Source organism: Pseudomonas sp. LSJ-87, assembly GCF_032971465.1.
GTDB classification, from domain to species: Bacteria; Pseudomonadota; Gammaproteobacteria; order Pseudomonadales; family Pseudomonadaceae; genus Aquipseudomonas; species Aquipseudomonas putida_Z.
Genome location: NZ_JAWJYQ010000031.1, coordinates 1 through 114,517 on the forward strand (window position 1 = coordinate 1; position 114,517 = coordinate 114,517).

Below are 114,517 nucleotides of genomic sequence, written 5' to 3' on the forward strand. Positions count from 1 at the left end.
CTCCTGAAGTCGCAATCGGCGGCGCCTGAACTACCGTGCGCTTAGAAGCAAAAGCAAAAGCAACGGCAATGCCGATTCCAATCAGCGGTCCTTGAACTGCGCCTCGCGCTTGGCAATGAACGCAGCCATTCCCTCTTTCTGGTCTTCGGTAGCAAACGCCGCATGGAACACCCGCCGCTCGAAGCGCACACCCTCGCTAAGGGTGACTTCGAACGCACGGTTGACGCTCTCCTTGACCATCATGCTCACCGGAATCGACTTGCTGGCAATGGTCGCGGCCACCTTCAGCGCCTCTTCCACCAGCTCCGCCTGCGGCACGATACGCGCCACCAGGCCAGCACGCTCAGCTTCCTCAGCCCCCATCAGGCGGCCGGTCAGGCACAGTTCCATGGCCTTGGCCTTGCCCACCGCACGGGTCAGACGCTGGGTGCCGCCCATGCCCGGCAGCACGCCAAGGTTGATTTCCGGCTGGCCGAACCTGGCATTGTCCGCCGCCAGGATGAAGTCACACATCATCGCCAGCTCGCAGCCGCCGCCCAGGGCAAAACCGGACACCGCGGCAATGATCGGCTTGCGCCGGTTGGCAATGCGGTCGGAATCGCTGAACAGGTCGTCAACGTAGATTTGCGGGTATTGCAGCTCGGCCATTTCCTTGATGTCGGCACCAGCGGCAAAGGCCTTGGCGGAACCGGTCAGCACCACGCAGCCGATGTTCGGATCGCGCTCGAGCTGGTCCAGGGCCTGGTTGATCTCGCCGACGATCTGCGCGTTCAGCGCGTTCAGCGCCTGCGGGCGGTTGAGGGTGATCAGGCCGACCTTGCCGTGGATGTCCAACAGGATGGTTTCGAATGCCATGCAGTCTGCTCCTTCAAAGATTGCGCGCAATGACCATGCGCTGAATGTCGCTGGTGCCTTCGTAGATCTGGCAAACCCGAACGTCGCGGTAGATCCGCTCCAGCGGGAAGTCACTCAGATAGCCATAACCGCCCAGGGTCTGCAAGGCATCCGAACAGACCTTTTCGGCCATTTCCGAGGCAAACAGCTTGGCCATCGACGCTTCCACCAGCGCCGGGCGCCCGGCATCGCGCAGCGCGGCGGCGTGCAGCACCATCTGCCGGGCCACGGCAATCTTGGTCGCCATGTCGGCCAGGCGGAAGGCCACCGCCTGGTGCTCGATCAGCGCCTTGCCGAAGCTCTGCCGCTCGTTGGCGTAGTCGCGCGCCACTTCGAACGCCGCGCGGGCCATGCCCACCGCCTGCGAGGCGATGCCGATGCGGCCGCCTTCGAGGTTGGCCAGGGCGATCTTGTAGCCCTCGCCTTCGGCGCCCAGGCGGTTGGCTACCGGCACACGCACATTATCGAAAACGATCTGGCAGGTATCGGAGGCGTGCTGGCCGAGCTTGTCCTCGACCCGCGCCACCTGGTAGCCCGGCGAATCGGTGGGCACGATGAAGGCACTGATGCCGCGCTTGCCGGCGTCCGGGTCGGTCACGGCGAACACTATCACCACCCCGGCGTTCTGCCCGGAGGTGATGAACTGCTTGCTGCCATTGAGCACGTAGTGGTCGCCGTCCAGACGTGCACGGGTCTTCAGGCTGCTGGCGTCGGAGCCGGCCTGCGGTTCGGTCAGGGCGAAGGCGCCGAGCATCGCACCGCTGGCCAACGGGGTGAGGAACTGCTCCTTCTGCTGCTCGCTGCCAAAACGCAGGATCGGCACACAGCCCACCGAGTTGTGCACGCTCATGATGGTCGAGCAGGCGCCGTCACCGGCGGCGATTTCCTCCAGTGCCATGGCATAGGCCACGTAGCCGGTGTCGCTGCCGCCCCACTGCTCCGGCACCAGCATGCCGAACAGGCCCAGCTCGGCCATCTCCTCGATGGCCTCCTTGGGGAAGCGGTGTTCCTTGTCCCATTGCTCGGCAAACGGCTTCAGGCGCTCCTGGGCAAAGGCGCGTACCGCGTCGGCGATCTGTTGTTGCTCATCAGTTACCAGCATGGTTCACCTCAGTACAGGCATTCGACAGCCATGGCCGTGGCTTCGCCACCGCCAATGCAGATGGCCGCCACGCCACGGCGCAGATTGTTCTGGCGCAGGGCCGACAGCAGGGTCACCAGGATGCGCGCGCCGGAAGCGCCGATCGGGTGGCCGAGGGCGCAGGCGCCGCCATGGATATTGACCTTGTCGTGCGGCAGGTCGAGGTGCTTCATGGCCGCCAGGGTGACCACGGCGAAAGCCTCGTTGATCTCGAACAGGTCGACCTCGGCCAGGTTCCAGCCGGTGCGTTTCATCAGTTTGTCGATGGCGCCGATCGGCGCGGTCGGGAACAGTGCCGGGGTGTCGGCAAAAGCGGCATGGCCGTGGATCACCGCCAGCGGCTTGAGGCCGCGCTTGTCGGCTTCGGAGCGGCGCATCAGCACCAGCGCCGCAGCGCCGTCGGAAATCGAGCTGGAGTTGGCGGCGGTCACCGTGCCGCCTTCGCGGAAGGCCGGCTTGAGCTGCGGGATCTTGTCCAGGCGCGCCTTGGGCGGTTGTTCGTCGTCCTTGATGACGCGCTTCTCCTTGCCCTCGGTGACCTCGACCGGCACGATCTCGGCAGCAAAGCGACCGCTCTTGATAGCGTCCTGGGCGCGGGTCAGCGAGGCGATGGCGAACTGGTCCTGGGCTTCGCGGCTGAAGGCATTGGCCTGGGCGCAGTCTTCGGCAAAGGTGCCCATCAGGCGGCCCTTGTCGTAGGCGTCTTCCAGGCCGTCCATGAACATGTGGTCGATGATCTTGCCGTGGCCCATGCGGTAGCCGCCACGGGCCTTGTCCAGCAGGTACGGTGCGTTGGTCATGCTTTCCATGCCACCGGCCACCACCACATCGGCGGTGCCGGCCAGCAGCAGGTCATGGGCCATGATCGCCGCCTGCATGCCCGAACCGCACATCTTGTTCAGGGTGGTGCAGGTGGTGTGCTTGTCCAGCCCGGCGCCCAGCGCGGCCTGGCGCGCCGGTGCCTGGCCCTGGCCTGCCGGCAGCACGCAGCCGAACAGCACCTGCTCGACACTGGCGGCATCGATGCCGGCGCGCTCGACGGCACCACGGATGGCGGCGCTGCCCAGCTGTGGCGCGGTCAGGCTCTTGAGGTCGCCCTGCAGGCCGCCCATGGGCGTGCGCACGGCGCTGACGATAACGATCGGGTCATTGGCGAGGGTCATGTTCGCTCTCCTTACTTGGCAGCCATGCGCAGTGCACCGTCGAGGCGGATCACCTCGCCGTTGAGCATGCTGTTCTCGATGATGTGGCGGGCCAGCGCGGCGTACTCCTGCGGGCGACCCAGGCGCGGTGGGAATGGCACGCCGGCGGCCAGCGAGGCGCGTACTTCCTCGGTCATGCCGGCCATCATCGGCGTTTCGAAGATGCCCGGGGCGATGGTCATCACACGGATGCCGAAGCGCGCCAGTTCGCGGGCAGTCGGCAGGGTCAGGCTGGCGATGGCGCCCTTGGAAGCTGCGTAGGCAGCCTGGCCGATCTGGCCGTCATAGGCGGCGATGGAGGCGGTGTTGATGATCACCCCGCGCTCACCCCCCTCATCGGCAGCCCCTTCGGCCATGGCCGCGGCGGCCAGGCGCAGCAGGTTGAAGCTGCCGATCAGGTTGACGTTGATGACCTTGGCAAAGCTGGCAAGGCCATGCGGGCCCTGCTTGCCCAGCACTTTCTCGGCACCGACGATGCCGGCGCAGTTGACCAGCCCGTGCAGGCTGCCAAAGGCGCTGACGGCCGCATCGACCGCCGCCTGGGCGGCCTGCTCGTCGCTGATGTCGGCCACCGCGAAACGGGCGTTTTCGCCCAGTTCGCGGGCCTTGGCTTCGACGGCCTGGGCATTGAGGTCGACCAGCATGACCTTGGCGCCGGCCTCGACCAGCATCTGCGCGGTGGCAGCACCCAGCCCGGAGGCGGCGCCGCTGACGATGAAGTGTTTGTTGGCTATTTGCATGATCGGTTTCCTTTCAGGCGCTGGCAGGGGTGGCCTGTTGCGCTTGTTGTTTGGCGACTTCCTGGTTGCGCAGGATGAAGCGTTGCAGCTTGCCGCTCGGGGTCTTGGGCAGCTCACTGACGAATTCGATTTCCCTTGGGTAGGCATGGGCGTACAGGCGCTGGCGCACGTGCTGGCGCAAAGCCTCTTCAAGCTCGGCGCTGCCCTGGTAACCGCTGGCCAATACCACGAAGGCCTTGATCAGCTCGGTGCGCTCCGGGTCCGGCTTGCCGATCACCGCCGCTTCGATCACCGCCTGGTGCTCGATCAGTGCGCTTTCCACATCGAACGGGCCAACCCGGTAGCCGGAGGTGGTGATCACATCGTCGCTGCGGCCGACGAAGCTGATGCTGCCATCCTGGTTCAGCTCGACGGTGTCACCGCTGAGGTAGTACTTGCCGACGAAGGCTTTGGTCGGCAGGCCGTGGTAGCCCGCGAACCAGCACAGCGGCGACTGCTCGCGGTCGACCGCGAGGATGCCCGGCTGGCCGGCGGGCAGTTCGTTGCCCTGCTCGTCCAGCACCACAATGCGGTGGCCGGGGATGGCAAAGCCGGCCGAGCCGAGGTGTACCGGGTGCTGCAGGCCATGGTGGTTGCACAGCACCATGCCCAGCTCGGTCTGCCCGTAGTGGTCGTGGATGGTCACGCCCAGTTCGTCGGCGAACCAGCGGATCACTTCCGGGTTGAGCGGTTCGCCGGCACTGCTGACCACCCGCAGGCGGCCCTTGATCGGTGCCGAGAAGTCATCCCCGGCGGCAATCAGCAGGCGGTACGCAGTGGGCGAGCCGGCCAGGTTGGTGATGCCCAGCTTGTCGATCACCCGCGCGCAGCTTTCAACACTGAACGGGCCATCGTAGAAGGTGGTGGCATGGCCCAGCGACAGCGGGCCGGTGACCGCGTAATACAGGCCATAGGCCCAGCCCGGGTCGGCCAGGTTCCAGAAGTTGTCATCGGGGCGCAGGTCGATGGCATCGCGCATGTAGCCCTGGAACGCGACGATGGCACGCAGCGGCACTTCCAGCGGTTTGGCCGGGCCGGTGGTGCCGGAGGTGAACATCAGCAGGAACGGGTCGTTGCCCGAGCGCATGACCGGCTCGCATTTGTCTGCGGCATTGTCCAGGCACTGCTGGAAGTCCAGTTCGCCACTGCGGGCATTGACGGTGATGATGGTCGGGCAGGCGTGCACATCGTCCAGCTTGGCGCGGTTGTGGCTGTCGGTGACGACCACGCGGGCGTGGGACTGCTCCAGGCGATGTTCGATGGCCTTGGGGCCGAACGCGGTGAACAGTGGCTGGTACACCGCGCCGAGACGCCAGGTGGCGAGGATGGTGACCAGCAGTTCGGGGGTGCGCGGCATCAGCCCGGCGACCCGATCACCCGCACCAACGCCTTGCGCTTGGAGCACATTGGCGAAACGGGCCGCCAGTGTTTGCAACTGATCGAAGCTCAACCGCTCGCTGTTGCCCTCGCGGTCTTCCCAAACCAGTGCGGTCTTGCCCTCACCGGCATGGCGGTCGCAACATTCGACACAGGCATTGAGGGCTTCGAGGTTGCCATGCAGCGCCGCCGCAGCGGCCTGGCCATGGTCGAACGCACGAGCGGCCTCGGTGTAATCGCGCATCGTCGGACTCCTGGTTTCTTGTTTTTGGAGTTGAACCATCGGTCCGACGATGTTCGCGCCGCGCTGGCGTCGCGGCAATGGCCTAAGTTGTCAAACTGGATGACCGGTTTGGCCGGTGGCCATCAGCCCGGTGCGCGTTCCAGGCTGATCACGTAGTGCTCGGTCAGTTGCAATTGCAACTCCAGCCGATCGGCCTGCAGCTGCGCATCCAGTGCCTGTGCCTGGTTCAGATACTGTGCTTCACCCAGTTCATCGCGCCTTACCGCCAGCGCCGCCCGCTGCTCCGCAGCGAGTTGCTCAAGGTCATTGAACGGCCGGGCGAAGCGCTGTTGCAAAAAACGCTGCCAGAATGCGCGCGTGCACAGGTTTGCGACTACATCAACGAGAACGTTCGCCCTTTCCACGGCCGCCTCTGCCGCCTGCAGCCGATGCTCGCTCAACCCTACAGCTGCCGCCCTGAGGCGCATTCTGGCGGGCTGGAACGGCAACCTGAGCCTGGTGCGCAAGCGTACCCTGTAGCGCATTGCCAACGTCGCCAGTACCGCGGGCTCGGCGAAGCCTTCGAGGTTTTGCCGCTCGGCCTCGACATACTCGTCAAGGCGGTCCAGACGGTGCAAGGCGCGCCCCAACGCCAGCAACTTCGGGCCTCGGGATTGCGCACCATCGCCTGCCGCGTCGCGCTCGGCATGCAGACGCAGCAGTCGGCTGAACAGTTCGATGGCACCGTTGTCATCCATTACCACATCGTCGGCCGCCAGTTGCACCTGCCGAGCGAATTCGGCGTCTGTCTCCATCATCGACAGGCACTGCCAGCCCATGCGCAACAGATAAGCCTTGGGCCAGCTGTAGTCCGCCAGGCCTTGCAGAAGCTCCAGCAGATCGAACAGGCGGGCATTTTCGTCTCGGGTGCTCAGCCGGTCCCAAAGCTCACCACGCCCGTGGCTGGCGGAGTCGGAACCGACCCACCAGGCTCGGCCGATCTCTTCCTCCGGGTCCTCCAGCAGCGGCTCCAAGGCATAGAGCTTGCCGTAATCGGCCATGCTCAGGCGGTTGCCATCGACCAGGATGCGCTGGCGAAACTCCAGCGGCATGGCCAGCACGCCGTCAGGCACACCCCGCAGGAAATTGTCTCGCAGGTCGGCTCGTTGCAGGAAGCCACACAGCTCGAGCCCTCTGGGCCACTCGCTGAGCCCGCAGCGGCGCAAGTTCAGCTCGATCAGATGAGGCAGGTGATGGAAGCGCATTTCGTACACCCCCAGCGGGCTGTTGTAGCTCAGGTCGAGGTGGCTGAGCAGCGGCAACCCGTTCAGTGCTTCGATGGCATGGGCATCCAGGCGAATGCGGTTATGCCCCAGGCGCAACCGGCGCAGGTTGGTCAGGTAGCCAAGCCCGCGCGGGCAGCGCAACAGCTGGTTGTGGCTCAGGTCCAGTTCCTGCAGGTAGGTGAATGCCCGCAGAAACTCCTCGTTCACCACCCCGATGTTCGTCTCGCTCAGTACCAGGGTGGTGACGTGATAGAAATCGATAGGCGCAGGCATGACCGGCAACGAATCGGTTGGCAGATCATTCAGCACCAGGCGCAGCCCCTGGCGCTTGCCGTCACTGTCGACCACCACATGGTCGCCAAGCGCCTGCCAGGCACGCAGCAATCGTTCGGCGAACAGCTGGCGTCGCGCCCGCAAAGTGTCACTCAGCGCAGCCGACACCCAACCATTGAGCGCGCGGTTCAACTGTTCATAATCGTCCTGCAGCGCCAGGAGCGCATCGGCGACCGGCACATTCTGCAGCAGCCAGCGGTCAACTTGCGTTTCCAGCGAATCGCCCAGCCCCGGGAAGAATCGCCTCAGGCCGGCCCGCAGTTGTTCCCTGGGTGTGGTGGGCAGTGCCGCGCGCCCGCTGAGCAGGTACCCGACGCGGCCATCGGCAAGGCGCTGCCCGGGATTGAACCAGCGCTCCGTCGGCGCCCAGCCCAGCATGCGGGCTATTTCCTCATGGGTACCCAGGTGCGCCATGAGCTTCTCGCGCAAGCCCTCGGCATTGGCGTTCTCGGCCAGGCCCAAACGGCCCAGCAGGTTGCGCGATTCGAGCGCGGCCAGCACGGCCTGGAAGATGCATGAGGAAGCAGGTGGCCGCATCGCGAGTTTTCGGCCCTGCCCGTCATACAGGGCAAAGACACCTTGCTCACGCACCAGCACCCGTTGCTCGGCCGCATCGCCAACCGAACCGATGCGTTTCAACGCCACGGCATCCGCAGCAGCATTGCTCAACGCCAGGCTGAACGCATCAATGGCCTCGACATTCAGCAATGCCAGCACCAGCATGCCCGTTTCGTCGCTATATGCGCTCGGCAGATAGAACCCTGCCAGCGCCCTGCTCACCTTCGCCTGCGAGCACAACGACCTGGCCTGGGTGGCCAGGCTTTGCGGCAACTTTCCACCACTGACGAACAGCTGACGAGCGTCGTGACTTGCTCCGTCGGCCAGATTGCGCGCATAGGGCTCAGGCAGCCCCAGCGCCATCAGCGGCTTGAGCAAAGGCTCCGCCGATTCGGGCAGGCGTGTCAGCTGTGCGAACAGCAGGTCGCTCGACCTTGGCCGGTCCGCAAGCACTGCGGTACGCCCTTTTACGCTGCCCGGTCGGACCTCGCACCAAGCCAGCAGCTGCAAGTCCTGATCGGAGACAGTGTCGCGTTCCAGGTTGCGGAAGAACGTGTCGATCCGGGCATCGGCATCGAATGCCTTGAGGGTTTCCCGCAAGGTGGCAGGCGTTCGCCGGTTTTCCACCAGCAGGCCGCGCAGTTCGTCCTCATCGATGCCGGCCATGCGCAAGATCCGCTGCGCCTGCTGGTTATCGAAAGGTTGATCGCGCGGCCAAAGTGTATCGAGCATTTTCGCAGGGTCGCGCCAACGCTGGGGCTCATCGTGCATCAGGCGCCAGCTGCGTTCGCCATTGTGCAGCACGACCGGGCCGTACGCCTCTTCGCGCCCGGGGTGGCGCAGACGCCAGGGGCCATCGGGGTCAGGCCGATGAACTTCGTAGAAGACCCCGTCAGCCTTCATCCAACGGCGCACGCCATCGGCATAGGCTCCGTCCGCACCCAAGGTGATCGTTTCAGGGGTCGAGGCAAAGGCTGCCAGATCTCGGGACCACAAACGCCCCGCCCCATTGGCGAGCCTTACCGGCTCCAGCGCCGCGACGAACGCGCTGCGCACGAAGGTGACGCCCGCCACCGTCGCGGCGGTGCCCGCCAGTATCTCGGCAACGCCCAGCATGTGCTCCAGCGCCTCGTGCTGATGGCCTCGCAACCAGTCCTGCGTGCCCTCGAAAACCTCCGAGAGGGTCTGGGCCACCAGTTGCCCGAGCAGCAAGCCGCCCACCACCGGAATGAACAGCCCAGCGAGGTTGAGCACATCGAGACCGGCGGCCTTCCACGCCTCATGCCGCTCACGCGATGCGGCTTCATCGGCATCGGCAGTTGCCACCAGCAACAGGCGGCCATCCTGCTTCACCCGGTTGGTCTGCTGTGCAGCCAGCGCCTGGAAAATGTCATGTTGCGGCACGCTGCCATCGAGCTCCAGGTCCGGCTTGTCATCCTTCAGGCGGGCCTGCAGCTTGTGCATGAACCCGGCACGCTGATCCAGGCCGATCAACTGGCTGAACGCCTGGCGATAGGGTTCATGGCGCAGCTCGGCCACCAGCGCGCTGTTGATCGAGGCGTGGCTGTCGAAGTGTCGCAACGCCTGTACCGGGTCGCTGGGCAGGTAGAGCACGCCGCCCTGCGTTTGCCCATGCCTGTCGCGAAGTTGAATCCACACACCATCTGCCACTGGGCAACCGAGGGCTTCGAGCAGGCCCGGGTGGCCCGTGAGGCTGGCGGATCGCCGATCCGCGGGTTCATCCACCAAGGCGTGCAATGCCTCCTTGACCGGCTCGGTAATCTCGCCTTTGAGCGCGGCAACCTGCACGGCCAGGCGCAGCCCGGAGCGCTTGTCTTCACAGAGGACGCGTTGTGCCGTGGCATCGAATGTGCGGTCCAGTTCCTGCTGGTACAGGCGCCCGGCATCGAGCTTGCGGCACGCCTCGACCAGTTCATCGGTGCCTCGCGAAAGTACCCGTTCCTGCCCCGGCGCGACCAACCCGGTTCCCAGGTAGAAATCGTTGCTGGCGGCAAAGTTGCGCATCAGGCGGAGCAAGCCGTTTTCACGCCGTTGCCCGTAGGTGGGAAATGGCGGCTCAGCGCCGGGCGTGGACGAGAAACGATGGGAAACCTCCAGCCACTCCAACTGCCAGAACGCTACGTCGCCCGGCAGCGGCTCGCGCAACAAACTGGCGAATTGCCGTTCGGCGAACTGCTGCGGCGACGGCAGCGCCAGGGTGATCCCGCGCAACCGGGCCTGGGTGGCATGATGGGCTTCCAGGCTTTCGCGCAAGGTGCGTATCTGGCTTTGCGTGGCCTGTTTGAGCCAGGCAGGCAACCGGTCACCGATGAAACCGTCGTGCAAGTGGCTGGAAGACGCAGAGGCGGGCTGTGGTGCGTGTGGTTCGCGGGTCATGGCAGGTCCCTGGATGGCTGTCGAAAGCCACGCATGGTGTGCAACCTGCCGGCGCTTGCGCAGAGGGAACCCCTGCGGTAGAAGCAGGGCGGCACACTGCGTGCCGCCCGTTAAGCGCCATCACTTTGCCTCTGGCACCATGAACGCTTCGTGCGTAAGGCGCTGGGCAAGGCTGGCCAGGGCCTGCTCGCGCTCATCGCGCAGGGCGTTGCTCAGGTTCCAGTACTCGTCACTGGTCAAGGTCTCCCTTTGCTCGTCCAGAGTTTCCAGCCGCAGGGAGAATTGCGTTTCAAGGGTTTCGAAGTCGTCCGCATGTTCTGCCCGCAGTACCGGCAACCAGAAATCACGCTCGCTGATGAACACGACCCGTTGCTCGCCCGCCTCCACCTCCAGCACTTCCTTGAAGGCCTCCTCCAGTTGCAGCGGCGACACATTGGCCAGCCTGCCAAACTGCATGTGGCGAGGTTGGCCCAACAGGTCCAGGCGCTGGGCCAAGCCGCTGAGGTAGGCAAGATTGACCTCCACCTCCTCTTCATCGTGGTTCCCCCGGCTCCAACGTCCATCCTGGTAGCGGGCGTCGATTTCGCGCCGGGCGATTTTCTCTACCCAGTGCACGCGAAACAGCCGCTTGGCCAACTGCAGGCGTGCCGCGCGGGTCGAAATCGGGTCGCCGCCGCGGGTGGCCTGCTCGACATGCATGCGCACCTCAAGGCGGCTGAACACGGTGGAAACGCTGTCCACACAGGTGGTGGGCTCCGCTGCCAGGTCAAACAGCGCCATGCGCGTGGCGGTATCGGCATGGGCGGCATCCAGCATTGCCCATACCCTGAACCCGAGTTCGGCCGGCGCCTTGCTGAATTCGGCCGTGGTCGTCAGTTGCCTGAGCAGCTCGAAGAAAGCCAGGCTGCCGGGCTCGGCATTCAGCGCATCCCATTTCCCTTGCTGCTCCTGCCGCGCCGCAGGGTCCAGTGTCTGCAGCCATTCTTCCCGGGCCGGGGCGTGTCGTTGCGGGCGGGGCGTGGCCAGCAGGCGTTCGGCGCCATGCAAGCGATCGAGATCCTGCACTGGCAGCGCATTGCCCTCCAGGTGCATGGCACGGCGCAACTGCAACGGGGCCTGAAACAAGGCTGCCGGCAACTCGGCTATCTGGTTGTTGCGAAGGTCGGCGAACACCAACAGGCCACACCACTCCAGGCCCCGGGGCAGCGCCGTCATCTGCACGCGGTTCAAGCGCAGGATCCGCAAGCTGGGCAGCCGCTCGAACTGTAGCCTGATGTCGCCGAGCGGGTTGTCACTCAGGTCCAGCGAACGCAAGAGCGCCAGGCCGGTCAGCACATTGGCCTGCGGCTCCGAGACACGAATACGGTTGCGCGGCATCAGCAACTGGCGCAAGGCGGTCAACCGCTCCAGCCCCGCAGGTAGCGCGCGCAGGGCATTGTCACTCATGTCCAGGCACAGCAGATCGGGGAAGCAGGCGAGGAACCCCGACGGGATGGCATCCAGACCGAGCGCCGACAGGGTCAATTCCGACACGTGCGAGAAGTCCGTCCCGACCGGCAACACGGGCAGGCTGCCCACCGGTACGGCGACGATGCTCAGGCTGAGCATTGCATCGTTGCCGATAGCCCCGGCGGCGCGGTCGCTGCGCATCTGCCAGGCACGCCGCAACGAATCTGCGACGCGTCGGCGTGCACGGCTGGCGCTGCCCGCTACCTCTTCAACCCAGGCCAGCAAGCTGTCATCCAGGCGGCGGTATTCCTGCTCGACGCGCAGCAGGTTCTCGAACAGGCCCCCGCGCATGTCCAACAGGCTCTGGACATAGCGATCGACGCCGATATCCCCGATACCGGGATACAACGCGCGCACCCGCTGCCGCACCACGCGCTCCGGCGAGCCGATGCACGACTGGCAGCCACCCAGTGGATAGCCCGCTCGGCCATCGGCCAAACGCTGCATGGGCGATGCCATGGGCCTTGCCTCCCGCCAGCCGAGCAGGCGCAGCAGGGCCTGCCGGTCACCCGGTAGCCAGGCCTGCATCTGCTCGCGGATTCTGGTCGGCGCATCGGCGCCATTCCACCCCTGTCGCACCCGGTATTCCACCGGCAGGCAAGCGGCCAGCACCTCGAACAGCCCCTCGGGGGCGGCGACCTCGCGCTCATCCGGCAAGCCTCTGTCGTTGTAGAGCTGGAAGCGCCCCTCCCGCCTGACCAGCACCACGGCCTGCTCAAGGTCGGTCTCGGCGAACAGCCGCTCCATCGCTGCCCCGGCATACGGGTCACGGCGCAACACCAGGTTGAACCCGGCTGCACTGGGGCCATGCCGACGCAGCAGGGCAAAGGCCAGCGCCACCACTTCCGGCCGGTAACTGCCTTGCAGGTACAACGCTTCGCGCATGCGGGTCAGGCGCGCCAGTTGCAGGGCCACCCGCGCCTGTTCAGCCAACGCCAGCGGCAGGCGGGACTCTGCCTGCATGCGCAAGCGCACAGCCTCGGTGGCCTGCTCGAGCACATCAAGGGCATAGGCCTCTGGCAGCGTCGGGAAGTCGCGCTGGATCAAGCCCAGCAACGGGTCGTCGGCCAGGTAAAGCCTGGAGAAATGCTCGAACATCGCCTCACGCAACTCGCTTGCCGCGTCACGGATCGACAGCACCTGTTCTTCGACGGTTTCACCCTGCAGTTGCAACCGTTCGATGCACCATTGCCACAGCTCGGTATCGGTACCGGTATCAGCCTCCCCCGCTTCCAGCCGGCTGAAAAAGGCCTGCGCGCGTGCGTCCACGGCAAAGCGCTGCAAGGTATCGCGCAGCTGCACCGGCAACCCGCGCCGTTCCACCAGCAGGCCACGCAGGTAGGCCTCGTCGACATCCGCGACCTTCAGCACCTGTTCCACCCGCACGGTGTCCATCGCGGTCGCCGCCGGCCAAAGCCGCGCGAGCAACAGTGCGGCGCCCTGCCATTCCAGTGGCCGCTCGTAAGCCAGCCGCCAGCCACGCGCAGAGCAACGTTCCAGCACCGGCCCGAACGCCGTGTCACCTTCGGCATGCAGCAAGCGCCAAGCGCCATTGGCGGTTTGCCTTACCCGATACAAGGCACCATTCGACCGCCACCAATGGCGCTCACCCTCGGCGAGCAAGCCGTTGTCGAGCTCCGTCAGCTGAACGGGTGGAGTAGTGTCCTGGTAAGGCGCCAGCTCATTGCGCCACAGCCGTTGCCGGCCATCTTCGGTGATGACCGGCTCCAGGGTTTCGACGAATGCGCTGCGGGCCAGGTGGGCACCGACAACCACCGCACCGGTGGTTGCCACGCTGAAGGCCACCTGAAGCATATGCGTCAAGGCCTCATGCTGATGGCCCAACTGCCAGTCACGCACGCCCTCGAAGGTCTCGATCAACAGTTGCCTGGCCAGGTCCGCCACCAGCAAAGCCCCGATGACCGGCACGAACAGGCCCGCCAGGTTGAGCAATACCAGGCCGGCGCCTTTGAGCTCGTCCAGGCGCTGCTCCGCAGCCGCGTCGTCGGCCTGGGCGGTGGGCACCGCAAGGAAACGTGCATCGGCCTTGATTCGCTGCATGTGCCAGGCGGCCATCGACGCAAAACCGTCCCCCGCTTCCAACACCCTGCGGGGTTCCAGGTCAGGTTGTGCATCCTGCAAGCGGGTGGCCAGGGCCTGCTCGCAAGTGGCGCGATCACCCAAGGCAATGCGCCGCATGAATGCCTGCCGATAGTCCTGGTTGCCCATCGCCGTGGCCAGGACGCGGTTCGCCTCATCCCAGTTGGTGAACGCGCGCAGGGGTTGCGCCTGATCGTCAGGGGTATACAGGATCACTCTTTTCAAGCGCCCAGGCACCCCGAAGGGAAACGTGGACTGGTGGCGGGGCTGCTCGATCAACTCAACGGCCAGCGCGCCATCCACCCGGCAGCCAAGGACCTGCAGTGCACCGATCTCCAGCTGCACCGGCCCCTTGATCACGGCGGGTTCAACCTTGCACGCGATACGCAGCACCAGCAGGTCTTCCGGATCCAGTTGCTGCTTGATGGCCGCGATCTCGACCGCCACGGCCAGTTCCAGGCGCCGGTCGGTGGTCAGGGCTTTTTCAAAGTCAGGGGTCAATACCTGCGCCAGGTGCCGCTGGTAGGCGCTGCCGACATCCACCTGGCGGCACAGGCTGACAATCCGGTCGATGTCTTCGCTCACCACCTGCTCGTCCTGATGGGCTCCCGGAAGGGTCAAGGCGGTGCCGAGGAAGAAGGACTCGTTGGCCTTGAAGTTCTGCAACAGCTTTTGCAAGGCCGGCATGCGCACGAAGTACGGTTGATAATCAGGGATCAAGCCGGTTCTCACATCCAGCCGTGCGCGTGTTTCGCGCCACACCAGTTTGTCCAGGTCGACCTGCAGCTTCAGCTGGCTGTCCTGGCGCAAGGCAGGCTCGAACAGTTGCTTGGCGAAACGGTCCAGAGGCTGCAGGCGGTCGGCGAACCCTGCCATCTTCCGCTGACTCGCCAGATAGGCGTTGAAACGCAATTGCAGCCTGGCAAGCTGCTTGGGCTTGGCCGCCTTCAGCCAGGCGGGCAAGCTTTGCGCGATAAAATCTTCGGCGGGGTGAAGCAACTTGGGGTGCAAGGCAGGTTGAGACATGGTCGATTTCCTGGTCAGTGATCGACTTGTCACGATGCTTGCCAGCGGCGCCAGCCGGCAGCGGGAAGGCGTGGTTCCCTAGCCGCCACTGCCGCGCTTGAGGATCAGCGCACGGTAATGCCCGGGGTTGCAGCCGAACCACTTGCGAAACGCCTTGTAGAACGAACTGCTGTCGGCAAAGCCCAGGCGCTCGGCGATTTCGCCCATGGCCGCGTCTTCCTGGCTCAGCCAGGCAATTGCAAGCTCACGACGCACGCTGTCCTTCAACCCTTGGTAGTTCTGCCCCTCTTCGGCCAGCCGCCGGCGCAGGGTAGAAGGCGACAGGCACAACTGGCGCGCCAGGCTGTCGCCATCGGGCCACTGCCCCGGGTCCAGGCGCAGCAGGTCGGTGCGAATGCGCCGCCCGAGGCTGGCCGGGTCACGGTACTTGACCAGGATGTTGCCCGGCGCCTCGGCCAGAAAGCGCTGCAGTTCTTCTTCGCTGCGCCGCAGCGGCAGCTCGAGGCATTCGGCAGCGATGATCATGCGCGTGCGCGGGCGCTCGAACTGCAGGTTTTCCGAAAACATCACCCGGTAGTCATCGCAGAATGGCGGTTCGGCACAGCGCAGATCGATGGCCAGGATCGGGATACGCCGCCCGGCCAGCCAGCAGGTCACACCGTGCACGATCATCCAGAAGGTGAAATAGGTGAAAGCGCGGCGCGGTGTGTCACGCGGTTCGTTGATGACGATTTCGGCCAGGCCTTGCTGGCGCACCAGGCTTGGCTGCAGGTCTTCAAGCATCAGTGACAGGAACGCCAGCGCGGTTTCCAGGCCGGCGCCCAGGGTTGGCTGGCCCATGCTGGCACGGCACATGAACGCCAGGCTGCCGCTGCGCAGACCGCGCGGGTCCATGGCGAAGAACTCATCGTTGCAGCGCCGCGCCAGCAGACGCCAGAGCCGGGCATAGGACTCGGCGCTGACTCGTGCCGCTGGCAGGTGCAGCTGTTCGACGGCGATACCCGCCCGGGCCAGCAAGCCGGTATCGGGCTCGCCGGCGGGGCAAGTCTGCAACAGCGCTTCGCGCACCAGCTGCATGGAAATGGTGTCTTTCTCGCTCATCGACGGTCCTGTCGGCTCAATGCCGGCCATCTTAGGCCGCCCCGTTGAAAACAGCCATCACAGCCCCGCCGCCAGGCCGAGGAACGCCTGGATCAGGCGCAGCTCACGGCGGCGCTCCAGGCAGCCGATCAGGTGCTGGTTGACCAGGCCGTCACCGGCCAGCGGGCGCGCCACTACCCGCGGGTCATTGGCGACTTCGGTGGACGACACCACGCCAATGCCCAGCTCCGAGGCCACCGCTTCGGTTACCGCCTCGCGACTATCCAGCTCCAGCAGCACCCGAGGTTGCACGGCGGCCTTGCTGCAGGCCTTGTCGAAGGTGCGCCGGGTGGTGGAGCTGGGTTCGCGCAACACCATGATCTGCTGATGCAGCTCAGCCAGCGGCAAATCACCTTCGCCGCTGGCCCAGGCATGCCCCGCCGGCAGCAAGGCGCACAACCGCGACTCGCACAGGTTCTGCAAATGCAGGCCTTTGCGCGGCTCGATCTCGGTCAGCACGGCCACGTCGGCATGTTCGCTGAGCAATGCCGCCAAGGTTTCCTGGGCATTGCCCAGGCGCAGGTTGACGGTAATGCCCGGGTAGCGCTCGCGCAGCAGCGCCAGCATCGGCATGACCCGGTGCGGGCCATCGGCCGCCACCTCCAAGCGCCCGGTCAGCAATTGCCGGTTGGCCTCGAGCATGGCCTGCGCCTCTTCGGCCAGGCCGAACATGGCGCGGGTGATGGCCGCCAGGCGGGTGCCCTCTTCGGTCAACTCCACCCGCCGCGCGGTACGCCGCAGCAAGGTGATCTGGTAGTGCTCCTCCAGCGCCTTCACGTGCCCGGTCACCGCCGGCTGGCTGATGAACAGGCGTGCGGCGGCACGGGTGAAGCTGCCCTCACGGGCGACGGCATCGAAGGCACGCAACTGGAACAGGTTCATATTTATCGGCCTGACTTATAGCTCGGATAACAACAAACAATTTGATTGATGACAGCGCCAATTGCAACCTAGGCCCCGTAGTTTCAGCCCACCGCTTGTGAGGAATAACGGAATGAGCAACGCCCCGATTCTGCTGACCCCCGGTCCCCTGACCACATCAATCCGCACCCGCCAAGCCATGCTGGTGGACTGGGGCTCCTGGGACCGCGACTTCAACCAACTGACTGCCAGTGTCTGCGAGCAACTGCTGGCCATCATCGACGGCAGCGCCAGCCACCACTGCGTGCCCCTGCAAGGCAGCGGCACCTTCGCCGTGGAAGCGGCCATCGGCACCCTGGTGCCGCGTGACGGCAAGGTCCTGGTGCTGATCAATGGCGCCTATGGCCAGCGCCTGGCGAAGATCTGCAAAGTGCTGGGCCGTGCCTACAGCACCTTCGAAACCGCCGAAGACCAGCCGACCACCGCCGCCGACGTCGACCGCCTGCTGGCCGCCGACCCGGCCATCACCCACGTCGCGCTGATCCACTGCGAAACCAGCACCGGCATCCTCAACCCGCTGCCCGAGATCGCCCAGGTGATCAAAGGCCACGGCAAGCGCCTGATCATCGACGCCATGAGCTCGTTCGGCGCACTGCCGATCGATGCCCGCGCCATCCCCTTCGAGGCGCTGATCGCCGCCTCCGGCAAATGCCTGGAAGGGGTACCTGGCATGGGCTTCGTGTTCGCCGAGAAAGCCGCCCTGGCCGCCGCCGAAGGCAACGCCCACTCGCTGGCCATGGACCTGCACGACCAGCACACCTACATGGCCAAGACCGGCCAGTGGCGCTTCACCCCGCCGACCCACGTGGTCGCTGCCCTGCACGAAGCGCTGCAGCAATACAACGAGGAAGGTGGCCTGCCAGCGCGCCACCAGCGCTACGCCGACAACTGCAAGACCTTGCTCGACGGCATGGCCGCCATCGGCCTGCGCAGCTTCCTGCCTGCCGAGATCCAGGCGCCGATCATCGTCACCTTCCACGCACCGAACGATCCCCGCTACCAGTTCAAGGACTTCTACGAGCGGGTCAAGGCCAAGGGCTTCATCCTCTACCCGGGCAAGCTGACCCAGGTGGAAACCTTCCGTGTCGGCTGCATCGGCGTGGTCGGAGCGGATGGCATGCAGGCCGCCGTGAATGCCGTGGCCGAGGTGCTGCGGGAAATGGAAGTGCTGGACATCTGACCCTTTGCCCACCCAATTTCAGGAACAAGCGCACATGAACTACAGCAACCCTACCCAGCTGCAAGCCGCCATCCTTGACTGGGCCGGCACCGTGGTCGACTTCGGTTCCTTCGCCCCGACCCAGATCTTTGTCGAAGCCTTTGCCGAATTCGATGTGCAGGTGTCCATCGAAGAAGCCCGCGGCCCGATGGGCATGGGCAAGTGGGACCACATCCGCACCCTGTGCGATGTGCCGGAAATTGCCGAGCGCTACCGCAAGGTGTTCGGCCGCACCCCGACCGACGATGATGTCACCGCCATCTACAACCGCTTCATGCCGCTGCAGATCGAGAAGATCGCCGTGCACTCGGCGCTGATCCCCGGCGCCCTGGACACCCTCACCGGGCTGCGCCAGGACGGCCTGAAGATCGGCTCTTGCTCGGGCTACCCGAAGGTGGTGATGGACAAGGTGGTGGAGCTGGCCGCGCAGAACGGCTACGTGGCCGACCATGTGGTGGCTACCGACGAAACCCCGAACGGCCGCCCATGGCCGGCCCAGGCCCTGGCCAACGTGATCGCGCTGGGTATCGACGATGTGGCGGCGTGCGTGAAGGTCGACGATACCGTGCCGGGCATTCTCGAAGGCCGCCGTGCCGGCATGTGGACCGTGGCCCTGGTGTGCTCGGGCAATGCCCTGGGGCTGACCTGGGAAGGCTACCGCGCGCTGAGCGCCGAGAAGCTGGAAAGCGAGCGCCAGCGCATCCACACCCTGTTCGCCGGCTCCCGCCCGCACTACCTGATCGACACCATCAACGAACTGCCAGAAGTGATCGCCGACATCAACCGGCGCCTGGCCAAGGGTGAGATGCCGCAGGCCTTCTGACCCGGCTAATGGGGCCGCGTTGCGGCCCTTTCGCGACACAAGGCCGCTCCCACAGGTACAGCGACAATCTTGAGAGCAACGCTGTACCTGTGGGAGCTGGCTTGCCGGCGATGGGCTGCAAAGCAGCCCCATCAAGGCCCGCCCCTACTCCGGCAACTGCACCCGGGGTTTGGTTGCCGCGAAGATCGCCCAACTCGACACGAACAGCGCCGCGATCAATGGCCCAATCACGAAGCCATTGAGCCCGAACACCGCCAGCCCGCCCAGCGTCGACACCAGAATCAGGTAGTCCGGCATGCGCGTGTCCTTGCCCACCAGGATCGGCCGCAACAAGTTGTCCACCAGGCCGATCACCAGCACGCCGAACGCGGTCAGGATCACCCCCGACAAAATCGCACCGGTCAGCAGGAAATACGCCGCCACCGGCGCCCACACGATCCCCGCCCCTACCGCCGGCAACAGCGACAGAAACGCCATCAGCACCGCCCACACCAGCGCACTCGGTATATCCAGCACCCAGAAAATGAAACCACCCAGCGCCCCCTGGGTAATGGCCACCAGCACGTTGCCTTTTACCGTCGCCCGCACCACACGGTTGAACTTCAGCTGCAAACGGCGTTTCTGGTGTTCGGGCAGCGGCACTGCCAGACGCACCTGGCGGGCGACCTCCGCGCCTTCGCGCAGGAAGAAGAACAACAGGTACATCATGATGCCGAAGCTGATCACGAACTCGAACGTGCCCTGCCCGAAGTTGAACGCCTGGCTGGCCAGCACCTGGCTGCCTTGGGTGGCCCATTTGGTGATCTTGTCGCGCAGCCCGTCGAGATTGCCCATGCCCATGCTGTCCAGGCCCTGCTGGGCAAACGCCGGAAGCATGTCCTTGCCGCGCTCGACATAACCGGCAATATCCAGCTCCCCGTGCTCGATGCGCTGGTACAGGGCGGCTCCCTCCTGCACCAGCAGCGCGCTGGTGATGATCACCGGCAGGATCGCCACCAGCAGGCACACCAGCAAGGTGGCCGCCGCAGCCAGGTTGCGCCTTCGGCCGAAACGCAGCAGCAGGTGGCGCTGCAGCGGGGCGAACAGGATGCCGAGTATCACCGCCCAGAAGATCGCACCGTAGTACGGCAGCAGGATCCAGATGAAGGCAATGGTCACCAGCGCCAGCAGTACTGCCAGGGCTTTGTTCTGCAGGGCGGTCTGGTTCATCGCGGGTCCTCGCATGGCTTATGCGTTATTAGTGCGCCGCACCTTGGCAAAAGTGCCGCCATTCCCTTGATGCAAATCAATACGGGCCGTATCTGCCAGCCCTAGCATCCGCGCCTTTTGCTCCGGTGCGCACATGACCCCTATCGCCAAGCCCGAACTGCTGGCCCCCGCCGGCACCCTCAAGACCATGCGCTACGCCTTCGCCTATGGCGCCGACGCGGTCTACGCCGGCCAGCCACGCTACAGCTTGCGGGTGCGCAACAACGAGTTCGACCATGCCAATCTGGCCCTCGGCATCCAGGAGGCGCATGCCTTGGGCAAACGCTTCTACGTGGTGGTCAACATTGCCCCGCACAATGCCAAGCTCAAGACCTTCCTCAAGGACCTGGCGCCGGTGATCGAGATGGCACCGGACGCGCTGATCATGTCCGACCCAGGCCTGATCATGCTGGTACGCCAGCACTTCCCGCAGATGCCGGTGCACCTGTCGGTGCAGGCCAACACGGTCAACTGGGCCAGCGTGCAGTTCTGGCAGCAACTGGGCCTGAGCCGGGTGATCCTGTCGCGCGAGCTGTCGCTCGAAGAGATCGAGGAAATCCGCCAGCAGGTGCCGGAAATGGAGCTGGAGGTGTTCGTCCACGGTGCCCTGTGCATGGCCTACTCCGGCCGTTGCCTGCTGTCGGGCTACCTCAACAAGCGCGATGCCAACCAGGGCAGCTGCACCAACGCTTGCCGCTGGAAGTACGACGCCACCCCGGCCACCGAAAACGCCACTGGCGACATCGTGCGCGAAGTGCAGCCGACGCTGGGCCTGGGTGCACCGACCGAGCAGGTATTCCTGCTGCAGGAAAGCAACCGCCCCGGCACCGAAATGCCGGCGTTCGAAGACGAGCACGGCACCTACATCATGAATGCCAAGGACCTGCGCGCCATCCAGCACGTCGGGCGCCTGGCCGCCATGGGCGTGCACTCGCTGAAGATCGAAGGCCGCACCAAGTCGCACTTCTACTGCGCCCGCGCCGTGCAGTCGTACCGCCAGGCGATCGACGACGCGGTGGCCGGGCGGCCATTCGACCGCTCCCTGATGGACAACCTCGAATCCCTGGCCCAGCGCGGTTACACCGAAGGATTCCTGCGCCGCCACGTGCACGACGAGTACCAGAACTACCAGCGCGGCAACTCGGTGTCCGAGCGCCAGCAGTTCGTTGGCGAGCTGACCGGGGTGCGCGTCGACGGCCTGGCCGAGGTCAAGGTGAAGAACCGCTTCGCCGTGGGCGACCATCTGGAACTGATGACTCCACGCGGCAACTACCACTTCGATCTCGAGCACATGAGCAATGGCCAGCAGCAACCGCTGCAGGTCGCCCCTGGCGATGGCCACACCATCTACCTTCCTGTTCCCGAGCAGGTGCCATTGGCATACGGCCTGCTGATGCGTGACCTGCCAGCTTGAGCGAGGTGGCTAGAGTTCAATCCTGGTAATGGCGCCAAGCCGCCGGTCGCCCAACTCCTTACGAATCTGCTGACGAAAAGCGGCGAAACGTTCCAGGTCAAAACGGTAAACAGTGCCGGTGTTCCATACGACGATGTCACGCTGGGCCTCGCTCCAGAATCCGAAGTCGCGTATTTCCACCGTGGCATTGAAGCGAAACGAATAGACCGCCAGATGGATCTGGCCCTCCTCGTCCTTCTGGCAGGGTGTTATCAGAAACGATGAGGCGACGTCGTTCTGCCAACCAGACTGCAGGAACTTGCTGGCGTGTGCACTGATGCGCAGTTCCTGCATGGATGCGCGCGCCAGTTGGGCCAACAGCGTTGGTGTGCTGCCTGTGCCGATGGGCTCGAGCCTGGTATCGAAATCGTCATGGTCCCTGATGACCTGGGGCGGCAACTCCAGGGCGGCCATCCTTACGCAGCCATGTTTCTCCAGGCGATTGCGGAAGCGGTCGAACCAGCTTTTCCATAGCTCGTCCCGGTCGAGGAAGCGGCTTGCGAACTCATCGGCATGGTCCAGCAACGTTTGCACGTCCTGGCGCTCCTCGTCGGACAGGTTTGGTCCGATGCCGATCAGATTGGTCTTGGAGTACAACAGGCAGTCCAGTGGTAGGGTCATGATCCAGCAGGCTCTCAGATAGGTGAGCCGCACGTTAGCCAGCGTAATGACAGGCCGGCATCCGGAACCACTACCTGGCAGGTAGACTGCTTGCCCAACAAGGCTGGTGAACGGCAACAGGCCGCGCTGCGCCTGAAGGCCGCTTACGCTATGCTGCTGGCCGACCGCTGGATATCGGACCGCCCCTGGGGCCGTAACGACACCGGGCGCGTGCAAGGCACAGGCCTGGTCGCCGGTATCCGCCCACGTTTTTGAAGGAGTGCTTCATGAAGCTGCGTAAACACCTGCTGCCCCTGGGCCTGCTGGCCATCACCGGCCTGGCCCAGGCTGCCGAGACCATCGACGTCTACCGCGACCCCAACTGTGGCTGCTGCAAGGCCTGGATCAGCCACCTGCGCGACAACGGCTTCACCGTCAACGACCATGTCGAGCCGAACATGAGCGAGGTGAAGCAACGCCTGGGCGTGGCGCCACGCCTGGCGTCGTGCCATACCGGGGTGATCGATGGCAAGTTCGTCGAAGGCCACGTACCGGCCGAGCAGGTTCGCCTGCTGGCCAAGCGCAACGACCTCAAGGGCCTGGCCGTGCCGGGCATGCCCATGGGCTCGCCCGGCATGGAAATGGGTGACCACAAGGATGCCTACCAGGTCATCGGCTTGACCCAGGACGGCAAGGACACTGTGGTCGCCAGCTACTGATGCTCAGCCTGTGGGCGCTGTTCCTCAGCGCCTTCGGCGCCGCTACCCTGCTACCGCTGCAATCGGAGGCCGTGCTGGTCGGCCTTTTGCTGCGCCAGCCCGAGGCCTGGGCCACCCTGTTGCTGGTGGCGACCCTGGGCAATGTGCTGGGCTCGGTGGTCAACTGGGTGCTGGGCCGGGCCATCGAGCACCTGCGTGACAAGCGCTGGTTCCCGTTCAGCCCTGCCCAGCTGGAACGCGCGCAACAGCGCTACCAGCGCTGGGGGCAATGGTCGCTGCTGCTCAGCTGGATGCCGGTGATCGGCGACCCGCTGACGCTGATCGCCGGCATCATGCGTGAGCCGTTCTGGCGCTTCCTGCTGCTGGTGACCCTGGCCAAGGCCGGCCGCTATGGGGTGCTGGCGATGATTACCCTGGGCTGGTTTCACGCCTGGTAACACCTTTCACGTCCCGCGTGGTCCACTGGCTGCTACAGTCGCCCCTTCCTACATGGCCCTACACGGAGTGCCCCCATGCTGCGCGCAACCGCCCTGGCTCTGGCCTGCCTCGCCGGCAGTTCGGCCATCGCCGCCGAATCGCCCACCTATGGCCCCCAGCTGGAGGGCTTCAGCTACCCGCATCCGCTCAAGCATTTCGACTTCAAGTCCCAGGGCCAGGCCCTGCAGATGGGCTACATGGACGTACCCGCCCAGGGCCAGGCCAACGGCCACAGCGTGGTGCTGATGCATGGCAAGAACTTCTGCGCCGCCACCTGGGAAACCACCATCGATGCCCTGAGCAAGGCTGGCTACCGAGTCATCGCCCCCGACCAGGTCGGCTTCTGCAGCTCCAGCAAGCCGGCGCACTACCAGTACAGCTTCCAGCAGCTGGCGAGCAACACCCATGCCCTGCTCGAACAGCTGGGGGTGAAGCAAAGCATCGTGCTCGGCCACTCCACCGGCGGCATGCTCGCCACCCGCTATGCGCTGATGTACCCGCAGCAGGTGGAGCGCCTGGCGATGGTCAACCCCATCGGGCTGGAAGACTGGAAAGCCCTGGGCGTGCCCTACCGCACGGTGGACCAGTGGTATGCGCGCGAGCTCAAGCTGGATGCCGAAGGCGTGCGCGAGTATGAGCGCAAGACCTACTACGCCGGGCGCTGGAAGCCGGAGTACGAGCGCTGGGTGCAGATGCTGGTGGGCCTGAACAAGGGGCCGGGGCATGAAGCGGTGGCGTGGAACTCGGCGCTGATCTACGACATGATCTTCACCCAGCCGGTGTACCACGAGTTCAAGGACCTGCAGATGCCCACCCTGCTGCTGATCGGTGACCAGGACACCACAGCCATCGGCAGTGATATCGCGCCGCCGGAGGTGAAAGCGAAGCTGGGCAAGTATGCAGTGCTGGGGCCGCAGGTGGCCAAGCTGATTCCCAAGGGTGAGCTGATTACCTTTGAAGGTATGGGGCATGCGCCGCAGATCGAGGAGCCGGTGCGGTTCAACCGTACGCTGGTGGAATGGTTAGGGCGCTAGATCTGATTTGGGGGCCGCTTTGCGGCCCATCGCCGGCAAGCCAGCTCCCACCTTGACCGCATCAACCTCAAGCTTTGTTCAGCGCCTGTGGAAGCTGCCCTGCTTCTGAACGTAGCGCGGTCGAGGTGGGAGCTGGCTTGCCGGCGATGGGCTGCAAAGCAGCCCCTTTGGCCCGTCACATCTTCCAGACCTGCTCCTCGGTCCAGCCCAGCTCGGCAAAGTCCGCTGCCCGCAACCCCGTCTCTTCCTCACAGAAAAACTCATCCAGCTGGGGCGGCCTCACTGCCGTGTCACTGAGCATCGCATGCACCTGCCCACGGTGATGCACCTGGTGCTCGAACAGGTGCGCCAGCAGCCGCAGCCGTTGCTCGCGCTGTACCCGCTCGGGGCGCACGATGCTCACATAGCGCCCCAGCTCACCATCGCGCAGGCCCCGGCAATAGGCGATCAGCCGGTGATCGGCCTGGGCCTGTTCGGCATGCAGGTCGGTGCAGGTGGCAAACGGCTGTTCGGGGTCGAAGAAGCGCTCGCCGTCAGCGTCGGGCTGCTCGCCACGCTGCTCGCACTCGAGCATGTGCAGGTAGAACCAGTCAACCGTCAGCAGGTGGTTGAGGGTGGCCTTGATCGACGGGAAAAAGCTGCAGCGCGGGGCGACGAATTCGTCCTGGGTCAGTTGCAGGCAGGCCTTGTACAGACGGTGGTTGGCCCAGCCATTGTTGTAGGCCTGGGTCAGCAGATGATGCGACAGCGGCTCCATGGTTCGGCTCCTTTTCAGGCGAAGCGTTGCAGTTGCATCTCCCGTAGCCGGCTCAGGGTCCGTTGGTACGGGAACGCCAGATACCCTTGAGTGTAGAGGGCATCCAGCGGCACCTGTGCCTCCAGGTACAACGCCACCCGGCGGTCGTAGCATTCGTCGACCAGGGCAATGAAGCGGCGCACTGCGTCGTCCTTGGGCGACAGCGCCGGCAGCTCGCGGTCACCCGCCACCACCCGCGCCGCAGCATCCTCGGTGCCCCGGGCAATGCGCCCGGCCCGCTGTTCACCCCCCAGCGCCGGAATGCCCGACACCAGGATGGCCGGGAACCGGTCGCACAGGGCCATGAACTCCATGGCCGCCAGCGGCTGTTCGCACAGGTCGGTGAAGCGGCACCAGATGGCCTGCGCACTGCGCCGCACCACCTGCACCTGCCGGGAGCCGATTGCCAAGGGCTGATCGTGGCCTGCGTCGCCGGGGCTGAGCTGGCGGAACACCTCGCCCAGCTGGCTGGCCTGCCCAGCTTGCGCCACCCAGTAACGCTGGCGCTCGGCGCCGGGGTGCAGGCGGTGGTCCTGCTCGCCAGCTACCGGCAGAACCTGCATGTGCCGCTGGATGGCGGCGATGGCCGGCAGGAAACGCTCGCGGTTGAAGCCGTCGCGGTACAGCTGCTCGGGCGGCTGGTTGGAGGTGGCGACGATCACAACGCCCTGGTCGAACAGTACCTGGAACAGGCGGCCGAGGATGATCGCGTCACCGATGTCGTTGACGAACAGCTCGTCGAAGCACAGCACGCGTATCTGCCCGGCCAGCTCCCCGGCCAGCGCCAGCAGCGGGTCAGCGGTGCCGTTGAGCTGGAACAGGCGCTGGTGGACCCAGGCCATGAAGTGGTGGAAGTGCTGGCGCCGGCTGGATACCCGCAGGCAGTGGTGGAACTGGTCCATCAGCCAGGTCTTGCCGCGGCCGACCGGGCCCCAGAGGTAGATACCCTGGGTGGGGCGGCCCTGTTCGACGGCCTGGAAACAGGCCTGCAAGGCCTCGACGGCGCGGGCCTGGGCGGGGTCGGCGACATAGCCCTGAGTGGTCAGGGCCTGCTGGTAGAGGGAATGGGGATCGATAGCCATGCGGCATTATCTGCACCGGCCTCATCGCCGGCAAGCCAGCTCCCACCTCGACCGCATTGGCCCCAAGCCATGCGCTATCCCTGTGGGAGCTGGCTTGCCGGCGATGAGGCCGGTGCAAGTGACTTTGGCTCAGCTGTCTCCCAATCCAACTTTCAGCAACGTGCCATCCACCGCGGCGCCTGCTTCGCGGCGGTTCGACGCCTCGACACGCCCGCTCCCACAGGGGCCGCGTACAACAGTGGTGATCAAGCGTCGCCCAGGCCTACCTTGAGCAACGCGCCGTCCTTGTCATCGGTCAGCACATACAGGTAGCCATCCGGCCCCACCCGCACATCGCGGATACGCGCCTTCAGCTCACCCAGCAAACGCTCTTCATGCACCACCTTGTCGCCATCCAGTTGCAGGCGGATCAGCTCCTGGGTAGCCAGCGCGCCAATGAACAGGTTGTGATCCCAGGCCTTGAACCTAGGGCTGTCGTAGAAGGCCATGCCGCTGATACCCGGCGACTTCTCCCATACATGGTGCGGGTCGACCATGCCCTGCACATGCTTGCCCTTGGCCTCAGGGATCGGCAGAAGCGAGTAGTTGATGCCGTGGGTCGCAATCGGCCAGCCATAGTTCTTGCCGGGCTCGGGAATGTTGATCTCGTCGCCGCCGCGCGGGCCGTGCTCGTGGGTCCACAGCTTGCCGGTCCACGGGTTGAGTGCGGCGCCTTGCTGGTTGCGGTGGCCGAACGACCAGATCTCCGGCCGCACGTTGTCCTTGCCGACGAAGGGGTTGTCCCTGGGTACTTCGCCGTCCGGCAAGATACGCACGATCTTGCCTTGCAGCTTGTCCAGGTCCTGGGCGGTCGGGCGCTGGTTGTTCTCGCCGAGGGCGATGAACAGGTAGCCGTCGCGGTCGAACACCAGGCGCGAACCGAAGTGGTTGCCCTCCGACAGCTTGGGCTGCTGGCGGAAGATGACGTTGAAGTTTTCCAGCCGGGCGCGGTCCTGGGACAACTGGCCACGGCCGACCGCCGTACCGGCCTTGCCGTCACTGCCTTCTTCGGCGTAGGACAGGTAGACGGTGCGGTCCTTGGCGAACTCCGGCGACAGCACCACATCCAGCAGGCCGCCCTGGCCCTCGGCCCAGACCTTGGGCACACCGCTGATCGGCGGGCCGACCTTGCCTTCGGCATTGACCACCCGCAAGTTGCCAGCGCGCTCGGTGACCAGCATGTCCTTGCCGCCCGGCAGGAACGCCAGGGCCCAAGGATTGCGCAGGCCGTCGGCCACTGTGCTGACGGTCAAGGTGCCTTCTTCACTGCGAAGCTGCTGTTCGGCCGCCGCCTGCGCCAGCAGGGGCAGAAGTGCGGCGGCGGTCAGGGTGACAAGCCAGGGTGCTCGAAGCATGCAGGATTCCTTTCGTAGGGCGCTCATGGCGCGCGCGGGTTGCCGCGGGGTGGTCGGGTGGGCTCCAGGTTCGGGGTTTGCTGCTGGCGGCGCAGGTTGTCGCCATTGCCGATACCGCGGTTGTCCAGGGTGGGCGTGCGCTGGTACGGGTCGGTGGATGGGCCGCGCACGGGAGGTGTGGCCGGCATGCTGCCCTGGCGGCTGTTGGGGTTGGCGCGCTGGATCGGGCTGTTGTAGGGGTTGTTGTTGCCGGCGGCGAGTTGCAAGGGCGGCTCGGGGGCCGCTTGCGCGGGCAGGCACAGCACCAGGCCGAGGGCCAGGATGGGCAATGTCGGGGTCATGCTTCACCTCCTGTACGAAAATGCCGCGCCTGGTGGGTTTGATAGCCTAAGGCGCGAAGGGTTCGCGGCAAAAGTGTGAATGCGGGTGGAGATGATTCCTGATGTTTCAGTATGGGCCCTGGGGGCTGCTACGCAGCCCTTTCGCGACACAAGGCCGCTCCCACAAAGACCCTACGGACGCCGAATTACTGGCCCTTGTCCACCTTGTGCCGCGCCGCATACAGGCACAGCATTTCCATCGCCAGGGTCGCCCCGGCCAGCGCGGTGATGTCGGCATGGTCATAGGCTGGCGCCACCTCCACCAGGTCCATGCCCACCAGGTTGATACCGCGCAGCCCGCCGATGATCTCCAGCGCCTGCACCGTGCTCAGCCCGCCGCACACCGGCGTGCCGGTACCGGGCGCATAGGCCGGGTCGAGGCAGTCGATATCGAAGGTCAGGTACACCGGCCGCTCGCCCACCCGCTGGCGAATCGCCGCGATCACCGCCTCGGTGCCCTCGCGGTGCACCTGGCGGGCGTCGAGGATGGCAAAGCCCTGGCTGTCATCATTGGTGGTGCGCAGGCCGATCTGCACCGAGCTGGCCGGGTCCACCAGGCCTTCGCGGGCAGCATGCCAGAACATGGTGCCGTGGTCGATGCGTTTGCCCTCCTCGTCCGGCCAGGTGTCGCTGTGCGCATCGAAGTGGATCAGCGCCAGCGGGCCATGGCGGCGGGCATGGGCCTTGAGCAGCGGGTAGCTGATGAAGTGGTCGCCACCCAGGGTGAGCATGGCGCAGCCTGCTTCCAGAATATGCGTGGCATGGGCCTCGATGCTGTCCGGTACCGACTGTGGGGTGCCGCTGTCGAAGGCGCAATCGCCATAGTCGATCACCGCCAGGTGGTCGAACGGGTCGAACGCCCACGGCCAGTGCCGGGCCCAGGCCTGCTGCACCGAAGCGGCGCGGATCGCCCGCGGGCCGAAGCGCGCACCGGGGCGGTTGCTGGTGGCAGTATCGAACGGCACACCACTGACCACCACATCGACACCACGCAGGTCGCGGCTGTAGCGGCGGCGAGAGAAACTGGTAATGCCGGCGTAGGTACTTTCCGCAGCGGTGCCATACAGGCTGTCGCGGGTCATGGCCTGGTCGTTGTTTGCGGCTTGCTCCACGGTCGGGCTCCTTTGTCGTTATTGGTTACTGGCGGCTGCGGAACGCGGTCCACAGGCGGTTGCGCTGGCGCAGGTCGGCCAGGGCCATGCTGCGGTCGGCATACAGGCGCTGGCGCACCGCGGCCGACGGGTAGATGTCCGGGTCGTTGCGCACCGCTTCGTCCACCAGCGGCGTGGCCGCCTGGTTGGCGTTGGCGAAGAACAGCGTGTTGGTCAGCGCGGCCACCGACTCGGGCTTTAGCATGAAGGCGATGAACGCCCGCGCGGCCTCGGGGTGCGGGGCGTCCTTGGGGATGACCAGGTTGTCCTGCCATACCAACGTGCCTTCGCGGGGGATGCGGTAGATCAGCTCGAACGGCTTGCCGGCGCGGCGCGCCTGGTCGGCGGCCATCGCCGCATCGCCGTTGTAGGTCAGCGCCAGGCACACGCTGCCATTGGCCAGGTCGCTGATCTGCCGGCCATTGGCGACGTAGCTGATCGACGGCTGCAGCTGGCTCAGCAGGCTCTGCGCGGCGGCCAGGTCGTCCTTGTCCTGGCTGTAAGGGTCCTTGCCCAGGTAGTTCAGGGCCACGCCGATCACCTCCTGGGGCGAGTCGGGCATGGCGATGCCGCAGTCCTTCAGCCGGCTGGCGTACTCGGGCTTGAACAGCAGGTCGAGGCTGTCCAGCGGCACATCCCCCAGGCGTTGGCGCACCGCTTCCACATTCACCCCCAGGCCCAGGGTGCCCCAGGTGTAGGGCACGGCATGGCGGTTGCCGGGGTCGGCCTCGGCGAGCTTGGCCAGCAGGTCCTTGTCGAGGTTGGCATAGCCAGGCATGGCCTGGGGGTCGAGCGGCTGCAGGGCGTTGGCCTTGAGCGCCCGGGCCAGCACGGCCGACGACGGCACCACCACGTCATAGCCGCTGCCACCGGTCAGCAGCTTGGTTTCCAGCACTTCGGTGGTGTCGAAGGTGTCGTAGCGCACCTTGTAGCCGGTTTCCTGCTCGAAGCGCTGGAGAGTTTGCGGGGCGACATAGTCGGCCCAGCTGTAGAGGTTGACGACCTTTTCTTCAGCCTGCAGCGGCAAGGCCAGGACCAGGGACAGCAGGCACAACGATCGACGCATGGCGGACACCTCGGCAAATGGGTGGATGCCGCGAGCATGCCAGCCGGGTTACATTGCAGGAATGGCAAGTTTGCAAAGCTGACATTCACCAGAGGCAATGTAATGCTCGGACAAGTGCACGACCCCGACCTGCACCTGCTGCGGCTGTTCGTCACTGTAGTCGAGGCCGGTGGCTTCAGCGCCGCGCAAGGCGTGCTGGGCCTGAGCCAGCCCACCATCAGCCAGCGCATGGCGCAGCTGGAAGCGCGGCTGGGCTACCGCCTGTGCAGCCGCGGCAAAGGTGGTTTTCACCTGACGGAAAAAGGCGCGTTGTTGCTGGACGCCGCCCGTGGGCTATTGCTGAACATCGAACAGTTTCGCCAGCAGGCCAATGGCGTTGCCGGGCGGCTGCTGGGGACCGTGCGCATAGGCATGGCGGAGAACCAGGACAGGGCGGTGAGCCTGAAGCTGGCGGCGGCCATTGCGGCGTTTCGCAGGCGCGAGGAAGCGGTGCAGCTGGAGCTGATCAGTGCGCCACCTGCAGAGCTGGAGCGCTTGTTGCTGGAGCAGCGGCTGGATTACGCCATCAGCTACTTTTCCGGCAACCAGGCAGCCTTCGATTACCAGCCGCTGTTCGAGGAGCGGCAACGGCTGTATTGCGGCAAGGGCCATGAGCTGTTCGGTGAGGCTGGCGTTGGGCGGGAGCGGTTGCTGGCGATGGACCAGGTGCGCCATCCGTACCGGTTTCTCAAGGGCGGCGAGCCGTTCCAGAGCGAGCGCAGCATGGCGGTGGCGGAGCAGATCGAGAGCGTGCTGACGTTCATGCTGTCGGGGCGGCATATTGGCTATCTGCCGTGCCATTGCGCGCAAGCTTGGGAGGCTGAGGGGCTGTTGTGGGCGCTGGACCCGGGGTTGGACTTTGTGGTGCCGTTTACCTTGGCCAGGCACCGGGCGCAGGCGGTTGGCGAGGCACAGCAGGCGTTTGCACAGGATTTGCTGGCGGCGTTTGCCTGACCCGGCCTCTTCGCGGGCTTGCCCGCTCCCACAGGGGCCTCACAATGCCTGCGGGCGGCGCCGTACCTGTGGGAGCGGGCACGCCCGCGAAGAGGCAAGTTCAGACAACATCAATCAGTAAGCCATGCTCCAGGTCAGGGTGTAGGTACGCCCGCGCCCTTGGTAGTCATACAGGTAAGCCGGCCCGTAGGTAGGCGAGTAGAACAGCGTCGCACGCTGCCCCCAGACCGTGCTGTACTGCTTGTCCAGCAGGTTCTGGATGCCGGCGCTGAAGGTGCCGAAGCCGGTGTCCTGGCTGCCCAGCAGGTCGAAGGTGGTATAGCCGTCGATCTCGTGGTCGGCATCGTCCTTCAGGCTGAAGGCATGGTTGGCCTGCAGCCGTGCACTGCGGCCATCGCCCTTCCAGCCGACGAACGCTGTAGCCTTGGACAACGAGGCATAGCGGGCATCACGCTTGATCCAGCCACCATCGACATCCTCCTCCTCGGAGCGGGTCAGGTGCAGGGTTCCACCGGCTTCCCAGCCGGTCTGGAAGTGCCGGGTCAGAGCGCCTTCGAAACCGAAGTCGCGGCTTTTCTGCTCTTCCACGTTGATGGTCAGCGTCTGCGAATCGACGTTGATGATCTTGTCCGACCAGATGTAATACAGCGCCGCCTGGGCATCCCAGTCCAGGTCGGCATAGCGCCAGCCCAGCTCCACCTGTCGGCTCTTGATGCCGGCCAGCGGGTTGTCGGCCACGCTCAGGCCGGGCTTGCCGTAGTACTTGGCCGGGTCGGGCAGGTCGAAGCCTTCGCCGTAGTTGGTCCATACCTGGTGGCCATTCTTGAAGTCGTAGATGGCACCGACGTTGAACAGGTTGACCTGGTAATCGTTGCTGCCGCCCGGCACACCCTTGAAGTCGCTGACGTCCACATCCATCTGCTGGCGCCGGGCGCCGCCGGACAGGGTCAGGTTATCGGTGGCATGCCAGTCCAGCTGGGCGTACACCGACACGCCATCGACCCGGTAGCTGGGGTAGCGTGCGGCCTTGCTTTCCTTTTCCAGCTCCAGGCCACCCGACTCAGACGACGTCTGGGCGTTGAAGGTGGTCTGTTCGGCATTGAAGCGCTCGCGATCCAGGTCGACGCCGTAGGTCAGCTTCAGCGCGTCCCACTGCTTGGCGAACAGGCCCTTGAGGCTGGTGACTTCGAAGTTCTGCTGCGAGGCGGCGAAGTACACCCCGCGCGAGCCGGTGGGTGTGGCGCGGTTGTAGTACGGGAACGGGTAGAAGTTGTCGTCTTCCTTGCGGTACGAGGCCTGCAGGTAGAAGTCCTGGCCCAGCACGTCGGTGTGGTGGTAGTTGGCGTTCAGCAGCAGGCGCCGGGTGCGCGGCTCCAGGTCCGACGAGTAGCCGCTGCGCAGCTCGGCGTTTTCAAGGTCGGATGGGGCGTTGTGGTTCAGGTTGGGGAAGTAGATGCCGGTGCTGCCGTGGTTGCCCGAGTCATAGTACTGGGCCAGCAGGTCGAGGCTCTGCTGGTCGTTCAGTTGCATCCCCAAGGTGCCGAGCACGTCGATGGTGCGGTTGTACTGCAGGTCGGTCTGGGTGTTGTCGATGAATATCTGGTCGCCGGCGCCATCGTAGAAGGCTTCGTTCTGCTCGCCGGAAACCCCCAGGCGGGCGTTGAACCGCTCGTTGCCACCACTGATCGACTGGGCGAAGCGGGTGGCCAGGTCGTCGCTGTTGTTGAAACCGCTGCTGGCTCCGAGCTGTGTCTCGAAGCGCGCCGGGCCGGGTTCGCCCTTCTTGGTCACGATGTTGATAATACCGCCGGTGGCGCCACCGCCGTAGATGGCACTGGCGCCAGACAGCACTTCGACGCGCTGGACGTTGAACGGCGAAATGCTGTCGAACTGGCGCGACAGGCCGCGCGAGCTGTTCTGGCTGACCCCGTCGATCATCACCAGCACATTGCGCCCGCGCATGTTCTGGCCGTAGTTGGTACGGCCTTCCGGCGCCAGGTCGAGGCCTGGCACCAGCTTGCCGATGGCTTCCTTCAGGCTGACGCCGCTGTCGATCTGCTCGCGCAGCTGCTGCTGGTCGACCACCCACACGGTGCCGGGGATTTCGCTGATCGCGGTGCTGGTGCGCGAGGCCACGCTGACCTCGATCGGCTTGAGATTGACCGCCTGCGGCGCAGCGTCGGCCTTGCGCAGGGTCACCGTGCGGGCATCGCTGAAGTGCCAGCTCATGCCGCTGCTGGCCAGCAACTGCTGCAGGGCCTGCTCGATGCTGTAGCTGCCCTGCAAGGCCGGGCTGGCCTGGCCGGCGACGTCGCCGGTGGTGTACAGCAGGTGCAGGCCGGCCTGGTCGGCGAAGGTGGTCAGGGCCTGGTCCAGCGGCTGGGCCGGCAGGTCGAGCTGGACCTGGCGGGCCTGGGTCTGGGCCTGTTCGGTGGCGGTCGAGGCAAATGCCTGCAGCGGGCCGACCAGCATGGCCAGGGCACTGCAGGACATCAGGGCATGGTGAAGCGGACCGCGGCGGCGGTGCAAGGGCTTGAGCATCAGAGGCACGAATGAGCTTCCTGACAAGTCGTAAATGAGAATTGGTTGCTGATCAGTCCCACTACGACGATCTGGCTTGCAGGAACTTGCAGTGCAAGATAAAAAATTTTTCCTGTGCCGGCCTCTTCGCGGCTAAAGCCGCTCCTACAGGGATCTCCACAGCCTTCCAGGCCTGTGCAGTACCTGTGGGAGCGGCTTCAGCCGCGAAGAGGCCGGCACAGGCGAATCAATGAACCACGGCCAACCACGGCAGGTAGGTCACCTTCAACCCATAGCGCTGCTCAAGGGTCCGCAACAGGGCCTCCGGCTCATCGAGGTCGAACACCCCGCTGACCTCCATCGCCGCCAGCTTGCTATCGGACAACACGATCCGCCCATGCCGGTAACGCTCGAGCTCCGCCAGCACCTGCCCCAGCGGCTTGCCGTTGAAGATCAACTTGCCGCGCTGCCAGGCCATCTGCGTGCCGGCATCGGCCGCTACTGCCAGTTCATGCTCGCCAACCTTGGCTTCGCCGTGTGCCAATACCACGCGGCCATCGCGACGCACGCTGAAGGTAGCCGCACTCCCCTGCACCCGCTCACCGGCCGTATCGACCACAAAGGGCCGTGAATCATCGGTGGTCTCGAACAAGGCTTCACCACACTCCAGCACCACCCGCCGCTCACGGTCGCTGAACACCACGCTCAGGGCAGTGGCGCTGTTCAGCGTCACCCGCGTGCCATCGGCCAGGGTAATCACCTGTCGCTCACCCACCCCGGTGTGGTAATCCGCCAGCAGCACCGGCGCCTGCTGCCAACCCGCCACAGCAACGGCCAACACCAGGGCTGCAGCCACGCCCGCCTGTTTGAGCCAGTTGCGGCAATGGCGCAGGGCCTGGCCGATGTATTTCGCCACCATGCTTTCGGAAACCCCCAGGCGTTGCGCGATCTGCGCCTGGGTCAGGCCGTCGACGCGGTTGAGCAACAGCGCCTGGCGGGCATTGTCGGACAGCTGCAGCAGCGCCTGGTCAAGGATCTGCAGGCGCTCCCGGGCCAGCAAGGCCGCTTCGGGTGCAGGCGCCGGGCAGGCCACCTCACCTGCCCGCTCGCTGTCGTCGTGGCTGGCGGCAATGCGCTGCTCGCGGCGCAAGGCATCGATCGCCAGGTTGCCGGCCACGCGGAAGATGAAACTGCGCGCATGCAGCACCGGCACCGCCTGCTGGTCGATGTTCACCAGCCTCAGGTAGGTTTCCTGCGCGACGTCGGCAGCGCGCTGGCGGTCGCTCATGCGCCGGGTCAGGAACTGCAGCAGGTCGTCGTAGTGCTCCTGGAAGCTTGCCAGCAGGCCCGGCGCGGGAGAGGTCAGCATGGGTTTGGGAACGGCCAGTAGGAGAAGTTATCGGGCGTTAATGAGAAACAGTATCTTTCATCTGGGCAGAGACTTTCAACGCCGACGCGTATTTGCCACACTGCCCATTCGCCCACTCTGGCAAGGTCGCACCCCATGGCTGCCCGTCTGCACCGTTACGCCCGCCTGTTCCTGGTCCTGCTGCTGGCCTGCGGCCTGGGGGCCTGTGCGCTGTTCCAGGCACGCGACCCGGTCAATATCAGCGTGATCGGTATCGAGCCGCTGCCCGGGCAAGAGCTGGAACTGCGCATGGCGGTGAAGATGCGGGTACAAAACCCCAACGAGGCGCCGATCGACTACAACGGCATCGCCCTGAACCTGGAAGTGAACGGCCAGCCGCTGGCTGCCGGGGTCAGCGACCAGCAGGGGCACATCGGCCGTTATGGCGAAGCGGTGGTCGTGGTGCCGGTGAGCATCACGGCGTTTTCCTTCCTGCGCCAAGCCTATGGGCTGGGCCGGGTGGACTCGTTGCAGGGCCTGCCCTATGTGCTGCGCGGCAAGCTGGCCGGCGGGCTGCTGGGGACCGTGCGCTTTACCGACGAGGGCAAGCTGGACCTGCCCAAGGGCGCCTACTGGTAGGCGCCTGGCGGGGTGTGATCAGCGGTTGGCGCTGGCTGCGGCCATCAGTTTGTTGACTTCGCTGCGCACCATGTTGGCGTATTCGGGCGGCGACATGCCATCCAGCTCGGCGCGCACCCACTCGGCCCATTTGCCTTTGCGCCGGGGTTTTTCGGCGATCAGCCGCGCCGCTTCGCCCTTGGCCTTGCCCAGGTTGTTCTGCCACAGCTCGAACAGCCGGGCCTTCTCTGCCTCGATCTGCGCCCGTTCCTCGAAGCTCATGTTGGCCAGATTGAAACTCATGAAGGTACCTGCAGGTTTGAAAATGGCCGCTATCTTACACCCAGGTACTGCAACAGCCCAAAGCCGCCGCAACTTTCCCGACGCGCCGGCATCCATTGTTCAAACCACACCATCGACGAGGACGAGTTCATGGCCCGGAAAAACGCCGCGCTGGCCGACAGCGATCAGATCAAGGACCAGGTATTCAGCGAACTGCAGGCGCTGATCGAAGAATCGGAAAGGCTGCTGAACGACAGCGCCGCCCTGGTGGGTGACGAGGCGGAAACCCTGCGCGCGCAGGTAAGCCTCAAGCTACGCCAGGCGCGCCATGCCGCCGACAAGGTGCGTAGCAAGGCGCAACCGGTGGTGGAGGCTACCCAGGACTACATCGGCGGCCACCCGTGGCAGACCGTGGCCATTTCCGCAGGCCTCGGGCTGGTGGTCGGCCTGCTGCTGGGCCGCCGTCACTGACGCCTGGGCCGCCTGGTGCGAATCAGGCGGCCTGCGCCATCGGGATACCGCTGTGGAAACGCAGCTCCTGGTCCGGTGACTGGATCAGCTCCACCTCCGCTGCACGCACCAGTTCCACCCGGCGGGCGATGTCTGCCTCATCGCCGTAGTTGTGCGCCAGTTTCAGGTACCCCTGGTAGTGGCGCGCTTCGCTCTTCAGCAGGCCGTGGTAGAAGCGGCCCAGCTCCTCGTCCAGGTGCGGTACCAGCGCGGCAAAGCGCTCGCAGCTGCGCGCCTCGATGAACGCCCCCACCACCAGCGTATCCACCAGCTTGACCGGCTCGTGGGCGCGCACCAGGCGCCGCAGCCCCGACGCATAACGCCCCGCCGACACCGGGCGCAGCGGCACGCCGCGACGCTTCATCAGGCGCAGCACCTGCTCGTGGTGCACCAGCTCCTCGCGGGCCAGGCGCGACATCATGTTGATCAGGTCGAGGTGGGTGTTGTACTTGGCGATCAGGCTCAGGGCGGTGCTGGCAGCCTTGAATTCGCAGTTCTTGTGGTCGATCAGCAGGGTTTCCTGGTCGGCGAGCGCCGCTTCGATCCAGGCGTCTGGTGTCGGGCAACCAAGAAAGGCGTCGATTTCGGGGATCAGGGACATGAGCGTGCAACCACAAAGAACAGGCAGGGCCGGCGATTATACCGGCGGCGGCGGGCGGCGCCAGTGACTATGCTTGATGTACATCAAGCGCCAGCGGGGGAAGCGCCGACTATAGTCAGGCATTGGTCGCCACCTTTGAAGGGAGTTAACGCCCATGCAAGCCGTCCGCAGCATCCTCGTCGTCCTCGACCCCGAGCACGCCCACAGCCGGGCACTGACCCGGGCCAAGCTGATCGCCGGTGTCACCGGCGCGCGCCTGCACCTGCTGATGTGCGACAAAAGGCATGACCACAGCGCGCTGCTGAGCCTGCTGAGCAGCCAGTTGCATGATGACGGGTACGACAACGTCACCCATGAAGAGGCCTGGCGCGACAACCTGCACGACACCATCATCTACGTGCAGCAGGCCGAGGGCTGCGAGCTGGTGATCAAGGAACACCGCCCGGACAACCCGCTGAAAAAGGCCCTGCTCACCCCCAGCGACTGGAAGCTGCTGCGCCAGTGCCCGTGTGCCGTGCTGATGGTCAAGAGCGAGCGGCCGTGGACCGGCGGCAAGGTCCTGGCCGCGGTGGACGTGGGCAACCAGGACGAGGACCACCGCCGCCTGCATGCCAGCATCATCGACCATGGCTATGACATTGCTGCGCTGGCCAAGGGTGAGTTGCACGTCATCAGCGCCCATCCGTCGCCGATGCTGTCGGCGTCGGACCCGGTGTACCAGCTGAGCGAGACCATCGAAAAGCGCTACCGCGAGGCGTGCAAGGCGTTCCAGGCAGAGTACGACATCAGCGAAGACCGCTTGCATGTGGCCGAAGGGCCGGCGGATGTGCTGATACCGCATACCGAGAAGAAGATCGATGCCGTGGTGACGGTGATCGGCACGGTGTGCCGCACGGGGATTTCCGGGGCGTTGATTGGTAATACCTCGGAGGTGGTGCTGGATTCGCTGGAAGGGGATGTGCTGGTGCTCAAGAGCGAGGAGGCAATTGCCCATCAGGCGGAACTGGCCCGCGGCTGAGTTCAATCTGTCAGGGCCCTATCGCCGGCAAGCCAGCTCCCACATCGACCGCATTGACCTCAAGTCATGTGCAGTACCTGTGGGAGCTGGCTTGCCGGCGATGGGCTGCGCAGCAGCCCCATTCAACACCAAACGCTAGGCCAACGCTTCCTGCACCTTCGGGTCCAGCCCCTCCCCTGCATTGGCCTCGATCCATTGCGCCAGCTGCCGGCGCATCGCCGGCGTCCAGAAGCTCTGCAGATGCTGCCGTACCCCTTGCACCGCCAGCGCCCGGTCTGGCTCGCTGTCGAAGTAATGGGCAATCTGGTTGGCCATCTTGACCAGGTTCTCACTGCTCATCGGCGCACCTCGGCTTTTTCCGCAATACGGCGCTCCTTCAGCAAGCGCCGCTGCTCGTCACTGAAGTCCTGGTAGCGCTTCTGCCACTGCGAAGGCTGGAACACTTTCACCACCTCCACCGCCGTCACCTTGTACTCAGGGCAGTTGGTGGCCCAGTCGGAGTTGTCGGTGGTAATCACGTTCGCCCCCGACTCGGGGAAGTGGAACGTGGTGTACACCACCCCCGGCGCCACCCGTGCACTGACCTTGGCGCGCAGCACCGTCTGCCCCGCGCGGCTGCCGATGCCGACCCAGTCACCGTCCTGGATGCCACGGCTTTCGGCGTCGGTCGGGTGGATTTCCAGGCGGTCGGCGTCATGCCAGGCGACGTTGCCGGTACGCCGGGTCTGGGCGCCGACGTTGTACTGGCTGAGAATGCGCCCGGTAGTCAGCAGCAGCGGGTAGCGGTTGTTGACCTTCTCTTCGGTGGGCACGTAGCCGGTAAGCATGAAGCGCCCCTTGCCACGTACGAACTGGTCGATGTGCATGGTCGGCGTGCCATCGGGCGCTGCGTCGTTGCATGGCCACTGCAGGCTGCCGTGGCGGTCGATCTCGGCATAGCTGACGCGGTGGAAGGTGGGCGTCAGGCGGGCGATCTCGTCCATGATCTCGGACGGGTGGCGGTAGTTCATCGGGTAGCCCAGGGCATTGGCCAGGGCCACGGTCGCCTCCCAGTCGGCCTTGCCGGCCAGCGGCTCCATGACCTTGCGCACCCGCGAAATGCGCCGCTCGGCGTTGGTGAAGGTGCCGTCCTTCTCCAGGAACGAGCTGCCCGGCAGGAACACATGGGCGAACTTGGCTGTTTCGTTGAGGAAGATGTCCTGCACCACCACGCACTCCATGGCCAGCAAGGCCGCAGTGACGTGCTGGGTGTTGGGGTCGCTCTGGGCAATGTCCTCGCCCTGGCAGTACAAGGCCTTGAAGCTGCCGTCCAGCGCCGCTTCGAACATGTTGGGGATGCGCAGGCCCGGGTCCGGCTGCAGGGTCACGCCCCAGGCACGCTCGAACTCGGCGCGCACGCCCTCGTTGGAAATGTGCCGGTAGCCGGGCAATTCGTGAGGGAACGAACCCATGTCGCACGAGCCCTGCACGTTGTTCTGCCCGCGCAGCGGGTTCACCCCTACCCCTTCGCGGCCGATGTTGCCGGTGGCCATGGCCAGGTTGGCGATGCCCATCACCGCGGTGCTGCCTTGGCTGTGCTCGGTCACGCCCAGGCCGTAGTAGATCGCCGCGTTGCCGCCGGTGGCGTACAGCCGGGCGGCGGCGCGGATCTGTTCGGCAGGCACGCCGCAGACCGGGCCAAGCACTTCGGGGGCGTTTTCCGCCAGGCTGACGAAGTCGCGCCAGCGGGCGAAATCTTCGGTTTCGCAGCGGGCATCGATGAAGCGCTGGGCCAGCAGGCCTTCGGTGACGATCACGTGGGCCAGGGCGTTGAGCATGGCCACGTTGGTACCGGGGCGCAGTTGCAGGTGCAGCTCGGCACGGGCGTGCGGCGAGTCGACCAGGTCGATGCGCCGCGGGTCGATCACGATCAGCCGCGCACCCTGGCGCAGGCGGCGCTTGAGCTGCGAGCCGAATACCGGGTGGGCGTCGGTGGGGTTGGCGCCGATCACCAGCACCACGTCGGCCTGCATCACCGAGTCGAAGCTTTGTGTACCAGCCGACTCACCCAGGGTCTGCTTCAGGCCATAGCCTGTGGGTGAATGGCATACCCGCGCGCAGGTGTCGACGTTGTTGTTGCCGAACGCCGTGCGCACCAGTTTCTGCACCAGGTAGGCTTCTTCGTTGGTGCAGCGGCTGGAGGTGATGCCGCCGATGGAATCGCGACCGTACTTCAGCTGGATGCGGCGGAACTCGCTGGCGGCGTAGGTCACCGCCTCGTCCCAGCTGACTTCCTGCCATGGGTCTTCCAGGCGCTTGCGGATCATCGGCTTGGTGATGCGGTCCGGGTGGGTGGCGTAGCCCCAGGCGAAGCGGCCCTTGACGCAGGCGTGGCCGTGGTTGGCGCCGCCGTTCTTGTCCGGGACCATGCGCACCAGCTGGTCGCCCTTCATTTCGGCGCGGAACGAGCAGCCGACGCCGCAATAGGCGCAGGTGGTGATGACCGCACGCTCGGGCTGGCCCAGCTGTACCAGGCTCTTTTCGGTCAGGGTCGCGGTCGGGCAGGCCTGCACGCAGGCACCGCACGACACGCACTCGGAGGCGAGGAAGTTCTCACCACCCGCCGCCGCCACTCGCGATTCGAAGCCGCGCCCGGTGATGGTCAGGGCGAAGGTGCCCTGGATATCCTCGCAGGCGCGCACACAGCGGCTGCAGACGATGCACTTGCTCGGCTCGTAGTCGAAATACGGGTTGGATACGTCCTTTTTCTCGGCCAGGTGGTTGGCGCCGTCGTAGCCGTAGCGCACCTCGCGCAGGCCCACCTGGCCGGCCACGGTCTGCAGCTCGCAGTTGCCGTTGGCCGAACAGGTCAGGCAGTCCAGCGGGTGGTCGGAGATGTACAGCTCCATCACGTTGCGGCGCAGGCCGGCCAGGCGTGGGGTTTCGGTGTGCACCACCATGCCTTCGCTGACCGGGGTGGTGCAGGAGGCCGGGTAGCCGCGCATGCCTTCGATTTCCACCATGCACATGCGGCATGAGCCGAAGGCTTCGAGGCTGTCGGTGGCGCACAGTTTGGGAATGCTGGTGCCGAGCATGGCCGCGGCACGCATCACCGAGGTACCGGCGGGCACAGTGATGGCACGGCCATCGATGCTCAGGCTGACCTGTACCTCGCTGTCACGGGCCGGGGTGCCGAGGTCGCTGCTTTTATCAGAAGCGGGGTCGAAGAAATTGATCACTGCGCGGCCTCCGTGTGGGTCAGCCCGAAATCGGCGGGGAAGTACTTCAGCGCGCTGGCCACCGGATAGGCGGTCATGCCGCCCATGGCACACAGCGAGCCGTATTGCATGGTGTCGCACAGGTCGCGCAGCAACAGGGCCTGGTCATGCCGTTCGGTCATGTCGCTGGTGGCGATCAGCCGGTCGACCACTTCCATGCCGCGGGTCGAGCCGATGCGGCACGGGGTGCACTTGCCACAGGATTCCTCGGCACAGAACTGCAAGGCGAAGCGCGCCATGCTGGCCATGTTCAGGGTGTCGTCGGCCACTACCACACCACCATGGCCGAGCATCGCGCCCATGGCGGCGAAGGCTTCATAGTCCAGCGGCGTGTCGAAGTGGCTGGGCGGTACCCAGGCACCGAGCGGGCCACCCACCTGCGCGGCCTTCAGCGGCCGGCCGCTGGCCGTGCCGCCGCCATAGCCTTCCACCAGCTCGCGCAGGGTCAGGCCGAAGGCGCGTTCCACCAGGCCGCCCTGGCGGATGTTGCCGGCCAGCTGGAACGGCATGGTGCCCAGCGAGCGGCCCATGCCGAAGTCGCGGTAGAACGCCGCGCCCTTGGCCATGATGATGGGTACCGAGGCCAGGGTGAGTACGTTGTGCACCAGCGTCGGCAGGCCGAACAGGCCCTGCAGCGCGGGCAGCGGAGGCTTGGCGCGGACGATGCCGCGCTTGCCTTCGATGGATTCGAGCAGCGCGGTTTCTTCGCCGCAGATATAGGCGCCGGCGCCGACCCGCACTTCCAGGTCGAAGGCCTGGCCGCTGCCGGCCACGTCGCTGCCGAGATAGCCGGCGTCACGGGCGATGGCGAAGGCCTTGTTGAGCACGCGGATGGCGTCGGGGTATTCCGAGCGCACATAGATGTAGCCCTTGTCGGCACCCACGGCGAGGCCGGCAATGATCATGCCTTCGATCAGCAGGAACGGGTCGCCTTCCATCAGCATGCGATCGGCGAAGGTACCGGAGTCACCCTCGTCGGCGTTGCACACCACGTACTTCTGCCCGGCCCCGGCGTCACGCACGGTGCGCCACTTGATGCCGGCCGGGAACGCCGCACCGCCCCGGCCGCGCAGGCCGGAATCGAGCACGGCGGCGACCACCTCGGCACCGTCCAGGGCAACGGCCGCTTCAAGGCCGGCGAAACCGCCATGGGCACGGTAGTCGTCCAGCGACAGTGGGCGGGTGATGCCGGCGCGGGCGAACAGCAGGCGCTGCTGGGTCTTGAGGTAAGGGATGTCCTCGACCGGCCCCAGGGCCAGCGAGTGGCCACCAGGTTCACCGGGCTCACCGGTAAAAGCGTCGAGCAAGGACGGCACGTCTTCCGGGGTGACCGGGCCGAAACCCAGGCGGCCTTGCGCGCTGTCGCACTCCAGCAGCGGTTCTAGCCAGTACAGCCCGCGGGAACTGGTGCGCTGGATGTCCAGCGGCAGCTGGCGGCGCTCGGCCTCACGCTGCAATGCATCGGCGACCTGGTCGGCGCCCACGGCACGGGCTACCGAATCGCAGGGGATGTACAGCTTCAGCATGCTGCGTCCTCCTGGCAAGCGTTGACCAGCGCGCGCAGGCGCTCAGGGGTAAGGCGCGCATGCACCTGGCCGTCCAGTTCCAGCGCTGGCGAGCAGGCACAGGCGCCCAGGCAGTACACCGGGCGCAGGCTGATGGCGCCGTCGGCGCTGGTGCCGTGGTCGTCCAGCGCCAGCTGTTCGCGCAGTTGCGCGGCCAGCGCCTCGGCGCCCCGGCTCTGGCACGACTCGGCGCGGCACAGGCGCAGGGTGTGGCGCGCCGGTGGCGTGGTGCGGAAATCGTGGTAGAAGCTGATCACCCCACGCACCTCGGCCAGGCTGAGGTTCAGGGCATGGGCAATTTCGGCGACAGCGGCATCGGGGATGTAGCCGATGTCGTGCTGGATGGCATGCAGGATCGGCAACAGCGCGCCGGGGGTATCCTTGTCACGGGCCAGAATGCGGTGGATCACAGGCAGGTGGAGCAATTCATCAGGCATACAGCGGACCTCGGCATCACGGACCCTGCCTGAATTGTTGTAAGGGCAGGTATCCGGCGTGTTCTGCTGCGGCGCGCCGGCCACGTCACGGTTGCGTGGTGCCAGCGGCCTCCTTGCCTGCGGCCGCACGTCTGCGCGCACTGGTCCGAGGCATCCTGCAAGCATGGCACTTGTGGCGCCGGGGGGTTGCGTGCGAACGACCAGGCGCATCCTGAAACCGACGCGGGTTGTTTCTGGCCTTATGCAGTCTGCTGCGCTGTCGCTTGGAGAACTGAGTTCGCAAGCGGTCCGCGTACCCTGTGGGAGCGGCTTTAGCCGCGAAGAATCCAACGCGGTGCATGGCACCGGCTACGCCGGTGTTCGCGGGCATGCCCGCTCCCACAGGGTGCTCCGGTAGCTCAAGGAATGCGCCATACCTGTGAGAGCGGGCGCGCCCGCGAAGAATCCAACGCGGTGCATGGCACCGGCTACGCCGGTGTTCGCGGGCATGCCCGCTCCCACAGGGTGCTCCGGTAGCTCAAGGAATGCGCCATACCTGTGAGAGCGGGCGCGCCCGCGAAGAATCCAACGCGGTGCATGGCACCGGCTACGCCGGTGTTCGCGGGCATGCCCGCTCCCACAGGGTGCTCCGGTAGCTCAAGGAATGCGCCATACCTGTGAGAGCGGGCGCGCCCGCGAAGAATCCAACGCGGTGCATGGCACCGGCTACGCCGGTGTTCGCGGGCATGCCCGCTCCCACAGGGTGCTCCGGTAGCTCAAGGAATGCGCCATACCTGTGAGAGCGGGCGCGCCCGCGAAGAATCCAACGCGGTGCATGGCACCGGCTTCAGGCCACCGCCTTGTCCACGCTGCGCCCGGCCTCCAGTTCACGTACCAGCGGCAGCACATGTTCGCCGAAGTACGCTACTTCCTCCTGGAAGTGCAGGAACCCGGACAAGATCAGATCCACACCCACCGCCTTCAGCGCAACGATGCGCTCGGCAATCTGCCGCGGTGTACCGATCAGGTTGGTCTTGAAGCCATCGTTGTACTGCACCAGGTCTTCGAAGCTGGACCTGGCCCAGTTGCCCTCGCCCTCCGGGCTGGCAGAACCGGCATGCTTCACTTCCTGGCCAAACGCCCGCACCGCCTCGGGGTTGGCCTTGTCGATGATCTCCTGCAGCACCGCACGCGCCTGCTCTTCGGTGTCGCGGGCGATGATGAAGGCATTGACTCCAACCTTTACCGAATGGCCGTTGGCCGCCGCCTTGGCGCGGATATCGTCGACCTGCGCCTTGATCCCTTCCACGCTGTTGCCGTTGGTGAAGTACCAGTCCGACACGCGCGCCGCCATGTCCCGTGCGGCACGCGAGCTGCCGCCCTGGAAAATCTCCGGGTGCGGCTGCTGCAGCGGCTTGGGTTTGAGGTTGTAGTCGCGAAAGCGATAGAAGTCGCCGTTGAAGGTGAAGTTGTCCTGGGTCCAGATGCCCTTCAGCGCGCGGATGAATTCCTCGGAACGGCGATAGCGTTCGTCGTGATCCAGCCAGGGTTCGCCGATGGCGTGGAACTCGCCCTTGAACCAGCCCGAGACCACGTTGATGGCGATGCGGCCATTGGTGAACTGGTCGATGCTCGCCAGCTGCTTGGCCGCCAGCGCCGGGTTCCACGGGCCTGGCAGGATGGCGGCGATGACCTTGAGCTTTTCCGTGGCAGCGAGCAGCGCGTGGCTGATAGTGACCGACTCGTGCTGGTTGTCGGCGCCGTAGCCGGCGGTGAAACGGATTTGCGACAGGGCGTAGTCGAAACCAGCCTGTTCGGCGATTTGCGCGAGCCTGCGGTTGTAGTCGATGTCCCAACTGGTGCGTTGCTCGATGGTGCTGACCACCAGGCCACCACTGACGTTGGGGACCCAGTAGGCGAACTTGATCGGGGCTTGGCTCATGGTAAGGCTCCTTGGTGATCCTCGGGTTCAAGGAGACAGGAGCAGCAAACATGCCAGGCTTTAAAGTGTTTTTATTTCAATTGGTTAGCTGAAATTGGCGGCGATGTTGGCTGAATGCGGTCGAACAAGCTGCTGGATCGCTGTTGCCTGTACAACATCGCCGCCCCGGTGGCAGGTCAGCGGTTCTTGCGCATGCCCATATGCGCGTCATCCATCAGCGCCTTGGCCATGTCGCAAAGAAAGTGCGAAGCCCAGACCAGCACCGGTTCGTTGTCCATAACCCCGATAAACGATGCTCGCCGTGAGCAATCCATCAAGACCGACGCTTGTTCGATGGCATGGTCGCAGCAGTTTCCCGGTTCTACGCGGAACAGTTTCCTGCCGTCCAGCACACCGTCCAGGAACGTGGCCGCGCCTACGGTCAGGCCCAGTGTGCCGGTGTCGTCATCCAATTCCTTGTCCATCTGAAACCCTCTTTTGAATCTGCCGGCCAGTGCGATTTCCCGGTTGCAGTCCCTGGCAGGAAAACCACACCGCCCAGGCTGGCAAAATTTGAAAATCAGCCCAATGCAATGTATGCACCGGCTGCCCGTCCCGGAGCTGCACCTGCGCAATCGCCGACTCCAGCAGCGTGCGCACAGCCTCCATTTCATGCATGACCGCGAGGGTCATGATCGTGGCGGGAGACCTGGGGAGCGAGGCTATCGCGTGATGGCCTACGGACAAGGCGCAGAGCACGTATTCCGTGGCCTGGATCAGGGTGTCTTCCAGGTGATGGGGTGACTCAGTGGAGAAAGGTGGATCGGGAACGAGTTTCAGCATGACAGCCTCCAGACAATAACAAGTCGGACCGTCGCCAGATCACTTGCAGATGATAGGGTGGCGGCTACATGCGGGCCTGCAAGACCGGGCTTGGAGGTCGATTCCCGGCTGGCCCGAAGACCACCCGCACGCAGCCACCGTTGAACGAAGCCAACAGCAAACTGAGACCAAACCAAGCATCGGGCTTGCAGACCCGGTCGTTGAATTTGCAACGACAGGGCGAGACTAGGGGGCTCAGGTTTCCATCGCAATGGTGAAACGGCTTGAAAAGGATGATTCAGAAATGGACTACGAGGAAGGGGAAAAAACTGATTCGGTCTTGTAGGACCAGCTCGCACCGACGCACCAGAACCATACGCTCAACGTTTTTTAGGCTTACAATTTCCAGACTTGGCAGCAATTGACTATCAGGCTTCAACGCCGATAATTGCCCCCAAGTTTTCAGTAATCGCAGCAAAATCCGAGCAGCAAATGGAGGTATTCATGCCAGTCAAAGCAGCAGCACCGGCGCTCATCGTCGCCGCGCTCGCATTGGTGGGTGATTACACAACTCTCTCACTTCAATCACGTGCCGTTGAGGTTCGTGAAGCCAGCGCTACCCCCCCCTCTTCCCCTGACCTGCGCAGGGTAATCGCTGAGCTGACTCATGGCTGGCTGGTCCTGGAGTCGATCTATTCGAGGCGTGTTGTTGCACTCATGAAATCGGATACCTTCGACCAGACCAAATACCTCAAGAATGCTGAGTTGCTCAAAGCGGTAAGGCAGTTGGAGGGCGGACTGCAAGCGGCAAACGTGCCAACCGCTCTTTACGATGAGCACCAGAACCTGCGCCGAGCAGTGGCCAAGGTACGCAGCAAAATGGTTGTCATCGATGGGATCTACCAGCAGTTCTTCCTCACGCCGGATGAGTTCCAGAGCGCACTGAGTGCTCCTGGCCTTCGCGATCTTGCCGATCACACTACCCGCAAGCTCAACCGACTGGCGTAAGGTGACCAATGCCAGTCGAGGTTTCATTTCATCCCGAAACGTTTGAAGAGTTCTTCCTTCCTGTCGATGCGAAACATCCCGGCTTGTCGGAAGTGTTGAAAAGCGAATTCCTACGCTACATCGAATCCAGGCGCCAACTCATCCCCTCGATATTCGGGCGGGACGTACCTTACACGCAGCCGCCACTTGCGTTTCAGGCTTGTCTGATGCACATCCATATCTGCATCCCGCCTGCCCTATTCCCCAAAAACGTTCCTCAGCATGACAGAGTTTGCAAGATGGGACGGCCGGGTGATGACGCAGCACTCATCTACGTCCAGGGCGAGTTGTATGAAGATCGCTATCTGATACTGGCCTTTTTATGGCCGGATGCGCACACCAAAGCCCGGGATATTTCGACCATGCAGTATCTGGCTCGACTGGCGAAAGAATGGCGCGATAACAATTGACCGCGATTATCCGAAACGACGGCGTGACTCTCGGATGGCTGGCATAGATTGAGGTGTAAGGGCGACCACGCCATCGCAACGGAAACACACACCCACCAGGATATCCTTGACCACCCCTTGACCATCGCTGAACGGTACATCACGACGGGCATAGTACGTAGGCACCACTACCTGGCAGTGTTCGCAAAGCGCTTTACCGGTGACCCCTTCGGCAAGAATTTTCATTATCTGAGTACTCGTTAGTGAATGCTGATCAACCGGATGACCTGGCCGGAGCAATAATTGGCGCCGTAGCCTGCGAAACTCGAAAAAGCATGCATTATGAACCCATCGTCCGCACCGTAGCGCAGAGCTGTGTAACCAACGCTTTCATGACTAGCCCCGACTGCCCAGTTCGCGGGTAAAACCTCCCCAGGGAACACCTCGCTCAGGCATTCAAATACACGAAATCCGGCGCTGCTCAGCGCCACGGCGCCGGGCGGGCTCTCATAGAGCAGCACATAACTCATTGCATTAGCAGGGAACCTGTGGGAGCGGCTTTAGCCGCGAACACCGGCGCAGCCGGTGCCATGCACCGCGTTGGATTCTTCGCGGCTAAAGCCGCTCCCACAGAGTACGCGCCAGCACAGGCCAAGCGGTGAAGACTTCTTCCGGCTGCTAAAGGATGCTTTCGACCTGTTGTGGCAGGAGGGCGCGCACCACCCGAAGATGATGAGCGTGGGCCTGCATGGACGGATCAGTGGCCATCCTGGTCGTGCGATGGCGCTGGCGCGCTTTCTCGATTACGTGCAGGGCCACGACGGGGTGTGGGTCTGCCGGCGCGAAGAGATTGCCAGGCACTGGATAGCCCAGTTCCCCGCCTGAGCGGTCAGTCGTTCGCAACGGGACACGCGCCCGGTAGTCCTGGGGAGAAGCGGACAGTAAAGAACAGCCCGGCAGCAAACCACCGGGCCGGAAGCCATCAACGTTGCGAATCGAGCACTTCGTGCTCCGTCACTACCTGCTGGGCCTTGGTGTAGCTTTCGATCAGCAGGCGGTAGTGCGGGAAGATCAGGCTGTAGGCCTCGGCCCATTGCGCGGCGTCCGGGCGGTTCCAGGTGCGCTGGATTTCCGAGGCGACTGCGGCGGTATCCATAGGCACCACGCCGGCCTGTACGACGCGGGCCAGGGTGATTTCCTGGGCGGCCTTGGAATAGGTGCCGGAGGCGTCGATCACCGCGAACACCCGGTAACCGGCGTTTACCGCGGCGATCGCCGGGAAGGCCATGCACACGCTGGTGATGGTGCCGGCGATCACCAGGGTCTTCTTGCCGGTGGCCTCCACGGCGGCGACAAATTCGGGGTTGTCCCAGGCGTTGATCTCACCCTTGCGCGCCACGTACTGCGCATGGGGTGCAGCCTCGTGGATCTCTGGGATCAGCGGGCCGTTGGGGCCCTGCGGCACCGAGGCGGTAGTGATCACCGGGATCTTCGCCAAAGTGGCGATCCTGGCCAGGGTGATGGCGTTGTTGCGCAGTTCGGTCATGGGCATGTCCTTGACCGTCTGGAACAGGCCGCTCTGGTGGTCGATGAGCAGCATGGCGGTGTCGTCGGGGTCGATCACCGGGCGCTGGCCGTTGAAGTTGGCAATCTGCGAGAAGTTGGTCATGTCGGTTCTCCTGACAGGGCATCCGGGCCGGGAAACCCGCGCCTCCTGCGCGGGCGTTCATCCGGACCAGGCGACGCCTGAGTCCGGGGTGTGACATAACGGGCAATCTGCCCGAAACGTCCGCTCTGTTATGGAGGTCACGATACGGATGGAACAATTGCCTCGGTAGTTGGCAAAAATTACTATCAGTGTTCTGCCAGAGGAACACTGAAATGGAAGACCTCAACGACCTCTACTATTTCGCCCAGGTGGTGGAGCACGGCGGTTTCAACCCGGCCGGCCGCGCACTGGGTGAACCCAAGTCGAAGCTGAGCCGGCGAATCGCCGGGCTGGAGGAGCGCCTGGGCGTGCGACTGATCCAGCGTTCGACGCGGCACTTCTCGGTGACCGAGATCGGCCAGGTGTTCTACCGGCACTGTGTGGCGATGCTGGTGGAAGCGGCGGCGGCCACCGAGGCCGTCGAGCAGCACCGCGCCGAGCCGCGCGGGGTGGTGAACCTGAGCTGTCCCACGGCGCTGCTGAACTTCTGGGTCGGCCCGATGCTGGCGCGATTCATGGTGCGGTACCCGCTGGTGGCGTTGCATGTGCAGAGCACCAACCGCCAGGTGGACCTGATCCAGGAAGGCATCGACATCGCTTTGCGGGTGCGCTTCCCCCCACTGGAGAGCAGTGACCTGGTGATGAAGGTGCTAGGCGAAAGCCGGCAGCATGTGGTGGGCGCCCCGGCATTGCGCGAGCACCTGCCGGCAAGGCCGACCCCCGCCGATATTGCCGCCCTGCCGACGCTGCACTGGGGCGCGGTACAGCGCGAATATTACTGGCAACTGGACGGCCCCGAGGGCGCCAGCACGCAGGTGCGCTATCAGCCGCGAATGGTCACCGACGACCTTGTCGCCCTGCGCCAGGCCGCGCTGGCAGGTGCCGGCGCGGTGCACATGCCCGCCGTGGTGGTGCGTGAAGACCTGGAGGACGGCAAGCTTGTGAATCTGCTGCCGGACTGGGCGCCCCGTACCGGGGTTGTCCATGCGGCCTATGCGTCCCGTCGCGGCTTGCTGCCGTCGGTGCGGGCACTACTGGACTTTCTTGGCGACGAATTTGCCAACAGCGGGATCAGCTAGCGGCCTGCCCTGCCGGACGCACCAAGCACAGCCTTGCGCTGGCATTTCACCAGGACCTTGCGGCCTGTTTCGACAAATGGCGTGACAATCAGGCTATAGACCGTCAGGTAACGCTGGTGGTCTTGTTCGCCGGTGCCGAAGCGGATGCTTTCGGGCGTTGATGTGGTGACATAGAGCGTGCCGAACATCCAGTCCCAGAGGGACAGGTTGGTGCCGAAGTTCCGGTTGAAATGGCGCGGGGCGTCACTGTGATGGATCTGGTGCTGGGCCGGGCTGTTAAACACATGTTCCAGCTGCGGGCCGAACGACAACCAGACATGGCTATGCCGCAGGTTGGCCGCCAGGCTGTTGAAGATGAACACCAGGTAGGTCACGCCGAACAGGGTGTAGCGGCTGACTTCACCGCCGCAAAGGTACCAGAAGCATCCGGCGTAGAGGCCGATGCAAATGCCGGTGCTCAGTTTCTCGACGATCTTTTCCACGAAATGCACCCGGCTCGCCGTCGCCGGCACCAGCACGGGCGCCGAATGATGGACCTTGTGAAAGGCCCAGAGCCAGCGGGAGTGAAAGGCCCGGTGCGCCCAGTAATGGATGAAGTCCTTGAGCAGGAACACCCCCAACCCATAGAGCATGGACAGTGCGAGGTTCTCGCCCAGGCGCGGGCGCGCGCCCCAGAGGTTGCTGAAAAAGGCCAGGTAATCGCCGGAGCGCAGGATGTAGGGGTCGACCAGATGGACGACGGGCAGCACCAGCGCAACCTTGAGGATGGCCCGCACGAAGTAGTAGCGGTAGTCCAGCAGCGCCGAGGGATGCAGATGTACCCGGGCGCCACCGATGAATTGCCAGAACGACTGGGCGTCGCTCAGGCCGCGCCGCTTCCTGAAGCGGAACAGACCATAGGCTGCGCCATAGGAGATGCAAAGGAACAAGGCCCCGAAACGGCCGTTCACATTGAAAATGCCGAGAAACTGGTCGGTAACGGGCGTGATCACCCAATCGGTCAGGTGCTCATAGACAAGCGACAGGGCATCCACGAAACGTCAGCCTCGGCAAAAGGGACGCAATTGTAAATCAGATTGATTTACTCGAGTGGCTTTCTGCATGAAGTGGTGCTTCAAGCACCGGGTAATCGCTACCACGCTGATCGACTGCGGTGACTTTCGCGATGACCTTGCCGACATGGTGTCGTATGACCGGGTCGAGGTAGTACGCGGGGCCACGGGGCTGATGTCCGGCACCGGTGACCCCGATGCGACCGTCAACCTGATTCGCAAGAGACCTTCACCCAGGGTGCCTACACCGTGGTCAAGCGGCGCCGAACAAGTATCCATATTTGGCGCAGCCAGTAACACATGCGCACAATATGTGTGTACAAATCTCCCATCTCCAGGCTCGCATAAAATGTGACGGCGACCAATGAAGAGGATACAAAAGCCCGAGCACCGCCAACTCAAACTGCTCGGCGGGTTGGTACGAATCTTGTTTGTATACAAAACCAAAAATAAAAGTACACAAGAGTTACGGAGTCCCGATGGCGTCAATTTCACGTTCCGGTGTCAGCCAGCTTGATGTTCTCCCTGCCGAAACGGCTGGGCCCACTCAGTTGGAGTTGAGCCCGCGCCTTTACAGTGCCGACCTTGCACCGACCCGCGCGGCAAATCGCACCTGGGGCCGCTACAGCCTGTTTGCACTGTGGACCAACGATGTGCACAACATCGCCAACTATTCCTTCGCCATCGGCCTCTTCGCCCTGGGCATGAGCGGCGCCCAGATCCTCGCAGCCTTCGCGCTCGGCGCACTGGTGATCTATGGCCTCATGAACTTGTCCGGCTACATGGGGCAGAAGACCGGCCTGCCCTACCCCGTCATGTGCCGGATCAGCTTCGGCATCCATGGTGCGCAGATCCCGGCATTGATCCGCGCGGTAATCGCCATCGCCTGGTTCGGCATCCAGACATACCTCGCCTCGGTAGTGCTGCGCGTGCTGCTCACCGCCATCGCTCCCGACCTCAAGCCCTACGACCAGAACTCGATCCTCGGCCTGTCGACCCTGGGCTGGATCACCTTCCTCGGCATCTGGTGCGTGCAAGTGGCGATCTTCGCCTATGGCATGGAGATGGTGCGCCGTTACGAATCCTTAGCCGGGCCGATCATCCTGGTCGCCTTCGCAGGCCTGGCGGGCTGGATGTACTGGCGCAGCGGCCTGTCGATTTCCTGGTCCAGCGGCAACGCTCCGACCGGCTCCACGATGTGGCTAAAGGTGCTGGGTGCCGCCGCGCTGTGGGTCTCGCTGTACGGCACCATGATCCTCAACTTCTGCGACTTTACCCGCAACTGCCCGGACAAACGCACCATCAGCGTGGGCAACTTCTGGGGCCTGCCGGTGAACATGCTCGGTTTCGCACTGATCGCCGTGGTGCTCGCCGGCGCGCAGTTCAGCATCGACGGCAAGCTGGTGCAGGGCCCGACCGAGATCGTTGCAGCCATCCCGAACACCGCCGGCCTGGTGCTGGCCTGCCTGGCCTTCCTGATCGTCACCGTGGCGGTGAACATCATGGCCAACTTCGTCGCCCCGGCCTACGTACTCACCAACCTGGCCCCAAACCTGCTGAACTTCCGCCGCGCCGGCTTGCTCAGCGCCGGTATCGCCGTGCTGATCCTGCCCTGGCACCTGTACAACAGCCCGTCCGTGATCGTGTATTTCCTCGGCGGCCTGGGCGCCCTGCTCGGCCCACTGTACGGGATCATCGTCACCGACTATTACCTGGTTCGCCGCAGCCGGGTGAACCTGCCGGAGCTGTATAGCGAAAGCAGCGAGGCCGCCTATCACTATCGTGGCGGGGTCAACCTGCGCGCCGTAGCGGCCTTCATCCCGGCGTCGCTGATCGCCATCGTGCTGGCGCTGGTGCCGGCGTTCGATACGCTGTCGCAGTTCTCCTGGTTCTTCGGCGCGGGCCTGGGTGGGCTGATCCACTATGCCCTTGCCAACCGCAGTGCAAGGTACCTTGAGGTTTCCGGCGAAAGCATCGCAGTGGATAGCACGCACCACTGACCGGGGGCTGCCAGCGCGCCCTGGCCACGGCCAGCGCGGCCCCCTGTAGGAGCGGCCTTGTGTCGCGAAAGGGCTGCGCAGCAGCCCCAGCAATTTGAGCCTCTGCGCTGAATCCCTGGGGCTGCTACGCAGCCCTTTCGCGACACAAGGCCGCCTCCTACAAGGCTCCCATCAGCCAGCTGAGATGCCCGCTCACTCGGCAGGACCATCCGATCTGTTTCCAGACGCATGCCCTGCTCTCTTGGTAAACTAGCCGCCTGCCCTGGCAATCACCGATCTCCCGCCGCCGACTTTTGCTACGTCGCGCCCTCGGTTTGCTACAAACACCCTCGAAATTGCTGAATTTGGTACAAGACACGTTGAACGATATGACCACAAACCCAGGCTCTAACCCAGCAACCACGCGCCCTGAGCCTTCCCGTCGCTTCAGCGTTGCACCCATGATGGACTGGACAGACCGCCACTGCCGGTTCTTCCTGCGCCTGCTTTCCAAAAACACCCTGCTGTACACCGAAATGGTCACCACCGGTGCCCTGCTGCACAACGACGCCCACCGTTTCCTGCGCCACGACGTCTCCGAGCACCCGCTGGCCCTGCAACTGGGCGGCAGTGTGCCGGCCGACCTGGCTGCCTGTGCCCGCCTGGCCGAGGAGGCTGGCTACGACGAGGTCAACCTCAACGTCGGTTGCCCGAGTGACCGGGTGCAGAACAACATGATCGGCGCCTGCCTGATGGCCCACCCGGCGCTGGTGGCCGACTGCGTGAAAGCCATGCGTGACGCGGTGTCGACCCCGGTGACGGTCAAGCACCGCATCGGTATCAATGGCCGCGACAGCTACGCCGAGCTGTGCGACTTCGTCGGCCAGGTGCGCGAGGCAGGTTGCCGGAGCTTTACCGTGCATGCGCGCATCGCGATCCTGGAAGGTTTGTCGCCGAAGGAGAACCGTGAGATTCCGCCGCTGCGCTATGACGTGGCGGCGCAGTTGAAGGCGGACTTCCCGGACCTGGAGATCGTGCTCAACGGCGGGATCAAGACCCTGGACGAGTGCCAGGCACACCTTGAAACCTTCGATGGGGTGATGCTGGGGCGTGAGGCGTACCACAACCCTTACTTGCTGGCCGAGGTGGACCAGCAGTTGTTCGGCAGCGAGGCGGCGGTGGTCAGCCGCAGCGAGGCGCTGGCGCAGTTGCGGCCTTATATCGTCGCGCACATGGAAAGTGGTGGCGCGATGCACCACGTTACCCGGCATATTCTGGGGCTGGCCCAAGGGTTCAAGGGGGCGCGGCGCTTCCGCCAGTTGCTGTCGGCGGATATTCACAAGGCGGCGGAGCCGTTGGCGGTGTTCGACCAGGCGGTGGAGTTGTTGCAGGGGCGGTAACCTGACAAGCGTTGCAGTATCTGTGGGAGCGGGCGTGCCCGCGAACACCGGCGCAGCCGGTGCCAGCCACCGCGTTGGATTCTTCGCGGGCTCGCCCGCTCCCACAGAAGCCGCGTCGCGCTTACGAACCAAGCCCTCTTCATGACCATGCGGAACCTCGGGGCCGCTTGCGACTCGAAACCTCACCTTTCGCACCGCGCTTCGCGAGCCCTTGAGTGGCCGTCGGGGCTCGGGTAATGTCGAGTCATTGCACAGGACAGAGCACGCCCATGACCTCCAAGCTGGAACAACTCAAGCAGTTCACCACCGTGGTCGCCGACACCGGGGACCTGGACGCCATCACCCGCCTGAAACCGGTCGATGCCACCACCAACCCGTCGCTGCTGCTCAAGGCTGCGGCCATCCCGGGTTACGCCGATCTGCTCAAGCAGGTTAAGGCCGATGCAAAGGGTAATGTCGACCTGGCCTGCGACAAGTTCGCGGTGGCCGTGGGCTCGGGCATCCTCAAGGTCATCCCGGGGCGTATCTCCACCGAGGTCGATGCCCGCCTGTCGTTCGATGAACCCGCCCTGCTGGCCAAGGCGCGCAAGCTGATCGATCTGTACGAAGCCGCTGGCATTGGCCGCGACCGCGTGCTGATCAAGCTGGCCTCCACCTGGGAAGGCATCCGCGCCGCCGAAAAGCTGGAGAAGGAAGGCATCCAGACCAACCTCACCCTGCTGTTCTCCTTCGCCCAGGCCCAGGCCTGCGCCGATGCCGGGGTGTTCCTGATTTCGCCGTTCGTGGGCCGTATCTACGACTGGTACAAGAAGAGCACCGGCAAGGAATACGTGGGCGCCGAAGACCCGGGCGTGCAGTCGGTCACTCGCATCTACAACTACTACAAGGCCAACGGCTACAAGACGGTGGTCATGGGTGCCAGCTTCCGCAATATCGGCCAGATCGAGCAACTGGCCGGCTGCGACCGCCTGACCATCAGCCCAGAGCTGCTGCAGCAGCTCAGCGATGACCAGGGCGACCTGCCGCAAGTGCTGAAGCCGGGCAATGCCGGCGAGCCCAAGCAACAGCTGAACGAAAGCCAGTTCCGCTGGGCCATGAACGAAGATGCCATGGGTACCGAGAAACTGGCCGAGGGCATTCGCCAGTTCGCGCGGGACCAGGAGAAGCTGGAGAAGTTGATGGCTGAAAAGGCCTGATACATTTCGGGATTGCCTGACGGGCGGGAAGTGTTCAGCATTTTCCGCCCGTTTTGTTTTACCTGGCCTTAGATTTGTATTGAATTCCAGGGCCTCTTCGCGGGTAAACCCGCTCCCACAAGGATCCCCACAGGCCAGAAGTTGGCGCTGTACCTGTGAGAGCGGGTTTACCCGCGAAGAGGCCCGAGAAGCCACCTGAGCTGTCGATGACCTCCTCTACCCCATTGCCCCTCGTACTCGCCGGCCCGGTACTGCGCCGCCTGGAACCCCAGCGCCTGGCCATCTGGCTGGTCGCCACGCAACCGCTGCAACCCGAATTCATCTTCCCGGCAGGCGAGGCCCAGGTCGATTGCCAGGTGGTCGCGGTGGGCCAGCACGCCTTCATCCACCTGCTGGACATCCACTTCGCCCAGCCGCTGCCCTGCAACCAGCTGCTCGATTATGACCTGCTCATCAACGGCCAGGGCATCGCCGGCTGGGCGCCGCACCTGCTCTACCCCGGCGCCCGGCGCCCAAGCCTGGTGCTGCGCGATCGGCTCGACCACCTGCTGCACGGCTCATGCCGCAAGCCGCATTTTCCGGCCGCCGATGGCCTGCTCTGCGCCGACCGCCTGCTGCAGGCCTGCGAAAGCCCCGCGGACCGCCCCGCCGTGCTGCTGATGACCGGCGACCAGGTCTATGCCGACGACGTCGCCGGCCCGATGCTGCGCGCCATCCACAGCCTGATTGCGCGCCTGGGCCTGTTCGACGAGCAACTGGAGGGCGCGGTGGTGCCCGACAGCCAGGCGCTGTACCAGCACCCGGCCTGCTATTACCACCGCGCCGACCTGCTGCCGGCGCAGGAACGCAACGAAACCCTGCGCGAGCGCTTTTTCGGCGGCAAGCGCAAGCCGATCTTCTCGTCCAGCAACGCCGACAACCATCTGGTGACCTTCGCCGAGGTCATGGCCATGTACCTGCTGGTGTGGTCACCGGTGCCCTGGCAGCTGGCGAACCTGGACATGCCCAACGGGCTCACCGCCCCGCGCCAGGCCCGTTACCGGCAGGAGCTGCCGCTGATCCAGGCGTTTGCCGAAAACCTCGGCCAGGTAGCGCGAGTGATGGCCCACCTGCCGTGCCTGATGATCTTCGACGACCACGACATCACCGACGACTGGAACCTCTCGGCGCTGTGGGAAGAAACCGCCTACGGCCACCCCTTCTCGCGGCGGATCATCGGCAATGCCCTGCTCGGCTACCTGCTGTGCCAGGCCTGGGGTAACGACCCGCAGGGTTGCAAGCCCCTGGTCGGGCAATGCCAGGCGTTGAACAGCCAGACCCAGGATGAGCTGATCGGCGCACTGCTGCGCTTCCAGGGCTGGCAGTTCAGCCTGCCCACCAACCCACCCTTGCTGGTGCTGGACACCCGCACCCGCCGCTGGCGCAGCGAAAGCAGCCTGGCCAAGCCGTCCGGCCTGCTCGACTGGGAGGCGCTGAGCGAGTTGCAGCAAGCATTGCTGGACCACCCGTCGGCGATCATCGTGTCGCCTGCGCCGATTTTTGGTGTGAAGCTGATAGAGACGGTGCAGAAGCTGTTCAGCTGGCTGGGCTACCCGCTGCTGGTGGATGCCGAGAACTGGATGGCCCATCGCGGTGCAGCGCAGGTCATCCTCAACATCTTCCGCCACTCGCGCACGCCAGGGCACTACGTGGTGCTGTCCGGCGACGTGCATTACTCGTTCGTCTATGAAGTGCTGATCCGCCACCGCCAGCGCAGCCCGCACTTGTGGCAGGTGACCAGCAGCGGGATCAAGAACGAATTCCCGCGGCGCTTGCTGGATGTGCTCGACCGGCTCAACCGCTGGCTGTATGCGCCACGCTCGCCGCTCAACTGGTTTACCAAGCGGCGGGAAATGGAGGTGGTGCCGCGTACACCCAGCCATAGCAAGGCTGGCGAGCGGTTGTGGAATGGCGCGGGGTTGGGGCAGGTGTTCTTCGATGAACAGGGGCGGCCGGCGCGGGTGTATCAGCTGGATGCGGGTGGGGGTGAGGCTACCGAGTTTGCGCGGCGGGGGTGATCAGGCAGGTAATGCTGGTGTTGGCCTTGCCGGCCTCTTCGCGGGTAAACCCGCTCCTACAGGTAGAGTGCATGACTCAAGACTGGTGCATAACCTGTGGGAGCGGGTTCACCCGCGAAGAGGCCGGTACAGGCTGAAGATCAGGTCCGCTCCAGCGCATTGACCAGGTCATGGAAGGCTTCGCGGTTAGAGTCGTTCAGGCCCATGAGGATCTTGTGCGCCTCCAGCACCTTGGAGCGCACCACGTCTTCGTTCTGGTCCTGGGACGGCAGGTCGGTCAGGCATTCCGGGCACGGGATCGGCCGATCGACGATGTTGAACACCTGATCGAAGCCCATCGACTGCAACAACCGGGAAATGTCCGGGTTGGTGGTGACCACGGTCGGCAATAGGCCCACCTTCTGGCGCGACAGGATCGACAGCTTGGCCAGCAGGCCCAGGGTGGTGCTGTCGATGCTCTCGGTTTCGGTCAGGTCGATGACAATCGCCGAGAAGTTCAACGCGGTGAAAATCTTCTCGATCGTCGCATCCAGCGCCGAACACAGGGTCAGGCGCACTTCACCGACGAATTTCAGGACGAAGGTACCGCTCTGCTCGGCGAACTGGATTCTACCGGTACTCATTGAAGGTTCCTGCTCAACACCAATAGGGCGATATCATCCGGCATCTCCCCAAGCGTAGCCAATCCAAATCGTTGACGCAGCCCATCCAGGCTGCCACCTGCTGCCCTGACGATTTCCGGCAGGGCGGTTTCTTTATCTTTGAGCGTGTCACCCGGCAAAAGGTCCAGAATGCCATCGGACATCAGGCTGAGGCTGAACTGCGGCGGCAGCTCCACCACCAGGTCCTGGTAGGTGGCCTCGTCGAACAGCCCCACCGGCAGGCCGCGGCCTTCCAGGTAGCGGGTGTGCTCTGGGGTGTGCAGCACCGGCAGCGGCAGATGACCGCCAACGGCGTAGGTCAGCAGGCCGGTGTCTTCATCGATCACCCCGCCAACCATGGTCACGTGCTTGCCCAGCTTGCAGTTGATCAGCCCGCGGTTGATGTGGCTGAGCACCTGCGAGGGTTTGAACTCGCGCATCTTGCTGCCGCGCTTGAATTCGAACAACAGCCGCGTGGTCATGAACTTCAGCAGCACGGTGACGAACGCTGACGATGCGCCATGCCCGGAGACGTCGGCGAGATAGAAAGCGATGCGCCGTTCATCCACCCGGAAGTAATCGGCAAAATCACCCGACAGGTACAGCGACGGGATGATCTGGTGCTCGAAAGCGAACTCGCCGGCCACCCAAGGGCTCTCCGGCAGCATGTTCATCTGCACCTGGCGACCGGCGGTCTGATCCTCCTGCAGCAGGTGCAGGCTGGCTTCCAGTTCGCGGTTGGCGGCTTCGAGCTTGTCGCGGTAGCGCTGGTTTTCCAGCACCAGACGGGAGCGGTCCAGGGCGCGGCGCACCGAATGCTCGAGCACGGCCAGGTCTTCCAGCGGCTTGATCAGGTAGTCGGCAGCGCCCAGGCGCAACGCTTCCACCGCATCGCTCATGACGCCGGCACCGGACACCACGATCACCGGCAACTGCGGGGCGCGCTCGCTGACCTGGCGGATCAGTTCGAGGCCGCCCATCTGCGGCATGCGCAGATCGCAGATCACGAGGTCGGGCTGGTGTTCTTCGAAGACCTGAAGCCCCTGCTGGCCATTGCCGGCCTGGAGGACGCTGAAGCCACTGTCTTCAAGATAGGCGGCGAGGCTTGCACGGACCACGTCGTCGTCATCGATGATCAGCAGCGTTGCACTGGTTTTCTGCATGTGGGCGAACGGCGCCGATTTAGGTTGGTGCAGCGGTGTCGGCAAGGCAGACGGCCAGCTACGGGAATTCTTTGTGGTCACACTCTACTTGAGTTGTAGGACAAGAACACTTGCCCGGCAACTGTCAGAGGGACCTTGTAAGGCGCAGACGGTACTCCCATCCGGCAGGCGTTTCAAGCATGCAAAGGTTCACCTCGACGCACTTTACAGGCCAAATCACCGGGAGTTATAAGAAAGTCGACCAGCGCAACCCGATGGGAAGGATGCAGCATGCCTCATACGCCCTCCAGCCATGACGAGAAACGCGATTTCATCCGCATGCGCATCGACACCGAGGTCAGCCTGCTGCACGCAGGCCAGGTGATCGCGGCAGTGTGCCTGGACCTGTCCAGCGGCGGCATGCAGGTGCAGGCACCGCAGCGCTTCCAGGTGGGAGACCATATCGAGGTACAGATCGAGTCCGACCACCCGGCACTGAAGGGGCTGCACGCCAGCACCGAAGTGGTGTGGATTGCCGACCAGCCGGGCGGGCAGCAGAAGTTCGGGTTGCGGATTCTGGCGATGCATTGATGGGCCCTGTGGGAGCGGTCTTGTGTCGCGAAAGGGCCGCAAAGCGGCCCCGGCAATACACGCGTGGATGCTGAGATCTAAGGCTGCTACGCAGCCCTTTCGCGACGCAAGGCCGCTCCCACAAAGAACCCGCGCAGGATCAGAAGTCGTCTTCGACCTCGCCATCCTTGACCTTGAACTCGCGGTTCTGCAGGTAGGCATTGCGAATGAAGATGTACTTGTCACCCTGGATCAGCTTCTCGGCCGACAACAGGTCGGCGCGGGTGTCGATGATATCCAGGGCGAAGATCGAATTGCGCGTCGGCACATGGTCGATGTAGCGGTAGGGCTTGGTGTAGGTATCCGGGTACTTGGCCACGCCGTCACGCACGGTGCTCGGGCCCAGCAGCGGGATGACCACATACGGGCCGCTCGGCACGCCCCAGTAGCCGAGGGTCTGGCCGAAGTCCTCGTCGTTGCGCTGCAGGCCCATCTTGGTACCCACGTCGAAGAAGCCGCCCAGACCGAAGGTGGTGTTGACGATCAGCCGCGCCGTGTCCACGCCCGCAGCATGGGGCTTGAACTGCAGCAGGTCGTTGGCCAGGTTGGTCACGTCACCCAGGTTGCGGAAGATGTTGTGGATGCCATCTTCGAGGAACTGCGGGGTGACCGCCTGGTAGCCCTTGGCCAATGGCTTGAGGGCATAGGTGTCGAGGGTATCGTTGAAACGGAAGATCGGGCGGTTGACCGCTTCCCAGGGATCTTCCTCGGTGGCGGCCTGGGTGGCTGCCACGGGCGCCAGCAGCATGCTGGCGCAGACACAGGCCTGGGTGACTCGTTCGATCACACTGGCACCGATCCTACGCATAGGTGTTTCTCCATCGAATTTCTCGGCCGCAAGCGCAAACGGGTGCGCTGCTGTACGGCGGCAGTATAGAGGCTTGCGGGCTGATAAACAGCTTTACACATCTCTGCTCAATATTTTGTGAACAACTGTTGCGCGGTGCCCGCTGTCACAGGGCGGTAACAATCGCCGAATAGCCTGCGGACTATTTGAGGGAAGTTGCCATGGACGCTGCACCCGCCTTCACCGCTGTGCTGTTCGGCTTGCGCGGCTGCCTGGTGCAAGCCGCCAATGGCGCCCCCTCGCCCGCCCCCGGCGCCCTGGCCACCCTCGCCAGCCTGCGCCAGCGCCAGGTGCCGTGCATCTGGCTGGACGACCTCGACGCCACTCAAAGCAAGCGCCTGGCCCATGTACTGCCTGCCTGGCTGCCGGGGCATTCGGTGAACGGCGTGCGCTGGCCGGCGCCGAATGCCTGCTGGCAGGCCCTGATGACATTGGACAGCCAACGCCTGGACGGCTGCGTGCTGGTCAGCGGCGACCCACGTCTGCTGCAATCTGGCCTGAACGCGGGGTTGTGGACCGTAGGGCTGGCAGCCTGCAGCCCGTTCTGCGACCGCAGCTCGCGGCAATGGCAAGCCATGACTGCGCAGGAACAGGACCTGGCCCGTGGCAAGGCGACGCTGGAACTGTTCAGCCTGGGCGTGCACTCGGTGATCGACCACCTGGAAGCGCTGGACACCTGCCTGCAGGACATCGCCCAACGCCGGCGCAAGGGCGAAAAACCCTGATACAGCACCATTGACGCGGATCATGCAAAGCAACGGCAGGTGGATTACGCTGAAGACAGGCCAGAACCTTTGCCGCTTCGCTGAGGTCCATGGCTTGCCAAGCCATTGATGGAGAACTGCCAATGCCTGCCCGCGAATTGCAAGAGCGCCTGAACAGCTTGCGCGAGCAACTGGACCGCAACGTGCCGCTTTCTGACGAGGAACTGGCCGCGCTGCACGAAGAAGCGCGCCAGATCGAGGCGCAACTGAAGCTTGAGGAAGCCACGCCAGACAACAACCTGGTGGACGGCGTGAACCTGGCGATCGAACGCTTCGAGGCCGACCACCCCGACCTCACCGCCACCCTGCGCAGCATTGCCAACTCGCTGCACAGCATGGGGATCTAGAAATACTGGGGCCGCTTTGCGGCCCTATCGCGACACAAGGCCGCTCCTACAGGTACAGCGCAAGCCTCAAATCTTGCGCTGTACCTGTAGGAGCGGCCTTGTGTCGCGATAGGGGCGCAAAGCGCCCCCCGGCGTATTTGCGAACCTTACTGCCGAACCAGGCGCTTGTTGTCCGGGCTGATCGCCCCCGTGCTGCGGTAAGGGTTGATATCCAGCCCACCCCGGCGCACATAGCGCGCATACACCGTCAAATGCTCCGGCTGCAGCAGGTTCTTCAAGTCCAGGTAGATCCGCTCCACACACTGCTCGTGGAAGTCGGCATGCTGGCGGAAGCTGATCAGGTAGGTCAGCAGGCTGGCATGGTCCAGCGCCCTGCCCTTGTACTCGACCACCACGCTGCCCCAGTCCGGCTGGCCGGTGACCGGGCAGTTGGACTTCAGCAGGTGGCTGTGCAGGGTTTCTTCCACCTGTCGCTCCGGGTTGCAGCGCAGCAGCTCTGGCTGCGGCTGTTCGTAGTTGCTGATGGCAACGTCCAGCGCATCGATGCACTGCCCCGGCAAGGCCACCACGCCTTGGGCCTCGACCTCGGCCAGGGTGCGCACTTTCACGCCGACCGGCTTGCCGGCGGCGGCGGACAGGTCTTTCTCCAGGCACGCCTGCAGTTCGCCAAGCGAGGCGAACACCGTCTGGTTCAATGAGTTCAGGTACAGCTTGAACGACTTGGACTCGATGATGTTCGGCGAATCGGCGGGGATGGCGAACTCGCCGATCGCCACCACCGGCTTGCCCGACGGCAGCAGCCAGCTCAGCTCGAAGCAGTTCCAGTAATCCACACCCTGCCACGGCAAGGTCTGGGCGGTAACGCCCAGCTCGGCCCACTTGGCGGTACGCGGAATCGGGAACAGCAGCTCCGGGGAATAGGTGGCAATGTATTCGCTGGACTTGCCCAGCGGGGAATGTTCGGCAGCGGGATGCATGGAAACTGACCTGAAGGTTCGAAATTGCCCCTAGTCTACCGGTTTTGCACCCCGCCTTGGAGCGCAAGTCAGCGGGATTACATCTTCGTCAGTTTGGGGCGAGCGGGTGCATCGTCACGTATCATCTCAGCATCACCCAATCCCTGTGGGAGCGGGTTCACCCGCGAACACCGGCAAAGCCGGTGCCATGCACCGTGTTGAATTCTTCGCGGGTAAACCCGCTCCCAAAGGGTTTTGTGCCGTTTGCTGGAGTCAATTCACCCAATGAAACTGCTGATCGTCGAAGACCAGGCCCGTACCGGCCAGTACCTGAGCCAGGGCCTGAACGAGGCCGGCTTCGCCACCGAACTGGCCACCGACGGCGAGACCGGCCAGTTCCTCGCCCTGACCGGCGACCACGACCTGCTGATTCTCGACGTGATGCTGCCCGGCCGTGACGGCTGGCAGATCCTCCAGGCCGTGCGCCAGGCCGGCCTGGACACCCCGGTGCTGTTTCTCACCGCCCGCGATGCCGTGGAAGACCGGGTGCACGGCCTGGAGCTGGGCGCCGATGATTACCTGGTCAAGCCGTTCGCCTTCTCCGAACTGCTTGCGCGGGTGCGCAGCCTGCTGCGCCGGGGCACCAGCCCCAGCCAGGACACCACCCTGGGCCTGGCCGACCTGCGCCTGGACCTGATCCGCCGCCGCGCCGAGCGCGCCGGCCAGCGCATCGACCTGACCGCCAAGGAGTTCGCCCTGCTTGAACTGCTGCTGCGCCGCCAGGGCGAGGTGCTGCCCAAATCGCTGATCGCCTCGCAGGTGTGGGACATGAATTTCGACAGCGACACCAATGTGATCGAAGTGGCGATCCGCCGCCTGCGCCTGAAGATCGACGACCCGCATCCCAACAAGCTGATCCATACCGTGCGCGGCATGGGCTATGTACTCGAAGAGCGCGCGGAGTGATGCGTCGGGTCTCCCTCGGCAGCCGCCTGGCCCTGCTGTTCGCCGCCTGCACCGCCGCTGTCTCGCTCGGCGCCGGCCTGATATTCAGCCGGGCCAGCGAGCAGCATTTCGTCGAACTGGACCAGCAACTGCTGGACTCGCGCCTGTCGCTGTTCCGCACCCAGCTGGCCGGTATCACCACCCCGGCCGAGCTGCAGGCGCGCCTGCCCGCCTTGCGCGATGAACTGGGCCACCAGGCCGACCTGGCCCTGCGCATCAACGGCAGCGACGGCGCCACCTGGTTCGAAAGCCGTACAGGCCTGCCGCGGACGCCACTGCCCGACGGGCTGGCAACCCTGCATGCGCAAGGCACCGACTACCGCAGCCTGGCCGTGCACCTGGCGCAAGGCGCCCCGCAGTCGCCACAACTGACCCTGTACCTCGACATCACCCATCACCAGCACTTCCTGCAGGGCATGCAGCGGCTGATCTGGCTGACGGTGGGCCTGTCGGCGCTGGCCACGGCACTGCTCGGTGCCTGGGCTGCACGCCGCGGGCTGCGACCGTTGCGGCAGATGGGCCAGGTGGCTGCCAGCGTATCGGCGCGCTCGCTCACCACACGCCTGCCGGTGGCACAGATGCCCGAAGAGCTGGCCGAGCTGGCGACGACCATGAACGCCATGCTGCAGCGCCTGGACGATGCCTTCCAGCGCCTGTCGGCATTCTCCGCCGACATCGCCCACGAGCTGCGCACGCCGCTGTCCAACCTTCTGACCCACACCCAGGTCACCCTCACCCGCCCGCGCAGCCTCGAAGAGTACCGCGAAGCCCTGCACGGCAACCTCGAGGAGCTGCAATGGATGGCGCAGATGATCAACGACATGCTGTTCCTGGCCAAGGCCGACCATGGCCTGCTGGTGCCGGGGCAAGCACCGCTGGTGCTGCATGAGGAGGTGGATGCGCTGCTGGAGTACTACGCGCCGCTGGCAGAGGACAGCGGCGTGCAGATGCTGCGCGAGGGTGAGGCGCTGCTGCAGGGCGACCGGCATATGCTGCGCCGGGCGCTGTCCAACTTGCTGGACAATGCCTTGCGCTTCACCCCGTCGGGTGGGCAGATAAAGGTGACATTGGGGCCAGGGCCGAGGATTGGCGTGGCCAATACCGGGGCGGCTATCGAGCCGGCAGTGTTACCACGTTTGTTCGACCGCTTCTACCGGGTGGACCCGGCGCGGCGGGAAGGCAGTAGCGAGCATGCCGGGTTGGGGTTGGCGATTACCCGGTCGATCGTGCAGGCCCATGGCGGGAGCATTCGGGCGCAATGCGAGGATGGGTGGACGCGGTTTTTGATCGAGTTCACTCAGGATCGGTGAAACTGGGGCTGCTTCGCAGCCCATCGCGACACAAGGCCGCTCCCACAGGGATCGCGTCAGCTTGGCCAATTCGCGATACTTGTGGGAGCGGCCTTGTGTCGCGAAAGGGGCGCAAAGCGCCCCCAGACTCTCAGGTAAACATCAAACTGCCAGGCCAATCGCCGGCTGCACCTGCGATGCCCGATAGGCCGGGTAAATGGTCGCCAGGAAGCTCATCACCAACCCGGCAGTGCAGATGATCGCCACATCGCCCCACTGCAACTGCGACGGCAAACTGCTGACGAAGTACACATCCGAAGTAAAGATGTGCTGCCCGCTCACCCGCTCCAGCCAACCGACGATCTGGCTGACGTTGAACGCCGCAATCACCCCAAGCACGCCACCGATCAGCGTCCCGACAATGCCGATCAGGCTGCCCTGGACCATGAACGTGCCCATGATCTGCGCCGGCGTGGCGCCCAGGGTACGGAGGATGGCGATGTCCGGGCCCTTGTCGTTCACCACCATCACCAGGGTGGCGATGATGTTGAACGCTGCCACCGCGATGATCATCAGCAACAGCAGGCCGATCATGGTCTTTTCCATCTTCATGGCACTGAACAGGCTGCCCTGGGTATGCGACCAGTCATCGGCACGGTAGGCATCGCCCAGCCCGGCAGCGATGGCCTTGGACACCTGCGGCGCGGCATACAGGTCGTGCAGTTTCAGGCGCACGCCCTGCACCTGGCCCGGCGCCCAGCGCTGCATGGCGCCGGCATCGTCCACGTGGATGTAAGCCTGCGAGCCGTCCAGCTCGGCGCCGACCTTGAAGATGCCGACCACGGTCAGGCGCTGCATGCGCGGGGTGATACCGCCCGGCTCCTTGCTGATTTCCGGCACGATAAGGGTCAATTTGTCGCCGGTATTCAGGCGGAAGCGCCGCGCAGTCAGCTCACCGATGACCACGCCGAACTCCCCCGGCTGCAGGTCCTGCAGGCGGCCCTGGACGATATGCTGGCCGACGATCGAGACCTTGCCCTCTTCGGCCGGGTCGATACCGCCTACCTGGATCGGCTGCATCGCGCCCTTGTACGACAGCATGCCTTCCATTTCGGTAATCGGCGCTGCCGCCATCACCGCCGGGTCGCGCATGGCCGCGTCGGCCACCTTGTGCCAGTCGTCCAGCGGCTGCACGCCGAGGATGGCGGCATGCGGCACCAGGCCGAGGATGCGCGAACTCATTTCGCGCTGGAAGCCGTTCATCACCGACAGCACCACGATCATCGCCAGCACGCCCAGCGACAGGCCGATCATCGAGGTCATCGAGATGAACGAGATGAAGTGGTTGCGGCGCTTGGCTCGGGTGTAGCGCGCGCCGATGAAGATGGGCAAGGGTCTGAACATGTACGAAATCACCCAATGAAAACAGGAAAACGGGGCGGCACCGGCCACCCCGTGCAGTCGATCAGATCGCCACCAGGTGGCCGTCGTCGAGCTTCAATACACGGTCCATCTGGCGCGCCAGGTTGAGGTCGTGGGTGACCACCAGGAACGCCGTGCGCGACGCGCTGGACAGTTCCTGCATCAACTCCTGGATGCCCTGGGCGGTGTGGTGGTCGAGGTTGCCGGTCGGCTCGTCGAGCATTACCAGGCCGGGGCGGTTGACCAGTGCCCGGGCAATCGCCACCCGCTGGCGTTCACCACCGGACAGTTCGGCCGGCTTGTGGTTGAAGCGGTGGGCCAGGCCCACGCGCTTGAGCAGCGCCTCGGCACGCTCACGGGCCTCGGGGATGGGCGTGCGGCCGATCAGCAATGGCATGCACACGTTCTCGATGGCAGTGAATTCCGGCAGCAGGTGGTGGAACTGGTAGACAAAGCCCAGCTCGCGGTTGCGCAACAGGCCACGGGCACGCTCGCCCAATGCCGACAGCTCCTCGCCGGCCAGCCAGACGCTGCCCTGGGTCGGCCGGTCGAGGCCGCCCAGCAGGTTGAGCAAGGTACTCTTGCCCGAGCCGGAGCTACCCACGATGGCTACCCGCTCCCCGGCATGCAGCTCGAGGTTGAGCCCGGACAGCACCTGCACCGATTCCGGGCCCTCGTCGTAGGACTTGCCCAGGTTGCGGCAACTCAGAACGGCTTTATCACTCATGCGCGACTCACTCATAACGTAGCGCCTCTGCAGGCTGGGTGCGGGCCGCACGCCAGGCCGGGTACAGGGTGGCGAAGAAACTCAGGACCAGTGCCGCGCCACAGACCATGTACACGTCCTGGGCCTGGATCTGCGACGGCAGGTAATCGATGAAATACACGTCGGCGTTGAGGAACTTGTGCCCGATCAGTTTCTCGATGCCGGCGATCACCGCGCTCACGTTCAGCGCGGCGACGATCCCGACCACGGCGCCGATCAGGGTACCGATCACCCCGATCACCGTGCCCTGGACCATGAAGATGAGCATGATCTGCCCGGGCGTGGCGCCCAGGGTACGCAGGATGGCGATGTCGCCACGCTTGTCGTTGACCACCATCACCAGGGTGGAAATGATGTTGAACGCCGCCACCGCCACGATCAGCAGCAACAGCAGGCCGATCATGGCCTTTTCCATGCGGATCGCCTGGTACAGGTTGCCGTGGGTACGGGTCCAGTCACGGCTGTAGAACTCCTGGTCACCCAGGCGCTGGGCGATGTCCCAGGCCACCCGTGGCGCCTGGAACAGGTCGTCGAACTTCAGGCGCAAGCCCTGGACCTGGTCGGGCTTCCAGCGGTGCAGGCGGGACAGGTCGCTGATGTTGGTCAGGCCCAGGTAGCCGTCGATCTCGCCCGCGCCCACGTGGAAGGTGCCGACCACGGTGAAGCGCTTCATGCGCGGGAACATGCCGGCCGGGGTCACGCTGACCTCGGGGGCGACGAAGGTGAGCTTGTCGCCGATGCCCACGCCCAGCTTGGCCGCGGCCTTGTCGCCGATCATGATGCCCCACTCGCCCGGCGCCAGCTGGTCGAGGCGGCCTTGCAGGACGAACTTGTCGATGATCGACACTTCGCGCTCGCGGGCCGGGTCGATGCCGTTGAGCAGCACCTTCTGCACCTTGCCTTCATGGGTCAGCAGGCCCTGCATCTGGGTGAAGGGCGCAACCGCCACCACCTGCGGATTCTGCTTTACTTGTTGGGCAAGGGCCGGCCAGTCGGCAATGGGCTGGCCGCTCTCCAGCGTGGCATGCGGGATCATGCCCAACACGCGGGTGCGCATCTCGTGGTCGAAACCGTTCATCACCGAGAGCACCACGATCATCACCACCACGCCCAGGGCGAGGCCGATCATCGAGGTCAGGGAAATGAACGAGACGAAGTGATTGCGACGTTTGGCACGGGTATAACGCGTGCCGATGAATGCGAAAAGAGGTCTGAACATGTCGGGGCTTGTTCGGATGAAAGGGAACGTCCTTGTGGCGAGGCGCCTACGGCGGCTTTACACTCGGACCACCGCCGCTACCTTGGGTTCGCCATGACGACATTAGACGAAGAAGATCGCCGCGAATACTACCGCATCGAAGATCGGATCGCACTTCAAATCAGCCCCCTCAGCGCGGCCGAAGCCCTTGACCCAGATGTGTTGCAAGATGATTCGCCACTATTCAACCTGCTCAGCGAACTGCACCTGTCCGACTTCGAGTCGCAGCACCTGCTGCGCCAGCTGAGCGAAAAGGACCGCACCCTCGCCGCCTTCCTGCGCGCGCAGAACAAACGCCTCGACCTGCTTAGCGCGGTGGTTGCCCAGACCCTGATCGGCGAAGTTGGCCAGCCCCAGCCGGTGGTCATTTCCGAAGGCGGCATCGAATTCGCGCAAGCCGCAGCGGTGGCTCCCGGCACCCGAGTCAAGGTGAAGATGGTGCTGATGCCGCGCGCCCATGGCCTGCTGCTGCGCGGCAAGGTCACCCATTGCGACCCGCGCCCGGAGGGCGGCTTCGAGGTCGGCACCGAATTCACCGACATGACCGACGCCCAACGGCAACTGCTGGCCCGCTACATCCTGCAGCGCCAGCAGCAGCAACGGCGCCAGCAACTGGAACAGAACGACCCCGCCTCCTGAGCCCATTTTTCTCTGATTTGAAGGAACGAACGTGACCCTGATCTACGGCCACCGCGGCGCCAAGGGCGAAGCGCCCGAGAACACCCTGAAGAGCTTCCAGCAATGCCTCGCCCATGGCGTGACCCGCTGCGAGCTGGACCTGCACCTGTCGGCCGACAACGAGCTGATGGTGATCCATGACCCCACCCTCAAGCGCACCACCGGCAAACGCGGCAAGGTGGTCGAGCACCCGGCCGCCGAGCTGGTCAAGATCGATGCCCGCAAAGGCGGCCCGGGCCACGTCCAGCCCTGCCCGATCCCGAAACTGGAAGAACTGTTCGAGAAATGCCCGTTCGAGCACTGGCAGCTGGAGGTGAAAAGCGCCTCGCGCACCCGTGCCGCCACCACCGTGCTGGCAATCCGCGAACTGGCCCAGCAGTACGGCCTGCTGGACAAAGTGACCATCACCTCCAGCTCACGCGAAGTGCTGGGTGCCGCCCTGGAGCTGGTGCCGGACGTCAAGCGCGGGCTGGTGGCCGAATACGCCTGGCTCGACCCGCTGAAGGTGGCACAGAACTACGGCTGCGAGCTGCTGGCATTGAACTGGACACTGTGCACCCCCGAGCGCCTGCTCAAAGCCCAGGGCCAGGGTTTGCACGTGTCGGTGTGGACGGTCAACGAACCGGCACTGATGCGCCGGCTCGCTGATTTTGGCGTGGACAGCCTGATTACAGACTTTCCCGGTTTGGCCAAGACCACCCTCGGGCAGGGTTGAAATCGGTCTCTCCGACCGGCTCAGGCCACCGGTCGGAGCCGCTCAAAAAAGCCGGTTCAGGCCGTCGTAGGCAGCTACCCGATAGGCTTCGGCCATGGTCGGGTAGTTGAACGTGGTGTTGACGAAGTACTTCAGGTTGTTCTGCTCACCCGGCTGGTTCATGATCGCCTGGCCGATGTGGACGATCTCCGAAGCCTGGTAGCCGAAGCAGTGCACGCCAAGGATTTCCAGGGTTTCGCGGTGGAACAGGATCTTCAGCATGCCCTGCGGCTCACCGGCGATCTGCGCGCGCGCCATGCCCTTGAAGAAGGCCTTGCCCACTTCGTACGGCACCTTGGCCTGGGTCAGTTCCTGTTCGTTGCGGCCGATCGAGCTGATCTCCGGAATGGTGTAGATGCCGGTCGGCACGTCGTTGACGAACCGCCAGCTGCCATTATCCACGATGCTGCCAGCGGCAGAGCGGCCCTGGTCATGAGCGGCACTGGCCAGGCTCGGCCAGCCAATCACGTCGCCGGCACCGTAGATGTTCGGCACGCTGGTGCGGTAGGCCTCGTCGACCTCGATCTGGCCGCGGCTGTTGACCTTGATACCGATGTTTTCCAGGCCCAGCTTGTCGGTGTTGCCGGTACGGCCGTTGCACCACAGCAAGGCGTCGGCCTTGATCTTCTTGCCCGACTTCAGGTGCAGGATCACCCCGTTGTCCAGGCCTTCGACGCGCTCATACTCTTCGTTGTGGCGCACGGTGATGTTGTTGTTGCTGAAGTGGTAGCTCAGCGCCTGGGAAATTTCCGAGTCGAGGAAGCTCAGCAACTGGCCACGGTTGTCCACCAGCTCTACCAATACACCCAGGCCGCTGAAGATCGAGGCGTATTCGCAACCGATCACGCCGGCACCGTACACGATCAGCTTGCGTGGGGTGTGGCTGAGGCTGAGGATGGTGTCGCTGTCGTAGACGCGCGGGTGGTGGAAGTCGATGTCGGCCGGGCGGTACGGGCGCGAGCCGGTGGCGATGATGATGTGCTTGGCGTTGAGCTTTTCCACCACGCCGTTCGGGCAGACCACTTCGACGGTCTGCTCGTCGGCGAAGCTGCCGGTGCCGAAGAACACGTCCACGCGGTTACGCGCGTAGTAGCCGGTGCGCGACGCTACCTGCTTGGCGATGACCTTTTCGGCGCTTTTCAGCACGTCCGGGAACGAGAACCAGCGCGGCTCACCGATGGCACGGAACATCGGGTTGGTGTTGAACTGCATGATCTGCCGCACCGAGTGACGCAGTGCCTTGGACGGGATGGTGCCCAGGTGGGTGCAGTTGCCCCCTACCTGGCGACGGCTATCGACCATCGCCACCTTGCGCCCTGCTTTGGCGGCGTTCATTGCCGCACCTTCTCCGGCCGGGCCGGAACCCAGCACCACTACGTCGTAGTTGTAGACAGCCATGCGTACTCCTTCAGAACTGGCCCGCAAGCCACGGTCGCTCGCGGGGCGCGATCATGCCGCCGGGGCGTCATGAGAAAATTCGGGTGCAGTCTAATCAAGCGTGAACGCCGCGCACATTAACCCTTGGTCGCGTCGTAGGCCAATTTTGCCCGCACTACATGTGTGAACCATTCCCTGGCGGCGATCATCCCTGCTTGTGCTTTCATTCGCCTTTCACTGCCCGTTCGAATGCGGGCGTAGCTCGGGAGACGAAGCCACCCTCGGCCCGAGTCACCAATACCGCGGCCAGGCCATGCGCCACGGCAAAATCCCAGCCACGTTCCGGGCCCAGGATCAACAGCAGCGTCGAATAGCCGTCGGCCTGCAGCGCCGAGGCATCGAGCACGGTGACCGCGGCCAGGTCGTGCTGCACCGGGCGCCCGAGGCGGGCATCGAAGGTGTGCGAATAGCGCCGGCCATTCTCCTCGAAATAGTGCCGATAGTCACCCGAGGTTGATACTGAAAGGCCATTGACCGGGATGATCTGGCGGGCTATCTGGCGATCTTCGCGGGGCAGCTCCAGGGCGATGCGCCAGGGGCTGCCATCGGGCTTGCGGCCGGCGGCCTTGAGCTCGCCGGTGGCTTCGGCGACAAAGCTGGCCACGCCCATGGCCTGCAGGCGCGCGGCGATCAGGTCGACGGCATGGCCGGCGGCGATGCTGTTGAAGTCGAGTTGTACCGGGGCGTCCTTGCACAGGGCCTGGCCGTCGATGTGCAAGTGCCGGTAGCCCACACGCTGGCGCACCTGGGCCAGGGCCAGCGGGTCGGGCACCTGCTCGTGACGGGCCTGAGGGCCAAAGCCCCACAGGTCGAGCAAGGGTTCGACGGTAAGGTCGAAGGCGCCGCCGCTCTGCTCGGCCAGGTGCTGACCAAGGCTGACCAGTTCGAGCATGTCGGGTGGCAGGACCTGGCACTGGTTGGCGGGCAACTGGTTGAAACGGCTGACGGTGGAGTCGCCGCGGTAGGTCGAGTAGTGCTGGTCGATGTCGTGCAGGATGGTTTCGACTGCCGCCTGCACCTGGACCGGGGCCGGGCCGCCGGGTTCGCGCACGTACTGGATGCTGTAGCTGCTGCCCATGGTCGGGCCGCCCAGGCGTTCCAGGGTGGGGGCCTGGTTGCAGGCAGTGAGCAGCATGAGGATGAACAGCAAGGCTGTGCGCAAGGTTCGGGCTCTCGATTACCTGTACTGGCCTCTTCGCGGGTAAACCCGCTCCCACAGGTATACCACTGCCCTCACGGACGACGCGGCCCTGTGGGAGCGGGTTTACCCGCGAAGAGGCCGGCACAGACAACAAAAATTCTGGATAAAAAAACGGGAACCCGAAGGTTCCCGTTTTTTCATTGCCTTACAAGCGTATCAGTGCGGAAACGCTGGCGGGTTCACACCGGCCATCTCTTCCATCACACGAACCACCTGGCAGCTGTAACCGAATTCGTTGTCGTACCAGACGTACAGAACAACGCGGTTGTCATTGCAGATGGTCGCTTCGGCGTCAACCACACCGGCGTGGCGCGAACCGACGAAGTCGGTCGAAACCACTTCCTGCGAGCTGACGTAATCGATCTGCTTGTGCAGTTCCGAGTGCATGGCGGTCTGGCGCAGGTACTCGTTGATCTCGTCGCGGCTGGTGGTCTTCTCGAGGTTCAGGTTGAGGATGGCCATCGAAACGTTCGGCGTCGGTACGCGAATGGCGTTGCCGGTCAGCTTGCCCTTCAGCACTGGCAGTGCCTTGGCGGCAGCAGTGGCGGCGCCGGTTTCGGTGATGACCATGTTCAGCGGCGCGGCACGGCCACGGCGGCTGCCCTTGTGGAAGTTGTCGATCAGGTTCTGGTCGTTGGTGAACGAGTGAACGGTTTCGACGTGGCCGTTGACGATGCCATACTGGTCGTTGATGGCCTTGAGCACCGGCACGATGGCGTTGGTGGTGCAGGAAGCGGCCGAGATGATCTTGTCATCGGCAGCGATGTCACCGTGGTTGATGCCGTGCACGATGTTCTTCAGCGCGCCCTTGCCAGGTGCGGTGAGGATCACGCGGGCAGCGCCCGGGCAGGCCAGGTGCTGGCCCAGGCCGTCGGCATCACGCCATACGCCGGTGTTGTCGACGATCAGCGCGTTTTCGATGCCGTACTGGGTGTAGTCGACTTCGCTCGGGCTCTTGGCGTAGATAACCTGGATCAGGTTGCCGTTGGCGGTGATGGTGTTGTTGGCTTCGTCGATGGTGATGGTGCCATCGAACGGGCCGTGCACCGAGTCACGGCGCAGCAGGCTGGCACGCTTGACCAGGTCGTTCTCGGCGCCCTTGCGCACGACGATGGCGCGCAGGCGCAGGCCGTCGCCGCCACCGGTCTTCTCGATCAGGATGCGCGCCAGCAGGCGGCCGATGCGGCCGAAGCCGTACAGGACAACGTCGGTGCCCTTGCGCGCCGAAGCGTTCTGCTGGCCAACCACCTCGGCCAGTTCTTCACGGACGAACTGCTCGGCAGTGCGGCCATTGCCTTCCTGCTTGAACTTGTTGGCCAGCTTGCCCAGGTCGACCGAAGCGGCGCCCAGTTTCAGCTCGCTCATGGCCTTGAGCAGGGGGAATGTCTCGTGGACGGACAGTTCGGTTTCGTCGGCTTGACGATGACGCGCAAAGCGGTGCGCCTTGAGGATCGAGATAACCGAACGGTTGATCAGGCTACGGCCATAAATCGAGCTCACCACGTTGTTGTTGCGGTAGAGCTGACCGATAAGCGGGATCATCGCTTCAGCCAGGGCTTCACGATCGATCCACTCACCAAGACACTGGTCGGGCTTCTGAGTCACGGGAACCTTCCACATGTAGGGACAGAAAAAAGGGGCTACATTATGACGCCCCAACGCGTTACGGGCAATGAGCGCCTGTCGCGGCCACGCAAGCCAGCGTTCAGGCCCTTTCGAGCCTGACAGCCGGCACCGTCACCGGTACAATCGATCTCTTTGCCGCAACGCTTGGAGTGCAATCTCCCGTGTCAGTTCTGCGCCTACCGCAAATGTCGGCCACGGCCGGCAAACAAACCTGGGGCAATCTACCCGGTGCCACCCTCAGCCTGGCCATCGCCGAGGCCGCCAGCAGCGCGGGCCGCTTCACTTTGCTGCTGACTGCCGACAGCCAGGCTGCCGATCGTCTGGAACAGGAACTTCGCTTCTTTGCCCCGGACCTGCCGGTGCTGCCGTTTCCCGATTGGGAAACCCTGCCCTACGACCTGTTCTCGCCGCACCAGGACATCATTTCCCAGCGCATCGCCAGCCTCTACCGCCTGCCGGAGCTGAGCCACGGCATCCTCGTGGTGCCGATCACCACCGCCCTGCACCGCCTGGCGCCGACCCGCTTCCTGCTGGGAAGCAGCCTGGTGCTGGACGTGGGCCAGACCATCGATGTGGAGCAGATGCGCCTGCGCCTGGAGGCCAGTGGCTATCGCTGCGTCGACACCGTCTACGAGCATGGCGAGTTCGCCGTGCGCGGCGCGCTGATCGACCTGTTCCCGATGGGCAGCAAGCTGCCCTACCGCATCGACCTGTTCGATGACGAGATCGAGACGCTGCGCACCTTCGACCCAGAGACCCAGCGCTCGATCGACAAGGTGGATTCGGTGCGCCTGCTGCCGGCGCGCGAGTTCCCGATGCAGAAAGAGGAAGTGACCCGCTTCAAGGCGCGCTTCCGCGAACGCTTCGATGTCGATTTCCGCCGCAGCGCGATCTTCCAGGACCTGGCCAGCGGCATCATCCCCGCCGGCATCGAGTACTACCTGCCGCTGTTCTTCGAAGAAACCTCGACCCTGTTCGACTACCTGCCGGCCGACACCCAGGTGTTCTCGCTGCCCGGCGTGGAACAGGCCGCCGAACATTTTTGGAACGACGTGCGCGGGCGTTATGAAGACCGCCGTGGCGACCTGAGCCGGCCGCTGCTGCCACCGGCCGAACTGTTCCTGCCGGTGGAAGACTGCTTCGCCCGGCTCAAGCAATGGCCACGGGTAGTGGTCAGCACCGAAGACCTCGACCCGGGCGTGGGCCGCGAGCGCTTCCCGGCGCGCCCCCTGCCCAACCTGGCAATCGAGGCCAAGGCCAACCAGCCCCTGGCCGAACTGGCCAATTTCCTCGACCAGTTCCCTGGCCGGGTGTTGTTCACCGCCGAATCGGCAGGCCGGCGCGAAGTGCTGCTGGAGCTGCTCGAGCGGCTGAAACTGCGCCCGCATACCGTCGACGGCTGGGCCGACTTCATCACCGGCAGCGAACGCCTGGCAATCACCATCGCCCCGCTGGACGAAGGCCTGCTGCTGGACGACCCAGCCATCGCCCTGGTCGCCGAAAGCCCGCTGTTCGGCCAGCGGGTCATGCAGCGCCGGCGCCGCGACAAGCGTGGCGAAACCGCCAACGACGCGGTGATCAAGAACCTGACCGAGCTGCGCGAAGGCGCGCCGGTGGTGCACATCGACCATGGCGTGGGCCGCTACCTGGGCCTGGCCACCCTGGAAATCGACGGCCAGGCCGCCGAATTCCTCACCCTGGAATACGCCGAGGGCGCCAAGCTGTACGTGCCGGTGGCCAACCTGCATCTGATCGCCCGCTACACCGGCAGCGACGATGCCCTGGCACCGCTGCACCGGCTGGGCTCGGAGGCCTGGCAGAAGGCCAAGCGCAAGGCCGCCGAACAGGTGCGCGACGTGGCCGCCGAACTGCTCGACATCTATGCCCGCCGCGCCGCGCGCAAGGGCTATGCATTTGCCGACCCGTCCGCCGACTACGCCACCTTCAGCGCCGGCTTCCCGTTCGAGGAAACCCCGGACCAGCAGGCTGCCATCGAAGCGGTGCGCGCCGACATGCTGGCGCCCAAGCCGATGGACCGCCTGGTGTGCGGCGACGTCGGCTTCGGCAAGACCGAAGTGGCCATGCGTGCGGCATTCATTGCCGTGCACAGCGGCCGCCAGGTGGCCGTGCTGGTGCCCACCACCCTGCTCGCCCAGCAGCACTACAACAGCTTCCGCGACCGCTTTGCCGACTGGCCGGTGACCGTGGAGGTGATGAGCCGCTTCAAGTCGGCCAAGGAGGTGGCCAACGCCGCCGCCGATCTGGCCGAAGGCAAGATCGACATCCTCATCGGCACCCACAAGCTGCTGCAGGACGATGTACGCTTCAAGGACCTGGGCCTGGCCATCATCGACGAAGAGCACCGCTTTGGCGTACGCCAGAAGGAACAGCTCAAGGCCCTGCGCAGCGAGGTGGACATCCTCACCCTCACCGCCACGCCGATCCCGCGTACGCTGAACATGGCGGTGGCGGGCATGCGCGACCTGTCGATCATCGCCACGCCGCCGGCGCGCCGCCTGTCGGTACGCACCTTCGTCATGGAGCAGAACAAGAGCACGGTCAAGGAGGCGCTGCTGCGCGAGCTGCTGCGCGGTGGCCAGGTGTACTACCTGCACAACGATGTGAAAACCATCGAGAAATGCGCCGCCGACCTTGCCGAACTGGTGCCAGAGGCGCGCATCGGCATCGGCCACGGGCAGATGCGCGAGCGCGAGCTGGAACAGGTGATGAGCGACTTCTACCACAAGCGCTTCAACGTGCTGGTGGCCTCGACCATCATCGAAACCGGTATCGACGTGCCCAGCGCCAACACCATCGTCATCGAGCGCGCCGACAAGTTCGGCCTGGCCCAGCTACACCAGCTGCGCGGCCGTGTTGGCCGCAGCCACCACCAGGCCTACGCCTACCTGCTGACGCCAACCCGGCAGAAGGTCAGCGCCGACGCCGAAAAACGCCTGGAGGCGATCGCCAACACCCAGGACCTCGGCGCCGGCTTCGTGCTGGCCACCAACGACCTGGAGATTCGCGGCGCCGGCGAGCTGCTGGGCGAAGGCCAGAGCGGGCAGATCCAGGCGGTGGGCTTTACCCTGTACATGGAAATGCTCGAGCGCGCGGTCAAGGCGATCCGCAAGGGCACCCAGCCCAACCTTGAGCAGCCGCTGGGCGGCGGCCCGGAAATCAACCTGCGCCTGCCGGCCCTGATCCCCGAGGACTACCTGCCCGACGTGCATGCGCGGCTGATCCTGTACAAGCGCATTGCCTCGGCGGCCGACGAAGAAGGCCTCAAGGACCTGCAGGTGGAAATGATCGACCGCTTCGGCCTGCTGCCCGAGCCGACCAAGAACCTGATGCGCCTGACCTCGCTCAAGCTGCACGCGGAAAAGCTCGGCATCAAGAAAGTCGACGCCGGCCCCAACGGCGGCAAGATCGAGTTCGAGGCCGAGACCCCGGTCGACCCGCTGACCCTGATCAAGCTGATCCAGGGCCAGCCCAAACGCTACAAGTTCGAAGGCGCCACCCAGTTCCGCTTCCTGGTACCCATGGAACGCCCCGACGAACGCTTCAATAACCTGGAGGCGCTGTTCGAGCGCCTGACCCCACAGCCTGCCTAAGGAAGATCCATGCGTGCCATCCGTTGCCTGACCCTGCTGCTGGCGCTGTTCGCCCCGGCCGCCTTCGCCGAAGGCCTGTATCAGGTAGAAATGATCCTGGTGCGGCAGAACAGCGTGCCCGCCTTCACCAGCCCGTTCGCCCCCGAAGACTGGAGCGCTGGCGCTCCACGCCTGGAAAAGGACGCCGAGCGCCGCCTGGCGCTGGAAGACGAAGCCACCCGCCTGGAAGCCACCGCGGACTACACCGTGCTGCTGCACAAGGCCTGGCAGCAGCAAGTGGGCAGCGAGCCCAGCCGCATCGCCCTGGGCGAAGGCACCGAGCAGTTCGGCCACTTCCCCATCGAAGGCAACCTGAGCATCGCCGAGGGCCGTTTCATTGCGGTCGAGGCCAACTTCTGGGTCAACCAGCTGGACGGCAACGGCAGCGTGCTGCAAAGCGAGCAGTTCAAGCAGAGCAACAGCAACGTCAAGGGCGGCCAGCTGACCTTCCTCGACGGTGGGCACCTGGCGGTGCTGCTGAAGGTGACACCACCAGGTACGCCTAAAATGCCAGTGATGGACCCGGAGATGATGGAGCAGTGATGTGAGCGAGAGCGATGCGCAGTTCTTTGTGCGGGAGCACGACGGCTGGACGTTCGCGTTTGACCGCAAGTCCCTGCAACGCGGCCTGGACTACGCCGAGGAAGGCAGAAGCGAAATCGTGTCCATCCTCGACATGACCGTCCGCGCCCAGTGCGCAGGTTCCGGCGGCCGGACCTACTACCAGCGCATCACGCTGGACATGACGGAAGATGGCCTGGAGTGCCGAGGCACTTGCTCATGCCCGGTGGGCGAAGACTGCAAGCATTGTGCGGCTGCGCTCTATTTGCTGGAGCGCGGGCCGGATTACGCCGAGGGCAGCCATGATGCCCCTCACCCAACGGTTGACGCAGCCCGGCAATCTCTGGACCTCCCACCTGAACTCGCCCATTGGGTCGAGGCCCTGGAAGCTCCGACAAAGCCTGCCGAGCCTGCCAGGCGCAAAGGCCCGTCGCTCTACTACAAGGTCGTTAATGAGCACGGCCTTTGCACGCTCAGCGTATCCAAAGGCACCCGCGAAGCCGATGGCCAGCTGAAACTCGCCCGTGCCAGCTCGCTGCCTGAGATGCTCTACTACACGCCACGTTACGTAACTGATGAGGACCTGCGCATCCTCAGGCTGATTGACGCCCTTGGCAAAAACACCAACATGCCAATCGCAAGGCTGGAAGGAAAGCAAGGCGCAGAGCTGTACGAGTTCGCACTGGCCAGTGGCCGCCTGATCTACGGCGAGCAACTGTTGCCACTAGCCCCCGGGCCGACACTGCCGGCCGAGTTTCGCTGGATGAGGCTTGAGAACGGCAGCTATCGTGGTGCGTGGCACCATGATGAGCGGATGCATGACATGGCACTGCCGCTCGACCCGCTCTATTACATCGATACCCAGACGGGCATGACTGGCAAGCTTGTACATGATCTTGACCCGTTCATTGCCAGCCAACTGGCAAGCGCACCTACGGTGCCCGAACACTTGATCATCCCCCTGAGCCACCGCTTGAATGCACTGAATCGCCAGGTTCCAACGCCTACAAGCGTACGCAGTGAACAGATCGACAGTATTCAACCCAGGCCGCACCTGACGCTGGGCAGCCTTGAATTCAGCGCCTACATGCCCAAGACCGGCCGCATGCAGCGGCAGATGCAGCATCGGGCCGCACTGGCGTTCGACTATGACGGTTTACGCGCCAGCGGCAGCGACGAAAAACCGCTGACCCGCCTGGTAGACAACACCAGCCAGCACATCCGCCGCCAGCCACAAGCCGAACAGGCGCTGCGCAAGGTGCTGCGCGACCTCGGTTTCAAGGCCGCCACCCGGCAGAGCAAGGCCCTGCCTGACAGTGCCGGCGAGATGCTCCAGTTGCCCGATGACGAAGCCTGGCTGCGCTTTGCCCGCGAAGGCCTGCCGCGCCTGCGCGAAGCCGGTTGGAACATCGACATCCACCGCGACTTCGCCTTCAACCTGCAGGAAGTGGACGACTGGTACGCCACCATCGACGAAGCGCCCGGCCATGAATGGTTCGACCTGGAGCTGGGCATCGTGGTCGATGGCCAGCGCCACAGCCTGCTGCCGATCGTGCTGCAACTGCTGCGCAACAACCCGGAGCTGCTGCGCCCCAGCGAACTGGCCCGACGCAGTGACGACGAGCACCTGCTGATCGACCTCAACCGTGGCCGCCTCGATGCCCCGGCCCTGCGCGTTGCCTTGCCCTATGGCCGCATCAAGGCAGTGATGGGCACCCTGGGCGAACTGTACCTGCACGAAGACGCCGCAGGCCCGTCCCTGCGCCTGGACCGTGCCGATGCCTCACGCCTGAACGACATCGACGGCCTGCCCCTGCATTGGGAGGGTGGCGAGCATGTGCGCGACCTGGGCCGTCGCCTGCGCGATGCCCGTGACTTGCAGGTAGAACCGCCGACCGGGCTGCAGGCCAGCCTGCGCCCTTACCAGCAGCAAGGCCTGAACTGGCTGCAGGCGCTGCGCGAGATGGGCACCGGCGGCATCCTCGGCGACGACATGGGGCTGGGCAAGACCCTGCAGGCCCTGGCACACCTGCTGCTGGAAAAACAGTCCGGGCGCCTGAGCGCACCGGCCCTGGCGGTGATGCCGACCAGTCTGGTGCCCAACTGGCTGGACGAAGCCCAGCGCTTCGCCCCCGGGCTGCGCGTGCTGGCCCTGCAAGGCCCGGGGCGCAGCAAGCATTTCGCCAAACTGCACGAATACGACCTGGTCCTGACCACCTATGCCCTGGTACCGCGCGACCTCGAGCACCTGCGCGTCCAGGCCTGGCATGTGCTGGTGCTGGACGAGGCACAGAACATCAAGAGCAGCACCAGCAAGGCCGCCCTCGCGGTTTGCGAGCTGCGGGCCAATCAGCGCGTCTGCCTGACCGGCACGCCAATGGAAAACAACCTGGGCGAGCTGTGGTCGATTTTCCACTTCCTCATGCCTGGCTGGCTGGGTGACCTGAAGCGCTTCAACCAGGACTACCGCACACCGATCGAGCGCCACGGCGACAGCGAGCGCATGGCCCACCTGGCCAGCCGCATCCGCCCGTTCCTGCTGCGCCGCACCAAGGAGCAGGTGGCCACCGAGCTGCCGGCCAAGACCGAGATGGTGCACTGGGTCGAGCTTAGCGATGCCCAGCGCGACACCTACGAAGCCGTGCGGGTGGCCATGGACAAGAAAGTCCGCGATGAAATCGCCCGCAATGGCGCCGCGCGCAGCCAGATCATCATCCTCGACGCCCTGCTCAAGCTGCGCCAGGTATGCTGCGACCTGCGCCTGGTCAAAGGGGTGGAAAGCAAAGGCAACCAGGCCGACAAGGGCAAACTGGGCGCGCTGCTGGAAATGCTCGAAGAGCTGCTGAGCGAAGGGCGCCGGGTGCTGTTGTTCTCGCAGTTCACCTCGATGTTGGCGTTGATCGAGCAGGAACTGGAGAAGCGCAAGATCCGCTACAGCCTGCTGACCGGCGACACCCGCGACCGGCGCACGCCGGTGCAGCAGTTCCAGCAGGGTGATAGCGAAGTGTTCCTCATCAGCCTCAAGGCGGGTGGCGTGGGCTTGAACCTGACGGCTGCGGACACGGTGATCCACTTCGACCCCTGGTGGAACCCGGCCAGCGAAAACCAGGCCACCGACCGCGCCTACCGCATCGGCCAGGACAAGCCGGTGTTCGTGTTCAAGCTGATCACCCGGGGGACGGTGGAAGAAAAGATCCAGCTGTTGCAGCAGGAGAAGGCGGCGCTGGCGGCGAGCCTGCTGGATGGCGGGCAGGCCGGGCAATGGCGGCTGGGGGATGAAGAGATCGAAGCGCTGTTTGCGCCGCTGCCTGGGAAGCGCGGGCGGTAGCCCAGAAGCCTTCGCTGCCTGTACCGGCCTCTTCGCGGGCACGCCCGCTCCCACAGGTACAGCGCTGCTTTTCAGGCTGTTGTGTTGCCTGTGCCGGCCCCTTCGCGGGTAAACCCGCTCCCACAGGGATATCAGTGCCCTCAAGGGCGGTGCCGTACCTGTGGGAGCGGGTTCACCCGCGAAGAGGCCGGCACAGCTACAACACCAATTTCGAAACCAGCGCTGCACCTGTGGGAGCGGGCGTGCCCGCGAAGGGGGCGACGCGGTCAATCGACCAACTGCGCCTCCCGCAACGCCCCCAACGCCTCCAGCCACCGCGGCTGCTGGCGATAATCCGTCCGCGCAAACCCTTGCCCACGCATCCGCGCAATCCGTGGCGAGGGCTTGACCTTCATCCGCTGCGCCGCACTCAACGCCAGCTCCGCCGCCGCCCGGTCATTGCACACCAGGCCCATGTCGCAGCCAGCGCTCAACGCTGCCTCGATCCGACTGGCCGCGTCCCCGACCACATGCGCACCCGCCATTGACAGGTCATCACTGAAGATCACCCCGTCAAAGCCCAGCTCGCCACGCAGGATGTCCTGCAACCAGCGCCGCGAGAAGCCAGCCGGCTGGTTGTCGACCTGCGGATAGATGACATGCGCCGGCATCACTGCCGCCAATTGCCCGCTCAGGCGGGTGAACGGCACCAGGTCGGCCTGGCGCAGCTGTTCGAGGCTGCGCTCATCGGTGGGAATGGCCACATGCGAATCCGCTTCGGCCCAGCCATGCCCCGGGAAGTGCTTGCCACAGGCCGCCATGCCCGCCGCATTCATGCCACGGATGAACGCCCCGGCCAGTTGCGTGGCACGCAGCGGGTCACCCTCGAAGGCGCGGCTGCCCACCACGGCGCTGCGCTGGTGGTCCAGGTCGAGTACCGGGGCAAAGCTGAGGTCCAGGCCAACCGCCAGCACCTCGGTCGCCATCAACCAACCGCACTGCTCGGCCAGGTACTCGGCGTTGTCATTGTCGGCCAGCGCACGCATGGCCGGCAGCCGCACAAAGCCCTGGCGCAGGCGCTGCACCCGGCCGCCCTCCTGGTCCACCGCCAGGATCAGGTCGGGGCGGATGGCGCGGATCGACGCGCACAGTTCACGCACCTGGCGCGGGCTGTCGATGTTGCGGGCAAAGATGATCAGGCCGGCCACTTCAGGCTGGCGCAGCAGGTGACGGTCTTCGGCGGTCAGCCATTTACCGGCGATATCCACCATCAGGGAGCCTTGCAGGCTGACAGTCATGGGTAATCCTTCATTGAAGACTGAGAGAAGCCCACTGGGGGCAGGCGGCCTGCTCGATGCGCACCAGGCAATGGGCCGGCACCTGCTCGAACAGGCTTAGCAAATCGGTGTTGCGCAGGCGTATGCAACCATGGGACAGCGCTACGCCCATGGGTTCCGTATCCGGGGTGCCGTGCAAGTAGATATAACGGCGGAAGGTGTCGACCGCACCCAGGCGGTTGACACCCGGCTCGCAGCCACTGAGCCAGAGAATGCGGGTAAGGATCCAGTCCCGGCCGGGGCATTGCGCATGCAAGGCCGGCGACCACACCTCGCCGGTCCAGCGCCGCCCGGCCAATACCGCATTCAGCGGCAAGCCCGCGCCGATCTTCGCCCGCACCTGGTGCAGGCCACACGGCGTGCAACCCGAGCCGTTGCGCTCGCCGGCGCCGTTGCGCGCCGTGGAAACCGGCACGCGCAAGCGCAGCTGGCCATCGGCAAAGCCATAAAGGCACTGGTCAGCGAGGGAAATGTGCAGGAAGTCGAGGTCGGGCATGGGCGCTAGCTTAGCCGAAGCGCCCTGCCCCGCCCAGCCTTCAGGCCTTGGCGGTGGTGGCGCCTGCGCTGGTCTTGGTGCGCGGGCGCAGCTGCGCGGTGGCCATGGCGTCGTCGGTAACACCGCTATCGGCACGCATGCCCGCAGCCAGGAAAGGCACCATCAGGCGCATTACCTGCTCGATCGAGGTGTTGATGCCGAAATCGGTCTCGGCAATCGCCCGCAGGGCCTTGATGCCGGACATGCTGAAGGCGGCGGCGCCAAGCATGAAGTGCACGCGCCAGAACAGCTCCAGCGGCGGGATGCGCGGTGCGGCCTCGTTGACCAGCAGCATGTAGCGGCGGAACACCTTGCCGTACATGTCTTCCAGGTAACGCCGCAGGTGGCCCTGGCTCTGGCTGAAGGCCAGGCCCAGCAGGCGCATGAAGATCGACAGGTCGTTGTTGCTGCGCGGCTGCACGGCCAAAGCCTGCTCGACCAGCATTTCCAGCAGCTCTTCGAGGCTAGGCTTGTGCTCCGGCTTGGCCTGGCGCCGCTCCAGCTCACGCTCGAGGCTGGCGCAGAACGGCCCGAGGAAGCGCGAGAACACTGCCTGGATCAGGGCCTTCTTGGAGCCGAAGTGATAGTTGACCGCCGCCAGGTTGACCCCGGCCTTGCTGGTAATCAGCCGCAACGAGGTTTCTGCGAACCCCCTTTCCGCGAACAGCTGCTCGGCAGCATCGAGAATGCGTTCAACGGTTTCCGATTGGGCCATGACTACTCCGACTACTCCGCCAGACAAACAGGTGTTTGAAACATACGTTTCAGCCCTGCTTCTGTCAAGGCTCGGTGACCGGCCGGTCGCCATTTAAAAGCGCCAGGCGGGCGGCTGCAAGCGCCATTGCTGCTGTTTATTGCAGGTTTTGGCTTGCAGCTCATCCAGTACTGTATATAATCCCAGTCACTGTACAAAAAGACAGAGCGCTCACCATGTTGAAACTGACGCCACGCCAAGCCGAAATTCTCGCGTTCATCAAGCGTTGCCTGGAAGACAACGGCTTCCCGCCGACGCGCGCCGAGATCGCTCAGGAGCTGGGCTTCAAGTCGCCCAACGCCGCCGAGGAGCACCTCAAGGCCCTTGCCCGCAAAGGCGCGATCGAGATGACCCCGGGCGCCTCCCGTGGTATTCGCATCCCCGGTCTGGAAGCCAAGGCCGAAGAAAGCGGCCTGCCAATCATCGGCCGGGTTGCCGCCGGTGCGCCGATCCTTGCCGAACAGCACATCGAGCAATCCTGCAACATCAACCCCGACTTCTTCCACCCCCAGGCCGACTATCTGCTGCGCGTACACGGCATGAGCATGAAGGATGTCGGCATCTTCGATGGCGACCTGCTGGCGGTACACACCTGCCGCGAAGCCCGCAACGGCCAGATCGTCGTGGCCCGCATCGGCGACGAAGTCACCGTCAAGCGCTTCAAGCGCGAAGGCAGCAAGGTCTGGCTGCTTGCCGAAAACCCCGAATTCGCCCCCATCGAAGTCGACCTGAAAGAACAGGAGCTGGTGATCGAGGGCTTGAGCGTCGGCGTCATTCGCCGCTGATCCAGGAGGCGTCATGCAGCAGTTCATTCACGCACCCGAGCAAGTCCAGTTGCCATTGTTCGAAGCATTCCTCGCCCAGCCCGTACTGCCTGGCCTGAAAACCAGCGAAGTGGCGCGCAAGAGCAGCCAGCCCGAGCTGTTCAGCGAACTGTCGCTGCGCGGAGCCCCCGGGCACTGCCAAAGCCTGCTGGCACCCGTGCTGCGCGAACTGAGCGAAGAGGACGAGACCCGCTGGCTGACCCTGATCGCCCCGCCGTCAAGCCTGACACAGGCCTGGCTGCGCGATGCCGGGCTCAACCGTGAACGCATCCTGCTGCTGCAACCTCGCGGCAATCAGAGCCCGCTTCAACTGGCCTGCGAAGCCTTGCGCCTGGGCCGCAGCCACACCGTGGTCAGCTGGCTGGGCAACGTCAACGCCACTGCACGCCAGCAATTGCTGCGCGCTGCCGGTGCCGGAAACGCACAAAGCCTGAACATCCGCCTCGGCTGATGTTCAGGCTTTGCCTGTCACTGCATGAAACCTGATGCCCTGCTGCACCTCAGTGCAGCACACGCGGCCCTTCATCACGCTCAAGCTCGCCATCCATCAGGCGACCGGCCATCTGCACGCCCACGCTGAGCATGGCCTTGGCCACTTCCACATGCTGACCCTGCAGGAACGCCTTGGCGTCTTCCGAGAAATCCAGGGTTACCAGAGAGCCCTCATCCTCGGCGCGACGCAGTTCGATGCGGCCATCAGGCAACTCGACAATTTCCAGAAACGACGTAGACATAAATGGCAGTTCTCCGCGAAAGGCCAGTATTGTACCAGCCGTAGCAGCTATCAGCACTCACTCAACGCGTCGCGGAAACGTCTCACCAGGCCCTTGAGGTTGCTGCGCCAGCTTTCCAGTTCGGCACGCGACAGCGCCGGATGCTCGGGCTCATCGAGATTGACCGCCTGGATCAATGGCTGGGTGACGTCGGTTTTTGGCGCTTTTTTCGCGACCGGTGGTCGGAACAAATCGGCATAAGCACTGAGCATTTGCGCCAGCCAGGTTTCGCGCTGGCGGGCCAGCTCCAGCAGCTCGGCCACTTCCGGGATGGCGATGCCGTTCAGGGCATCGTCGGCCAGTGCTTGCTCGACCGTTGCAACAACTGGCAGGCGGTAGAAGCCACCAATTTCATGACACAGGCCCAGCAGTGCGCCGTAGAGATGGAACAGCGCCGACTCGCGCTCGGCCTGGACCAGGCCCTGGGCATTCATGGCCTGGCTTTGTTCGGCCTTGGCCATGGACTCCAGGGCGAGGCCGGCAAAGAACAGTTTCTGATTGGTGCGGGTGTAGAGTTCCTGGGCCATTTCAGTGCCCTCCCTAAGGCTGCAAGGCGGATAGCTGCATCATAAATGATTGGGGCCGCTTTGCGCCCCTTCGCGGGCTTGCCCGCTCCCACAGGAACTCCATCAAGCCCAAGGCCTGCGCTGTACCTGTAGGAGCGGGCAAGCCCGCGAAGGGGCGCGAAGCGGCCCCAATTACAGCACTGACGGATCAGCGCTTGTCTTCAACCTTCCACGCATTGCCGTCGTAGAACGCCTTCCAGCCGGTCGGCTTGCCATCAACCTCGGACTGCACGTACTGCTCCTTGGTCTTGCGGCTGTAGCGGATCACCGCCGGGCGGCCTTCCGGGTCTTTCTGCGGCGCATCGCACAGGAAGTGGTACTTCGGATCGATCTCATGCTTGTGCGGCACGATCTCCAGCACCAGCGGGGCGCGGGTTTCGCGGTTCTTGGGGAATTGGCTGGCGGCCAGGAACAGCCCCGAAGCGCCATCACGCAGCACGTAGGTATCGTCGACCTTCTCGCACTTGAGCTCTGGCATGTCCACCTTGTCCATCTTCGGTGGTGCCGCCTCGCCGCTCTTGAGCAGCTTGCGGGTGTTCTTGCACGCCGGGTTGGTGCAACCGAAGAACTTGCCGAAGCGGCCAGTCTTCAACTGCATCTCGCTGCCGCACTTGTCGCACTCCAGGCTCGGCCCTTCGTAACCCTTGATGCGGTAGTTGCCTTCCTCGATCTCGTAGCCGGCGCAATCCGGGTTGTTACCGCAGATGTGCAGCTTGTGCTTCTCGTCCAGCAGGTAGGCATCCATCGCAGTGGCGCAGATCGGGCAACGGTGCTTGCCCAGCAACACGCGGGATTCCGATTCGCCCTCGTCGTCGGCGGCAATCTCGTCGCCCGGCACCAGGTTGACGGTGGCCTTGCAGCGCTCTTTCGGCGGCAGGCTGTAGCCCGAGCAACCGAGGAACACGCCGGTGGAGGCAGTGCGGATCATCATCGGCCGGCCACATTCCTTGCACGGAATGTTGGTCATGGTCGGTTGGTTGGCGCGCATGCCGTCTTCGCTGGACTCGGCGGTCTGCAGTTTCTTGCTGAAGTCGCCGTAGAACTCGTCGAGCACGTTCTTCCAGTCACGCTCGCCCTGGGCCACGTCGTCGAGGTTCTCTTCCATGTCGGCGGTAAAGCCGTAGTCCATCAGGTTGGAGAAGCTCTCGGACAGGCGCTCGGTGACGATGTCGCCCATCTTCTCGGAATAGAAGCGGCGGTTGTGCAGGGTCACATAGCCACGGTCCTGAATGGTCGAGATGATCGCCGCATAGGTCGACGGGCGGCCGATACCGCGCTTTTCCATTTCCTTGACCAGGCTGGCTTCGGTGAAGCGCGCCGGTGGCTTGGTGAAGTGCTGGCTCGGGTCGATCTGGATCAGCTTCAGCGCTTCACCCTGGACCATTTCCGGCAACACGTCGTCTTCGCCAGGCTTGCTCTGCTGCGGCAGCACACGGGTGTAACCGTCAAACTTGAGGATACGGCCCTTGGCACGCAGCTCGAAGTCGCCTGCGGCCACGGTGACGCTGGTGGACAGGTATTGCGCCGGCGGCATCTGGCAGGCCAGGAACTGGCGCCAGATCAGCTCGTACAGGCGCTCGGCGTCGCGCTCCATGCCAGTGAGCTTGCTCGGGTGGGTATTCACGTCGGAAGGACGAATCGCTTCGTGCGCCTCCTGGGCGCCTTCCTTGCTGCCGTACACCAGCGGTGCCTCGGGCAGGTACTGCTTGCCGAACTCGCGCTCGATGTAGCTGCGCGCCATGTCCAGGGCGTCGGCCGACAGGTTGGTGGAGTCGGTACGCATGTAGGTGATGTAGCCGGCTTCGTACAAGCGCTGGGCCATCATCATGGTTTTCTTCACACCGAAGCCCAGGCGGTTGCTGGCGGCCTGCTGCAAGGTGGAGGTAATGAACGGTGCCGACGGCTTGCTGCTGGTCGGGCGGTCTTCGCGCTTGACCACGCTGTAGCTGGAAGCCTTGAGCTTCTCCAGCGCGGCCATGGCCTGGGCTTCGTTCAGCGGCTTGAAGGCCTCACCCTTCTCGCGTGCCACTTCGAAACGCACCTTGGCGTTCTTGGCGGTGCCGAGGTCGGCGTGGATTTCCCAGTACTCTTCCGGGATGAACGCGCGGATTTCGCGCTCGCGCTCCACCACCAGCTTCACCGCCACCGACTGTACACGGCCGGCGGACAGGCCACGGGCGATCTTGGCCCACAGCAGCGGCGAAACCATGTAGCCGACCACGCGGTCGAGGAAACGCCGCGCCTGCTGCGCGTTGACCCGGTCGATATCCAGCTCGCCTGGCTGCGAGAAGGCTTCCTGGATGGCCTTCTTGGTGATTTCGTTGAACACCACGCGCTTGTAGCGGGTGTCGTCGCCGCCGATGGCCTCGCGCAGGTGCCAGGCAATGGCTTCCCCTTCGCGGTCCAAGTCGGTTGCGAGATAGATGGTGTCGGCATCCTTCGCCAGGCGGCGCAGCTCTTCGATCACCTTTTCCTTGCCAGGCAGGATCTCGTACTTGGCCTTCCAGCCGTGGTCGGGGTCGACGCCCATGCGTGCCACCAACTGGCGGCGGGCCTTTTCCTTCGGCGACAGGGCCGGAGCCTCACCCGCGGCCTTGCCACGCTTGGCGGCTGGCTCTTTGCTGGCGCTGGCCGAACCGCTGGTGGGGAGGTCTCGGATATGGCCGATACTCGACTTCACCACGTACTGGTTGCCCAGGTACTTGTTGATGGTCTTGGCCTTGGCCGGGGATTCCACAATGACCAGCGATTTGCCCATGGATCGGAGTATTCCTGAATCTGAAGATGAAAAACGCGTCAGGTGCCAGACGCGGCACCGCTATATATAGTGGCAAAAGTGTGAGGTCAAGTTCGGACTATCACTCGTGCGACTTGCCCAGCAACCCGGGCAGCCCCTCTTCGGCCTTGACCAAAGCAAAGCGTGGCACCTGCTCGCCGTCAACCTCGACGGACTCCTGGAACATCGAAAGTGGCCGTACCCAGAAGCTGTAATCACCATACAGGCATTGGTAGAACACCATCCACTCTTCGCTTTCGGAGTGCCGCGCAACACTGAAGACACGGTACTCAGGCCCTTTGTAATGCCGGTATACGCCTGGTTGTATCTGCATGTTGCCCACCCTCTTGAATAAAACCTGTAAAAAACAAAACCGGGGCACAAGGCCCCGGTCGCTGTCCCGCTACGCGATCAGACGCGTTCGAAGACAGTGGTGATACCTTGGCCGAGGCCGACGCACATGGTCGCCACCCCCAGGGTACCGCCATTCTGCTTCATGACGTTGAGCAGGGTGCCGGAAATCCGTGCCCCGGAGCAACCGAACGGGTGGCCCAAGGCAATGGCGCCGCCGTGCAGGTTAACCTTCTCATCCATCTTGTCGAGTACTTTCAAGTCTTTCAGCACTGGCAGGGCCTGTGCAGCGAAGGCTTCGTTGAGCTCGATGAAGTCGATGTCGGCCATGGTCAGGCCAGCACGCTTGAGGGCTTTCTGGGTCGACGGCACCGGGCCGTAGCCCATGATCGCCGGGTCGACACCAGCCACCGCCATGGAACGGATGACCGCCAATGGCTGGATACCCAGGTCCATGGCGCGCTGGCCGGACATGACGATCATGCACGACGCACCGTCGGTGATCTGCGACGAGGTACCGGCAGTGACGGTACCGCCTTTCGGGTTGAACGCCGGCTTCAGCGACGCCAGGCCTTCGAGGGTGGTTTCCGGGCGAATGGTTTCGTCGAAATCGAACACCTTAAGGAAGCCGTTCTCGTCATAGCCCTGCATCGGGATGATTTCGTCCTTGAACTTGCCTTCGACCGTGGCCTTGTGGGCCAGCTGGTGCGAACGCAGGCCGAACAGGTCCTGCTGCTCACGGGTGATGCCGTGCATCTTGCCGAGCATTTCCGCGGTCAGGCCCATCATCCCGGAAGCCTTGGCGGCATGCAAGGACAGGTGCGGGTTGGGGTCGACGCCATGCATCATGCTGACGTGGCCCATGTGCTCCACGCCACCGACCACGAATACATCACCGTTGCCGGTCATGATCGCCTGGGCGGCGGTGTGCAGCGCGCTCATCGACGAGCCGCACAGGCGGCTGACGGTCTGCGCCGCGGAGGTGTGCGGGATCTGGGTCATCAGCGAGGCCATGCGGGCGATGTTCCAGCCCTGCTCGAGGGTCTGGTTGACGCAGCCCCAGATCACGTCCTCGACTTCTTTCGGGTCGACCTTGTCGTTGCGTTCCAGCAGCTTGCTGATCAGGTGCGCCGACATGTCTTCGGCGCGGGTATTGCGGTGCATGCCACCCTTGGAGCGGCCCATCGGCGTGCGACCGAAGTCGACAATCACCACGTCTCTTGGATTCAGGCTCATATCAAATCTCTCGCTCTAGCTCGTTGACCGCTCAGTTGAAGAAGCGCTGGCCGTTCTTGGCCATTTCACGCAGCTTGGCGGTCGGGTGGTACAGCGGCCCCAGGTCGGCGTACTGATCGGCCAGGGCAACGAATTCGGCCACACCGATCGAGTCGATGTAGCGCAGCGCACCACCGCGGAAGGGAGGGAAACCAATGCCGTAGACCAGGCCCATGTCGGCTTCGGCGGCGGTTTCGACGATGCCGTCTTCCAGGCAGCGCACGGTCTCCAGGCACAGCGGGATCATCATCCAGTTGATGATGTCTTCGTCGGTGACTTCACGCTGCTCGAAGACGATCGGCTTGAGCACGTCGAGCACGCTGGCGTCGGCGACCTTCTTCGGCTTGCCGCGCTTGTCGGTTTCGTAGGCGTAGAAGCCCTTGCCGTTCTTCTGGCCCAGGCGGTTGGCCTCGTACAGTGCGTCAACGGCCGAGCGGCGCTCGTCCTTCATGCGGTCCGGGAAGCCTTCGGCCATCACGTCGCGGCCGTGGTGGCCGGTGTCGATGCCGACCACGTCCATCAGGTACGCCGGGCCCATCGGCCAGCCGAACTTTTCCATGACCTTGTCGATTCGCACGAAGTCGACACCGGCGCTTACCAGCTTGGCGAAGCCGCCGAAGTACGGGAACAGCACGCGGTTGACCAGGAAGCCCGGGCAGTCGTTGACCACGATCGGGTTCTTGCCCATTTTCTTGGCGTAGGCCACGGTGGTGGCGACCGCCACTTCACTGGACTTCTCGCCACGGATGACTTCCACCAGCGGCATCATGTGCACCGGGTTGAAGAAGTGCATGCCGACGAAGTTTTCCGGGCGCTTGAGCGCCTTGGCCAGCAGGTTGATGGAAATGGTCGAGGTGTTGGAAGCGAGGATCGCATCGTCCTTCACCTGGGTTTCCACTTCAGCCAGCACGGCCTGCTTGACTTTCGGGTTCTCGACCACGGCCTCGACGACGATGTCGACATTGGCGAAATCGCCATAGGACAGGGTCGGGCGAATGGCGTTGAGTGCCTCGGCCATCTTGGCCGGGGTCAGGCGGCCCTTCTCGACGCGGTTGCCGAGCAGCTTGGAGGCCTCGTTCAGGCCCAGCTGGATGGCTTCCTCGCGGATATCCTTCATCAGGATCGGGGTGCCCTTGACTGCCGACTGGTACGCGATGCCGCCACCCATGATGCCAGCGCCGAGCACGGCGGCCTGCTTCACGTCGTGGGCGATTTCGTCATGCGCCTTGGCCTTGCGCTTGAGTTCCTGGTCGTTGAGGAACAGGCCGATCAGGCTCTCGGCAACCGAGGTCTTGGCCAGCTTGGCGAAGCCTGCGGCTTCGACTTCCAGGGCCTTGTCACGGCCGAAGTTGGCAGCCTTCTGGATGGTCTTGATGGCTTCGACCGGGGCTGGGTAGTTCGGGCCGGCCTGGCCGGCGACGAAGCCCTTGGCAGTCTCGAAGGCCATCATCTGCTCGATGGCGTTGAGCTTGAGCTTTTCCAGCTTGGGCTGGCGCTTGGCCTTGTAGTCCAGCTCGCCACTGATGGCGCGCTTGACCAGGTCAAGGGCACCGGCCATCAGCAGTTCAGGCGCGACCACGGCGTCGACGGCACCCACTTTCAGGGCGTCTTCGGCACGGTTTTCCTTGCCGGCAGCGATCCACTCGATGGCGTTGTCCGAACCGATCAGGCGCGGCAGGCGCACGGTGCCACCGAAGCCCGGGTAGATACCCAGCTTGACTTCCGGCAGGCCGATCTTGGCGCTGGTGGACATGACCCGGTAGTCGGCGGCCAGGCACATTTCCAGGCCGCCGCCCAGGGCGATGCCGTTGATGGCGGCGACGGTCGGCACTTCGAGGTCTTCGAAGGCGTTGAAGATGCGGTTGGCTTCCAGGTTGCCGGCGACCAGTTCGGCCTCGGGCAGCTTGAAGTTGTCGACGAACTCGGTGATGTCGGCGCCGACGATGAACACGTCCTTGCCACTGCTGACGATCACGCCCTTGACCGAGGCGTCGGCCTGGATGGCATCGACGGCCTGGCGCAGTTCGTTCAGGGTCAGGCGGTTGAACTTGTTGACGGACTCACCCTTGAGGTCGAACTTGAGCTCGACGATGCCACTTTCAAGAGCCTTAACCGTGATGGCTTTACCTTCGTAAATCATCAACTGATCTCCACGATATGGAAGCTGAACAGTACACGCCGATCGCTGCAGCAAAAGCAGGCCTAGCTGCCCTGCCCCAGGCACACCCGTCAGCGCGCTAGTCGGAAGTATGGCTTGGCGTCATGACATACAAACGCTCAATTCATACGCCCGTTTGATTTGGGTGTGCACACATTCTCCGAAAAGATCGGCGTTGTCAAATGCTCGCGAGCAAGGTGAAAACACGACTTTCCGGTCATTTTGTAGCGTCTTGGTACAAAACATGATGACAGTGATTGCTGACCATTCATGTCGGCGATTGACCATGAGCCGCAGGAGAATGCTGCAGCTTTTGCCTTGCGCGGCGACCTCGAACGGCTACACTGGCACTTGCTTGAATGCATACCCGGCCTGCCTGGCCTTTTCTGCACAGCAGAACGCAAAGCGGCGACTTGGCACCCCACCCCTTCAGGGGATCGGCCAAGCCGCCGCTTTGTCGTTCATAGCTATTGAAACCTCCGCATTCCCTGTGGGAGCGGGCGTGCCCGCGAAGAATTCAACGCGGTGGCTGGCACCGGCTGCGCCGGTGTTCGCGGGCATGCCCGCTCCCACAATGACCGTGCCAGACAGGTATCAGGCGAGTGCTTCGAGGACGTGGGCAATATCCTGCAACACAGCCGTATCGCCCCGCTCGGTCCAGTACAGCGCGATCATCCGGGCATCGGCCTCGACCTTGTAGACACTCGCCGGCAAGCGCGCCAGGGCCTCCATGAAGCGTGGGTCCTCGCAGGGTTCACGCCACTGGTTCCACCACACCCCCGGGGTGATCTGCCAGAAGCTGAAGCTGTCCTCATGCCCGCGGCGACGTGCCCGGTGGTATTGCGGGCACGGGCTTGGCGGCTCCTTTTCCAGCCAGTGCGGCCACTGCTGCGGCGCCAGCTGCATGGCCAGCCCCATGCGCCGAGCCTCCAGACGCAGCTTCATCTGCTCGCTCTGCTTGCGCGAGGTGCGCAACCAGGAAAGCGGGCTGAGAATCAGCGCGAGGATTGACACCACCAGCAATACCGTCATATCTGTAGTTCCCATAAAGCGTTGCAAATGAGCTGGTTAGCCATTTTTCACGGAAGACCCGCCCGAAAGCGACCATACTTCTTCTATCGCGATTGTCAGGAGTTCCGCTCATGTCCTACGAACATCTTCTGGTCGCCGTCGACCTGACCGAAGAATGCGACCCGGTGATCAAACGTGCCATGGCGCTGGCTGCACCGTCGAATGCCAAGGTTTCGCTGGTACACATCGTCGAGCCGATGGCCATGGCGTTTGGCGGTGACGTGCCGATGGACCTGTCGCAGTTGCAACAGCAGCAGTTCGACCAGGCCAAGGAACGCATGGACCGCCTGTTCAACAAATACCCGGACATCCACCGCGGCGACTCGCACCTGACCTATGGCCAGCCGCGCCAGGAAATCCACCAGCTGGCCAAGGACCAGAAGTGCGACCTGATCGTGGTCGGCAGCCATGGCCGTCACGGCCTGGCGTTGCTGCTGGGGTCCACGGCCAATGACGTGCTGCATGGTGCGCCGTGCGATGTACTGGCGGTGCGGTTGCAGAAGAAGGAATGATTCAACCTGTGCCGGCCATTTCGCGGGTGAACCCGCTCCCACAGGTACTGCACCGCGTTCAACAGCGGTGCGGTCCTTGTGGGAGCGGGTTCACCCGCGAAGAGGTAGAATCAGGCTAACGCCTGTCAGCCTTCCAGCTCGGCCCAGCGCTCCACCAGCACATCCAGCTCACCCTGCAGCTTCTCGATCTTGGCCAGCACTGCCGAGGTTTCCGCAATCGGCCGCTGATAGAAGCCCGCCGCATTCACTTCTTCCTGGGCCTCGGCCATGCGCTGCTCCAGTTCGTCGATCTGCCCCGGCAGCATTTCCAGCTCACGTTGCAGCTTGTAGCTGAGCTTCTTCTTCGAACCATCGGCCACCTCTGCAACAGGCGCAGGCGCCGGCTTGGCCTCGACCTTCTCCACCACCGCGCTGTTGAGCTCGGACTTGCCGCCCTTGCTCTCGGTCACGCCCAGCAGCTTCGGCGAGCCACCCTGGCGAATCCAGTCCTCGTAACCACCGACGTATTCGCGCACCTTGCCCTCGCCTTCGAACACCAGGGTGCTGGTGACGACGTTGTCGAGGAAGGCCCGGTCGTGGCTGACCATCAGCACGGTGCCCTTGTAGTTGGACAGCACCTCCTCGAGCAGCTCGAGGGTTTCCACGTCCAGGTCGTTGGTCGGTTCGTCAAGCACCAGCAGGTTGGCCGGCTTGCTGAACAGCTTGGCCAGCAACAGCCGTGCACGCTCGCCACCCGACAGCGCCTTGACCGGCGTACGGGCACGCTGAGGGCTGAACAGGAAATCGCCCAGGTAGCTCAGCACATGGCGGTTCTGGCCGTCGATCTCAATGAAGTCGCGGCCTTCGGCGAGGTTGTCGATAACGGTCTTTTCCAGGTCGAGCTGGTGGCGCATCTGGTCGAAATAGGCCACTTCCAGCTTGGTGCCGCGCTCGACCTTGCCGGTGGTCGGCTCCAGGTCGCCGAGCATCAGCTTGAGCAGGGTGGTCTTGCCGGTACCGTTGGCGCCCAGCAGGCCGATGCGGTCCTCACGCTGCAGGACCATGGAGAAGTCCTTGACCAGCACAGGCCCGTCGGGGTGATGGAAGCTGACGTTTTCCAGCACCATCACCTGCTTGCCGGACTTTTCCGCCGCCTCGATCTGGATGTTGGCCTTGCCCTGGCGCTCGCGGCGTTCGCTGCGCTCCACACGCAGGGCCTTCAGCGCGCGCACGCGGCCTTCGTTGCGGGTGCGGCGGGCCTTGATGCCCTGGCGGATCCACACTTCTTCCTGGGCCAGGCGCTTGTCGAACAATGCGTTGGCGGTTTCCTCGGCGGCCAGCGCGGCCTCCTTGTGCACCAGGAAGCTGGCATAGTCGCCGTTCCAGTCGATCAGGCCGCCGCGGTCCAGTTCGAGGATGCGGGTGGCCAGGTTCTGCAGGAAGGAACGGTCGTGGGTGATGAACAGCACCGCGCCGTTGAAACCGCGCAGGGCCTCTTCGAGCCAGGCGATGGCACCGATGTCCAGGTGGTTGGTCGGTTCGTCGAGCAGCAGCAGGTCGGGTTCCGACACCAGCGCCTGGGCCAGCAGCACGCGGCGGCGCCAGCCACCGGACAATTCGGCCAGGGTCTTGTCGGCCGGCAGCTGCAGGCGGCTGAGGGTGCTTTCCACCACCTGCTGCAGGCGCCAGCCGTCACGGGCTTCCAGCTCGTGCTGGACGTGCATGAGCTTTTCCAGGTCTTCATCGCCCTGGATGTTCAGGCTGAGGTGGTGGAACTGCGCCAGCAACTCGCCCACGCCATCCAGGCCTGCGGCCACCACATCGAACACCGTGCGCTCGTCGGCCACCGGCAGTTCCTGCGGCAGCTCGCCGATCTTCAGGGCCGGGGCGCGCCAGATTTCGCCGTCGTCGCCCTTCTGCTCGCCCTTGACCAGGCGCAGCATGCTCGACTTGCCGGTGCCGTTGCGGCCGATGATGCACACCCGCTCGCCACGAGCGATCTGCCAGGACACTTTGTCCAGCAGCGGCATGGCGCCGAATGCGAGGGACACATCGCTGAATTTGAGCAGGGTCATGTTGGTCTCCATAAATCGGGCGCGCATTCTACCTGACTTGGCCCTCGACGGCATCCGCCTGGCCAACCGGCGAGGCCTTTGCGACATCTGGTCGAACTTAATATCCCGATACAAGCACAGTGCTTTCACCCGCCGCCGGCAAACAGCTAAGCTAAGGCAATAGCTTCCAACAGTGCTGGCTCCGCCGTCACTTCCCCATGGTTCAACTGCCCGGACGTATCATGCGCAGCCGCCTGTTACATATTGCATCCTGCCTGCTGCTCACCGCCGCCACCTGCGCGGCGCAGGCCGCCGACCTTTCCCTGCAACGCCAATACTATGACGAGGCCAAGCGCGCGCTGGCCAAAGGCGACAAAGGCCCGTACCTGCGCTATGCCCAGGCCCTCAGCGACTACCCGCTGACGCCCTACCTGGCCTATGACGAACTCACCGCCCGCCTGAAAACCGCCAGCAACCAGGAAATCGAAGGCTTCCTCGCCAAGCATGGCGACCTGCCCCAGGCCAACTGGATGAAACTGCGCTGGTTGCGCTGGCTGGCCGAACGCGGCGAATGGAACACCTTCGCCAAGTACTACGACCCCAAGCTCAACTTCACCGAACTGGACTGCCTCAACGGCCAGTACCAGCTCAGCCACGGCCTGCGCGCCGAAGGTTTTGCCACGGCCGACAAACTGTGGAACGTCGGCAAGTCGCAGCCGGCCACCTGCGACACGCTGTTCGGCATGTGGGCGGCCGAGGGCCAGCTGACCGAGGCCAAGCGCTGGCAACGCACCAAGCTGGCGGCCCAGGCGCGCAACTACGGCCTGGCCAACAACCTGGTCAAGACCCTGACCACCCTCGCCCCGCAGGGGCGCCTGCTGGTCGATGTGGCGCAGAAACCCGAGCTGCTCAACCAGCCGTCGCGCTTCACCCCGGTCAACGAAGCCATGTCCGACGTGGTCAGCCTCGGCCTGCGCCGCCTGGCCCGGCAGGACCCGGAGCGGGCCATGGCGCTGCTCGACGACTACGCCCAGCGCATGCACTTTTCCCGTGACGAGAAGGTGGCCATCGCCCGTGAGATCGGCCTGACCCTGGCGCGCCGCTACGACCCGCGTGCGCTCGACCTGATGACCCGCTACGACCCCGAACTGCGTGACAACACCGTCAGCGAATGGCGCCTGCGCCTGCTGCTGCGCCTGGGCCGTTGGGAAGACGCCTACGAACTGACCCGCCGCCTGCCCCAGGACCTGGCCAGCAGCAGCCGCTGGAAGTACTGGCAGGCGCGCAGCCTGGAGCTGGCACAGCCGAACAACCCTCAGATCCCGCTGCTGTACAAGACCGTGGCGCGTGAGCGTGACTTCTACGGCTTCCTCGCCGCCGACCGGGCACAGACCCCTTACCAGCTGAATAACAAGCCGCTGGTGCTCAGCCCACAGCTGGTCAACAAGGTACGCAACACCCCGGGCATCCGCCGTGCCCTGGAGTTCCACGCCCGCGGCCAGATCGTCGAAGGCCGCCGCGAGTGGTACCACGTCAGCCGACACTTCACCCGCGACGAAATGGTCGCCCAGGCGCGCCTGGGCTACGACCTGCGCTGGTACTTCCCGGCCATTCGCACCATCAGCCAGGCGCAGTACTGGGACGACCTGGACATTCGCTTCCCGATGGCCCACCGCGACACCCTGGTGCGCGAGGCCAAGGTCCGCGGCCTGCATTCGAGCTGGGTATTCGCCATTACCCGCCAGGAAAGCGCGTTCATGGAGGATGCCCGTTCCCCGGTGGGTGCCAGCGGCCTGATGCAGTTGATGCCGGCCACGGCCAAGGAAACCGCGCGCAAGTTCAGCATCCCGCTGGCATCCCCGGCGCAGGTGCTCAACCCGGACAAGAACATCCAGCTGGGTGCGGCCTACCTGAGCCAGGTGCACAGCCAGTTCAACGGCAACCGGGTACTCGCTTCGGCAGCCTACAACGCCGGGCCCGGGCGCGTGCGGCAGTGGCTCAAAGGCGCCAAGCACCTGAGCTTCGATGTGTGGGTGGAGTCGATCCCGTTCGACGAAACGCGCCAGTATGTGCAGAACGTGCTGTCGTATTCGGTGATCTACGGGCAGAAGCTGAACTCGCCGCAGCCGTTGGTGGATTGGCATGAGCGGTATTTCGATGACATGTGATTGCTACTGAGCCTGTGCCGGCCTCTTCGCGGGTAAACCCGCTCCCACAGATATTTCACCGGTCCTGAATGCGGTGCAGTACCTGTGGGAGCGGGCAAGCCCGCGAAGAGGCCGGAACAGGCAACACAGCTACTCCAGGATTTCGACCTTCATCCCTGCCTCCAACCACCCACTGCCATCCACCGCCAGGTTCTGCCCGAACAGCACATCCCCCTCCTTCTCACGGAAGGTCCTGAGCGTGGCCATCGGCTCGCGGTCCTCGCTGCGCTCGCCGGTAGCCGGGTCGATGGTGGTAAAGATGCAGCGCACACTGGGCTTGAGCACGCGAAACTCCAGGCTGCCGATACGAATCCGCTTCCAGCCATCTTCGGCAAACGGTTCAGCCCCCTGCACCACCAGGTTGGGCCGAAAGCGCAGCATCTCCATGGGGCGTCCGATACGCCGGTCGAGTTCGTCCAGCGAACCCTGGCCGATCAGCAACAACGGAAAACCGTCCGGGAACGCCGCCCGGTCACTGTTGAAGCCATAGCCATTGGGCAGGTAACGCGCGCGCTGCTCCGGGCAATGCACCAGGCGCACGGCCTTGCCCAGCAGTTGGCTCAGCCAGGCCGCCGCCGCATCGCCCGCATCCGGCACGCGCAGGGTATCGCGCCAGATGGTCACGCCGCGCAGGGCGTCATCGGCAGGCGGCACAGGCACCCGCAACGGTGCCTGCCCAGGTGCTTCCAGCAGCAACTGGCCGCTGTCATCATCGCTAGCCTTGATCTGGCCTAGCCGAGGCCAGGCGCGCTGGGTAAGGAAGCGTCCGTTTTCTTCCTCCACCACCATCCAGCGCCGGTCACCCTGCAACCCCAGCAATCCCACCGGTGAAGCCTGCAGGCGTTGCGCCTGCCCCGACTTCACCGGGTACCGATACAGCTCACTGAGAAACATCCCTGCCGCCTCGCGTCATGCCAAAACGCCAAGCTTATACCCGGCAGGGGCCGGGATCACGCGGTAGCGGCATCCAGCAACAGGCGTTGCTTGACCACGTCGACCAGGCGATCGGGCTGGAACTTGGACAGGAAGTTGTCGCAGCCCACCTTCTTCACCATGGATTCGTTGAAACTACCCGACAGCGAGGTGTGCAACACCACGTACAGCCGGCGCAAACGGGCATCGCCACGGATCTCGGTGGTCAACCGGTAGCCATCCATTTCCGGCATCTCTGCGTCGGTGAACACCATCAGCAGCTTCTCGCACACATCCTCACCAGCGTCAGCCCAGCCCTTGAGCATGCGCAGCGCCTTCAGGCCATCACTGGCCACGTGCAGCTTCACGCCCAGCTGGGACAGGGTGTCGCGCAATTGCGCCAGGGCCACGCTGGAGTCGTCCACCAGCAGCACTTCGCGGCCACGGGCCCGGGCCAGCACCGGGTCGGCGAGCTTGTCGCCGGAAACCCGGGCGTTGTACGGCACGATCTCGGCCAGCACCTTCTCCACGTCGATCACTTCTACCAGCTTGTCATCGACCTTGGTGATGGCGGTCAGGTAATGCTGGCGTCCGGCGCTGGATGGCGGCGGCATGATCGCTTCCCAGTTCATGTTGACGATGCGGTCGACACCGCCCACCAGGAAAGCCTGCACCGAGCGGTTGTATTCGGTGACGATGATGGTGCTGTCCGGCCCCGGTTGCAGCGGGCGCATGCCGATCGCCTGGGACAGGTCGATCACCGGCAGGGTCTGGCCGCGCAGGTTGACCACACCGCAGACGAACGCGTGGCGCTGGGGCATCAGGGTCAGCTTGGGCAGTTGCAGCACTTCCTGCACCTTGAACACGTTGATCGCGAACAGCTGGCGGCCGGCCAGGCGAAACATCAGGATTTCCAGGCGGTTCTCACCCACCAGTTGCGTGCGTTGGTCTACCGTGTCGAGAATGCCAGCCATTGGAAAGCCCCCAGGCTTGAGTCGGAAAAAGTGAAATCATCCACCCTGTATCGGCGGCTTCACGCACACCTTGACCCTTGCGGGAAAATGCCGTGAAGGCGATTGATATCACTTTACCATCATGCTTTACTGCGGGAATCACGGGTGATTAAGCGGGACAGTAAAAGTTCCCCACCTGAGGCCCTTATCAGGGAAACCCTTAGCCACAATCGGGTGCAACCTGATGTTCGCGATATCCTTTAGCCATTAATGTGACGCCATTCTCATTGCATGAATGGAGTCAGGCTTTTGCTAGCTATCGTTTTGGCGTGCCCGTCCCCTGCGCCCGCCCCACGCGCGGGGGCATCATGATGGACAGCGCCTTGTCGTTCGATAACGCCCTGCAGGGGTTCCTGCTGGATGCCCAGGTATTGCTGACCCAGGCCCAGGAATGCCTGCAGCATCTGGAGCTGATCGACAACGACCCGGATGCCTGCCACTGCCTGGACAACGCCCTCGACAACCTTGCTCGACAGGCCACACACCTGGGCCTGCGCGAAGTCGCCCATTACACCACCGCCCTGCAGCAGTTGCTGGCACCGGCCTGCCAGGTCGGTCGCCTGCAGCGCGAAGCCCTGCCCGCGGTAGGGGCCTGCCTGACCCTGTTGGCCTGGCAACTGGAACTGGTCGACCCTTGCACCGGGCGGCTCAACCTGGACATCGGCGAGCAGCTGGTACTGCTGGGTGAACTGGCCAAGGCCGTGCAGCAAACGTTTGCACAACCCTGCACCTCCTGCGACGAGCAAGGCAGCGTGTGCATCCACCCGCATACCGAGACGGCAGGCAGCACGCACTCCGGCCGCTCATCTGCCACATATTGAACTGGCTTGAAATGCAGCCGGGCACGTTTATTCAGGCCCACCCAGGTCGAACTTGGAAAGTTCTCGAAGTTTTCCAGGTTGCCGGGGGCCAAGTTGAATCAACAGCGCGCAAGTTCAATGGCAAGTGCCTGTTGTGCGATCAAGCCAAGTGGCACTTTGCTACCCTCCAGCGCCCGCCCCGCAGGCGTTTCATAGCGTTACCCGATCGCGACCAATGCACTGCGAAGTGGTAATATGCGGCCCCACAAACGCTTGCGACCTGCAGCAAGGTCGCAAGATCACGCGTTCGAAAGAAAATATAAAGTACTGCTCCAAAGCCTCTGACATGGATTGTGCAAGGCCTCCATCAGCAATACTTCAGTGGCTTCCCTACCTATGTTTCCACGCTTGAAGACTTCTTTGCGGTGCTGCTTCCGCACTACCCTGCTGCGCTGGGCGACGGTCGGGCTGTGCGTGGCCTCGCTGGTCGCCACCCTGTCGCTGTACCTGACCGACCAGGCGATCCCGGCCAGCCTGCTGCTGCTGCAGCTGGCCGCCACGCTGGGCGCTGCCGTGCACCTGGCTCTGGGCGCCAGGTCGATCAACCTGCGCCCGGCGGAACTGGCCGAGCGCATGCTCAAGGTCCAGGAAGACGAGCGCCAGCACCTGAGCCGGGAATTGCACGATGACATCGGCCAGCTGCTCACCGCCGCCAAGCTGCAACTGCAGTGGCTGCAGAAGCGTATGCCCGATGACCTGCAAGGCCACTGCGACGCCCTGCGCAGCACCCTGGATGACACCCTGGGCAACGTGCGCGATGTCTCCGCCCTTCTCAACCCGCGGCAGCTGGCCAGCCTGGGCCTGGAGGCCAGCCTGCGCGCGCACCTGGTGCGCACCCTGGGCAACAGCGGCGTGCACTGGAGCCTGGCGTGCAACCAGCGCCTGGGCGGCATCGACGAGGCCGTGGCCATGGCGGTGTTCCGCATTACCCAGGAAGCCGTGACCAACATGCTGCGCCACGCCCAGGCACGCAACCTGGTCGTCCGCCTGCAGCGCACCCCCGAGGGGTTGGCGTTGTCGATCCACGACGATGGCCGCGGCTTCGTGCCAGCCAGGCAACCGGCCGAAGCAGGCCAGCGGGGCTTGGCCGGCATGCAGGAGCGGGTAACCGCGTTGCAGGGCAGCCTGGACATCACCAGCCAGCTCGGCCTGGGCACGCGCATCGAGGCAATGTTCCCATGGCCACCGCGCACCCAGGAACGCGCCAGGAGTACTGCAACCCATGACCTGTAGACTGCTGCTGGTAGACGACCACTCGCTGATCCGCGCCGGGGTGCGCGCACTGGTCTGCGACATCCCCGGCTATGACGTGATCGGTGAAGCCGACGACGGCAGCCAGTTGCTCGAACAGGTGCGCACGCTGGCGCCGGACATCGTCTTGCTGGACATCTCCATGCGCTCGACCAGCGGCCTGGACGCCCTCACCCAACTGCGCGCCAGCGGCAACACCTGCAAGGTGCTGATCCTGTCGATGCACACCGACCCGGACCTGATCATGCGGGCCCTGGAAAGCGGCGCCCACGGCTACCTGCTCAAGGACACCAGCGCCACCGAACTGGAACAGGCCCTGGCCGCGGTGCGCAACGGCGAGCGCTACCTCAGCCCAGCCATCGCCCATACGGTCATCAACCAGGCGCTGCAGCACGCCAGGCAGGGCAAGCAACCCGCGGGCGAGCGGCATAACCTCACGGCGCGACAGCTGGAAATCCTGCGCCTGATCGTGCGTGGCAAGTCCACCCGGGAAATCGCCACCGGCCTGGGCCTGTCGATCAAGACCGTGGAAACCCACCGCTCGCAAATCATGAAACGCCTGCAGATCCATGACGTGGCCGGCCTGGTGCTGTTCGCCGTGCGCGAGAAAATCATCAGCCTGGACGACTGAGCAACGGCGACCCGTCCGGCAGATGCAGGCGCAGTGCAGCGGGCCTGGCCTGGAAGCGCAACTTGTCGGCCTGCACCGGTTCGCCATCGAGGTTGATGTCCAGGCCCTGCGAGCACTTGATCTCGACCCAGGGCAACCTGGCCCTGACTAACAACCCGTTGCCAGCCAACAACTCACGCAGCGCCCCTACCATCTCCTGTGGTGCCGGCAGGATGGCGATATCGAGCAAGCCGTCGTCCACCAGGGCCTCGGGGCACAGCACTTGCCCACCCCCGGCCTGGCGGCCATTGCCGATCCCCAGCGCCAGCAGGTCACCCTGCCAGTCGAAGCCCGGCCCTTGCAGCTCCACCGAGGCTGCCTGCAGTTCGCTGAAGCGTGACAACCCAGTGAACAGGTAGGCGGCCGCGCCCAGCACTTTCTTCAGGTCTTCGGAGGTGTTGGCCGTGACCTGGCTGCCAAAACCGCCCGTGGCCATGTTGAGGAACAACTGGTCGCCGGCCTGGCCCAGGTCTATTGGCCGTGCGGGTATGTTCAGCAATGCCAGGGCCGTGGCAGGCTCCAGAGGTATGCCGGCGGCCTTGGCAAAATCGTTGGCCGTGCCCAGCGGCAACAACGCCAGGCTGGCCTCGGTACCTGCCAGCCCCATGGCCTCGGCGACATCACGCAGCGTGCCATCCCCGCCTCCGGCGACGATATGGCCGTAGCCGGCGGCCAGCGCCTCGGTGACCAGGCGCTGCGCGTCGCCGGCCTCCCAGGTGACCCGCACATCCAGTACCCAGCCGCTGTCGCGCAGGCCATGCACGGCGCTGCGCACGTCTTCGTTCATGGCCTGCTTGCCGTGCAGGATCAGCATTGCCTTGCGCCCTTGCATGTGCGCGCCTCCGTGAAGTGATCAACCCAGATCTCGACCCTTTGCAGTCGCGGATCGTTGCATGCGCCCGAAAAAATAGCAGGCCAACGCGATCGATTGTGGGCATCAACCGACAAGCGTCGGCCGGTCTTTTCCCACACGCCTGGCAATGCACGGCTATGCTCAGCAGATACACTTTATTGCCACGGACGCGCCCCCGGCAGTGGTTCTACCACTGCTGCCCACGGGCGCGTCTTGCTATCCGCAGCCTTTAGCGAGGATTTCGGGTCATGCGCATTCTCTGGACACTGCCGTACCTGCCCTGGCCAACCACCAGCGGCAGCAAGACCCGGCAATACCACCTGATACGCGCACTGGCACAGCGGGGCCACCGGATTACCCTGCTGGTGCAATCGAAGATCCCGCTCGGCGATGCCGCCCGCGAAGCCCTGGAACCGCTGCTCGAGCGCCTGATCGTGCTGCCCCGTCGGCCCCTGCACAGCCCGCTGAACCTGCTGGCCTCACCGATCATCGCCTACCCCATGCGGGCAATCATCAATGGCTTGGCCCCTTGCCTGCGGCACCGCTTCGAGCAATTGCTGGACGAGCCGTGGGACGTGATCCAGATCGAGCACAGCTACAGTTTCCAGCCCTTCGAAAAGGCCCTGCAGGCACGCGGACTGCCGTACATGCTCAGCGAGCACACCCTGGAATCGGTGATGGGCGGCGCCAGCCACGATCGCCTGCCGCTATGGCTGCGCCCGCTCAACGCCTTCGACCGCTGGCGCTATCGACGCTGGGAACAGCGGGTATTGCGCCAACCCACCGAACTGGTGGCAGTCAGCGCCCACGATGCCGAATTGATCGCGCAGATCAGCGGGCGCCCGGTGAACGTGGTGGTGAATGGCGTGGACTGTGATTTCTACCAGCACGTGCAACCCGCGCTGCACAGCCAGCGCCTGCTGTTCGTTGGCAACTTCGAGTATGGAGCCAACCTGGAGGCCATCGAATGGGCGCTGGAAGACATCATGCCGCAGGTCTGGATGAGCAACCCGGCAGTGCGCCTGGCGATTGCCGGGCATGCCATGCCGGCCAGCTGGAAACTGCACTGGAACGACCCGCGCATCGAATGGTTCGGCTACCGCCCCGACCTGCGTGAACTGCAACGGCGTTCGGCATTGTTCTTCGCACCGCTGCGCTATGCCGGTGGCTCCAAGGTGAAAATCCTCGAAGCGATGGCCGCCGGCTTGCCGGTGATCACCACCGGCAAAGGTGTTTCAGGCCTGGCCGCGAACAATGGTGAGCACTACCTGGGCAGTGAGGATGGCGACCAGCTGGCCCTGCTGATCACCCAGTTGCTCAACCAGCCCTGGCGCATGAGCCAGTTGAGCGACGCCGGGCGCCAGTTCGCCCGCCAGCGCCACGACTGGAGCGTGGCCGCCCAGCAACTGGAGAACGTGCACATGCGCCTGGCACTGGCGGCACCGGCCGAGGCCACGCCGCTGGCCAGTGCCTGACGGGCCGCTCAGCCAAGTAGTTCGCTGAAGGGGATGAACGGCACGCTGTCACCCTGCTTCGGCGTACTGCCTTCGCGCACCTCCACCAACCCCTCGGCCCAGGCCGCACTGCGCAGCACGCCAGAGCTCTGGTTCTTGTAGATGCGCACCTGGCCCTGTTCGATGCGGGCGCGCAGGTACTCGCGGCGCGTGCCAGGCTTGGGCCAGTCAAAGCCGGCCGGCATGTCGAAGCGCAACGGCGTGACATCGGCCACGCCCTGACGCCGCAACAAGTAGGGCCGGGTCAGCAGGCCGAAGGTGACCAAGGTCGAGGCCGGGTTACCCGGCAGGCCGATTACCGGCACGCCCTGGAAGTGGCCGAAGGTCAGCGGCTTGCCCGGTTTGATCGCCAGCTTCCACAAGGCCAGCTCGCCAGCTTCGCGCAGGGCGGCGCCGAGGTAGTCGGCCTCCCCCACCGAGACACCGCCGGTGGACAGGATCAGGTCGACATCGCCCAGCTCGGCCAGGCAGCTGCGGGTGCGCGCCAGGTCATCCGGCAGAATGCCCGCATCGACCACATCGCAGCCCAGCCGCTGCAACCAGCTGACCAGCAGCCGGCGATTACTGTTGTAGATCTGCCCCGGCCCCAGCGGCAGGCCGGGTTCGACCAATTCGTCACCGGTGGACAACACCGCCACCCGCACCTTGCGCACCACGTCCAGCCGGCCATGGCCCAGGGTCGCGGCCAGGCCCAGCTCGATCGGCCCCAGCCGGGTGCCGGCGCTCATCACCTGTTCGCCCTTGCGGGTTTCCTGGCCCTGGGGACGAATGTTCTGCCCGGTCTTCAGCGCTTCGAGAAAGCGTACCCGGCCATCCTCCGCCACTTCGGTGTTTTCCTGCATCTCGACGCAGTCGGCACCTTCGGGCAGCGGTGCCCCGGTGAAGATGCGCGCGCAGGTGCCCGGTTGCAGCGGCTGCGGCGCATGGCCGGCGAAAATCCGCTGGCTGACCGGCAGTGGTTCGCCCTGCCAGTCAGCCAGGCGCAGGGCGTAACCGTCCATGGCACTGTTCGGCCAAGGTGGCAGGTCGAGCGAGGCCACCAGGTCGGTGGCCAGCACACGGCCCTCGGCCTCGGCCAGCGGCAGGTTCTCGGTGTCGCGGATCGGTGCCGCCTCGGCCAAAGCCAGCAGCTGCTCCAGGGCCTGTTCTACCGGCATCAGCGGCCGGGCCTGGCGGACCTCAGCCACGGCTGTCGCAGGCCGCTGCCTGCTTCAGGTGCGGCACGAAGTTGCACGGGCGATGGCGGGCATCCAGCTGCTCGGCGAGGATACCGTCCCAACCGGTGCGCACCGCGTTGGTCGAACCCGGCAGGCAGCACACCAGGGTACCGTTGGCCAGCCCGGCCAGGGCGCGCGACTGCACGGTGGAGGTGCCGATGTCGGCCACGGAAATCTGCCGGAACAGCTCACCAAAGCCTTCTACCTGCTTATCCAGCAGGCAGGCCACGGCCTCGGGCGTGCTGTCGCGGCCGGTAAAGCCGGTGCCGCCGGTGATCAGCACCACCTGCACGCTGTCATCGGCAATCCAGGTGGCGACCTGGGCGCGAATCTTGTACAAGTCGTCTTTCAGCAGCACGCGCTCGGCCAGGCGATGGCCAGCCGCGCTCAGCCGGTCGACGAACAGCTGGCCGGAGGTATCGGTGTCGAAAGTACGGGTGTCGCTGACCGTGAGCACGGCGATGTTCAGCGGCACGAAGGGGGTATCTGCCTTGGCTTTCATGGGGGTCCGTCACAAGAAGATGGGATGGCCGCAGTTATAACACAGCGCGCGCCCATCACAGCGTGACGCCCGTGGCCCTTGCCCTCGATCAATGCCCCGGGTTTGCCGCTATGCTGCACTGTAGACGGAACTTGCGTGGACGCCCTGCGTCTTAATGTCATCTAGCACCATCGCACTGGAGAAACACGATGATTCAACGGACCCTACCCGCCTTCCTGCTCGCCTTGGGCCTGGGCGCCCTCGCTGGCTGCGCATCGCCAACCGTCATTACCCTGAACGACGGTCGCGAAATCCAGGCCACCGACACACCGAAGTTCGATGAAGACTCCGGTTTCTACGAATTCGAGCAGCTGGACGGCAAGCGCACACGCCTGAACAAGGACCAGATCCGCACCGTCAAAGAGCTCTGATCGCAGCCTGTTTTTTGCAAAGGCCCTTTTAACAACAAGGGCTTGCGTGCAAAAAAAGTATGCAGTAGGATTTCCTTCATCGGAGTGTAGCGCAGCCAGGTAGCGCGTCTCGTTCGGGACGAGAAGGCCGCAGGTTCGAATCCTGTCTCTCCGACCAAATCCTCGTCAAAAAGCCCGCCTAGTGCGGGCTTTTTGTTGTGCCTTGAAAAGTGCCCTGCCCCAGCGCGCGCCCCCTTGTGGGAGCGGCCTTGTGTCGCGAAAGGGCTGCAAGGCAGCCCCCAGCAACTTGTGCAGCCTGGCTGAAATCCTGGGGCCGCGTTGCGACCCTTTCGCGACACAAGGCCGCTCCCACATGTGTCAGTGCGACACCTCAGCCTCCACCGGCACATACAGCAACTGCAGGCGCTCACTGCTCCATGCCCGGGTCCGGTTGGTCAGCGCCAGGTTGTTGTTCAGCTTCTGCCCATAGCTTGGCACGATTTCCTTGAGCCTGGCCTGCCAGGCTGGCGACTGGATACGGTCCTTGAAGGTCTTTTCCAGCACGGTCAGCATGATCGGCGCCGCGGTCGAGGCACCCGGCGATGCCCCCAGCAATGCAGCGATGCTGCCGTCCTGGGCCGCCACCACTTCAGTACCGAACTGCAGCACACCGCCCAGTACCGGGTCCTTCTTGATCACCTGCACCCGCTGGCCGGCCTGCAGCAGCTTCCAGTCTTCGTTCTTGGCGTTGGGGAAGTACTCGCGCAGCGCGTTCATGCGGTCATCGAAACTGAGCATCAACTGCCCCATCAGGTAGGTGCTGAGGTCGATGTTGTCGATACCGGCATTGACCATCGGCAGCACGTTGTGGCTGTTCAGCGAGGCGAACATGTCCAGCAGCGAGCCGTGCTTGAGGTACTTGGTGGAGAAGGTGGCGAACGGGCCGAACAGCAGCACCTGCTTGCCATCGATCATTCGCGTGTCCAGGTGCGGTACCGACATCGGCGGCGCGCCGACCGAGGCCTTGCCGTACAGCTTGGCCTGGTGGCGGGCGACCAGGTCGGGGTTGTCGGTCATCAGGAACTGGCCACCGACCGGGAAGCCGGCATAGCCTTCGGCTTCAGGGATGCCCGACTTCTGCAGCAGCTTCAGCGCGCCACCACCGGCACCGATGAACACGAAGCGGGCGTTGACGGCCTTTTCCTCGCCGCCGTTGGCCAGGTCGGCCACCCGCACATGCCAGGTGCCGTCGTCGTTGCGCACGATGTCGCGCACTTCATGACGCAGGTTCAGCGACACATTGGGGTTGCGGGTCATCGCCGCGAACAACTGGCGGGTGATTTCGCCAAAGTTCACGTCGGTGCCGATGGCCATGCGCGTGGCGGCGATTTTCTGCTCCGGGTCACGGCCTTCCATCACCAGCGGTGCCCACTTGCGGATCTGCTCGTGGTCTTCGGAGATTTCCATGCCGCGGAACAGCGAGCTGTGCTGCAGGGCGTCGACGCGCTTGTGCAGGAAGGCGACGTTGTCGTCACCCCAGACAAAGCTCATGTGCGGCACGTTGTTGATGAACGACTTCGGGTTGTTCAACACGCCCTGCTCGACCTGGTAGGCCCAGAACTGCTTGGACACCTCGAACTGCTCGTTGACCCCAACGGCCTTGCTGATGTCGATGCTGCCGTCCTTGCCGACGCTGGTGTAGTTCAGCTCGCAGAACGCGGAGTGACCGGTACCGGCGTTGTTCCAGGCGTTGGAGCTTTCTTCGGCCACCTGGTCCAGGCGTTCGTAGACGTCGACCTTCCAGGAAGGCTCCAGCTCGGTGAGGTAGGTGCCCAGGCTGGCACTCATGATGCCACCGCCGATCAGCAGCACGTCGACGGTCTTTTCCGGCTCCGCGGGTTTGGAGCAGCCGATGACGCCCAGGCAGAGGAACGTCAGCAGGAATTTCTTCATTGATGTTATCCAGTTGTTGTGTACACGCGCGCCGCCTTGAGCAGGGAACGTGCCAACTGGGTCTGGAGCAGTGAATACAGGGGGCGGGCGACGGGGTAGATGGCGACAATCCGCCAGAGGGGATGGAATGAAGCAGTGGAAGTGGCGGGTTTCCCCAGTAGCCAACCTGGCGCCGCACCGTTGTGGGAGCGGCCTTGTGTCGCGAAAGGGCCGCGCAGCGGCCCCAGGATATCAGCGTCCGTGCAGAGATTGCCGGGGCCGCTTTGCGGCCCTTTCGCGACACAAGGCCGCTCCCACAAGAGCCGCGTCAGGCGGTGAGGCGGGAGGTGACTTCACCCAGCTGCCCCGACAACCCATGCAGGCGCTGCCCCGCCTGTTCGGTATGCTGCACCGCCTGCTGGTTGGCCGTGGCGATGCGGGTGATTTCGATCAGGTTGCAGGAAATGTCCTCGGCCACGCTGGTCTGCTCTTCGGCCGCCGTGGCGATCTGCCGGTTCATGTCGCGGATCGCTTCCACTGCCAGGGTGATGCGCTGCAGCATCTGCCCGGCCTGCTGCACCTGCTCGGCACCCTCCTCGCTGCGCTGCTGGCCGCTTTCGATGGCCTTGACCGCCTCCACCGCCCCCGACTGCACCGCCTCGATGATCTGGTGGATCTCGGCGATCGACGCCGCCGTGCGCTGGGCCAGGCTGCGCACTTCATCGGCGACGACCGCAAAACCTCGCCCGGCCTCGCCGGCACGGGCCGCTTCGATGGCCGCGTTGAGCGCCAGCAGGTTGGTCTGCTCGGCAATGCCACGGATCACTTCGAGCACTTTGCCAATGCGCGTGCTGTCATGCTCCAAGTCGCGAATCACCGCCGCCGTGCCGGCAATTTCTCGGTTGACCGCGCCGATGATGTCGATGGTCTGCTGCATCACCTGCTCGCCCGCCTGGGCACTGTGGTCGGCGTCGTCCGCCGCGCGGGCGGCCTCGGCGGCGTGGCGCGCGACTTCCTGGGCGGTGGCGGACATCTCGTGCATGGCCGTGGCCACCTGGTCGGTGCGCTGGAACTGGTCGTGGGTACCACGGGCCATGTCGCCGGCGATGCTGCGCAGCTGGCCGCTGGCGCCTTCCAGTTCCTGGGCGTTGTCCTGCAGCCGGCCGACCGTGTCGGCGAGGAAATCGCGCAGAGTGTTGGCGGCCCGCGCCAGGCGGCCCAGTTCGTCCTCGCGGCGGCTATCTACCCGGGCGGCAAAGCGGCCCTGGCTAAGCTGCGCGACATAGTCGATCAACTGGCGGATCGGCTCGACCAGGCTGCGGTTGACCAACCACAGGCTGAGCAGCCCCACCAGCACGGCCGAAGCCAGCATCACCAGCAAGCCCAGCCATACCGTGCGCTCGGCGCCGGCACTCAGGCTGGCGGCGTGCTGACGGGCTTCGGCACGCAGTTGCTCGACCAGTTCGCTCATCTGCTCGCTGACAGCGCGGTCCACGCCCTTGACCGCCTGGTCGCCGGCCACCGGGTCGCCGCCCGCCGCCATAAATGCCTGGCGACCCTGCGCATAGGCCTGGCCCAGCTGCCGGTGGCTGTCACGCAGTTGCTGCAGCGGCGCCTTGAGCCTGGCGTCGCTGCTGTCGATCAATTGCCCGAGCAGTTGCTGCACCTGTTGCTCCCGAGCCTGGAACTGCTGCCAGTACTTGTCCATGTCAGCCGGCTGGCGCCCGCGCAACAACACGTTCTTCCACTCCTGCACCTGGATCTTGAACTGCAGGTTGGCTTCGTCGATCAACTGCGAGGCCCGCAGCGGCCCGTCGACCAGCTCGGCGTAGCCGCGCACGCTGGAGGAGAGGAACTGGAAGCACACCAGGGCGATCAGCAACATCGCCACCAGACTGCCGCCGAGCAGGGAGAGAATTTGCACTCTGAGGGATTTACGCAACATCTTGGATCTCGGAAAGCAGGAGGAAGACCGGGGGCCGCGCAAGTTGGCAATGGGGTGCAACGCAGCCCGGTTACTGGCAGGCCAAAAAAAGGCTGCCATCAAGCAATGGCAGCCAGGTCGAGCACTTACGCAACAGTTGAGCTAGATACTCTCAGGCAAATACTACAGAAATGTTACAGCGCCACTACAAGCTACCCCGTGGTGAACTGCAAGGCCGCCAGCCGAGCATACAGCGGGCTCTCTTCGATCAGCTGGCGATGCGTCCCCACCGCCACCAGCCTGCCCTTGTCGATGACCACGATACGGTCGGCATGCTGGACCGTAGCCAGGCGATGGGCGATCACCAGGGTGGTGCGCCCGGCCATCAGGCTGGGCAGCGCCTGCTGGATCAGGTGTTCGCTTTGCGCGTCGAGTGCGCTGGTGGCTTCGTCCAGCAACAGGATCGGCGCATCGACCAGCAGCGCACGGGCGATGGCCAGGCGCTGCCGCTGCCCGCCGGACAGGCCGATGCCGCCCTCGCCCAGCGGTGTCTGGTAGCCCTGCGGCAATTGCCGGATGAATGCGTCGGCATGGGCACCCCGGGCGGCTGCCTCGACCTCGGCCAGGGTCGCCTCGGGCCGGCCATAGCGGATGTTGGCCTCGACCGTGCCGCGAAACAGCGAGGGGTTTTGTGCCACCAGGGCGAACTGCTGGCGCAGGTGATCGGGGTCGAGTTCGGTGATCGCCCGGCCATCGAGCAGGATGCGCCCCTGCTGGGGGTCGTAGAAGCGCAGCAACAAATCGAACAAGGTCGACTTGCCCGCCCCCGACGGGCCCACCAGCGCCACGGTCTGCCCCGGCTCGATGGTCAGGCTCAGGCCATCGACAGCCGCCACCGAGGGCCGTGACGGGTAGGCGAACACCAACTGCTGCAGCTCGATACGCCCACTGGCCCGCTGCGGCAGCACCTGCGCCACGGCGGGCGGCAGGATTGCACTGCGCGCCGCCAACAGTTCGGCAATGCGCTCGGCGGCGCCCGCCGCCCGCTGCAACTCGCCGATCACCTCGCTGAGGGTGCCGAAGGCACTGCCGACGATCAGGCTGTAGAACACGAAGGCGGCCAGTTCGCCCGCGGAAATACGCCCGGCGATCACGTCCATGCCGCCAACCCACAACATCACCCCCACCGCTCCCAGAACCAGCACGATCACCAGGGTGATAAGCCAGGCGCGCTGGGCAATCCTCTGCCGGGCCACGGCAAACGCCGCTTCGACCGTGCCGGCGAACAGCTCGCGGTCATGCGCCTGGTGGTTGTAGGCCTGCACGGTCTTGATCTGCCCGAGGGTCTCGGCCACATAGCTGCCCACATCGGCCACCCGGTCCTGGCTCTGCCGCGACAGGCTGCGTACCCGGCGGCCGAACAGCAGGATCGGCGCCAGCACCAGCGGCAGGGCCACCACCACGATGCTAGTGAGCTTGGGGTTGGTGATGAACAGCAACACCACACCACCGATGACCATCAGCGCGTTGCGCAGGAACATCGACAGCGAAGAGCCGATTACCGATTGCAGCAAGGTGGTGTCGGCGGTCAGCCGCGACTGGATCTCGGAGCTGCGGTTGTCTTCGAAAAACCCGGGATGCAGGCCGATCAGGTGGTCGAACACGGCCCGACGGATATCGGCCACGCAGCGCTCGCCGATCCACGACACCAGGTAGAAGCGGCTGAAGGTACCCACCGCCAGTGCCACCACCAGCAGCAGGAACAGGCCGATGGTCTGGTTGAGCTGATGCGCGGAGCGGGTCATGAAGCCCTGGTCCACCAGCAGGCGGATGCCCTGGCCCATGGACAGGGTGATGGCGGCGGTGACTACCAGGGCCAGCAAGGCCAGCAGCACCTGGCGACGGTACGGACGGACAAACT

The 114,517-nt window shown here is 64.4% G+C and carries 95 protein-coding genes, 1 tRNA gene and 5 pseudogenes (1 of these 101 cut by a window edge); 40 read left to right on the forward strand and 61 right to left on the reverse strand.

Annotated elements, in window-relative coordinates:
• Positions 1 to 81 precede the first annotated feature (81 nt).
• The 9 genes from RYH74_RS18855 to RYH74_RS18895 form a co-directional block, all read right to left on the reverse strand.
• Positions 82 to 855, reverse strand: coding sequence for an enoyl-CoA hydratase (locus RYH74_RS18855; protein ID WP_013971834.1), 774 nt, complete (start codon positions 853 to 855; stop codon positions 82 to 84).
• A gap of 13 nt (positions 856 to 868) precedes the next feature.
• Complete coding sequence (locus RYH74_RS18860; protein ID WP_025338375.1) at positions 869 to 1,996, reverse strand: acyl-CoA dehydrogenase; 1,128 nt, start codon at positions 1,994 to 1,996, stop codon at positions 869 to 871.
• 8 nt (positions 1,997 to 2,004) lie between these two features.
• Positions 2,005 to 3,198 (reverse strand): acetyl-CoA C-acyltransferase, encoded by a 1,194-nt coding sequence (locus tag RYH74_RS18865; RefSeq protein ID WP_075044252.1) that lies wholly within the window; start codon positions 3,196 to 3,198, stop codon positions 2,005 to 2,007.
• Positions 3,199 to 3,209: 11 nt separating this feature from the next.
• The gene (locus RYH74_RS18870; protein ID WP_013971831.1) at positions 3,210 to 3,977 is read right to left on the reverse strand and encodes an SDR family NAD(P)-dependent oxidoreductase; all 768 of its coding nucleotides are present in this window, start codon (positions 3,975 to 3,977) and stop codon (positions 3,210 to 3,212) included.
• Between the two features lie 13 nt (positions 3,978 to 3,990).
• Complete coding sequence (locus RYH74_RS18875; protein ID WP_317409909.1) at positions 3,991 to 5,637, reverse strand: acyl-CoA synthetase; 1,647 nt, start codon at positions 5,635 to 5,637, stop codon at positions 3,991 to 3,993.
• Between the two features lie 122 nt (positions 5,638 to 5,759).
• On the reverse strand, positions 5,760 to 10,190 hold the full coding sequence (locus RYH74_RS18880; RefSeq protein ID WP_317409910.1) for a dermonecrotic toxin domain-containing protein: 4,431 nt from the start codon (positions 10,188 to 10,190) through the stop codon (positions 5,760 to 5,762).
• Positions 10,191 to 10,310: 120 nt separating this feature from the next.
• Positions 10,311 to 14,825: an NEL-type E3 ubiquitin ligase domain-containing protein gene (locus RYH74_RS18885; protein WP_317409911.1), complete on the reverse strand. Its 4,515-nt coding sequence runs from the start codon at positions 14,823 to 14,825 to the stop codon at positions 10,311 to 10,313.
• A gap of 78 nt (positions 14,826 to 14,903) precedes the next feature.
• Entirely contained in the window at positions 14,904 to 15,926 is a 1,023-nt protein-coding gene (locus tag RYH74_RS18890; protein WP_024086600.1) for an AraC family transcriptional regulator, read from the reverse strand.
• 57 nt (positions 15,927 to 15,983) lie between these two features.
• Positions 15,984 to 16,847: a LysR substrate-binding domain-containing protein gene (locus RYH74_RS18895; protein WP_015269648.1), complete on the reverse strand. Its 864-nt coding sequence runs from the start codon at positions 16,845 to 16,847 to the stop codon at positions 15,984 to 15,986.
• Between the two features lie 112 nt (positions 16,848 to 16,959).
• On the opposite strand from RYH74_RS18895, the gene RYH74_RS18900 reads away from it, so the two are divergent.
• Positions 16,960 to 18,066 carry a 2-aminoethylphosphonate--pyruvate transaminase gene (locus RYH74_RS18900; RefSeq protein ID WP_286101370.1) on the forward strand — a complete coding sequence of 369 codons (1,107 nt, stop codon included), beginning with the start codon at positions 16,960 to 16,962 and terminating at the stop codon, positions 18,064 to 18,066.
• A gap of 34 nt (positions 18,067 to 18,100) precedes the next feature.
• A complete protein-coding gene (gene phnX, locus RYH74_RS18905; protein ID WP_075044248.1) occupies positions 18,101 to 18,928 on the forward strand; it encodes a phosphonoacetaldehyde hydrolase in 828 nt (275 codons plus the stop codon).
• A 144-nt stretch (positions 18,929 to 19,072) separates the two neighbouring features.
• On the opposite strand, the gene RYH74_RS18910 is transcribed toward phnX, so the two are convergent.
• On the reverse strand, positions 19,073 to 20,137 hold the full coding sequence (locus RYH74_RS18910) for an AI-2E family transporter (protein WP_085721153.1): 1,065 nt from the start codon (positions 20,135 to 20,137) through the stop codon (positions 19,073 to 19,075).
• A gap of 133 nt (positions 20,138 to 20,270) precedes the next feature.
• Here RYH74_RS18910 and yegQ point away from each other — a divergent pair, with 133 nt between their 5' ends.
• The gene (gene yegQ, locus RYH74_RS18915; RefSeq protein WP_025338368.1) at positions 20,271 to 21,590 is read left to right on the forward strand and encodes a tRNA 5-hydroxyuridine modification protein YegQ; all 1,320 of its coding nucleotides are present in this window, start codon (positions 20,271 to 20,273) and stop codon (positions 21,588 to 21,590) included.
• Between the two features lie 9 nt (positions 21,591 to 21,599).
• On the opposite strand, the gene RYH74_RS18920 is transcribed toward yegQ, so the two are convergent.
• A complete protein-coding gene (locus tag RYH74_RS18920) occupies positions 21,600 to 22,250 on the reverse strand; it encodes a hypothetical protein (protein ID WP_286101369.1) in 651 nt (216 codons plus the stop codon).
• Positions 22,251 to 22,340: 90 nt separating this feature from the next.
• Between RYH74_RS18920 and RYH74_RS18925 the strand changes: the two genes are divergently transcribed.
• The 4 genes from RYH74_RS18925 (at position 22,341) to RYH74_RS18940 (ending at position 24,459) form a co-directional block, all read left to right on the forward strand.
• Positions 22,341 to 22,505 carry a hypothetical protein gene (locus RYH74_RS18925; protein WP_204249915.1) on the forward strand — a complete coding sequence of 55 codons (165 nt, stop codon included), beginning with the start codon at positions 22,341 to 22,343 and terminating at the stop codon, positions 22,503 to 22,505.
• Between the two features lie 11 nt (positions 22,506 to 22,516).
• Positions 22,517 to 22,948, forward strand: coding sequence for a DUF411 domain-containing protein (locus tag RYH74_RS18930; protein ID WP_317409912.1), 432 nt, complete (start codon positions 22,517 to 22,519; stop codon positions 22,946 to 22,948).
• Entirely contained in the window at positions 22,948 to 23,385 is a 438-nt protein-coding gene (locus tag RYH74_RS18935) for a YqaA family protein (RefSeq protein ID WP_013971818.1), read from the forward strand. Before RYH74_RS18930 ends, RYH74_RS18935 begins: the two co-directional genes overlap by 1 nt.
• Before the next feature lie 75 nt (positions 23,386 to 23,460).
• The gene (locus RYH74_RS18940) at positions 23,461 to 24,459 is read left to right on the forward strand and encodes an alpha/beta fold hydrolase (RefSeq protein WP_061551509.1); all 999 of its coding nucleotides are present in this window, start codon (positions 23,461 to 23,463) and stop codon (positions 24,457 to 24,459) included.
• A gap of 175 nt (positions 24,460 to 24,634) precedes the next feature.
• Here RYH74_RS18940 and RYH74_RS18945 read toward each other — a convergent pair whose 3' ends face one another.
• The 6 genes from RYH74_RS18945 to RYH74_RS18970 form a co-directional block, all read right to left on the reverse strand.
• Entirely contained in the window at positions 24,635 to 25,216 is a 582-nt protein-coding gene (locus RYH74_RS18945; protein ID WP_317409913.1) for a DinB family protein, read from the reverse strand.
• A 14-nt stretch (positions 25,217 to 25,230) separates the two neighbouring features.
• Complete coding sequence (gene zapE / locus RYH74_RS18950; protein WP_025338364.1) at positions 25,231 to 26,337, reverse strand: cell division protein ZapE; 1,107 nt, start codon at positions 26,335 to 26,337, stop codon at positions 25,231 to 25,233.
• Positions 26,338 to 26,582: 245 nt separating this feature from the next.
• The gene (locus tag RYH74_RS18955; RefSeq protein WP_317409914.1) at positions 26,583 to 27,731 is read right to left on the reverse strand and encodes a PQQ-dependent sugar dehydrogenase; all 1,149 of its coding nucleotides are present in this window, start codon (positions 27,729 to 27,731) and stop codon (positions 26,583 to 26,585) included.
• A gap of 23 nt (positions 27,732 to 27,754) precedes the next feature.
• The gene (locus tag RYH74_RS18960) at positions 27,755 to 28,072 is read right to left on the reverse strand and encodes a hypothetical protein (protein ID WP_025338362.1); all 318 of its coding nucleotides are present in this window, start codon (positions 28,070 to 28,072) and stop codon (positions 27,755 to 27,757) included.
• 185 nt (positions 28,073 to 28,257) lie between these two features.
• Positions 28,258 to 29,223 carry an agmatinase gene (gene speB, locus RYH74_RS18965; protein ID WP_317409915.1) on the reverse strand — a complete coding sequence of 322 codons (966 nt, stop codon included), beginning with the start codon at positions 29,221 to 29,223 and terminating at the stop codon, positions 28,258 to 28,260.
• Positions 29,224 to 29,248: 25 nt separating this feature from the next.
• Positions 29,249 to 30,328: an extracellular solute-binding protein gene (locus RYH74_RS18970; protein WP_085693009.1), complete on the reverse strand. Its 1,080-nt coding sequence runs from the start codon at positions 30,326 to 30,328 to the stop codon at positions 29,249 to 29,251.
• Between the two features lie 102 nt (positions 30,329 to 30,430).
• Here RYH74_RS18970 and RYH74_RS18975 point away from each other — a divergent pair, with 102 nt between their 5' ends.
• Positions 30,431 to 31,321, forward strand: a complete 891-nt coding sequence (locus RYH74_RS18975; RefSeq protein ID WP_317409916.1) for a LysR family transcriptional regulator — start codon at positions 30,431 to 30,433, stop codon at positions 31,319 to 31,321.
• Between the two features lie 114 nt (positions 31,322 to 31,435).
• Here the strand turns inward: RYH74_RS18975 and RYH74_RS18980 are convergent, their stop codons facing one another.
• Complete coding sequence (locus RYH74_RS18980; RefSeq protein WP_317409936.1) at positions 31,436 to 33,862, reverse strand: TonB-dependent receptor; 2,427 nt, start codon at positions 33,860 to 33,862, stop codon at positions 31,436 to 31,438.
• A gap of 226 nt (positions 33,863 to 34,088) precedes the next feature.
• Positions 34,089 to 35,210, reverse strand: a complete 1,122-nt coding sequence (locus RYH74_RS18985; RefSeq protein ID WP_317409917.1) for a sigma-70 family RNA polymerase sigma factor — start codon at positions 35,208 to 35,210, stop codon at positions 34,089 to 34,091.
• A 135-nt stretch (positions 35,211 to 35,345) separates the two neighbouring features.
• Here RYH74_RS18985 and RYH74_RS18990 point away from each other — a divergent pair, with 135 nt between their 5' ends.
• Positions 35,346 to 35,828, forward strand: coding sequence for an LEA type 2 family protein (locus RYH74_RS18990; RefSeq protein ID WP_317409918.1), 483 nt, complete (start codon positions 35,346 to 35,348; stop codon positions 35,826 to 35,828).
• An 18-nt stretch (positions 35,829 to 35,846) separates the two neighbouring features.
• Here the strand turns inward: RYH74_RS18990 and RYH74_RS18995 are convergent, their stop codons facing one another.
• Positions 35,847 to 36,110 (reverse strand): hypothetical protein, encoded by a 264-nt coding sequence (locus RYH74_RS18995; protein ID WP_025338356.1) that lies wholly within the window; start codon positions 36,108 to 36,110, stop codon positions 35,847 to 35,849.
• Positions 36,111 to 36,239: 129 nt separating this feature from the next.
• On the opposite strand from RYH74_RS18995, the gene RYH74_RS19000 reads away from it, so the two are divergent.
• Entirely contained in the window at positions 36,240 to 36,560 is a 321-nt protein-coding gene (locus RYH74_RS19000) for a YqjD family protein (RefSeq protein WP_025338355.1), read from the forward strand.
• Between the two features lie 22 nt (positions 36,561 to 36,582).
• Here RYH74_RS19000 and RYH74_RS19005 read toward each other — a convergent pair whose 3' ends face one another.
• The gene (locus RYH74_RS19005; RefSeq protein WP_085665501.1) at positions 36,583 to 37,200 is read right to left on the reverse strand and encodes a tRNA-(ms[2]io[6]A)-hydroxylase; all 618 of its coding nucleotides are present in this window, start codon (positions 37,198 to 37,200) and stop codon (positions 36,583 to 36,585) included.
• Positions 37,201 to 37,354: 154 nt separating this feature from the next.
• Between RYH74_RS19005 and RYH74_RS19010 the strand changes: the two genes are divergently transcribed.
• Positions 37,355 to 38,218 (forward strand): universal stress protein, encoded by an 864-nt coding sequence (locus RYH74_RS19010; protein WP_025338353.1) that lies wholly within the window; start codon positions 37,355 to 37,357, stop codon positions 38,216 to 38,218.
• Between the two features lie 135 nt (positions 38,219 to 38,353).
• Here RYH74_RS19010 and RYH74_RS19015 read toward each other — a convergent pair whose 3' ends face one another.
• The 7 genes and pseudogenes from RYH74_RS19015 to RYH74_RS19045 form a co-directional block, all read right to left on the reverse strand.
• Positions 38,354 to 38,557 (reverse strand): formate dehydrogenase subunit delta, encoded by a 204-nt coding sequence (locus RYH74_RS19015; RefSeq protein WP_015269628.1) that lies wholly within the window; start codon positions 38,555 to 38,557, stop codon positions 38,354 to 38,356.
• On the reverse strand, positions 38,554 to 41,436 hold the full coding sequence (fdhF, locus tag RYH74_RS19020; RefSeq protein ID WP_025338352.1) for a formate dehydrogenase subunit alpha: 2,883 nt from the start codon (positions 41,434 to 41,436) through the stop codon (positions 38,554 to 38,556). Before fdhF ends, RYH74_RS19015 begins: the two co-directional genes overlap by 4 nt.
• Positions 41,433 to 43,001, reverse strand: a complete 1,569-nt coding sequence (locus RYH74_RS19025) for a formate dehydrogenase beta subunit (RefSeq protein WP_317409919.1) — start codon at positions 42,999 to 43,001, stop codon at positions 41,433 to 41,435. The genes fdhF and RYH74_RS19025 overlap by 4 nt, the downstream gene beginning before the upstream one ends.
• A complete protein-coding gene (locus RYH74_RS19030) occupies positions 42,995 to 43,477 on the reverse strand; it encodes a formate dehydrogenase subunit gamma (protein WP_054572333.1) in 483 nt (160 codons plus the stop codon). The genes RYH74_RS19025 and RYH74_RS19030 overlap by 7 nt, the downstream gene beginning before the upstream one ends.
• An 826-nt stretch (positions 43,478 to 44,303) precedes the next feature.
• Positions 44,304 to 45,398, reverse strand: coding sequence for a dimethylsulfone monooxygenase SfnG (gene sfnG / locus RYH74_RS19035; protein ID WP_317409920.1), 1,095 nt, complete (start codon positions 45,396 to 45,398; stop codon positions 44,304 to 44,306).
• A gap of 176 nt (positions 45,399 to 45,574) precedes the next feature.
• Positions 45,575 to 45,862 (reverse strand): DUF3077 domain-containing protein, encoded by a 288-nt coding sequence (locus RYH74_RS19040; protein ID WP_085617267.1) that lies wholly within the window; start codon positions 45,860 to 45,862, stop codon positions 45,575 to 45,577.
• Between the two features lie 103 nt (positions 45,863 to 45,965).
• Positions 45,966 to 46,220, reverse strand: a pseudogene (locus RYH74_RS19045) (hypothetical protein); the annotation flags it as partial.
• 483 nt (positions 46,221 to 46,703) lie between these two features.
• On the opposite strand from RYH74_RS19045, the gene RYH74_RS19050 reads away from it, so the two are divergent.
• Both RYH74_RS19050 and RYH74_RS19055 read left to right on the forward strand, forming a co-directional pair.
• Entirely contained in the window at positions 46,704 to 47,207 is a 504-nt protein-coding gene (locus RYH74_RS19050; RefSeq protein ID WP_075044236.1) for a hypothetical protein, read from the forward strand.
• Between the two features lie 8 nt (positions 47,208 to 47,215).
• Positions 47,216 to 47,656 carry a type II toxin-antitoxin system YafO family toxin gene (locus tag RYH74_RS19055; RefSeq protein WP_023660674.1) on the forward strand — a complete coding sequence of 147 codons (441 nt, stop codon included), beginning with the start codon at positions 47,216 to 47,218 and terminating at the stop codon, positions 47,654 to 47,656.
• Between the two features lie 239 nt (positions 47,657 to 47,895).
• Here RYH74_RS19055 and RYH74_RS19060 read toward each other — a convergent pair whose 3' ends face one another.
• On the reverse strand, positions 47,896 to 48,165 hold the full coding sequence (locus RYH74_RS19060; protein ID WP_137138065.1) for a hypothetical protein: 270 nt from the start codon (positions 48,163 to 48,165) through the stop codon (positions 47,896 to 47,898).
• A gap of 124 nt (positions 48,166 to 48,289) precedes the next feature.
• Between RYH74_RS19060 and RYH74_RS19065 the strand changes: the two are divergent.
• A pseudogene (locus RYH74_RS19065) lies at positions 48,290 to 48,520 on the forward strand (chitin deacetylase); the annotation flags it as partial.
• Positions 48,521 to 48,617: 97 nt separating this feature from the next.
• Here the strand turns inward: RYH74_RS19065 and RYH74_RS19070 are convergent.
• Positions 48,618 to 49,304 carry a hydrolase gene (locus tag RYH74_RS19070; RefSeq protein ID WP_137138064.1) on the reverse strand — a complete coding sequence of 229 codons (687 nt, stop codon included), beginning with the start codon at positions 49,302 to 49,304 and terminating at the stop codon, positions 48,618 to 48,620.
• A 212-nt stretch (positions 49,305 to 49,516) separates the two neighbouring features.
• Here RYH74_RS19070 and RYH74_RS19075 point away from each other — a divergent pair, with 212 nt between their 5' ends.
• Entirely contained in the window at positions 49,517 to 50,422 is a 906-nt protein-coding gene (locus tag RYH74_RS19075; RefSeq protein ID WP_085617257.1) for a LysR family transcriptional regulator, read from the forward strand.
• Here the strand turns inward: RYH74_RS19075 and RYH74_RS19080 are convergent.
• Complete coding sequence (locus tag RYH74_RS19080; RefSeq protein WP_317409921.1) at positions 50,419 to 51,456, reverse strand: sterol desaturase family protein; 1,038 nt, start codon at positions 51,454 to 51,456, stop codon at positions 50,419 to 50,421. The two genes, RYH74_RS19075 and RYH74_RS19080, sit on opposite strands and share 4 nt — an antisense overlap.
• A gap of 124 nt (positions 51,457 to 51,580) precedes the next feature.
• Here RYH74_RS19080 and RYH74_RS26565 point away from each other — a divergent pair.
• The 5 genes and pseudogenes from RYH74_RS26565 to RYH74_RS19100 all read left to right on the forward strand — a co-directional run.
• A pseudogene (locus RYH74_RS26565) lies at positions 51,581 to 51,706 on the forward strand (hypothetical protein); the annotation flags it as partial.
• A gap of 247 nt (positions 51,707 to 51,953) precedes the next feature.
• Positions 51,954 to 53,474, forward strand: coding sequence for an NCS1 family nucleobase:cation symporter-1 (locus tag RYH74_RS19085; RefSeq protein ID WP_317409922.1), 1,521 nt, complete (start codon positions 51,954 to 51,956; stop codon positions 53,472 to 53,474).
• A 368-nt stretch (positions 53,475 to 53,842) separates the two neighbouring features.
• Positions 53,843 to 54,853, forward strand: coding sequence for a tRNA dihydrouridine(20/20a) synthase DusA (gene dusA, locus RYH74_RS19090; RefSeq protein WP_085617249.1), 1,011 nt, complete (start codon positions 53,843 to 53,845; stop codon positions 54,851 to 54,853).
• Positions 54,854 to 55,122: 269 nt separating this feature from the next.
• A complete protein-coding gene (tal, locus tag RYH74_RS19095) occupies positions 55,123 to 56,049 on the forward strand; it encodes a transaldolase (protein ID WP_317409923.1) in 927 nt (308 codons plus the stop codon).
• Positions 56,050 to 56,255: 206 nt separating this feature from the next.
• Positions 56,256 to 58,106, forward strand: a complete 1,851-nt coding sequence (locus RYH74_RS19100; RefSeq protein WP_317409924.1) for an alkaline phosphatase D family protein — start codon at positions 56,256 to 56,258, stop codon at positions 58,104 to 58,106.
• A gap of 140 nt (positions 58,107 to 58,246) precedes the next feature.
• Here the strand turns inward: RYH74_RS19100 and rssC are convergent, their stop codons facing one another.
• Complete coding sequence (gene rssC / locus RYH74_RS19105) at positions 58,247 to 58,729, reverse strand: anti-sigma factor antagonist RssC (protein WP_013971741.1); 483 nt, start codon at positions 58,727 to 58,729, stop codon at positions 58,247 to 58,249.
• Positions 58,726 to 59,910 (reverse strand): two-component system response regulator RssB, encoded by a 1,185-nt coding sequence (rssB, locus tag RYH74_RS19110; RefSeq protein WP_015269551.1) that lies wholly within the window; start codon positions 59,908 to 59,910, stop codon positions 58,726 to 58,728. Before rssB ends, rssC begins: the two co-directional genes overlap by 4 nt.
• Before the next feature lie 270 nt (positions 59,911 to 60,180).
• On the opposite strand from rssB, the gene RYH74_RS19115 reads away from it, so the two are divergent.
• Positions 60,181 to 60,480 (forward strand): PilZ domain-containing protein, encoded by a 300-nt coding sequence (locus tag RYH74_RS19115; RefSeq protein WP_075044226.1) that lies wholly within the window; start codon positions 60,181 to 60,183, stop codon positions 60,478 to 60,480.
• Between the two features lie 139 nt (positions 60,481 to 60,619).
• Here the strand turns inward: RYH74_RS19115 and RYH74_RS19120 are convergent, their stop codons facing one another.
• Entirely contained in the window at positions 60,620 to 61,327 is a 708-nt protein-coding gene (locus RYH74_RS19120) for a VacJ family lipoprotein (protein ID WP_015269550.1), read from the reverse strand.
• Positions 61,328 to 61,527: 200 nt separating this feature from the next.
• Here RYH74_RS19120 and RYH74_RS19125 point away from each other — a divergent pair, with 200 nt between their 5' ends.
• Both RYH74_RS19125 and RYH74_RS19130 read left to right on the forward strand, forming a co-directional pair.
• Entirely contained in the window at positions 61,528 to 62,091 is a 564-nt protein-coding gene (locus RYH74_RS19125; protein ID WP_025338338.1) for a hypothetical protein, read from the forward strand.
• A 122-nt stretch (positions 62,092 to 62,213) separates the two neighbouring features.
• Complete coding sequence (locus RYH74_RS19130; RefSeq protein ID WP_004376395.1) at positions 62,214 to 62,477, forward strand: DUF4404 family protein; 264 nt, start codon at positions 62,214 to 62,216, stop codon at positions 62,475 to 62,477.
• Positions 62,478 to 62,623: 146 nt separating this feature from the next.
• On the opposite strand, the gene queF is transcribed toward RYH74_RS19130, so the two are convergent.
• Positions 62,624 to 63,454, reverse strand: coding sequence for an NADPH-dependent 7-cyano-7-deazaguanine reductase QueF (gene queF, locus RYH74_RS19135; protein ID WP_286101357.1), 831 nt, complete (start codon positions 63,452 to 63,454; stop codon positions 62,624 to 62,626).
• A 264-nt stretch (positions 63,455 to 63,718) separates the two neighbouring features.
• On the opposite strand from queF, the gene cinR reads away from it, so the two are divergent.
• Complete coding sequence (gene cinR / locus RYH74_RS19140; RefSeq protein WP_015269546.1) at positions 63,719 to 64,399, forward strand: two-component system response regulator CinR; 681 nt, start codon at positions 63,719 to 63,721, stop codon at positions 64,397 to 64,399.
• On the forward strand, positions 64,396 to 65,748 hold the full coding sequence (locus RYH74_RS19145) for a heavy metal sensor histidine kinase (protein WP_317409925.1): 1,353 nt from the start codon (positions 64,396 to 64,398) through the stop codon (positions 65,746 to 65,748). The genes cinR and RYH74_RS19145 overlap by 4 nt, the downstream gene beginning before the upstream one ends.
• A gap of 141 nt (positions 65,749 to 65,889) precedes the next feature.
• Here RYH74_RS19145 and RYH74_RS19150 read toward each other — a convergent pair whose 3' ends face one another.
• From RYH74_RS19150 to RYH74_RS19160, 3 genes are all read right to left on the reverse strand, one after another.
• Positions 65,890 to 67,131, reverse strand: a complete 1,242-nt coding sequence (locus RYH74_RS19150) for a lipoprotein-releasing ABC transporter permease subunit (RefSeq protein WP_085589453.1) — start codon at positions 67,129 to 67,131, stop codon at positions 65,890 to 65,892.
• Between the two features lie 61 nt (positions 67,132 to 67,192).
• The gene (gene lolD, locus RYH74_RS19155) at positions 67,193 to 67,876 is read right to left on the reverse strand and encodes a lipoprotein-releasing ABC transporter ATP-binding protein LolD (RefSeq protein WP_169774647.1); all 684 of its coding nucleotides are present in this window, start codon (positions 67,874 to 67,876) and stop codon (positions 67,193 to 67,195) included.
• Between the two features lie 7 nt (positions 67,877 to 67,883).
• Positions 67,884 to 69,134 (reverse strand): lipoprotein-releasing ABC transporter permease subunit, encoded by a 1,251-nt coding sequence (locus tag RYH74_RS19160; RefSeq protein WP_015269543.1) that lies wholly within the window; start codon positions 69,132 to 69,134, stop codon positions 67,884 to 67,886.
• 93 nt (positions 69,135 to 69,227) lie between these two features.
• Here RYH74_RS19160 and RYH74_RS19165 point away from each other — a divergent pair, with 93 nt between their 5' ends.
• Together RYH74_RS19165 and RYH74_RS19170 are read left to right on the forward strand one after the other, a co-directional pair.
• A complete protein-coding gene (locus RYH74_RS19165; RefSeq protein WP_075044221.1) occupies positions 69,228 to 69,812 on the forward strand; it encodes a PilZ domain-containing protein in 585 nt (194 codons plus the stop codon).
• A 31-nt stretch (positions 69,813 to 69,843) separates the two neighbouring features.
• Positions 69,844 to 70,566: a glycerophosphodiester phosphodiesterase gene (locus RYH74_RS19170; RefSeq protein ID WP_015269542.1), complete on the forward strand. Its 723-nt coding sequence runs from the start codon at positions 69,844 to 69,846 to the stop codon at positions 70,564 to 70,566.
• A gap of 42 nt (positions 70,567 to 70,608) precedes the next feature.
• Here RYH74_RS19170 and sthA read toward each other — a convergent pair whose 3' ends face one another.
• The 3 genes from sthA to RYH74_RS19185 form a co-directional block, all read right to left on the reverse strand.
• Entirely contained in the window at positions 70,609 to 72,003 is a 1,395-nt protein-coding gene (gene sthA / locus RYH74_RS19175; protein ID WP_015269541.1) for a Si-specific NAD(P)(+) transhydrogenase, read from the reverse strand.
• Between the two features lie 202 nt (positions 72,004 to 72,205).
• Positions 72,206 to 73,204 carry an FAD:protein FMN transferase gene (locus RYH74_RS19180; protein WP_317409926.1) on the reverse strand — a complete coding sequence of 333 codons (999 nt, stop codon included), beginning with the start codon at positions 73,202 to 73,204 and terminating at the stop codon, positions 72,206 to 72,208.
• A gap of 195 nt (positions 73,205 to 73,399) precedes the next feature.
• On the reverse strand, positions 73,400 to 74,863 hold the full coding sequence (locus RYH74_RS19185) for a glyceraldehyde-3-phosphate dehydrogenase (protein WP_317409927.1): 1,464 nt from the start codon (positions 74,861 to 74,863) through the stop codon (positions 73,400 to 73,402).
• 167 nt (positions 74,864 to 75,030) lie between these two features.
• Here RYH74_RS19185 and mfd point away from each other — a divergent pair, with 167 nt between their 5' ends.
• The 3 genes from mfd to RYH74_RS19200 are packed head-to-tail and all read left to right on the forward strand — an operon-like array spanning position 75,031 to position 82,408.
• Positions 75,031 to 78,480 carry a transcription-repair coupling factor gene (mfd, locus tag RYH74_RS19190; protein ID WP_085665484.1) on the forward strand — a complete coding sequence of 1,150 codons (3,450 nt, stop codon included), beginning with the start codon at positions 75,031 to 75,033 and terminating at the stop codon, positions 78,478 to 78,480.
• A gap of 9 nt (positions 78,481 to 78,489) precedes the next feature.
• Positions 78,490 to 79,062, forward strand: coding sequence for a CsiV family protein (locus RYH74_RS19195; RefSeq protein WP_004376408.1), 573 nt, complete (start codon positions 78,490 to 78,492; stop codon positions 79,060 to 79,062).
• Position 79,063: 1 nt separating this feature from the next.
• Entirely contained in the window at positions 79,064 to 82,408 is a 3,345-nt protein-coding gene (locus RYH74_RS19200; protein ID WP_317409928.1) for a DEAD/DEAH box helicase, read from the forward strand.
• A 266-nt stretch (positions 82,409 to 82,674) separates the two neighbouring features.
• Here RYH74_RS19200 and nagZ read toward each other — a convergent pair whose 3' ends face one another.
• From nagZ to RYH74_RS19215, 3 genes are read right to left on the reverse strand one after another with little or no spacing between them, the layout of a single operon-like run.
• Positions 82,675 to 83,673: a beta-N-acetylhexosaminidase gene (gene nagZ, locus RYH74_RS19205; protein WP_170931124.1), complete on the reverse strand. Its 999-nt coding sequence runs from the start codon at positions 83,671 to 83,673 to the stop codon at positions 82,675 to 82,677.
• A 22-nt stretch (positions 83,674 to 83,695) separates the two neighbouring features.
• Entirely contained in the window at positions 83,696 to 84,220 is a 525-nt protein-coding gene (locus tag RYH74_RS19210) for a L,D-transpeptidase (RefSeq protein WP_317409929.1), read from the reverse strand.
• 40 nt (positions 84,221 to 84,260) lie between these two features.
• Positions 84,261 to 84,974 (reverse strand): TetR/AcrR family transcriptional regulator, encoded by a 714-nt coding sequence (locus RYH74_RS19215; protein ID WP_317409930.1) that lies wholly within the window; start codon positions 84,972 to 84,974, stop codon positions 84,261 to 84,263.
• Positions 84,975 to 85,189: 215 nt separating this feature from the next.
• Between RYH74_RS19215 and lexA the strand changes: the two genes are divergently transcribed.
• Together lexA and sulA are read left to right on the forward strand one after the other, a co-directional pair.
• Entirely contained in the window at positions 85,190 to 85,798 is a 609-nt protein-coding gene (gene lexA, locus RYH74_RS19220; protein ID WP_004376420.1) for a transcriptional repressor LexA, read from the forward strand.
• 13 nt (positions 85,799 to 85,811) lie between these two features.
• A complete protein-coding gene (gene sulA / locus RYH74_RS19225) occupies positions 85,812 to 86,288 on the forward strand; it encodes an SOS-induced cell division inhibitor SulA (protein WP_085589440.1) in 477 nt (158 codons plus the stop codon).
• Positions 86,289 to 86,337: 49 nt separating this feature from the next.
• Here the strand turns inward: sulA and RYH74_RS19230 are convergent, their stop codons facing one another.
• From RYH74_RS19230 to RYH74_RS19260, 7 genes are all read right to left on the reverse strand, one after another.
• Positions 86,338 to 86,571, reverse strand: a complete 234-nt coding sequence (locus RYH74_RS19230) for a hypothetical protein (RefSeq protein WP_004376430.1) — start codon at positions 86,569 to 86,571, stop codon at positions 86,338 to 86,340.
• A gap of 50 nt (positions 86,572 to 86,621) precedes the next feature.
• The gene (locus RYH74_RS19235; RefSeq protein WP_025338325.1) at positions 86,622 to 87,137 is read right to left on the reverse strand and encodes a DUF6586 family protein; all 516 of its coding nucleotides are present in this window, start codon (positions 87,135 to 87,137) and stop codon (positions 86,622 to 86,624) included.
• Between the two features lie 187 nt (positions 87,138 to 87,324).
• A complete protein-coding gene (gene topA / locus RYH74_RS19240) occupies positions 87,325 to 89,934 on the reverse strand; it encodes a type I DNA topoisomerase (protein WP_025338324.1) in 2,610 nt (869 codons plus the stop codon).
• A gap of 100 nt (positions 89,935 to 90,034) precedes the next feature.
• Positions 90,035 to 90,286: a DUF1653 domain-containing protein gene (locus RYH74_RS19245; protein WP_023661154.1), complete on the reverse strand. Its 252-nt coding sequence runs from the start codon at positions 90,284 to 90,286 to the stop codon at positions 90,035 to 90,037.
• 77 nt (positions 90,287 to 90,363) lie between these two features.
• The gene (gene fadA / locus RYH74_RS19250) at positions 90,364 to 91,539 is read right to left on the reverse strand and encodes an acetyl-CoA C-acyltransferase FadA (protein WP_013971712.1); all 1,176 of its coding nucleotides are present in this window, start codon (positions 91,537 to 91,539) and stop codon (positions 90,364 to 90,366) included.
• Between the two features lie 31 nt (positions 91,540 to 91,570).
• A complete protein-coding gene (gene fadB / locus RYH74_RS19255) occupies positions 91,571 to 93,718 on the reverse strand; it encodes a fatty acid oxidation complex subunit alpha FadB (protein ID WP_025338323.1) in 2,148 nt (715 codons plus the stop codon).
• A 612-nt stretch (positions 93,719 to 94,330) separates the two neighbouring features.
• Complete coding sequence (locus RYH74_RS19260) at positions 94,331 to 94,768, reverse strand: hypothetical protein (RefSeq protein ID WP_084785095.1); 438 nt, start codon at positions 94,766 to 94,768, stop codon at positions 94,331 to 94,333.
• A gap of 110 nt (positions 94,769 to 94,878) precedes the next feature.
• Here RYH74_RS19260 and RYH74_RS19265 point away from each other — a divergent pair, with 110 nt between their 5' ends.
• Positions 94,879 to 95,319 (forward strand): universal stress protein, encoded by a 441-nt coding sequence (locus RYH74_RS19265; protein WP_013971709.1) that lies wholly within the window; start codon positions 94,879 to 94,881, stop codon positions 95,317 to 95,319.
• 125 nt (positions 95,320 to 95,444) lie between these two features.
• Here the strand turns inward: RYH74_RS19265 and RYH74_RS19270 are convergent, their stop codons facing one another.
• On the reverse strand, positions 95,445 to 97,373 hold the full coding sequence (locus RYH74_RS19270) for an ATP-binding cassette domain-containing protein (RefSeq protein WP_025338322.1): 1,929 nt from the start codon (positions 97,371 to 97,373) through the stop codon (positions 95,445 to 95,447).
• Between the two features lie 221 nt (positions 97,374 to 97,594).
• On the opposite strand from RYH74_RS19270, the gene RYH74_RS19275 reads away from it, so the two are divergent.
• A complete protein-coding gene (locus RYH74_RS19275; RefSeq protein ID WP_025338321.1) occupies positions 97,595 to 99,520 on the forward strand; it encodes a transglycosylase SLT domain-containing protein in 1,926 nt (641 codons plus the stop codon).
• A 129-nt stretch (positions 99,521 to 99,649) separates the two neighbouring features.
• Here the strand turns inward: RYH74_RS19275 and RYH74_RS19280 are convergent, their stop codons facing one another.
• Both RYH74_RS19280 and RYH74_RS19285 read right to left on the reverse strand, forming a co-directional pair.
• Positions 99,650 to 100,453 carry an MOSC domain-containing protein gene (locus tag RYH74_RS19280; RefSeq protein WP_317409931.1) on the reverse strand — a complete coding sequence of 268 codons (804 nt, stop codon included), beginning with the start codon at positions 100,451 to 100,453 and terminating at the stop codon, positions 99,650 to 99,652.
• Between the two features lie 56 nt (positions 100,454 to 100,509).
• Positions 100,510 to 101,445, reverse strand: coding sequence for a chemotaxis protein CheV (locus tag RYH74_RS19285; RefSeq protein WP_013971705.1), 936 nt, complete (start codon positions 101,443 to 101,445; stop codon positions 100,510 to 100,512).
• Positions 101,446 to 101,795: 350 nt separating this feature from the next.
• Here RYH74_RS19285 and RYH74_RS19290 point away from each other — a divergent pair, with 350 nt between their 5' ends.
• The 3 genes from RYH74_RS19290 to RYH74_RS19300 all read left to right on the forward strand — a co-directional run bounded on the left by RYH74_RS19290 (position 101,796) and on the right by RYH74_RS19300 (position 104,226).
• Positions 101,796 to 102,305 (forward strand): hypothetical protein, encoded by a 510-nt coding sequence (locus RYH74_RS19290; RefSeq protein ID WP_025338319.1) that lies wholly within the window; start codon positions 101,796 to 101,798, stop codon positions 102,303 to 102,305.
• A gap of 375 nt (positions 102,306 to 102,680) precedes the next feature.
• Complete coding sequence (locus RYH74_RS19295; protein WP_084785094.1) at positions 102,681 to 103,577, forward strand: sensor histidine kinase; 897 nt, start codon at positions 102,681 to 102,683, stop codon at positions 103,575 to 103,577.
• The gene (locus tag RYH74_RS19300; RefSeq protein ID WP_025338317.1) at positions 103,567 to 104,226 is read left to right on the forward strand and encodes a response regulator; all 660 of its coding nucleotides are present in this window, start codon (positions 103,567 to 103,569) and stop codon (positions 104,224 to 104,226) included. Before RYH74_RS19295 ends, RYH74_RS19300 begins: the two co-directional genes overlap by 11 nt.
• Here the strand turns inward: RYH74_RS19300 and yegS are convergent.
• A complete protein-coding gene (gene yegS / locus RYH74_RS19305; protein WP_075044211.1) occupies positions 104,210 to 105,097 on the reverse strand; it encodes a lipid kinase YegS in 888 nt (295 codons plus the stop codon). The two genes, RYH74_RS19300 and yegS, sit on opposite strands and share 17 nt — an antisense overlap.
• Positions 105,098 to 105,366: 269 nt before the next feature.
• On the opposite strand from yegS, the pseudogene RYH74_RS19310 reads away from it, so the two are divergent.
• Positions 105,367 to 106,613 (forward strand): annotated as a pseudogene (locus tag RYH74_RS19310) (glycosyltransferase family 4 protein).
• On the opposite strand, the gene glp reads toward RYH74_RS19310, so the two are convergent.
• Together glp and moaB are read right to left on the reverse strand one after the other, a co-directional pair.
• On the reverse strand, positions 106,602 to 107,789 hold the full coding sequence (gene glp, locus RYH74_RS19315; RefSeq protein WP_317409937.1) for a gephyrin-like molybdotransferase Glp: 1,188 nt from the start codon (positions 107,787 to 107,789) through the stop codon (positions 106,602 to 106,604). The pseudogene RYH74_RS19310 and the gene glp overlap by 12 nt on opposite strands.
• Before the next feature lie 22 nt (positions 107,790 to 107,811).
• The gene (gene moaB, locus RYH74_RS19320; protein WP_025338313.1) at positions 107,812 to 108,351 is read right to left on the reverse strand and encodes a molybdenum cofactor biosynthesis protein B; all 540 of its coding nucleotides are present in this window, start codon (positions 108,349 to 108,351) and stop codon (positions 107,812 to 107,814) included.
• 188 nt (positions 108,352 to 108,539) lie between these two features.
• On the opposite strand from moaB, the gene RYH74_RS19325 reads away from it, so the two are divergent.
• Both RYH74_RS19325 and RYH74_RS19330 read left to right on the forward strand, forming a co-directional pair.
• Positions 108,540 to 108,761: a YgdI/YgdR family lipoprotein gene (locus RYH74_RS19325; protein WP_025338312.1), complete on the forward strand. Its 222-nt coding sequence runs from the start codon at positions 108,540 to 108,542 to the stop codon at positions 108,759 to 108,761.
• Positions 108,762 to 108,841: 80 nt separating this feature from the next.
• Positions 108,842 to 108,918, forward strand: a tRNA-Pro gene (locus RYH74_RS19330).
• A 200-nt stretch (positions 108,919 to 109,118) separates the two neighbouring features.
• Here the strand turns inward: RYH74_RS19330 and mqo are convergent.
• The 4 genes and pseudogenes from mqo to RYH74_RS19345 form a co-directional block, all read right to left on the reverse strand.
• A complete protein-coding gene (mqo, locus tag RYH74_RS19335) occupies positions 109,119 to 110,693 on the reverse strand; it encodes a malate dehydrogenase (quinone) (protein WP_317409932.1) in 1,575 nt (524 codons plus the stop codon).
• A 307-nt stretch (positions 110,694 to 111,000) separates the two neighbouring features.
• Positions 111,001 to 111,768, reverse strand: a complete 768-nt coding sequence (locus tag RYH74_RS26570) for a methyl-accepting chemotaxis protein (protein WP_410903095.1) — start codon at positions 111,766 to 111,768, stop codon at positions 111,001 to 111,003.
• A gap of 165 nt (positions 111,769 to 111,933) precedes the next feature.
• Positions 111,934 to 112,716, reverse strand: a pseudogene (locus RYH74_RS26575) (hypothetical protein); the annotation flags it as partial.
• A 92-nt stretch (positions 112,717 to 112,808) separates the two neighbouring features.
• Positions 112,809 to 114,517, reverse strand: partial view of an ABC transporter transmembrane domain-containing protein gene (locus RYH74_RS19345; protein ID WP_317409934.1) — the 3' portion only. It continues 52 nt past the right edge of the window; 1,709 of the gene's 1,761 nt are visible here — the last part of the coding sequence; its start codon lies beyond the right edge, outside the window — the gene reads right to left on this strand; the stop codon is at positions 112,809 to 112,811.

Coding starts and splice junctions, on each gene's coding strand:
- rssC (WP_013971741.1), bottom strand. CDS start 58,729: ATGAGTACCGGTAGAATCCAGTTCGCCGAGCAGAGCGGTACCTTCGTC.
- RYH74_RS18995 (WP_025338356.1), bottom strand. CDS start 36,110: ATGAGTTTCAATCTGGCCAACATGAGCTTCGAGGAACGGGCGCAGATC.
- zapE (WP_025338364.1), bottom strand. CDS start 26,337: ATGGCTATCGATCCCCATTCCCTCTACCAGCAGGCCCTGACCACTCAG.
- RYH74_RS19050 (WP_075044236.1), top strand. CDS start 46,704: ATGCCAGTCAAAGCAGCAGCACCGGCGCTCATCGTCGCCGCGCTCGCA.
- cinR (WP_015269546.1), top strand. CDS start 63,719: ATGAAACTGCTGATCGTCGAAGACCAGGCCCGTACCGGCCAGTACCTG.
- glp (WP_317409937.1), bottom strand. CDS start 107,789: ATGCCGGTAGAACAGGCCCTGGAGCAGCTGCTGGCTTTGGCCGAGGCG.
- RYH74_RS18910 (WP_085721153.1), bottom strand. CDS start 20,137: ATGAACCAGACCGCCCTGCAGAACAAAGCCCTGGCAGTACTGCTGGCG.
- RYH74_RS19030 (WP_054572333.1), bottom strand. CDS start 43,477: ATGCCTGATGAATTGCTCCACCTGCCTGTGATCCACCGCATTCTGGCC.
- RYH74_RS19295 (WP_084785094.1), top strand. CDS start 102,681: ATGTTTCCACGCTTGAAGACTTCTTTGCGGTGCTGCTTCCGCACTACC.
- RYH74_RS19270 (WP_025338322.1), bottom strand. CDS start 97,373: ATGACCCTGCTCAAATTCAGCGATGTGTCCCTCGCATTCGGCGCCATG.
- RYH74_RS19010 (WP_025338353.1), top strand. CDS start 37,355: ATGCAAGCCGTCCGCAGCATCCTCGTCGTCCTCGACCCCGAGCACGCC.
- RYH74_RS19150 (WP_085589453.1), bottom strand. CDS start 67,131: ATGTTCAGACCCTTGCCCATCTTCATCGGCGCGCGCTACACCCGAGCC.
- yegS (WP_075044211.1), bottom strand. CDS start 105,097: ATGCAAGGGCGCAAGGCAATGCTGATCCTGCACGGCAAGCAGGCCATG.
- RYH74_RS18880 (WP_317409910.1), bottom strand. CDS start 10,190: ATGACCCGCGAACCACACGCACCACAGCCCGCCTCTGCGTCTTCCAGC.
- RYH74_RS19040 (WP_085617267.1), bottom strand. CDS start 45,862: ATGGACAAGGAATTGGATGACGACACCGGCACACTGGGCCTGACCGTA.
- RYH74_RS18895 (WP_015269648.1), bottom strand. CDS start 16,847: ATGAACCTGTTCCAGTTGCGTGCCTTCGATGCCGTCGCCCGTGAGGGC.
- RYH74_RS18885 (WP_317409911.1), bottom strand. CDS start 14,825: ATGTCTCAACCTGCCTTGCACCCCAAGTTGCTTCACCCCGCCGAAGAT.
- RYH74_RS19055 (WP_023660674.1), top strand. CDS start 47,216: ATGCCAGTCGAGGTTTCATTTCATCCCGAAACGTTTGAAGAGTTCTTC.
- dusA (WP_085617249.1), top strand. CDS start 53,843: ATGACCACAAACCCAGGCTCTAACCCAGCAACCACGCGCCCTGAGCCT.
- phnX (WP_075044248.1), top strand. CDS start 18,101: ATGAACTACAGCAACCCTACCCAGCTGCAAGCCGCCATCCTTGACTGG.
- RYH74_RS18930 (WP_317409912.1), top strand. CDS start 22,517: ATGAAGCTGCGTAAACACCTGCTGCCCCTGGGCCTGCTGGCCATCACC.
- fadA (WP_013971712.1), bottom strand. CDS start 91,539: ATGAGCCTGAATCCAAGAGACGTGGTGATTGTCGACTTCGGTCGCACG.
- RYH74_RS19210 (WP_317409929.1), bottom strand. CDS start 84,220: ATGCCCGACCTCGACTTCCTGCACATTTCCCTCGCTGACCAGTGCCTT.
- RYH74_RS19260 (WP_084785095.1), bottom strand. CDS start 94,768: ATGACGGTATTGCTGGTGGTGTCAATCCTCGCGCTGATTCTCAGCCCG.
- RYH74_RS19230 (WP_004376430.1), bottom strand. CDS start 86,571: ATGTCTACGTCGTTTCTGGAAATTGTCGAGTTGCCTGATGGCCGCATC.
- RYH74_RS19125 (WP_025338338.1), top strand. CDS start 61,528: ATGGACGCTGCACCCGCCTTCACCGCTGTGCTGTTCGGCTTGCGCGGC.
- RYH74_RS18970 (WP_085693009.1), bottom strand. CDS start 30,328: ATGCGTCGATCGTTGTGCCTGCTGTCCCTGGTCCTGGCCTTGCCGCTG.
- RYH74_RS19195 (WP_004376408.1), top strand. CDS start 78,490: ATGCGTGCCATCCGTTGCCTGACCCTGCTGCTGGCGCTGTTCGCCCCG.
- RYH74_RS19325 (WP_025338312.1), top strand. CDS start 108,540: ATGATTCAACGGACCCTACCCGCCTTCCTGCTCGCCTTGGGCCTGGGC.
- RYH74_RS18865 (WP_075044252.1), bottom strand. CDS start 3,198: ATGACCCTCGCCAATGACCCGATCGTTATCGTCAGCGCCGTGCGCACG.
- RYH74_RS19025 (WP_317409919.1), bottom strand. CDS start 43,001: ATGCTGAAGCTGTACATCCCCTGCGATTCGGTAGCCCGTGCCGTGGGC.
- RYH74_RS19290 (WP_025338319.1), top strand. CDS start 101,796: ATGGACAGCGCCTTGTCGTTCGATAACGCCCTGCAGGGGTTCCTGCTG.
- RYH74_RS19075 (WP_085617257.1), top strand. CDS start 49,517: ATGGAAGACCTCAACGACCTCTACTATTTCGCCCAGGTGGTGGAGCAC.
- RYH74_RS18960 (WP_025338362.1), bottom strand. CDS start 28,072: ATGACCCCGACATTGCCCATCCTGGCCCTCGGCCTGGTGCTGTGCCTG.
- tal (WP_317409923.1), top strand. CDS start 55,123: ATGACCTCCAAGCTGGAACAACTCAAGCAGTTCACCACCGTGGTCGCC.
- RYH74_RS18985 (WP_317409917.1), bottom strand. CDS start 35,210: ATGCTGACCTCTCCCGCGCCGGGCCTGCTGGCAAGCTTCCAGGAGCAC.
- lolD (WP_169774647.1), bottom strand. CDS start 67,876: ATGAGTGATAAAGCCGTTCTGAGTTGCCGCAACCTGGGCAAGTCCTAC.
- RYH74_RS18875 (WP_317409909.1), bottom strand. CDS start 5,637: ATGCGCGATTACACCGAGGCCGCTCGTGCGTTCGACCATGGCCAGGCC.
- RYH74_RS19000 (WP_025338355.1), top strand. CDS start 36,240: ATGGCCCGGAAAAACGCCGCGCTGGCCGACAGCGATCAGATCAAGGAC.
- RYH74_RS19185 (WP_317409927.1), bottom strand. CDS start 74,863: ATGTGGAAGGTTCCCGTGACTCAGAAGCCCGACCAGTGTCTTGGTGAG.
- RYH74_RS19245 (WP_023661154.1), bottom strand. CDS start 90,286: ATGCAGATACAACCAGGCGTATACCGGCATTACAAAGGGCCTGAGTAC.
- RYH74_RS19165 (WP_075044221.1), top strand. CDS start 69,228: ATGACGACATTAGACGAAGAAGATCGCCGCGAATACTACCGCATCGAA.
- RYH74_RS19300 (WP_025338317.1), top strand. CDS start 103,567: ATGACCTGTAGACTGCTGCTGGTAGACGACCACTCGCTGATCCGCGCC.
- RYH74_RS19015 (WP_015269628.1), bottom strand. CDS start 38,557: ATGAGCAGTGAGAACCTGGTCAAGATGGCCAACCAGATTGCCCATTAC.
- sfnG (WP_317409920.1), bottom strand. CDS start 45,398: ATGAGCCAAGCCCCGATCAAGTTCGCCTACTGGGTCCCCAACGTCAGT.
- fadB (WP_025338323.1), bottom strand. CDS start 93,718: ATGATTTACGAAGGTAAAGCCATCACGGTTAAGGCTCTTGAAAGTGGC.
- RYH74_RS18860 (WP_025338375.1), bottom strand. CDS start 1,996: ATGCTGGTAACTGATGAGCAACAACAGATCGCCGACGCGGTACGCGCC.
- RYH74_RS18855 (WP_013971834.1), bottom strand. CDS start 855: ATGGCATTCGAAACCATCCTGTTGGACATCCACGGCAAGGTCGGCCTG.
- RYH74_RS18920 (WP_286101369.1), bottom strand. CDS start 22,250: ATGACCCTACCACTGGACTGCCTGTTGTACTCCAAGACCAATCTGATC.
- RYH74_RS18870 (WP_013971831.1), bottom strand. CDS start 3,977: ATGCAAATAGCCAACAAACACTTCATCGTCAGCGGCGCCGCCTCCGGG.
- RYH74_RS19130 (WP_004376395.1), top strand. CDS start 62,214: ATGCCTGCCCGCGAATTGCAAGAGCGCCTGAACAGCTTGCGCGAGCAA.
- RYH74_RS18900 (WP_286101370.1), top strand. CDS start 16,960: ATGAGCAACGCCCCGATTCTGCTGACCCCCGGTCCCCTGACCACATCA.
- RYH74_RS19085 (WP_317409922.1), top strand. CDS start 51,954: ATGGCGTCAATTTCACGTTCCGGTGTCAGCCAGCTTGATGTTCTCCCT.
- RYH74_RS18890 (WP_024086600.1), bottom strand. CDS start 15,926: ATGAGCGAGAAAGACACCATTTCCATGCAGCTGGTGCGCGAAGCGCTG.
- RYH74_RS19120 (WP_015269550.1), bottom strand. CDS start 61,327: ATGCGTAGGATCGGTGCCAGTGTGATCGAACGAGTCACCCAGGCCTGT.
- moaB (WP_025338313.1), bottom strand. CDS start 108,351: ATGAAAGCCAAGGCAGATACCCCCTTCGTGCCGCTGAACATCGCCGTG.
- RYH74_RS18990 (WP_317409918.1), top strand. CDS start 35,346: ATGGCTGCCCGTCTGCACCGTTACGCCCGCCTGTTCCTGGTCCTGCTG.
- RYH74_RS19280 (WP_317409931.1), bottom strand. CDS start 100,453: ATGTTTCTCAGTGAGCTGTATCGGTACCCGGTGAAGTCGGGGCAGGCG.
- RYH74_RS18975 (WP_317409916.1), top strand. CDS start 30,431: ATGCTCGGACAAGTGCACGACCCCGACCTGCACCTGCTGCGGCTGTTC.
- RYH74_RS18940 (WP_061551509.1), top strand. CDS start 23,461: ATGCTGCGCGCAACCGCCCTGGCTCTGGCCTGCCTCGCCGGCAGTTCG.
- RYH74_RS19285 (WP_013971705.1), bottom strand. CDS start 101,445: ATGGCTGGCATTCTCGACACGGTAGACCAACGCACGCAACTGGTGGGT.
- RYH74_RS18935 (WP_013971818.1), top strand. CDS start 22,948: ATGCTCAGCCTGTGGGCGCTGTTCCTCAGCGCCTTCGGCGCCGCTACC.
- sulA (WP_085589440.1), top strand. CDS start 85,812: ATGCAGCAGTTCATTCACGCACCCGAGCAAGTCCAGTTGCCATTGTTC.
- lexA (WP_004376420.1), top strand. CDS start 85,190: ATGTTGAAACTGACGCCACGCCAAGCCGAAATTCTCGCGTTCATCAAG.
- yegQ (WP_025338368.1), top strand. CDS start 20,271: ATGACCCCTATCGCCAAGCCCGAACTGCTGGCCCCCGCCGGCACCCTC.
- mqo (WP_317409932.1), bottom strand. CDS start 110,693: ATGAAGAAATTCCTGCTGACGTTCCTCTGCCTGGGCGTCATCGGCTGC.
- RYH74_RS19275 (WP_025338321.1), top strand. CDS start 97,595: ATGCGCAGCCGCCTGTTACATATTGCATCCTGCCTGCTGCTCACCGCC.
- RYH74_RS19060 (WP_137138065.1), bottom strand. CDS start 48,165: ATGAGTTATGTGCTGCTCTATGAGAGCCCGCCCGGCGCCGTGGCGCTG.
- RYH74_RS19100 (WP_317409924.1), top strand. CDS start 56,256: ATGACCTCCTCTACCCCATTGCCCCTCGTACTCGCCGGCCCGGTACTG.
- RYH74_RS19215 (WP_317409930.1), bottom strand. CDS start 84,974: ATGGCCCAATCGGAAACCGTTGAACGCATTCTCGATGCTGCCGAGCAG.
- RYH74_RS18980 (WP_317409936.1), bottom strand. CDS start 33,862: ATGCTCAAGCCCTTGCACCGCCGCCGCGGTCCGCTTCACCATGCCCTG.
- RYH74_RS19265 (WP_013971709.1), top strand. CDS start 94,879: ATGTCCTACGAACATCTTCTGGTCGCCGTCGACCTGACCGAAGAATGC.
- RYH74_RS19070 (WP_137138064.1), bottom strand. CDS start 49,304: ATGACCAACTTCTCGCAGATTGCCAACTTCAACGGCCAGCGCCCGGTG.
- rssB (WP_015269551.1), bottom strand. CDS start 59,910: ATGCAGAAAACCAGTGCAACGCTGCTGATCATCGATGACGACGACGTG.
- queF (WP_286101357.1), bottom strand. CDS start 63,454: ATGCATCCCGCTGCCGAACATTCCCCGCTGGGCAAGTCCAGCGAATAC.
- RYH74_RS19160 (WP_015269543.1), bottom strand. CDS start 69,134: ATGTTCAGACCTCTTTTCGCATTCATCGGCACGCGTTATACCCGTGCC.
- sthA (WP_015269541.1), bottom strand. CDS start 72,003: ATGGCTGTCTACAACTACGACGTAGTGGTGCTGGGTTCCGGCCCGGCC.
- RYH74_RS19235 (WP_025338325.1), bottom strand. CDS start 87,137: ATGGCCCAGGAACTCTACACCCGCACCAATCAGAAACTGTTCTTTGCC.
- RYH74_RS19005 (WP_085665501.1), bottom strand. CDS start 37,200: ATGTCCCTGATCCCCGAAATCGACGCCTTTCTTGGTTGCCCGACACCA.
- RYH74_RS18945 (WP_317409913.1), bottom strand. CDS start 25,216: ATGGAGCCGCTGTCGCATCATCTGCTGACCCAGGCCTACAACAATGGC.
- topA (WP_025338324.1), bottom strand. CDS start 89,934: ATGGGCAAATCGCTGGTCATTGTGGAATCCCCGGCCAAGGCCAAGACC.
- RYH74_RS26570 (WP_410903095.1), bottom strand. CDS start 111,768: ATGGCCCGTGGTACCCACGACCAGTTCCAGCGCACCGACCAGGTGGCC.
- RYH74_RS19115 (WP_075044226.1), top strand. CDS start 60,181: ATGCCTCATACGCCCTCCAGCCATGACGAGAAACGCGATTTCATCCGC.
- RYH74_RS18955 (WP_317409914.1), bottom strand. CDS start 27,731: ATGCTTCGAGCACCCTGGCTTGTCACCCTGACCGCCGCCGCACTTCTG.